At 34.7% G+C, this 115,343-nt stretch carries 105 protein-coding genes, 3 tRNA genes and 4 pseudogenes (2 of these 112 running past the window's edge); 51 read left to right on the top strand and 61 right to left on the bottom strand.

What is annotated here, in order from left to right:
• Together H033_RS0112570 and H033_RS0112565 are read left to right on the top strand one after the other, a co-directional pair.
• A protein-coding gene (locus H033_RS0112570) for a zinc-binding alcohol dehydrogenase family protein (protein ID WP_026838625.1) crosses the window boundary here: on the top strand, window positions 1–311 show its final stretch. It extends 703 nt beyond the left edge of the window; the window shows 311 of its 1,014 coding nt (coding positions 704–1,014); its start codon lies beyond the left edge, outside the window; its stop codon occupies window positions 309–311.
• 397 nt (window positions 312–708) lie between these two features.
• Window positions 709–1,002 carry a hypothetical protein gene (locus H033_RS0112565; RefSeq protein WP_231367613.1) on the top strand — a complete coding sequence of 98 codons (294 nt, stop codon included), beginning with the start codon at window positions 709–711 and terminating at the stop codon, window positions 1,000–1,002.
• Between the two features lie 179 nt (window positions 1,003–1,181).
• Here the strand turns inward: H033_RS0112565 and H033_RS0112560 are convergent, their stop codons facing one another.
• Window positions 1,182–2,003, bottom strand: a complete 822-nt coding sequence (locus tag H033_RS0112560) for an SDR family oxidoreductase (RefSeq protein WP_026838623.1) — start codon at window positions 2,001–2,003, stop codon at window positions 1,182–1,184.
• Between the two features lie 393 nt (window positions 2,004–2,396).
• Here H033_RS0112560 and H033_RS0112555 point away from each other — a divergent pair, with 393 nt between their 5' ends.
• The 5 genes from H033_RS0112555 to H033_RS0112525 all read left to right on the top strand — a co-directional run bounded on the left by H033_RS0112555 (window position 2,397) and on the right by H033_RS0112525 (window position 8,248).
• Entirely contained in the window at window positions 2,397–2,762 is a 366-nt protein-coding gene (locus tag H033_RS0112555; protein ID WP_026838622.1) for an arsenate reductase family protein, read from the top strand.
• 11 nt (window positions 2,763–2,773) lie between these two features.
• Window positions 2,774–4,900: a phosphate acetyltransferase gene (gene pta, locus H033_RS0112550; RefSeq protein ID WP_034886206.1), complete on the top strand. Its 2,127-nt coding sequence runs from the start codon at window positions 2,774–2,776 to the stop codon at window positions 4,898–4,900.
• Window positions 4,897–6,081 carry an acetate/propionate family kinase gene (locus tag H033_RS0112545; protein WP_026838620.1) on the top strand — a complete coding sequence of 395 codons (1,185 nt, stop codon included), beginning with the start codon at window positions 4,897–4,899 and terminating at the stop codon, window positions 6,079–6,081. The genes pta and H033_RS0112545 overlap by 4 nt, the downstream gene beginning before the upstream one ends.
• A 384-nt stretch (window positions 6,082–6,465) precedes the next feature.
• Entirely contained in the window at window positions 6,466–7,470 is a 1,005-nt protein-coding gene (locus H033_RS0112535; RefSeq protein WP_026838619.1) for an LLM class flavin-dependent oxidoreductase, read from the top strand.
• Between the two features lie 400 nt (window positions 7,471–7,870).
• Window positions 7,871–8,248, top strand: a complete 378-nt coding sequence (locus H033_RS0112525; RefSeq protein WP_026838618.1) for a DoxX family protein — start codon at window positions 7,871–7,873, stop codon at window positions 8,246–8,248.
• On the opposite strand, the gene H033_RS0112520 is transcribed toward H033_RS0112525, so the two are convergent.
• Entirely contained in the window at window positions 8,245–8,595 is a 351-nt protein-coding gene (locus tag H033_RS0112520) for a DoxX family protein (RefSeq protein ID WP_026838617.1), read from the bottom strand. The two genes, H033_RS0112525 and H033_RS0112520, sit on opposite strands and share 4 nt — an antisense overlap.
• A gap of 482 nt (window positions 8,596–9,077) precedes the next feature.
• Between H033_RS0112520 and H033_RS0112515 the strand changes: the two genes are divergently transcribed.
• Both H033_RS0112515 and H033_RS0112510 read left to right on the top strand, forming a co-directional pair.
• Window positions 9,078–10,271, top strand: coding sequence for an acyl-CoA dehydrogenase family protein (locus H033_RS0112515; protein WP_026838616.1), 1,194 nt, complete (start codon window positions 9,078–9,080; stop codon window positions 10,269–10,271).
• Between the two features lie 719 nt (window positions 10,272–10,990).
• Window positions 10,991–12,205 (top strand): multidrug effflux MFS transporter, encoded by a 1,215-nt coding sequence (locus H033_RS0112510; RefSeq protein ID WP_026838615.1) that lies wholly within the window; start codon window positions 10,991–10,993, stop codon window positions 12,203–12,205.
• A 57-nt stretch (window positions 12,206–12,262) separates the two neighbouring features.
• On the opposite strand, the gene H033_RS0112505 is transcribed toward H033_RS0112510, so the two are convergent.
• On the bottom strand, window positions 12,263–13,090 hold the full coding sequence (locus H033_RS0112505) for a head GIN domain-containing protein (RefSeq protein WP_026838614.1): 828 nt from the start codon (window positions 13,088–13,090) through the stop codon (window positions 12,263–12,265).
• A gap of 254 nt (window positions 13,091–13,344) precedes the next feature.
• On the opposite strand from H033_RS0112505, the gene H033_RS0112500 reads away from it, so the two are divergent.
• Window positions 13,345–14,268 (top strand): cation diffusion facilitator family transporter, encoded by a 924-nt coding sequence (locus tag H033_RS0112500; RefSeq protein ID WP_026838613.1) that lies wholly within the window; start codon window positions 13,345–13,347, stop codon window positions 14,266–14,268.
• A gap of 130 nt (window positions 14,269–14,398) precedes the next feature.
• Window positions 14,399–14,698, top strand: coding sequence for an HPF/RaiA family ribosome-associated protein (locus H033_RS0112495; protein ID WP_026838612.1), 300 nt, complete (start codon window positions 14,399–14,401; stop codon window positions 14,696–14,698).
• A gap of 71 nt (window positions 14,699–14,769) precedes the next feature.
• On the opposite strand, the gene H033_RS0112490 is transcribed toward H033_RS0112495, so the two are convergent.
• The 3 genes from H033_RS0112490 to H033_RS0112480 form a co-directional block, all read right to left on the bottom strand.
• Window positions 14,770–15,636, bottom strand: coding sequence for a formate/nitrite transporter family protein (locus H033_RS0112490; RefSeq protein ID WP_026838611.1), 867 nt, complete (start codon window positions 15,634–15,636; stop codon window positions 14,770–14,772).
• 73 nt (window positions 15,637–15,709) lie between these two features.
• The gene (locus H033_RS0112485) at window positions 15,710–16,336 is read right to left on the bottom strand and encodes an NADPH-dependent F420 reductase (RefSeq protein WP_026838610.1); all 627 of its coding nucleotides are present in this window, start codon (window positions 16,334–16,336) and stop codon (window positions 15,710–15,712) included.
• A 124-nt stretch (window positions 16,337–16,460) separates the two neighbouring features.
• Complete coding sequence (locus H033_RS0112480; protein WP_026838609.1) at window positions 16,461–18,446, bottom strand: aconitate hydratase; 1,986 nt, start codon at window positions 18,444–18,446, stop codon at window positions 16,461–16,463.
• Window positions 18,447–18,734: 288 nt separating this feature from the next.
• Here H033_RS0112480 and H033_RS20205 point away from each other — a divergent pair, with 288 nt between their 5' ends.
• Window positions 18,735–19,139, top strand: coding sequence for a hypothetical protein (locus H033_RS20205; protein ID WP_231367612.1), 405 nt, complete (start codon window positions 18,735–18,737; stop codon window positions 19,137–19,139).
• A 186-nt stretch (window positions 19,140–19,325) separates the two neighbouring features.
• Here the strand turns inward: H033_RS20205 and H033_RS0112470 are convergent, their stop codons facing one another.
• From H033_RS0112470 to H033_RS0112410, 13 genes are all read right to left on the bottom strand, one after another.
• On the bottom strand, window positions 19,326–20,048 hold the full coding sequence (locus H033_RS0112470) for a hypothetical protein (RefSeq protein WP_026838608.1): 723 nt from the start codon (window positions 20,046–20,048) through the stop codon (window positions 19,326–19,328).
• Window positions 20,049–20,132: 84 nt separating this feature from the next.
• The gene (locus H033_RS0112465; protein ID WP_026838607.1) at window positions 20,133–20,708 is read right to left on the bottom strand and encodes a 4'-phosphopantetheinyl transferase superfamily protein; all 576 of its coding nucleotides are present in this window, start codon (window positions 20,706–20,708) and stop codon (window positions 20,133–20,135) included.
• A complete protein-coding gene (locus tag H033_RS0112460; protein ID WP_026838606.1) occupies window positions 20,705–20,956 on the bottom strand; it encodes an acyl carrier protein in 252 nt (83 codons plus the stop codon). Before H033_RS0112460 ends, H033_RS0112465 begins: the two co-directional genes overlap by 4 nt.
• Window positions 20,957–21,087: 131 nt before the next feature.
• Window positions 21,088–22,356, bottom strand: coding sequence for a beta-ketoacyl-[acyl-carrier-protein] synthase family protein (locus tag H033_RS0112455; protein ID WP_026838605.1), 1,269 nt, complete (start codon window positions 22,354–22,356; stop codon window positions 21,088–21,090).
• A gap of 74 nt (window positions 22,357–22,430) precedes the next feature.
• Window positions 22,431–22,886 (bottom strand): 3-hydroxyacyl-ACP dehydratase FabZ family protein, encoded by a 456-nt coding sequence (locus H033_RS0112450; RefSeq protein ID WP_026838604.1) that lies wholly within the window; start codon window positions 22,884–22,886, stop codon window positions 22,431–22,433.
• Between the two features lie 49 nt (window positions 22,887–22,935).
• The gene (locus H033_RS0112445) at window positions 22,936–23,730 is read right to left on the bottom strand and encodes an enoyl-ACP reductase (protein ID WP_026838603.1); all 795 of its coding nucleotides are present in this window, start codon (window positions 23,728–23,730) and stop codon (window positions 22,936–22,938) included.
• Window positions 23,724–24,776, bottom strand: a complete 1,053-nt coding sequence (locus tag H033_RS0112440; RefSeq protein WP_026838602.1) for a type III polyketide synthase — start codon at window positions 24,774–24,776, stop codon at window positions 23,724–23,726. The genes H033_RS0112445 and H033_RS0112440 overlap by 7 nt, the downstream gene beginning before the upstream one ends.
• A 6-nt stretch (window positions 24,777–24,782) precedes the next feature.
• Window positions 24,783–25,496: a methyltransferase domain-containing protein gene (locus H033_RS0112435; RefSeq protein WP_026838601.1), complete on the bottom strand. Its 714-nt coding sequence runs from the start codon at window positions 25,494–25,496 to the stop codon at window positions 24,783–24,785.
• The gene (locus H033_RS0112430; RefSeq protein ID WP_026838600.1) at window positions 25,493–26,617 is read right to left on the bottom strand and encodes an NAD(P)/FAD-dependent oxidoreductase; all 1,125 of its coding nucleotides are present in this window, start codon (window positions 26,615–26,617) and stop codon (window positions 25,493–25,495) included. Before H033_RS0112430 ends, H033_RS0112435 begins: the two co-directional genes overlap by 4 nt.
• Before the next feature lie 74 nt (window positions 26,618–26,691).
• Complete coding sequence (locus tag H033_RS0112425; RefSeq protein WP_026838599.1) at window positions 26,692–27,387, bottom strand: OmpA family protein; 696 nt, start codon at window positions 27,385–27,387, stop codon at window positions 26,692–26,694.
• Between the two features lie 10 nt (window positions 27,388–27,397).
• Entirely contained in the window at window positions 27,398–27,877 is a 480-nt protein-coding gene (locus H033_RS0112420) for a lipocalin family protein (RefSeq protein ID WP_026838598.1), read from the bottom strand.
• 87 nt (window positions 27,878–27,964) lie between these two features.
• Window positions 27,965–28,126, bottom strand: a complete 162-nt coding sequence (locus tag H033_RS21360) for a DUF1328 domain-containing protein (protein WP_026838597.1) — start codon at window positions 28,124–28,126, stop codon at window positions 27,965–27,967.
• Window positions 28,127–28,254: 128 nt separating this feature from the next.
• The gene (locus H033_RS0112410; RefSeq protein ID WP_034886204.1) at window positions 28,255–30,261 is read right to left on the bottom strand and encodes a dehydrogenase E1 component subunit alpha/beta; all 2,007 of its coding nucleotides are present in this window, start codon (window positions 30,259–30,261) and stop codon (window positions 28,255–28,257) included.
• Window positions 30,262–30,389: 128 nt separating this feature from the next.
• Here H033_RS0112410 and H033_RS0112405 point away from each other — a divergent pair, with 128 nt between their 5' ends.
• The 7 genes from H033_RS0112405 to H033_RS0112375 all read left to right on the top strand — a co-directional run bounded on the left by H033_RS0112405 (window position 30,390) and on the right by H033_RS0112375 (window position 37,124).
• Window positions 30,390–31,340, top strand: a complete 951-nt coding sequence (locus tag H033_RS0112405; protein ID WP_026838595.1) for an isopenicillin N synthase family dioxygenase — start codon at window positions 30,390–30,392, stop codon at window positions 31,338–31,340.
• Between the two features lie 3 nt (window positions 31,341–31,343).
• Window positions 31,344–31,697, top strand: coding sequence for a translation initiation factor (locus H033_RS0112400; RefSeq protein WP_026838594.1), 354 nt, complete (start codon window positions 31,344–31,346; stop codon window positions 31,695–31,697).
• Window positions 31,698–31,727: 30 nt separating this feature from the next.
• The gene (locus H033_RS0112395; RefSeq protein ID WP_026838593.1) at window positions 31,728–32,657 is read left to right on the top strand and encodes a DUF1835 domain-containing protein; all 930 of its coding nucleotides are present in this window, start codon (window positions 31,728–31,730) and stop codon (window positions 32,655–32,657) included.
• Window position 32,658: 1 nt separating this feature from the next.
• A complete protein-coding gene (locus H033_RS0112390; protein WP_026838592.1) occupies window positions 32,659–33,531 on the top strand; it encodes a nucleoside phosphorylase in 873 nt (290 codons plus the stop codon).
• Window positions 33,532–33,598: 67 nt separating this feature from the next.
• Complete coding sequence (ppk1, locus tag H033_RS0112385; protein WP_026838591.1) at window positions 33,599–35,641, top strand: polyphosphate kinase 1; 2,043 nt, start codon at window positions 33,599–33,601, stop codon at window positions 35,639–35,641.
• Complete coding sequence (locus tag H033_RS0112380) at window positions 35,641–36,492, top strand: substrate-binding domain-containing protein (RefSeq protein ID WP_026838590.1); 852 nt, start codon at window positions 35,641–35,643, stop codon at window positions 36,490–36,492. Before ppk1 ends, H033_RS0112380 begins: the two co-directional genes overlap by 1 nt.
• Window positions 36,493–36,527: 35 nt before the next feature.
• Complete coding sequence (locus H033_RS0112375) at window positions 36,528–37,124, top strand: hypothetical protein (protein ID WP_026838589.1); 597 nt, start codon at window positions 36,528–36,530, stop codon at window positions 37,122–37,124.
• 1 nt (window position 37,125) lies between these two features.
• On the opposite strand, the gene H033_RS0112370 is transcribed toward H033_RS0112375, so the two are convergent.
• Window positions 37,126–37,794, bottom strand: coding sequence for a uracil-DNA glycosylase (locus tag H033_RS0112370; RefSeq protein WP_026838588.1), 669 nt, complete (start codon window positions 37,792–37,794; stop codon window positions 37,126–37,128).
• A 47-nt stretch (window positions 37,795–37,841) separates the two neighbouring features.
• Between H033_RS0112370 and H033_RS0112365 the strand changes: the two genes are divergently transcribed.
• Together H033_RS0112365 and H033_RS0112360 are read left to right on the top strand one after the other, a co-directional pair.
• Window positions 37,842–40,031, top strand: a complete 2,190-nt coding sequence (locus H033_RS0112365; RefSeq protein WP_026838587.1) for an endonuclease MutS2 — start codon at window positions 37,842–37,844, stop codon at window positions 40,029–40,031.
• 1 nt (window position 40,032) lies between these two features.
• Window positions 40,033–40,452 carry a thiol-disulfide oxidoreductase DCC family protein gene (locus tag H033_RS0112360; RefSeq protein ID WP_026838586.1) on the top strand — a complete coding sequence of 140 codons (420 nt, stop codon included), beginning with the start codon at window positions 40,033–40,035 and terminating at the stop codon, window positions 40,450–40,452.
• Window positions 40,453–40,842: 390 nt separating this feature from the next.
• Here H033_RS0112360 and H033_RS0112355 read toward each other — a convergent pair whose 3' ends face one another.
• From H033_RS0112355 to H033_RS0112345, 3 genes are all read right to left on the bottom strand, one after another.
• Window positions 40,843–42,168, bottom strand: coding sequence for a dicarboxylate/amino acid:cation symporter (locus H033_RS0112355; RefSeq protein WP_026838585.1), 1,326 nt, complete (start codon window positions 42,166–42,168; stop codon window positions 40,843–40,845).
• Window positions 42,169–42,302: 134 nt separating this feature from the next.
• The gene (gene aroC, locus H033_RS0112350; RefSeq protein WP_026838584.1) at window positions 42,303–43,367 is read right to left on the bottom strand and encodes a chorismate synthase; all 1,065 of its coding nucleotides are present in this window, start codon (window positions 43,365–43,367) and stop codon (window positions 42,303–42,305) included.
• A gap of 269 nt (window positions 43,368–43,636) precedes the next feature.
• A complete protein-coding gene (locus H033_RS0112345) occupies window positions 43,637–46,546 on the bottom strand; it encodes an FAD-binding and (Fe-S)-binding domain-containing protein (protein WP_026838583.1) in 2,910 nt (969 codons plus the stop codon).
• Window positions 46,547–46,684: 138 nt separating this feature from the next.
• Here H033_RS0112345 and H033_RS0112340 point away from each other — a divergent pair, with 138 nt between their 5' ends.
• Window positions 46,685–47,179 (top strand): hypothetical protein, encoded by a 495-nt coding sequence (locus tag H033_RS0112340; RefSeq protein ID WP_026838582.1) that lies wholly within the window; start codon window positions 46,685–46,687, stop codon window positions 47,177–47,179.
• 44 nt (window positions 47,180–47,223) lie between these two features.
• On the opposite strand, the gene bshA is transcribed toward H033_RS0112340, so the two are convergent.
• From bshA to H033_RS0112305, 7 genes are all read right to left on the bottom strand, one after another.
• Window positions 47,224–48,363 carry an N-acetyl-alpha-D-glucosaminyl L-malate synthase BshA gene (gene bshA, locus H033_RS0112335; protein WP_026838581.1) on the bottom strand — a complete coding sequence of 380 codons (1,140 nt, stop codon included), beginning with the start codon at window positions 48,361–48,363 and terminating at the stop codon, window positions 47,224–47,226.
• 6 nt (window positions 48,364–48,369) lie between these two features.
• Window positions 48,370–51,297, bottom strand: coding sequence for a glycoside hydrolase family 3 N-terminal domain-containing protein (locus tag H033_RS0112330; protein ID WP_026838580.1), 2,928 nt, complete (start codon window positions 51,295–51,297; stop codon window positions 48,370–48,372).
• Window positions 51,298–51,304: 7 nt separating this feature from the next.
• The gene (locus H033_RS0112325; protein WP_026838579.1) at window positions 51,305–51,790 is read right to left on the bottom strand and encodes a hypothetical protein; all 486 of its coding nucleotides are present in this window, start codon (window positions 51,788–51,790) and stop codon (window positions 51,305–51,307) included.
• A 131-nt stretch (window positions 51,791–51,921) separates the two neighbouring features.
• Window positions 51,922–52,713: a (Fe-S)-binding protein gene (locus H033_RS0112320; protein WP_026838578.1), complete on the bottom strand. Its 792-nt coding sequence runs from the start codon at window positions 52,711–52,713 to the stop codon at window positions 51,922–51,924.
• Window positions 52,714–52,806: 93 nt separating this feature from the next.
• Window positions 52,807–54,147 (bottom strand): (Fe-S)-binding protein, encoded by a 1,341-nt coding sequence (locus tag H033_RS0112315; protein ID WP_026838577.1) that lies wholly within the window; start codon window positions 54,145–54,147, stop codon window positions 52,807–52,809.
• An 8-nt stretch (window positions 54,148–54,155) separates the two neighbouring features.
• Complete coding sequence (locus H033_RS0112310) at window positions 54,156–55,106, bottom strand: MlaD family protein (protein WP_026838576.1); 951 nt, start codon at window positions 55,104–55,106, stop codon at window positions 54,156–54,158.
• A gap of 53 nt (window positions 55,107–55,159) precedes the next feature.
• Window positions 55,160–56,287 carry an N-acetylmuramoyl-L-alanine amidase gene (locus H033_RS0112305; RefSeq protein WP_026838575.1) on the bottom strand — a complete coding sequence of 376 codons (1,128 nt, stop codon included), beginning with the start codon at window positions 56,285–56,287 and terminating at the stop codon, window positions 55,160–55,162.
• Between the two features lie 179 nt (window positions 56,288–56,466).
• On the opposite strand from H033_RS0112305, the gene H033_RS0112300 reads away from it, so the two are divergent.
• Both H033_RS0112300 and H033_RS0112295 read left to right on the top strand, forming a co-directional pair.
• A complete protein-coding gene (locus H033_RS0112300) occupies window positions 56,467–59,130 on the top strand; it encodes a putative LPS assembly protein LptD (RefSeq protein ID WP_081661849.1) in 2,664 nt (887 codons plus the stop codon).
• Between the two features lie 16 nt (window positions 59,131–59,146).
• Window positions 59,147–59,527, top strand: a complete 381-nt coding sequence (locus tag H033_RS0112295; protein WP_026838573.1) for a RidA family protein — start codon at window positions 59,147–59,149, stop codon at window positions 59,525–59,527.
• On the opposite strand, the pseudogene H033_RS20200 reads toward H033_RS0112295, so the two are convergent.
• The 3 genes and pseudogenes from H033_RS20200 to H033_RS0112280 form a co-directional block, all read right to left on the bottom strand.
• Window positions 59,520–59,881, bottom strand: a pseudogene (locus H033_RS20200) (methylglyoxal synthase). The gene H033_RS0112295 and the pseudogene H033_RS20200 sit on opposite strands and share 8 nt — an antisense overlap.
• Window positions 59,882–60,013: 132 nt before the next feature.
• Window positions 60,014–61,000 (bottom strand): 6-phosphofructokinase, encoded by a 987-nt coding sequence (gene pfkA / locus H033_RS0112285; RefSeq protein WP_026838572.1) that lies wholly within the window; start codon window positions 60,998–61,000, stop codon window positions 60,014–60,016.
• A 98-nt stretch (window positions 61,001–61,098) separates the two neighbouring features.
• Entirely contained in the window at window positions 61,099–65,517 is a 4,419-nt protein-coding gene (locus H033_RS0112280) for a translocation/assembly module TamB domain-containing protein (protein ID WP_231367611.1), read from the bottom strand.
• A gap of 72 nt (window positions 65,518–65,589) precedes the next feature.
• On the opposite strand from H033_RS0112280, the gene tsaD reads away from it, so the two are divergent.
• The 7 genes and pseudogenes from tsaD (at window position 65,590) to tnpA (ending at window position 72,055) form a co-directional block, all read left to right on the top strand.
• Window positions 65,590–66,612 (top strand): tRNA (adenosine(37)-N6)-threonylcarbamoyltransferase complex transferase subunit TsaD, encoded by a 1,023-nt coding sequence (gene tsaD / locus H033_RS0112275; RefSeq protein WP_026838570.1) that lies wholly within the window; start codon window positions 65,590–65,592, stop codon window positions 66,610–66,612.
• Window positions 66,613–66,616: 4 nt separating this feature from the next.
• On the top strand, window positions 66,617–67,327 hold the full coding sequence (locus tag H033_RS0112270) for a 16S rRNA (uracil(1498)-N(3))-methyltransferase (protein WP_026838569.1): 711 nt from the start codon (window positions 66,617–66,619) through the stop codon (window positions 67,325–67,327).
• Between the two features lie 6 nt (window positions 67,328–67,333).
• Complete coding sequence (locus H033_RS0112265) at window positions 67,334–67,978, top strand: DUF4159 domain-containing protein (RefSeq protein WP_026838568.1); 645 nt, start codon at window positions 67,334–67,336, stop codon at window positions 67,976–67,978.
• A complete protein-coding gene (locus tag H033_RS0112260; RefSeq protein WP_026838567.1) occupies window positions 67,975–68,499 on the top strand; it encodes a TrmH family RNA methyltransferase in 525 nt (174 codons plus the stop codon). Before H033_RS0112265 ends, H033_RS0112260 begins: the two co-directional genes overlap by 4 nt.
• A 12-nt stretch (window positions 68,500–68,511) precedes the next feature.
• Entirely contained in the window at window positions 68,512–69,600 is a 1,089-nt protein-coding gene (locus H033_RS0112255) for an AI-2E family transporter (RefSeq protein ID WP_026838566.1), read from the top strand.
• Between the two features lie 15 nt (window positions 69,601–69,615).
• The gene (locus H033_RS0112250) at window positions 69,616–70,812 is read left to right on the top strand and encodes a class I SAM-dependent methyltransferase (RefSeq protein ID WP_026838565.1); all 1,197 of its coding nucleotides are present in this window, start codon (window positions 69,616–69,618) and stop codon (window positions 70,810–70,812) included.
• Between the two features lie 804 nt (window positions 70,813–71,616).
• A pseudogene (gene tnpA, locus H033_RS20195) lies at window positions 71,617–72,055 on the top strand (IS200/IS605 family transposase).
• Between the two features lie 1,592 nt (window positions 72,056–73,647).
• Here tnpA and H033_RS0112240 read toward each other — a convergent pair.
• From H033_RS0112240 to hutH, 17 genes are all read right to left on the bottom strand, one after another.
• On the bottom strand, window positions 73,648–74,931 hold the full coding sequence (locus H033_RS0112240; RefSeq protein WP_026838563.1) for a phenylacetate--CoA ligase family protein: 1,284 nt from the start codon (window positions 74,929–74,931) through the stop codon (window positions 73,648–73,650).
• Window positions 74,932–74,934: 3 nt separating this feature from the next.
• Window positions 74,935–76,605 (bottom strand): acyl-CoA--6-aminopenicillanic acid acyl-transferase, encoded by a 1,671-nt coding sequence (locus H033_RS0112235; protein ID WP_026838562.1) that lies wholly within the window; start codon window positions 76,603–76,605, stop codon window positions 74,935–74,937.
• A gap of 10 nt (window positions 76,606–76,615) precedes the next feature.
• Window positions 76,616–79,597, bottom strand: a complete 2,982-nt coding sequence (locus H033_RS0112230) for an MMPL family transporter (RefSeq protein ID WP_026838561.1) — start codon at window positions 79,595–79,597, stop codon at window positions 76,616–76,618.
• Window positions 79,598–80,806 (bottom strand): DUF2062 domain-containing protein, encoded by a 1,209-nt coding sequence (locus H033_RS0112225; protein WP_051227909.1) that lies wholly within the window; start codon window positions 80,804–80,806, stop codon window positions 79,598–79,600.
• 72 nt (window positions 80,807–80,878) lie between these two features.
• The gene (locus H033_RS0112220) at window positions 80,879–81,247 is read right to left on the bottom strand and encodes a hydroxymyristoyl-ACP dehydratase (RefSeq protein WP_026838559.1); all 369 of its coding nucleotides are present in this window, start codon (window positions 81,245–81,247) and stop codon (window positions 80,879–80,881) included.
• Between the two features lie 66 nt (window positions 81,248–81,313).
• Window positions 81,314–81,934 (bottom strand): LolA family protein, encoded by a 621-nt coding sequence (locus tag H033_RS0112215; RefSeq protein ID WP_026838558.1) that lies wholly within the window; start codon window positions 81,932–81,934, stop codon window positions 81,314–81,316.
• Window positions 81,921–82,691, bottom strand: a complete 771-nt coding sequence (locus H033_RS0112210; RefSeq protein WP_026838557.1) for a polysaccharide deacetylase family protein — start codon at window positions 82,689–82,691, stop codon at window positions 81,921–81,923. The genes H033_RS0112215 and H033_RS0112210 overlap by 14 nt, the downstream gene beginning before the upstream one ends.
• Window positions 82,688–83,752, bottom strand: coding sequence for a beta-ketoacyl synthase chain length factor (locus H033_RS0112205; RefSeq protein ID WP_026838556.1), 1,065 nt, complete (start codon window positions 83,750–83,752; stop codon window positions 82,688–82,690). The genes H033_RS0112210 and H033_RS0112205 overlap by 4 nt, the downstream gene beginning before the upstream one ends.
• A complete protein-coding gene (locus H033_RS0112200; protein WP_026838555.1) occupies window positions 83,745–84,935 on the bottom strand; it encodes a beta-ketoacyl-[acyl-carrier-protein] synthase family protein in 1,191 nt (396 codons plus the stop codon). The genes H033_RS0112205 and H033_RS0112200 overlap by 8 nt, the downstream gene beginning before the upstream one ends.
• Window positions 84,936–84,938: 3 nt before the next feature.
• Window positions 84,939–85,196 (bottom strand): phosphopantetheine-binding protein, encoded by a 258-nt coding sequence (locus H033_RS0112195; RefSeq protein ID WP_026838554.1) that lies wholly within the window; start codon window positions 85,194–85,196, stop codon window positions 84,939–84,941.
• Complete coding sequence (locus H033_RS0112190) at window positions 85,189–85,800, bottom strand: hypothetical protein (protein ID WP_026838553.1); 612 nt, start codon at window positions 85,798–85,800, stop codon at window positions 85,189–85,191. The genes H033_RS0112195 and H033_RS0112190 overlap by 8 nt, the downstream gene beginning before the upstream one ends.
• Window positions 85,793–86,935: a beta-ketoacyl synthase N-terminal-like domain-containing protein gene (locus H033_RS0112185; RefSeq protein ID WP_026838552.1), complete on the bottom strand. Its 1,143-nt coding sequence runs from the start codon at window positions 86,933–86,935 to the stop codon at window positions 85,793–85,795. The genes H033_RS0112190 and H033_RS0112185 overlap by 8 nt, the downstream gene beginning before the upstream one ends.
• Window positions 86,936–87,355: an acyl-CoA thioesterase gene (locus H033_RS0112180; RefSeq protein ID WP_026838551.1), complete on the bottom strand. Its 420-nt coding sequence runs from the start codon at window positions 87,353–87,355 to the stop codon at window positions 86,936–86,938.
• Complete coding sequence (locus tag H033_RS0112175; RefSeq protein ID WP_026838550.1) at window positions 87,356–87,805, bottom strand: hypothetical protein; 450 nt, start codon at window positions 87,803–87,805, stop codon at window positions 87,356–87,358.
• A 97-nt stretch (window positions 87,806–87,902) separates the two neighbouring features.
• On the bottom strand, window positions 87,903–88,787 hold the full coding sequence (locus tag H033_RS0112170; protein ID WP_034886202.1) for a lipid A biosynthesis acyltransferase: 885 nt from the start codon (window positions 88,785–88,787) through the stop codon (window positions 87,903–87,905).
• 6 nt (window positions 88,788–88,793) lie between these two features.
• Window positions 88,794–89,531 carry a 3-oxoacyl-ACP reductase FabG gene (fabG, locus tag H033_RS0112165; RefSeq protein WP_026838548.1) on the bottom strand — a complete coding sequence of 246 codons (738 nt, stop codon included), beginning with the start codon at window positions 89,529–89,531 and terminating at the stop codon, window positions 88,794–88,796.
• A 67-nt stretch (window positions 89,532–89,598) separates the two neighbouring features.
• Window positions 89,599–91,140, bottom strand: a complete 1,542-nt coding sequence (gene hutH, locus H033_RS0112160; protein WP_026838547.1) for a histidine ammonia-lyase — start codon at window positions 91,138–91,140, stop codon at window positions 89,599–89,601.
• Window positions 91,141–91,235: 95 nt separating this feature from the next.
• Between hutH and H033_RS0112155 the strand changes: the two genes are divergently transcribed.
• The 4 genes from H033_RS0112155 (at window position 91,236) to H033_RS20190 (ending at window position 93,647) form a co-directional block, all read left to right on the top strand.
• The gene (locus H033_RS0112155; RefSeq protein ID WP_026838546.1) at window positions 91,236–92,474 is read left to right on the top strand and encodes an NAD(P)/FAD-dependent oxidoreductase; all 1,239 of its coding nucleotides are present in this window, start codon (window positions 91,236–91,238) and stop codon (window positions 92,472–92,474) included.
• 160 nt (window positions 92,475–92,634) lie between these two features.
• A tRNA-Ser gene (locus tag H033_RS0112150) sits at window positions 92,635–92,719 on the top strand.
• 112 nt (window positions 92,720–92,831) lie between these two features.
• Window positions 92,832–92,909, top strand: a tRNA-Pro gene (locus H033_RS0112145).
• A gap of 213 nt (window positions 92,910–93,122) precedes the next feature.
• The gene (locus H033_RS20190) at window positions 93,123–93,647 is read left to right on the top strand and encodes a phage integrase SAM-like domain-containing protein (RefSeq protein ID WP_231367610.1); all 525 of its coding nucleotides are present in this window, start codon (window positions 93,123–93,125) and stop codon (window positions 93,645–93,647) included.
• Here the strand turns inward: H033_RS20190 and H033_RS0112135 are convergent.
• Together H033_RS0112135 and H033_RS0112130 are read right to left on the bottom strand one after the other, a co-directional pair.
• Window positions 93,631–94,551, bottom strand: a complete 921-nt coding sequence (locus H033_RS0112135) for a transposase (protein WP_026838545.1) — start codon at window positions 94,549–94,551, stop codon at window positions 93,631–93,633. The genes H033_RS20190 and H033_RS0112135 overlap by 17 nt on opposite strands.
• 58 nt (window positions 94,552–94,609) lie before the next feature.
• The gene (locus H033_RS0112130) at window positions 94,610–94,951 is read right to left on the bottom strand and encodes a hypothetical protein (protein ID WP_026838544.1); all 342 of its coding nucleotides are present in this window, start codon (window positions 94,949–94,951) and stop codon (window positions 94,610–94,612) included.
• A 59-nt stretch (window positions 94,952–95,010) separates the two neighbouring features.
• Here H033_RS0112130 and H033_RS20185 point away from each other — a divergent pair, with 59 nt between their 5' ends.
• On the top strand, window positions 95,011–95,802 hold the full coding sequence (locus H033_RS20185; protein ID WP_081661848.1) for a site-specific integrase: 792 nt from the start codon (window positions 95,011–95,013) through the stop codon (window positions 95,800–95,802).
• Between the two features lie 1,453 nt (window positions 95,803–97,255).
• On the opposite strand, the gene H033_RS0112115 is transcribed toward H033_RS20185, so the two are convergent.
• The 4 genes from H033_RS0112115 to H033_RS0112095 all read right to left on the bottom strand — a co-directional run bounded on the left by H033_RS0112115 (window position 97,256) and on the right by H033_RS0112095 (window position 101,842).
• A complete protein-coding gene (locus H033_RS0112115) occupies window positions 97,256–97,924 on the bottom strand; it encodes a hypothetical protein (RefSeq protein WP_026838542.1) in 669 nt (222 codons plus the stop codon).
• A gap of 661 nt (window positions 97,925–98,585) precedes the next feature.
• On the bottom strand, window positions 98,586–98,756 hold the full coding sequence (locus tag H033_RS21640; protein WP_155827810.1) for a hypothetical protein: 171 nt from the start codon (window positions 98,754–98,756) through the stop codon (window positions 98,586–98,588).
• Between the two features lie 293 nt (window positions 98,757–99,049).
• A complete protein-coding gene (locus H033_RS20180) occupies window positions 99,050–100,912 on the bottom strand; it encodes a monovalent cation:proton antiporter-2 (CPA2) family protein (protein ID WP_034886201.1) in 1,863 nt (620 codons plus the stop codon).
• A gap of 603 nt (window positions 100,913–101,515) precedes the next feature.
• On the bottom strand, window positions 101,516–101,842 hold the full coding sequence (locus H033_RS0112095; RefSeq protein WP_026838540.1) for a DMT family transporter: 327 nt from the start codon (window positions 101,840–101,842) through the stop codon (window positions 101,516–101,518).
• Between the two features lie 400 nt (window positions 101,843–102,242).
• Here H033_RS0112095 and H033_RS0112090 point away from each other — a divergent pair, with 400 nt between their 5' ends.
• The 3 genes from H033_RS0112090 (at window position 102,243) to H033_RS0112080 (ending at window position 103,939) form a co-directional block, all read left to right on the top strand.
• Window positions 102,243–102,803: a Pycsar system effector family protein gene (locus H033_RS0112090; RefSeq protein ID WP_026838539.1), complete on the top strand. Its 561-nt coding sequence runs from the start codon at window positions 102,243–102,245 to the stop codon at window positions 102,801–102,803.
• A gap of 61 nt (window positions 102,804–102,864) precedes the next feature.
• Window positions 102,865–103,200, top strand: coding sequence for a hypothetical protein (locus tag H033_RS0112085; protein WP_026838538.1), 336 nt, complete (start codon window positions 102,865–102,867; stop codon window positions 103,198–103,200).
• Between the two features lie 262 nt (window positions 103,201–103,462).
• Window positions 103,463–103,939 (top strand): hypothetical protein, encoded by a 477-nt coding sequence (locus tag H033_RS0112080; protein ID WP_026838537.1) that lies wholly within the window; start codon window positions 103,463–103,465, stop codon window positions 103,937–103,939.
• An 18-nt stretch (window positions 103,940–103,957) separates the two neighbouring features.
• Here H033_RS0112080 and H033_RS0112075 read toward each other — a convergent pair whose 3' ends face one another.
• Window positions 103,958–104,677: a sulfite exporter TauE/SafE family protein gene (locus H033_RS0112075; protein WP_026838536.1), complete on the bottom strand. Its 720-nt coding sequence runs from the start codon at window positions 104,675–104,677 to the stop codon at window positions 103,958–103,960.
• A 122-nt stretch (window positions 104,678–104,799) separates the two neighbouring features.
• On the opposite strand from H033_RS0112075, the gene H033_RS0112070 reads away from it, so the two are divergent.
• The 3 genes from H033_RS0112070 to H033_RS0112060 all read left to right on the top strand — a co-directional run bounded on the left by H033_RS0112070 (window position 104,800) and on the right by H033_RS0112060 (window position 105,844).
• The gene (locus H033_RS0112070; protein ID WP_026838535.1) at window positions 104,800–105,213 is read left to right on the top strand and encodes an Lrp/AsnC family transcriptional regulator; all 414 of its coding nucleotides are present in this window, start codon (window positions 104,800–104,802) and stop codon (window positions 105,211–105,213) included.
• A gap of 176 nt (window positions 105,214–105,389) precedes the next feature.
• Window positions 105,390–105,557, top strand: coding sequence for a hypothetical protein (locus tag H033_RS21635; protein WP_155827808.1), 168 nt, complete (start codon window positions 105,390–105,392; stop codon window positions 105,555–105,557).
• A gap of 213 nt (window positions 105,558–105,770) precedes the next feature.
• Window positions 105,771–105,844 (top strand) — tRNA-Arg (locus tag H033_RS0112060).
• 97 nt (window positions 105,845–105,941) lie between these two features.
• Here H033_RS0112060 and H033_RS0112055 read toward each other — a convergent pair.
• Together H033_RS0112055 and H033_RS0112050 are read right to left on the bottom strand one after the other, a co-directional pair.
• Entirely contained in the window at window positions 105,942–106,862 is a 921-nt protein-coding gene (locus H033_RS0112055) for a transposase (RefSeq protein WP_026838534.1), read from the bottom strand.
• 58 nt (window positions 106,863–106,920) lie between these two features.
• On the bottom strand, window positions 106,921–107,262 hold the full coding sequence (locus tag H033_RS0112050) for a hypothetical protein (RefSeq protein WP_026836780.1): 342 nt from the start codon (window positions 107,260–107,262) through the stop codon (window positions 106,921–106,923).
• A 629-nt stretch (window positions 107,263–107,891) separates the two neighbouring features.
• On the opposite strand from H033_RS0112050, the gene H033_RS0112040 reads away from it, so the two are divergent.
• The 9 genes and pseudogenes from H033_RS0112040 to H033_RS20165 form a co-directional block, all read left to right on the top strand.
• Window positions 107,892–108,248 carry a single-stranded DNA-binding protein gene (locus H033_RS0112040; protein WP_006987889.1) on the top strand — a complete coding sequence of 119 codons (357 nt, stop codon included), beginning with the start codon at window positions 107,892–107,894 and terminating at the stop codon, window positions 108,246–108,248.
• 76 nt (window positions 108,249–108,324) lie between these two features.
• Window positions 108,325–108,627 carry a JAB domain-containing protein gene (locus H033_RS0112035; RefSeq protein ID WP_026838364.1) on the top strand — a complete coding sequence of 101 codons (303 nt, stop codon included), beginning with the start codon at window positions 108,325–108,327 and terminating at the stop codon, window positions 108,625–108,627.
• A gap of 144 nt (window positions 108,628–108,771) precedes the next feature.
• The gene (locus tag H033_RS0112030) at window positions 108,772–110,043 is read left to right on the top strand and encodes a site-specific integrase (RefSeq protein ID WP_026838533.1); all 1,272 of its coding nucleotides are present in this window, start codon (window positions 108,772–108,774) and stop codon (window positions 110,041–110,043) included.
• Window positions 110,044–110,086: 43 nt separating this feature from the next.
• On the top strand, window positions 110,087–111,013 hold the full coding sequence (locus H033_RS0112025; protein WP_231367609.1) for a tyrosine-type recombinase/integrase: 927 nt from the start codon (window positions 110,087–110,089) through the stop codon (window positions 111,011–111,013).
• Window positions 110,976–111,146, top strand: coding sequence for a site-specific integrase (locus tag H033_RS22130; RefSeq protein WP_316928640.1), 171 nt, complete (start codon window positions 110,976–110,978; stop codon window positions 111,144–111,146). Before H033_RS0112025 ends, H033_RS22130 begins: the two co-directional genes overlap by 38 nt.
• A gap of 38 nt (window positions 111,147–111,184) precedes the next feature.
• Window positions 111,185–111,235 (top strand): annotated as a pseudogene (locus H033_RS22125) (hypothetical protein); the annotation flags it as partial.
• Between the two features lie 153 nt (window positions 111,236–111,388).
• Complete coding sequence (locus H033_RS22120) at window positions 111,389–112,012, top strand: tyrosine-type recombinase/integrase (RefSeq protein ID WP_231367636.1); 624 nt, start codon at window positions 111,389–111,391, stop codon at window positions 112,010–112,012.
• 165 nt (window positions 112,013–112,177) lie between these two features.
• On the top strand, window positions 112,178–112,342 hold the full coding sequence (locus H033_RS22515) for a JAB domain-containing protein (RefSeq protein ID WP_410503526.1): 165 nt from the start codon (window positions 112,178–112,180) through the stop codon (window positions 112,340–112,342).
• Window positions 112,275–113,583 (top strand): annotated as a pseudogene (locus H033_RS20165) (type IV secretory system conjugative DNA transfer family protein); the annotation flags it as partial. The gene H033_RS22515 and the pseudogene H033_RS20165, both read left to right, overlap by 68 nt.
• Window positions 113,584–113,907: 324 nt before the next feature.
• Here H033_RS20165 and fabF read toward each other — a convergent pair.
• Window positions 113,908–115,155, bottom strand: a complete 1,248-nt coding sequence (gene fabF, locus H033_RS0112005; protein ID WP_026838531.1) for a beta-ketoacyl-ACP synthase II — start codon at window positions 115,153–115,155, stop codon at window positions 113,908–113,910.
• Between the two features lie 24 nt (window positions 115,156–115,179).
• Window positions 115,180–115,343, bottom strand: the 3' end of a protein-coding gene (locus H033_RS0112000) for an aminotransferase class I/II-fold pyridoxal phosphate-dependent enzyme (protein ID WP_026838530.1). Its footprint extends 1,078 nt past the window's final position; the window shows 164 of its 1,242 coding nt (coding positions 1,079–1,242); the start codon falls outside the window, past its right edge — the gene reads right to left on this strand; its stop codon occupies window positions 115,180–115,182.

Below are 115,343 nucleotides of genomic sequence, written 5' to 3'. Positions count from 1 at the left end.
CAGAGATCATTAAACCACAAGGACATATTTTATCTATTACAGGTAGTAGTAAGCCTTTAAATCTAGATCTGCTAAAAAACAAAAGTGTCACCTTTTCTTGGGAATTAATGTATACCCGATCTATGTTTACCACCGAAGATATAGAGAGACAACACGAGATCTTAAATCATATCGCAGACCTTCTGGACAACGGCACTATAAGATCTACCTTGAATACTACTTTAAATGGTTTTACCGTAGAGAACTTAAAAGAAGCGCATAGACTACAGGAATCTGGTAAGTCTATTGGTAAAACGGTAATTTTATTTTAAGCTACTTTTTTTGAATAAAAAAAATACTGTATGTCCGCTTTTGTTCCAGTAAATAGTTTTTTATTAATTAATTACAGGTTGTTACCGTCATGCTGAACTTGTTTCAGCATCTCAAATATGTGGTATAAGACCCTGAAACAAGTTCAGGGTGACGCGACCATTTCAGATAGGATAATTTGGTCACTGGACTCTAAACGGATATACAAAAAAAAAACAGAAAGCGTTCGTATAAAGTTGAATGGACTTTGAAGGGAAATCTTTAAAGGCTATTGAATATTTACTCCACATTGCAGAAGACCATCTAATGTTCTCACATACCGAATAAATCTGTCCTGAAAATTATGAATCTGTTGCTTATGAATTTATTTATTCTGTCGAAAAAGAAATTTTGGAAACCTTGAGATGCAAAACAGCAGATACCCAAACTGAAGCCTCTAAGAATACGAAATCTTCTGTAGATGCTTTATTGAAACAAGCCAAATTCATCAAATTCGTGAATGAGGCCTTTAAGCGTTGTAAGGTAATTGCTGCCGATGGAGAAGGGGAGCGCTTGTTAAAAGCCACTTTTGTAAAAGACCATATGAAAGATAAAGCTGTTCATCTAAATGATAAACCAGAATCCTTTAAAAAAAGTATGGCAAAACACCGCAACTGGGACCGAAGACCCGTAACAGATTCTATTCCGATATAATTTTATTAAATCATTCTATATTTAAAAGCCATCCGAAAGGGTGGGTTTTTTTGTTGATCTATTTTGAAGAGAATAGGTTGAATATTCTTGACTTAAAATTTTTAATTTGAAATCAAAAAACAATTAAAAAACCCCAAGAAACCTAAATTTCCCGGGATCTATTATTGCAATAAAAAATCTTATTTCTTAGAAGGATCTACCGCATCAGATTTAACACTATACTGGTTTTCTTGATATTCTTTACACATAGCAGCAAAATCTGTTGGTAAGATGGTTCTAAAATCGTGTGAAACTTGAGGGATCACTTCCACCATTTTATCTATCATCTCTTGAGGATCAAACTGGTTTTCATCCATTTCATTGGCGGCAGCTTCAATATTTTTTCTAGGCGTAAAATGGAAGTCTTCATCAAACCATTGCGCATAGTTATCGTACATTCTGTCATTAAAACCTGTATCGTATGGCTCAGGATTTATAGTCGCAACAGAAAGCCCCATTGGGGTTAATTCGTCTCTTAAAGATTGCACTATAGATACAAGCGCATGTTTGGAGGCATTATAAGATCCTAAATATGGTGAAGAAGTTAATCCTGCTACTGAAGAAACGAAAACTAATTTTCCGCTTCCTTTTTTAACCATTTTTTTAATAAAGGTTTGTGAGAATTCCAGATTGGAAAACACATTGGTTTCCATTACTTCATGAATTAGATCTACAGGCATTTCTGAGACTGGCCCAGAATGACCTATCCCGGCGTTATTCACCAATATATCTATATCATATTCCCAAGCTTTCTGGCAATCCATGGGATCCAAAATATTTAATTTTATGACCTCAATATTATCTTCTAAGCCAGCTTTTTTTATGTCTTCTAATAACCTTGATTTCTGTTCCCAATTATTAACTCCAGCAATAATTTTATGTCCTTTTGCAGCAAGGCCTAATGCAACCCCTTTTACTAATCCTGATCCTGCACCTGTAATTAAAATTGTCTTCTTAGTCATTTGCTCTTTATATTACTAAATGATACAGAGAACTAACTAAGTCTCTTTAATTTTACCATGCGTTGGGATTGTAATTAACTAGACTTTAAATCTTATAAGAAATCTACATGCGGACTTTTCCGCTATTTTTTATATAGCTCTCACCTCTAAATTCGTATACAAAATAATCTTTGATCAAACCATCAGTAGAATAAATATTAACAAAAAAAACCCAACTTAATACTAATATTGAAACCAAATCCTGAGAGCTATCGTATCTTGGACGAAACTACTATGAGGTTACCTGCTAGCAAACATCCTTACATAAACAAAAGTGGATTGCAGGAATATCTAGAAAGTTTAAAACAATTACTTAAGCATCATTTGGATACACTTAACAATAAATTATAGATTATGGGTGAAATAGCCACTTCAAAAAGTCAGATTACTTTGTATTACAATTCTGAATCGGGAATAGCAAAGCAAACTTTAGCCTATGCTAAATCCGAAGGATTACCTATTCAGGAAATAGATATCTTAAAAACGAAAATTACCGGAACTCAAATTGTAGAGCTTGCAGCTAAGTTAAATATGGAAGTGGAAGACCTAGTAAATCAAGAACACTCTTCTTATAAATCACAATTTGAACATCATAATTTCTCGACAGACGATTGGATAAAAATGATCCAACACAATCCGGAAATTATGAACCAACCTATTGCCTTAAGAGGCGATATTACTATTTTAGTAAAAACTCCAACGGATATTATTAATATATAGTTTCTCAGTTCATGAATAGTAAATCAACTAACAAAGCTATCTACATTACCACGACAGAACCGAACAGCGGTAAGTCCATTGTCTCCTTAGGATTAATGCAAGCGCTATTAGGGAAGGCAGCAAAAGTCGGCTATTTTAGGCCTATAATTGACGACTTTGAAATTGGGAAAATCGATAATCATATCAATACAGTCTCCACTTATTTCAATTTGGATATTAATTTTAATGATGCTTATGCTTTTACACGAAGTGAAGTTATTAAAATGAAAAACTCCAATAAAGACGAGGAGATAATAAGAAAGATTATTGAAAAGTATAAAGCTATTGAAGAGCGGTTTGATTTTGTCTTGGTTGAAGGTACTAGTTTCGTTGGTGAAGGATCTATTATAGAGTTTGATATAAATGTGTTGATCGCCAAAAATTTAAATGTTCCAGCAATCATTTTAGCTGGTGGAGTTGGAAAAACTTTGGATGAATTTGTGGGGAACCTGCAAATGGCTTTTGATTCTTATAAGGATAAAGGTGTTGAAGTATTATGCGTTATTGCTAATAAGGTAGAACCAAAAAATCAGAGCTTAGTAATTTCTGAATTGGAGAAACACTTACCTTCAGAAGTTATTGTCAATGCCATCCCTCTAAATCCTATTTTGGCATATCCGTCGATCAAAGAAATTGTAGATGTTCTCGACGGGAAAGTACTGTTTGGAGAATCTTATATAAACAATCAAGCTGGTAATTTTAGTGTTGGAGCAATGCAATTGTCCAATTATCTCAAACATTTAAAAGAAAATGGTTTGGTGATTACACCTGGTGACAGAGCAGATATTATTCTGGGAGCTCTACAAGCACATATTTCAGATAACTATCCATCTATATCTGGAATATTACTAACAGGCGGATTGATTCCTGAAGATTCAATTATTAAACTTATTGAAGGATTATCAGACATTGTTCCAATTGTTTCAGTGCAAGGAGGGACATTTTCGGTGACCAATTCTATTGGGAACATAAAATCGCAGATTTATGCGGAGAATACTCAAAAGATAACTACCTCCATCCAAGACTTTGAAAAGTATGTAAATGTTGATGCTTTGGTAGAAAGACTTATTACATTCAAAACAAATGGAATTACACCAAGAATGTTTAAGTATAACTTATTAAATCAGGCAAAATCAAAGAAAAAGCATATAGTTTTACCTGAAGGAATGGACGAGCGAATTTTAAGAGCTACAAAACAGTTAATTGATCTGGATGTTGTAAAAATCACTTTGCTTGGAGATAAAAAACAAATAGAAGAAAAAATTGCGATGCTTGAAATAGCTCTGGATTTGAATAGCATTAATATTATAGATCCTATTGAATCTGAACATTTTGAGGAATATGCAAAAACCCTCTTTGAACTTAGGAAACATAAAAATGTGAATATATCCATGGCTAAAGATCTCATGGAAGATGTTTCTTATTTTGGTACCATGATGGTTTATAAGGGCGATGCAGATGGGATGGTCTCTGGAGCAGTTCACACTACACAACATACCATATTACCGGCACTTCAGTTTATAAAAACGATACCAGAGGCTTCCATTGTTTCTTCCGTGTTTTTTATGCTTTTGGAAGATCGCGTTTCAGTGTATGGAGATTGTGCCATTAATCCCAACCCTACATCAGAGCAATTAGCTGAAATTGCCATTTCATCTGCTGCTACAAGTTTGGCTTTTGGAATTGAACCTAAAATAGCAATGCTCTCTTATTCTTCTGGTACTTCGGGAGTGGGAGAAGATGTGGAGAGGGTTAGGAAAGCAACAGAAATTGTTAGAAACAAAAGACCAGATCTCAAAGTGGATGGTCCTATTCAATACGATGCAGCGGTAGATATTAAGGTGGGTAAATTAAAGCTTCCAGATTCTGAAGTTGCGGGACAAGCCAATGTCTTTATTTTCCCAGATCTTAACACTGGAAATAATACCTATAAAGCAGTGCAGCGGGAAACCAAAGCACTGGCCATTGGACCAATTATTCAAGGTTTGAACAAACCAGTTAACGATTTAAGCCGAGGTTGTACTATAGACGATATTTTTAATACCGTTATTGTTACGGCAATACAGGCACAAGATGTTCAAAATAAAAAAGAAGCATGAATATATTGGTAATTAACTCTGGAAGTTCCTCTATAAAATTTCAGTTAATACAAATGCCTTCCGAAGCATTATTATGCAGTGGGTTGATAGAGCGGATAGGTGAAAAAGATGCCATTCTAAATTATAAAACAAATACTGTAAAGCTTCAGCAAACAGATAATATTCCTACGCACAAGCAAGGGCTCAACAAGATTGTCGATTTACTGCTTGATTCTAAAAATGGGGTTATTGAGAACATCAAAGAAATCGAGGCGGTTGGACATCGTGTTGTACATGGAGGAAATTCATTTTCTAATACTGCCTTAGTTACTCCTGAAGTGAAGCAAAAAATTCAAGAATTTGCTGTTTTAGCACCTTTGCATAATCCTAGCAATCTTGAAGGTATCTTGGTAGCCGAAGAAGATTTTCCTTTCGCAAAACAAATTGCTGTTTTTGACACTGCTTTTCATCAAACAATTCCTGAAAAGGCCAAGAAATATGCGATTCCTAATTATTTATATGATGAACACAACATTCAGGTCTATGGTTTTCATGGAACAAGTCATAAATATGTTTCTGAAAAGGCCATTGATTATCTGCAATTAGAAAAATCAAAAATTATAAGCATTCATTTGGGCAATGGTTGTAGTATGACCGCAGTTGTAAATGGAATAAGTATAGACCATAGTATGGGTTTTGCTCCTTCTAATGGACTCATTATGGGTTCACGAAGTGGTGATATAGATCATTCTATAATATTCTATTTAACTAATAATTTGGGTTATAGCTTGGAGGAAGTAAATAATCTCCTAACTAAAGAAAGTGGAATGCAAGGTCTCACCGGTTCCAATGATCTAAGAGATATAGAAAAGGAAGCTGAAAAAGGGAATTCAGAATGCATTTTAGCCTTAGAGATGAATGCTTATCGAATTAGAAAATTCATTGGTACTTACGCTGCGGCCATGAACGGCTTGGATGCTATTATTTTTACCGCAGGAATTGGGGAGAATTCCAGTATGATAAGGAAGCTTGTTTGTACAGATATGGATTTCTTCGGAATTGATTTAGATGAGACAAAAAATGATCAGAAATCTCAAGAGTTACGTGAAATCAATACAATTTCTTCTGAAGTGAAAATATTAGTTATCCCAACCAATGAAGAATTAGAAATTGCGAAGCAGGCTTTTCAATTGCTTAATTAATTTCCTCTTCCTCTAGTATTCTTTTGGATAGACATATTAAAGTTCATTAATAATTGTGAGCTCTTTTATAATGAGGATTTTTTGATCCACAGCATATCTTTTGAATAAACTTACTTGTAAGGCTTTTTTTTTGAAGTTGCTCATATTTCAAAAAATTGGTGAATTCTCTTAGCGAGAAGGGAACTTGATTTCAGTCTGTCCTAAGGGATAGGAGGGAAGCAAGAATATGGATAGCATGATACAACTATTATTAGCTCACTTTTCATGTAAGTCTCTACTCGTTTTTCCGATTAATATTATCAAAATCCTTTTAAATAAATAGTCTATAGTGATACTAGTTCTATTCTATTATCAGACTCAAAAGTTACAATCGATTATACATTTATGAAAACTCAACATACAAAATATTCTATATTAGATCTTGCCTTAGTTTCTGAAGGCCATTCTCTAAAACAAACCTATAATGGCGCACTTGAACTGGCACAAAACGCAGAATCTTTTGGATACACACGCTATTGGTTGGCAGAACACCATAATGCTCCTAATATTGGAAGTAGCGCTACCTCGGTACTAATTGGTTATCTAGCCGAAGGTACAAACACACTCCGCATTGGCTCTGGAGGAGTTATGCTGCCCAACCACTCGCCGTTAATTATTGCCGAACAGTTTGGGACTTTAGCATCCTTATATCCTAACCGAATTGATCTCGGTTTGGGGAGAGCACCAGGAACAGACAGAGATACAGCACAAGCCATTCGCTCAGATTTTATGCAAGCCGCACAGTCTTTTCCTGCCGAATTGGATAAGATAGAAAAATACTTTTCTGCAGAGAATGCGAGTGCTAAAGTCCGTGCCACAGTAGCAGAAGGAGTGGAGGTTCCCATCTATATTTTAGGCTCCAGTACAGATAGTGCACATCTAGCTGCAAAAAAAGGATTGCCTTATGCATTTGCTAGCCACTTTGCGACGACCCATTTATGGGACGCGATTGAAATTTACCGTCAAGAATTTCGAGAATCAGAGGACTTAAAAGAACCTTACGTAATGGCCGGAGTAAATATTATTATCGCAGATACCGATGAAGAAGCGGAACGTTTATCTACTTCTTTGATACGCATGATCGTGGGTATATTTACAGGCAAACGAGATTATGTGCAACCACCGACAGCCATGACCGATGAGTTTGAGGAGATCCTGCGACACCCTCAAATACACCAAATGTTGAAATATTCTTTTATAGGTAGTAAAGCTACAGTAAAAGCTCAGGTAAAAGATTTTATGGAGCGAACCAAAGCTGACGAACTTATTGCAGTTACTAATATCTATGATGTGAAAGACAGGATTAGATCTTATGAATTATTTGCGGAGATCATGAAGGAGTTGAATTAAAATTAGTTTGTCCCTCTTGGCTTTGCAAATCATCATTTTTATTGCTAATCTTGGCTCAGCAGAACCAAAAGGTAGGAGGGATGCCTAGTGTGAGAAATGGAGTTAAAAGAAATTTGAATTTTATTTTAATAAAAAATTTAATCTATTCTAAAAAAACACCTATAGAAAATTAAATTATTTAGAATAAAGTTCCTCGATGCAAGCATACGAGGTATTTAGTAGAAGAAAGGTTTCTCGATGAAAACCTAAGGTTTTCAAACTTTCCTCTTCGTACGATGCAAGCATCGGGGAATTAAAACCTAAGAGATTAAACAATGTTTAAAATGCCCGTAATTATACGGTTTTAGTTAGATTATTTTTATAAATTAGTTAAAATTGAATATAACTAAAATAGAAATTAATGGATCCATTCGACTATATAATTATTGTACTAAAAGTAATTGTGGGATTAAGTATTTTAAATGTATGGTTAATTCAGCCAAAAAAACCTACAAAATGGAGAGGTGGAAACGCAAAAACTATTGTAGAAGAATTTGAAGTTTATGGTTTATCAAAGACACTTGTTTACATCGTAGGCTTTTTAAAAGTAAGTTTAGCCTTAATATTATTAGCTTCAATTCAATTTGAATCCTTAACTTTAATTGGAAGTTTGGGGTTAGCCGCTCTCTTATTAGGGTCTATAATTATGCATATTAAAGTTAAAGATGAGTTATACAAATCATTTCCAGCATTTTTATTTCTTTTGATGAATTTAGTTATTGCCTATACAGCTATTTAGAAATATTTATAATATGTTTCAACTGCAATAAATAAATTTATAGCTGCAAAAGTAAATGCGGGAGAAGATTTAATAAAATTATATTTAATTTTCAGCCTAACGATAAATCCAGCAAGCATTAAAAAAGATAATCCTATCGATGCTAATAGCAGTAATATTGGATAAAAGTAAAGACCAATTAATAAACTCAGTGCGCCTATTAATTGAAGAATTCCAGTTAGCTTTCTATACTTTGGCAACTTATATCGCTTAAACTCTGAAATAATAAATTTAGAATAAAAGCAGTTTATTCCAAAATAAATGAAGACCAAGCCAGAAAACCAGGTTATTACTGAAAGTAAATCCAAAAAACGTTGTTTGAAGTTGAATAAATATCTCTTATTACAAGATTACAATAAAACAATTACTATTGGTTAACAAGGCAATTTTATATAATGCCTTATTATATATTAATTACTGTATTATACTATTCTTATTCTGCTTGGAGTTTATACTTTGAGTAGCCGATTGGAAACTTTGTTTTGGTAAAAGCAATTACCAACCAATATTAAGCTTACTTCTCAAAAGTTTCTTTAAAAATGTAATGAAACCGAAGTATAAATTTAGGCGATAGCTACACTTAATTCGAGGTTCACAATTTCTTTAAATAATTAGCATATATGAGTAAGGTGTGTGAAATGGAATTAAAATATTATCTTTAATATTATGACTAATACAGATTTAAAGTTGCGTCTTCTCGTTAATTTCCTGTATAGTCATTACGAATATGTTGTTATAAAATTATAGGATCGGCATATTGAATAAGAATCACTTAATCAAAAGATGAAGTATGTTACAAAATGTTTTATTAGAACGCGAAGTATACTCATCAGAAGAACATAAAATGACCCAAAAAATGATTCAGGATTTCATCAAGAATGAAATTATGGATCACACAGAAGAATGGGAAAAAAATGGAATGGTTAGCCGAGAGATCTGGGAACGTGCCGGAGAATTGGGTTTGCTGTGCATTGATATGCCTGAGGAATATGGCGGAAGTGGTTTGGATTTTAGCTTTAGCGCCTTATTCATTGAAGAACTGGCAAAAGAAGGAGTCAGTGGACCAGGATTTTCATTACACTCAGATGTTATTGCTCCATATCTCTTAAAGTATGGTACCGAAGCTCAAAAGCAAAAATATCTTCCTAAAATGGCTTCCGGAAAAATGATCACATCCCTTGGAATGACAGAGCCAAACTGTGGTAGTGATCTTCAAGCTATCACAACAAACGCGGTAGATAAAGGAGACTATTATTTGGTAAACGGACAGAAAACCTTTATCACAAATGGTTATATGAGTGATATGTCTATAGTAGCAGTAAAAACCAATACAGGAACAGAGAAAGAAGGCGTGTCTTTATTAATTATGGAAAGCGATTCTGAAGGTTTTGAAAAAGGAATTCCTTTCAAAAAAATTGGAATGAAAGCCCAGGATACCTGTGAATTATTCTATGATGATGTGAAAGTTCCAAAAGAAAATTTATTAGGAGAAGAAGGATCAGGTTTCAAAATTATGATGAAAGAATTAGCTAGAGAGCGTTTAATAGTAGCGCTTAATGCTATAGGTGGGGCAGAAGGAGCCATTGAAAAAACTATTGAGTATACTTCTACAAGAACTGCTTTTAAGCAACCCATTGCTGGTTTCCAAAACACACAATTTAAACTTGCTGATTGTGCTACACAATTACAATTGCATCAAGCCTTTTTAGATCGTTGTACACTATTATTATCAGATCATAAACTAACTGCCGAAAGTGCTTCAATGGCGAAATATTCAGCAACAGAAATGCACTCTAAAGTAGTAGATGAATGCTTACAGTTATTTGGAGGTTATGGTTATATGTGGGATTACCCAATTGCCCGAATGTATGCAGATAATAGGGTAGCTAGAATTTATGCTGGAACCAATGAGATAATGAAAGTATTGATAGCTCGAGGTTTGTTTAAAGAACTGTTTCAACAAATGAAAGCAACGAAAAAATAACAATAGAAACTTAAGATAATTGCTAATACAGTTAATCACGGATTTTTCAGTTCCTCAAGTACGAGAATTTTGACAACTCAAAAGTTTATTTTTTTTGTTTTGGCTCTGTCTAAGTAATCTAAATTATAGTTACAAATGACTGCCTGGTAAAAATAGAATTCAAAATCGTCACAATTTAATATGTAGCTCTCTTTTGGCAAATACTGTATAATGCAGCTGCATTAGGTATTTATATAATTTTCAATTATAGCTATCAAATATTCAAGAAAATTCCAGTAAAACGGCTTTGACATAATATCTATCGATATAGTATAGTAAGGATTATATCAAAACCTCGTAAAAACTTCTTTTAAATATGAATCAGCCACCGGCTAATTAATATTTAAAAGTGTACTATAATTTATATTATGTAAAATAGAATATTTAGAAGTCCCATTTCTCCTTTTTTATAACCGGTTCAAAGAAAATGATCAACCAGTAACTTTCTGAAATTCTTCCACTTCACTGTAATATTAATAAAAATGCTTGCTTAACCCAATATGTAAAGTTTGGAATACATATAATCTCTTTAGCTTTTAATTTTACGGTTGACAAATGACCCTTAATTTCAAACTTTCTTATTCAAACTAACCTCAATCCATTTTTTTTTCTTCTAAATACTTCAAACTTTAGGCGTTTCAAGTTCTGTATTTTTATAATCAATGAGTTATTTTTGCCCGATGCAAAAAAATCCCAGAACTACGCAATTTGAATTTGTGGCGCTTATGGCGTCCCTTATGTCTGTGGTGGCATTAGCGATCGATGCCTTATTGCCTGCTCTGGATATTATTGGGATTTCAATTGGGACTGTAGAAATCGTAGATAACCAATTGCTTATTACGATGATCTTTCTTGGTCTTGGATTTGGTCCTTTGGTTTTTGGCCCTCTTTCAGACAGTTTAGGGAGAAAACCAGTGGTATACATGGGTTTTGCCCTATTTATCCTTGCCAGTTTTATCTGTATAAATTCAACAAGTTTAGAAATGATGGTTGCAGGACGGATCTTGCAGGGAATTGGCCTTTCTGCACCCAGAACCATGAGTATTGCTATTATTCGCGATATGTACAGCGGAGACCATATGGCGCGTATCATGTCTTTTGTAACCGTTGTTTTTATATTGGTTCCTGTGGTTGCTCCGGCTTTGGGTAAATTTGTTCTTGATTACTACAACTGGCATGGGATTTTCTATATTCAGATACTCATCAGTATTTTAGTTTCGTGGTGGTTTTGGAAACGACAACCTGAGACTTTATCAATTCAAAACAAAAAAAGATTTTCTAAAAAGGGTTTTATAGGTGAATTTAAAGAACTGATAAAATATAAAAGGACCATTGGTTTTACCGTTATTGCCGGGTTTATTACCGGATCTTTTATGGTTTACCTAAGCAGTTCACAGCAAATATTTCAGAATCAATATGATTTGAAGGAAGAGTTTCCATTCATTTTTGCCGGACTTGCAATATCTATAGGTTCGGCTGTTTTCCTCAATGGGATATTGGTTATAAAGTATGGGATGGAAAAATTGATCACCATAGCTTTGGTTTCATTTTTCGTGGTCTCGGCGACATATATTGCCTTATTTTATAATACCCCGAATCCCGATGTTCGTATTTTGTTCTTATTTTTTGCACTGCAATTTTTTAGTATTGGTTTTCTCTTCGGAAATTTACGCGCAATGGCTATGGAACCTGTGGGGCATATTGCCGGGATTGCTGCTGCCATTACCGGCTTTATTTCCACTATAATGGCAGTTCCTATCAGTATCTTTATTGGAAGGTTTATTTCGGAAACAGCTTTGCCACTGTTTATTGGTTTCTCAATATGCGCGGCCCTGTCAATTGGTTTGCTTATTTACTTAAAATCAGATGAGAAACCAACCACCGTAACTCCCTGAAAAACAATTGTATTCACAGATATTTAACAGAACAATAATTGCAAGCAGTTAGCAAACCTACTTTTTAATAATCCTGGATTTATCAGTTAAACCCTTAACTTCTATATTAGGCTTCCCATATACATACACCTTACTTTTCCCTTCTGCATCTATAACTAGATCCTTAGTTACATGTATATAAATATCGGTGTTATTGGAAGCATTTAGGGTCGCTGTCCTAGCTTTCATTTTCTTGGCTTTCAATTCGGCTGAATTTTTTAAGTCAAAATCAGCATTATTAACTTTACCATCCATGTCTAACTTTGCTGACTTTGATAATTGCGCGCGTAAGTTGTTAGCATCAAGATTTAGCTTTAGATCTGACCGATCGCTAATATTCAAAGTAGCTTCCTTTGATTTCATATTGATTTTACCACCCGAATTCTTACTTAAAATAATGCTTGCATTCTTGGACTCTATATCAAGATCGAACTTTGTAGATTCATTTCCGGTAAAGCTAAAGAGATCTGAAGATAAAGTTCCTTTAGTTTCCAGTTCTGCATCATCATTCAATATAATAGTTGAAATTCCTTTTACACTCAAAACGATCTCTAATTTTTTACTTCCAGTAATTTTGGCCGTGGTATGTAATTTAAGAATGCCATTCTTAACCTCAATGCTTACTACATCTGCAAGGTTTTGATCTGTAGTAAGTACATAACTGTTCTTTTTACTTTGTATAAGAGTAACTTTTAAATTATTGTTGATCTCTAAAATACTGAATTCCTTATCTATAAAATTGCTTACAGAAATCACTTCCTTATCCCCTTTAATTTTTTCCGTTTTTTGAGCTACACTTATATAAGCTAGACAAACAAAGAATATAAAGCAAAATTGTTTTTTCATGATTTCTTATATTTAAGAACAGTAGAAATAAACTCTCAAAAATCTAATATTTACGTCATCGGCTTCTATAAATATACGACACAAGAACCTGTTTTTTAATAGTTTGTAACTATTATTTATCAATTAAGAAATAAAAAAAGCAATCTTAAAGCAGATAAGATTCTCCTAAAAAAAATTTAAAAATTGAAGCCTCCTCCCCTCTTTTGTACTAAATATTGTAATTTCCCACTGACTAAATATCTAAAATTTTATATATGGCAGGAAATTCTAAGATCGCTATTTACGGTGCAATAGGCGCAAATATATTAATTGCAATTGGAAAATTTTTTGCTGCTTTCTTTACCGGAAGCTCTGCAATGCTTGCCGAAGGAATCCACTCTTTAGTAGATACCGGTAATGGATTGTTACTCCTATTAGGAATAAAACGCTCTAAACAAGAACCAGATGAAATGCACCCTTTTGGCTATGGATTAGAAGTCTATTTCTGGAGTTTTGTAGTGAGTATTCTCATTTTCGCCTTAGGGGGCGGATTTGCAATTTATGAAGGAATCCATGCGCTTCAAGATCCGCATATTATAAAAGATCCTACCTGGAACTATGCCGTGCTTATTGCTGCATTAGTATTTGAAGGTACCGCGCTTTATTTAGCCTTAAAGACCTTTAATAAATCTCGGGCATCATCTGGAAACTTAATAAAGAATATAGTACAAAGTAAAGATGCCGCCACATTTGCGGTAATTATTGAGGACACTGCAGCAATAATAGGTTTAAGTATAGCTTTAATAGGCATATTTCTATCTCAAAAACTGCAAAACCCATATCTAGATGGAGCTGCTTCAGTTGCAATTGGAGTTTTATTGTTAGTGGTTGCTACATTTTTGGCGAAAGAAAGTAAAGGCTTGCTACTAGGAGAAAGGGCCAGTCCGAATGTAATTGCTTCCGTAGAAAAGATCATGAAAGAGCATCCAAGTGTAAAAGATTGGGCACTACCACAAACGATGCATTTTGGGCCAGATAGTATTCTTTTGGTTATCGAAATAGATCTAATAGATTCTATGGAATTGTTGGAAGCAGAAAACACTATGGTTAAAATTAGGGCTGAGATACAACGCCAGGAACCTACCATTACAAAAATATTTATCCAATCTTCCCATAACCTGCACCCTGAGCTTTCTTAAGTGCATTTTAAACTGAGAATCTTGACGATAAAAACTATCATAAATCTTTGCTAATTCTGCGCTGCTGGCTTGTTTAAGTTTAGGAAAATGGGTTTCTTAGGGAGTAATTATTAACTGTAATAAATAACATATGGAAGCTATATTTCAATTTGTTCAACTTACTAAAAGTGAGCGTTTAGAAGAATTAACTCAGAAAAAACTAGATAAATTAGAAATTAAATATGATTGGATAATCCGTGCAGATGTATTCTTTAAGAAACAAGACGGAATGGATCCTAAAGGATTTATTTGCAACATAAAATTAAGTGTTCCCGGACCACAGGTTTTTGCCGAATCTAATGAAACATCATTCGAAGCTGCTATGGCTGAAACGGTAAGCGATCTAGATAGACAACTTTCTAAGCGCAAGGCACAAATGAATACTCATTAATTCCTTAGAGAATATTTAAAAGGTCTGAAGTTTAATTATTTCAGACCTTTTTTTAGCTTTAACTTTTTAATTTATTCTACACTATATACAAAGGCACGATATTTTAATAAAGCTACAAACACAACGCCACCAATGGCATTTCCTAATAATGCGACACTTTCAAATACCAAATAATCTGAAATTGTAATTTTTGGTGAACTTAATAGCCCAGCAAAAACTTCAACATTTCCAACAATACTGTGATGTAAACTCGTAAAGGCCATAATTCCAGTAATCATAATGATTAATAGTATTCTACTTACAGTTTCTTGCGCCGAAGATAGCATCCATGAAAGCAAGCCCATTAACCAACCCGCCAATACTGCACTAACCAATATTACTTGAGGTGAAAATGAAGTAATGTGACTGGCAATTTTTTCGACCGCTAGTAGGTCAAAAATACCTAAAGCAGGACCAATCCAAATTAATAGAGCAGACATTACCCAACCTCCTGCAAGATTTCCAAATATCACTAAGCCCCAAAGTTTCAATAAATTAGATATTGATTGTTTTTTATTTAAAACCGGTAAGCTCAACAAGGAGGTTTGCTCTGTAAAAAGTAAAGATCTTCCTAAAATAACCAATATGAATCCTGCAGGATATACAAAAGTCATTAATTTGAAAATACTATCTTCGGCAATTTTTCCATCAAAAAATGTGTAGACAGAACACATTAATAGAAAACTGAAACCAATCTCCAATCCGGCCGTAAAAGACGATAATGCTATAAAACTGGGACTGCTACCAAAAACAGCTTTCCCTTCTTCCAACTGATTATTTAGAATCTCTCCATGTTCACTTGGCTTATTCTCATCTCCAGAATCCTCGTGTTCTTTTAATTCAGAATCTATATTTTCTTGCTTCTGATCTTCTCCTTCGATTTCTTTTTCTTCTTTCATATATGGTTAAAAAATGTTTACTCCTACATTTCTTAAGCGATCCTCTTAAGTAATTGGTGTTTTAATAGTATCACTAAGGTATCAACTTTTCTAATTCCTGTCTGTTCAAAGATTTCCCGTAAATTTTTTGATCTGGATCCATGATCTTTGTTTTAGTTAGATCTCCTACATACACTGCATCGAAACCAATATCTTCAATTAATTTCCTGGTAATCTCTTTGCTTTCCTGATCTTGTGCGGCATAAGGTACTGCCAGTTTATCGGTTTCTTTAAAGGCTCTATTCTTTAAATGATCTGCATGGATAGTATTAAATGCTTTTGAAGTCTTAGCAGTATTAAATTTCATAGCAGTATATTCAGATGCATTTCTATTAGAGTCTTTTACTTCCTGGGCCATTTCTCCATCTCTTTCTGGATAAGGATTGGTGGCATCTATAATTACTTTTCCACCATATTCCCCAGCGTATAATTCAGATAATCTATCTATGGCCTTGTATGGAACTGCCAACAAATACACATCTGCATTTTCTTCAAATGCCTTTTCGATACTTACGGCTTTAGAATTTCCGCCAGCTTCTCTTACAATATCATTTAATTCCTCCGGATGTCTGGAGCTGAACAAAACTTCATGCCCTACTTTGGCCCAATGCTTACCAAGATTCCCACCAATTTTTCCACTTCCTATGACTCCAATTTTCATGATTTTACTTTTTTCGATTAGTTATTTCTTTAATCCCTCCTTGAGGCTCTGTCTCGAATTTATAAAAGTATTTTCCTCCGAGCCATTGGGACATATGCCGTGCAGTATGCCCGAGCTTATTAAGCTATTTATTTAATTCTTTTTCATCAAGTTTCTCCTTAAACTCATTGATAATTCCACCTTTTAATAGAATGCTTATTTGTCTATCACTTAAGCTATGTTTGCTAGGAATCTCTATAAACTCGCCATTTTTCTTTTTGATGATAACCGGAATTTGTTTTCTTTCTGAAACATTGCTTGGCAGATTTTTAAAGGAAACCATGTCTCCTTGTTCTATTTTATCATAGTCGGCTATGTCTATAAATTCTAAAGGTAGTATACCAAAGTTTACCAGATTTTGCCATGCGATCCTGGCATAGCTCTTAGCCAAAACTGCTACTTGTCCTAAATATTTAGGGGCTAAGGCTGCATGTTCCCGACTAGATCCTTGGGCATAATTTTCTTTTGCCACCACTATATGTCCCCCATGATCATTTTTGGCCTTCATCGCACGATCATAAAAAGTATCATCTATCACGATAAATGAATACTTACTGATCTCTGGTAAATTACTTCTAAAAGGCAATACCTCTGCTCCTGCTTTCAAGATTTCATCTGTAGAGACATTATCTCCCATTTTTAATAGTACGGGAACGTTATAATTTTCTTGCAACTTTTCTATATGAGGCAAGCTTTTAATATTTGGACCTTTTATAAGATCTATATGAGACCCATCCTCCAAGGGAGCTACCAACATCTCTTTATTAATAATTTCCATTTCTGGTTGAATATATTTTGGATAACTCATTTTATATAACTTTTCCAGATCTCGAGGATCTGTGATCTCACCAGTTAATGCGGAAGCTGCTGCGGTTTCTGGACTACATAAATGCACCATATCGTCTTCTGTTCCAGATCTACTAGGGAAATTTCTAGGCATCGTTCTCAAGCTAATGGTGCCTGATGCTGGGGCTTGTCCCATTCCAATGCAGCCCATGCATCCAGATTGATGAAATCTAGCTCCTGCTTTAATAAGATTTCCAAAGGCTTTGTTATCTATCATATTCTGTATGGTCTGTCTTGAAGTAGGATTTACATCAAAAGAAACATCATTGTTCACCGATTTATCTTTTACAATTGCACCAGCCATCCAAAAATCTCGTAAGCCAGGATTTGCAGAAGAACCTAGTACTACTTGACTAATTTTTTTCCCCGCCACTTCACTTACAGGAACTACATTTCCCGGACTCGTTGGCAGAGCAATTAGAGGTACAAGATCATCCAATATTATTTCCTCGTGAAGATCATATTCACAACCTTCATCCGCCAAAAGTTCGCTCCAATCTTCTTCCCTATCTTGAGACTTCAAAAATCGTTTGGTTTCATTATCACTAGGGAATACAGTGGTAGTTGCTCCTAACTCTGCTCCCATATTGGCAATTACATGCCTATCCATAGCGCTCAAATATTTTAAGCCTTCTCCGTAGTATTCTACTATTTTTCCAACGCCACCTTTCACATCGTGCCTACGTAACATTTCTAAGATCACATCTTTGGCACTTACCCAGTCTGGTAATTTTCCAGATAGTTTTACGCCCCAAACTTTAGGCATCTTTACAAAATAAGGTTTCCCAGCAATAGCTGCTGCAACATCTAAACCTCCCGTACCTATTGCCAACATTCCTAAAGATCCCGCAGCACAACTGTGACTGTCTGATCCTACCAAGGTTTTCCCTGGTTTTCCAAAACGTTCCATGTGCACAGGATGACTCACCCCATTTCCCGGCCTGCTATACCACAATCCAAATCTTTGCGCAGCAGAGAGTAGGAATAAATGATCATCGGCATTTTTGAAATCTGTTTGTAAAAGGTTGTGATCTACATATTGCACCGCAACTTCGGTCTTTGCCTTTTTGAGGCTCATAGCTTCCAACTCTAATTGTACTAAGGTTCCTGTTGCATCTTGCAGCAAGGCTTGATCTATTTTAATTCCAATTTCTTTTCCTGGTGTCATCTCACCTTTTAAAAGATGCGATTTAATTAGTTTTTGAGTAACATTTAGTTTTTGCATATTTTTTAAATTTACACTTGAAAATATTAATTTTAGATGGATTTTGCTCTCTGTTTAACAATATCTTATAGCTTTATATGCTCAATAATAGAAAATTAAGAAATAAAATAAAAACAACTAAATCCTAGAACGGTATGAATATTATTGTAAAACGAGCTATTGCTGGAGGTGTTGTTTCCGCAATTATTATGGGAATTGGAACTTATATTTTGGGGGGAAATTTCAGGATATCTAGCTAAAGAATTGAAATCCACTTCATTGTCGGGAATTAATATGCTTTAAAATACAGTGATCTTAGGATCTTCTACTATTCTGGCACTCATGTTACCATTGATTAGCTTAAGTACAGTTTCAAATTCTAGACATACTAAAGTGCATTATAGTCACGTATTAACTATTGCGAAATTTGTTACAATTCTTATTATCGCCTCTGTAATTAGCTTTTTAATGTTGAATTTACCCATTACAGAAAGTGAAGGAGTTCCTAGCTCTTGGTTTACTATAATATATTATATAAGTCTGGCAATGGCTGCAATCTTAGGTGGAGGTTTTGTAGCTATAGTAACTATGCTCTACGAAACAATTTCTAATATAATATTAATTGTTGGTTTTGCTGTAATAGACCATCCTATGGTAGAAAAAGCTGAAGAAGAGGCTGAAGAAGAAGCCAAGGAAAACACAGAGGAACTATAAAGTGAAAATTAGGGAAAAATAGTACAGAAGCATAAAGGACCAAGCATGAAAATAAAAAAGACTATTCGAGAAATAATTTTCAGAAACATTCACCGGAACTTTAATTTTTAAAAAATAGGAAAATTAAAATTGTGATTAATGCGAAATTATTTAGGGAATAGTCCTATTATGATTTTGTTTTTCAGCTTACGACTGAATTCTGCTAAGTTTATTTAAGATGTCTGTTTGTTGTCCATCTTCTAAATTAAAGCCTGGTTTTCCATGCAATGGAAAAAGATAACTAAAGGATTTTTCAAAGACTCCCCAACTTTCGGCTAGTCCAAATTCAGAATTTTTACTTTCCATAGTTGGTCTTGAAAAAGTGTTATCTTCAATAGTGTAAATAGATCCTATGGCATCTTCGCCTGTAAATAACATTCCGTCGTTAATATCAGAATAGATCAAAATAGATCCGCCTCCATCACCAGGCAAGTCATAGATTTTTAATCCGAAATGTTTGGTTATCTCCTGCTTGGCAGTAATGTCCTTTAAACTATAATCGTCCTTAATCGAATTTCTTGGGTGGGCAAAGATGGGTGCACCTCCAGCGTCTTTAGAAATTGTTTTAAGGTCTGAATATGCATTTTTATAAACCGAAGAATTACTAAGAATAATTCCTTTTATAGTATAGCCATCTGTTACAAGTTGCTTAACAGCTTTAAGGGTTTCTTTTTCTACAACATCTATTAAAAGGATGTCTTTTCTATTAATATGCCTAATAGCATATCCTTGATTAAATCCGTTTTCTTGTTCGCTTCCTTTAATTATAAAAGTATCGGGAATCAATTTTAAAAATTTTCCGTTCTCTCCTTTTGCAATAAATTCGGCTGTTTGGCTGTGTAATACTTCCATTTTATCTACTTTCTTCATAAGATATTTTGGTTTTAAATTATATTTAAAGTTACAAAAGGACTGCAACTAAAACCATCCCCTTTAGTATTGTTTAACGAGCATTTAGGAGTTCATTAACGTGATTGCAAAGGCACTAAATCTTCCGTGATGCGAGAGAGAAAATACCTGACTGGTATTAAGATTCCTACTGAACAACTGGGGGATGTTTTGTTTATTTTTTTGAATCCTTAAATTGGATTTCGGCTCTTTTAATAGTAAAGAATATTCCGTAAATAATTTCTCTTTTAGAACATTTTCATCTTGAAAAATTTTGAAAGAAATTGGCATATTTTTATCTAAAGTAGCTATACTGTGAATATTAGCTGCTGTGATTCTTGAAAGTGTGAAATAACTCTGACTATTGATTTTTACAATTCCTTGAAAATTATGTTTCTCTTCTGCAATGATTTCACACTGAAAATCAAGTGGATTGTACTTTCTGGGTAAATTAAACTGGCGCTGATGTGCTTTATATGTTGCTTCTTTCAAAGACCAGAATAATTGAAGCGAGATTTCAGGTTTTTCCGAGTTAAAAATTACCGATTGCTCTGCTGAGGAAAATAATTTATTCAAATACCGGGAACTCTTCCAATTTGGAGAGATTGGAATTTCAAGATCTATAATATCATTGCCAATCAATTCTCCAATTTAGTTAAGATGATTCTCTTTGCATCTCCGGCAGTAAGCATCCCTTCCATAGAAGTATTGTCTATTTCTATATTAAACTCGTCTTCTACATCAAGGATTACATCTACCAGATTGGCTGAATTTATTTTGAGATCTGATATAAAGTCGGTGCTATCACTAAAATCTTCCAGACCTTCTTTTCTTTGAACATAAGGAGTAACGATCGCTTTTATTTTTTCTAAAATTGTTTTATCTGTCATGAAGCTAATATAATAATGAATTGTATGTGACTAATTAAAAATACTCTTTTTAGTGATTTTTGAGATCAGAAAAACTAAAAATTACAAAAGAGTTACCTGAAAACTTAATTTTGAAACCAGAATTAGCAAACTTAATTATATTTCTTAAATATCACCACCGCATTCACATCGCCAAAACCAAAACTCGCTTTTGCTAGAATGTTGATTGGCTTTTCAATAGTTTTTCTTGGAATACGCCCTTCAGAAATTAGATCTAGTATCTCAGGATGTATTTCTTCACAATTAATATTTGGAAAGATAAAACCTTTGTCTAATTGCAACACACTTGCTACACACTCCATACTTCCCGAAGCACTTAAGCAATGCCCCGTCATCCCCTTTAAAGAATTTATATAAGGAAAATCATTCTCCAGATTCAATGCTTTTACCCAATTTTCAATTTCTACAGAATCCTTACTTGTGGCGGTTAAATGCCCATTTATAGAATCTATTTCTGCAGCTGATATGCTTGAATTTATTAAAGCGCCTGTGATGCAACGCTGCACAGCTTCGTTATTGGCTGCGGTCATACTTCCCTCTCCCCGCTGTCCGCCACTATTCACTTCTCCTCCCAATACTTCTGCATAAATTTTCACTCCTCGTTCCAATGCCGACTCTAGATCTTCTAGGATTAGTGCCCCTGCTCCACTTCCGGGAACAAAACCTGTGGCATTAGCACTCATAGGTCTGGATGCTTCTTCAGGATTATCATTATAATTTCCAGGAAGAATTCGCATCGCATCAAAACCGCCCCATACATATGGCCCATTGTCACCACAACTCCCAACTAACATTCTCTTGGCTTTTCCGGCTTTAATACGCTCATAGCCCATTAAAAGTGCTTCTGTTCCGGTTGTACATGCAGATGAATTAGTAGTTACCTGATTCCCACAGCCTAGAATACCTCCCAAATAAGCACTTATGCCGCTGGCCATGGTTTGGATCACGCTAGTGCTGCCTAAACGCCTCGTTTTTCCTGCATCTATTAAATGAATGGCTTCTCTAAATTTATCTACTCCTAAGATTCCGGTACCAAAAATGATTCCTGTGTCCCAATCTGGAGAAGCATCTTCTGCGATCTCAAGCCCGGCATCTTTAAATGCATCGGTTCCTGATACAACTCCATAAACAATTCCGCTGCTGTTCAATCCACGCAGTTGTAAAGGAGTAAAATATTCTGCTAGTTTTTCTTCAGAAATAGAAGGCTTCCCTCCTATCTGGCAACTAAAATTAAGCTCTTTAAGTTGTGGATGAAAAGTGACTCCGCTTTTACCTGTTCGAAGGGCCTTTTCGAATTCAGGGATGCTCGTCCCATTGGGAGCACAAATTCCTAATCCTGTAATTACAACTCTTTTTTTCATTTTTAAATATCCTGAATTTTGGCGAAATTATCCTATATCATTTGTCTTTATTCTTTAATCTTGTTTCTAGAATCTTAAATTGAAGCCTTCATCATTCCCGCGATCGTTCCTCGGCAAACTAATTCATTTTTATTATTGAACATTTCTACCGCACATTTAAGTTTATTGAATCTAAAATATTCCTTTTTAGAGATCACTTTCACTTGTTCTCCCGGATAAATTGGTAAAAAGAAATCTATCTGAGTAGAACTCAGCCCAATTTGAATGTCTTCTGTTGCTATTTTTTTTTCTTTATCTAAATCATTCAGAAGAAAGATTCCTAAACATACCACCCCAATCTGTGCCATACATTCAGTTAAGATCACTCCGGGTGTTACAGGATGATCTTTAAAATGTCCTTTGTAAAAATAGGAATCCTCAGGAAATCGATAAGTTCCGGTACAGCCTTGTCCATCTAACTGTAAAATGTCATCTACAAAGAGAAAGGGTTTTGTATACGGAAGTGCAGAAATTATAGAATCAAAATTCACCTGAAAGATCGGAATTTGGGTTAATTAGGTAGATAGCCACTTTTGGAAATTATTTAAGATGTTCGCCTCCATTTACAGGAATTATAGTTCCTGTAATCCAACTAGCTTCATCTTTACTTAAAAGATAGACAACATTGGCAACATCGTTTGGAACAGTTAAACGCTTAAAAGGATTTCGTTTTAATGCATGCATTCTTAAAGTTTCATTTCCCGGAATCATTTGAAAAGATCTGGTAACAGTAACTCCTGCCTGAATACAGTTTGCCCTAATTCCATATCTTGCAAATTCCAAAGCCATGCTTCTCGTTATAGATTCTAAAACTACTTTTGCTGCAGATACAGCCGCATAGTTTTCCCAAGCTTTCTTATTTCCTTCACTTGTAAAAGAAACAACTCGGCCATCTTTTGCAAATAATCCTGCTTGGTACACAGCTTCAGTCCAGTCGTATAAACTCAAGGCCATCGCATCTATGGTGATCTGGAAATCTATATTTTCTAAAAAAGGACCTTCGCCACTCATCGGCTTTAAATTCCCTTTGGCAATGCTATGTACCAAAGTTCTTATTTTGCCTTTCTCTCCTAAAGTACTTGTAATTTCCTTTATAAGATCTGCCCTTTTTTCCTTTTGTAACGCATCTACATTAAAACTTTCTAACTGAACACCAGAATTTCTGATAGCCTCAAAAGCTTCTTCAATATCAGGGATCTCCGACTTCCTATCCCTATGGATAATTATAATATTCATGCCATGTTTGGCCAGTTTTCGGGCAGTTGCAAGTCCAAGTCCGCTGCTGCCTCCTAGGACCAAAGCCCAGTAATTAAGATCTTTAAATTCTGCTACCATTCTATTAAAATTCGTTGTGCCGAAAACCCGGGGCCAAAACTTAAAAGTAAACCCTGCTCTCCTTTTGGAATATCCTTTTTGAGGAATCTTTCCAAAACATAAAGCACGGTAACACTACTCATATTACCGTAGAGGCGAAGTACTTCCCGGGTATCGTCTATATTCTTCCCTAAGGTACCAAAAAGATCAGACACTGTTTGTACTATCTTTCTCCCACCTGGATGAAAAATAAGATGCTCCACTTTTTCTATAGAACTACCATTCTTTTCTAAAAAAGGATAAATAATATCTGGAAAATGATTAGAAATTGTTTCGGGAACACTTTCATCCAAAATCATTTGCAATCCAGAATTGGCTAAATGGAATCCCATTAAATGAGTAGCATCAAAAAAGTGATACATCTCTTCTCCAATAATCTTAGGCCCCACGGCATCCTCTTCAGAAGAAAGCAATACACAGGCTGCACCATCTCCAAAAATAGCAGCACTTACCATATTTGCCATACTGAAGTCTCCCAACTGAAAAGTAGCTGTCGGGCTTTCTACAGCAACTATGGCTGCTCTTTTTCCTGGATTGGCCTGTAAAAATTTATGAGCGTAGATCATTCCTGAAATCCCGGCAGCACAACCCATTTCGGTTACAGGGAGTCGGGTGATATTTTGATTCAGTTGTAATTCATTTATAAGATAGGCATCTAAAGAAGGGATCATAATCCCAGTGCAACTAACGGTGATAATAAAATCTAAAGATTCGGGTTGCCAGTTGTTCTCTTCTAATGCAGATTTTAATACATCCTTCCCTAATTTCTTTACTTCCCGAACATAGATATTATTTTTTTCTTCAAAAGAAGTCGCTGTAAAGACTTCCTCGGGAGCCATTATGGAATATCGCTTATCTACCCCGGCACCTTCAAATATTTTAGTGATCTTTCTTTTAAACCGTTCCTCCTTTTCACCTAACCATTCTTCCACCAACGGAATAATATCTGAAGTTTCTCTAAAATATTTTGGGAGTTCTTTTTGAACACTAATAATTCTTACACTCATAGGGGGTTATTTTTTTAAGATCCAGCGGTATCGGAAAGCCCATTTCCATTTAATGGAATGTTCTTGTGCCGGAATTTTGGTGGCTAAATTTTTTAGATCATTCTTTTTGAAACCACGAAGAATAGAGGTTAGTCCATCTTTTCTTGCAATTTCATTATTAATGAAAACTTTACAAAAAGCTTGAAACAAAACGTAAGCGATTTTACTTCGCTGAAGATCATTAATAATTACACCTAATTGGGACTGTTCCTTAAAGATGTTTAGTAATTCCAAGATCTCTTCATTTTTAAAATGATGCAGCGTCAAGGTACATAGAACAATGTCATATTCTTGTTTTTTGTAGTCTTCACTAAAAATATTTAATGTTTCAAATTTTATTTCTGGATAATAATCAGATCGTTGTTGAGCAATTTCAATAGCGTATGGATTCGCGTCTATCCCAACAAGTTCCAGATCTATTTTTTGATTTCTCCCCCAATTCGCAATTTCTCGAAGCACAGCGCCACTGCCACACCCAACATCTGCAATTCTAATTGTTCTTTTCTCAGGAGTATCTTTTAATAGCTTCTGAATTCCATCCAAAGTAATCTTATTACCGCCCAACCATTTATTTATATTTTCAAGATCGCTCAGAGTTTGTTCTAATTCGGCTCCCTTTAATTCGAAATCGTCCATGATCTCGGCTTCTTCACTGCGTTTTGAAGTATTTATAGAAATCATACTATTGGTTTTCCGTGGGTTCTTGAAATAATTTTTGGTAGTAAAAAGGGAAAGCTACTTATAATTCTTTGAACGAAGTTTGAAAGATTTCGATTTAATAAAATTCTTTGCAAAATTTGGCCCATTTGTAATCTCGAGCTAAACTGTTCTTTCCATTTTTTCTGATATTCTTTTTCCATAGCTTCCCTAGAGTAACAATCGTCTTTATAATAATTGAGAATTGTTCCTGAAGCTATCTTAGCGCTATGAATTGCCATAGCCATACCATTACCGGATAAGGGATGGATAAGCCCAGCTGCATCTCCCAACATTAATATATGATCCTGTATACTCGATTTCTTTTCAAAAGAGATCTGTGCGATACTCAAATCCTTTTCAAATAAAGGGGTTGCATCCTGAAAGAAGTCCCTTAAGTGGGGATTCTCTATTAAAACCTTATTTTTAAAGCTGATTGGATCTTTATGTTTTTTGAAACTATTGTAAGAAGCTAAATAACATACATTGATTGCTCCGGTTTCAGTTTTAGATAATCCACAATAACCACCTTTAAAATTATGAAGCATTACAAGATTATCTGGAAAATCATCCTTTTTATAATGTCCTTTAATAGCCAACCAGCCAGACTTTTGTTCTATAAATTGACGATCTAATTTTTTATCCAATAAAGAGCGCTTTCCATAAGCGCCTAAAACTACCCGAAATTGAAAAGATCCCTTCTGATTTGTAGTTAATTCAAACTCATCGTCATTATAATTTACATCAGTAACTAATTCGTGGATAAAGTTCACTCCAGATGCAATTGCTTTTTGATAAAGAAACTCATCTAAGGCATACCGGGAAATTCCTAAACCTCCTAAAGGCAATTTGGTATTTACAATTTTTCCTGAGGCATCACTAAACTGTAACTCATCTATTGATGCAGGCTTAAGATCTGATAAATGGATATCAAGTTGTTTTAAATAAGGAACAATTTCTAGTGACACATATTCCCCACAAACCTTGTGGTTAGGATAAGTATCTTTCTCAAATACCGTAACAGGTAAATTATTTTTAGATAGATGGATCGCGGCAACAAGACCGGACAAACCTCCCCCAATAATTCCAATAGGTTTCTTTTTCACTTGTTGAAGATAGTAAAATGAAATAAAAAAATCCCGGGGTTTACCCGGGATTTAGTATGAATTTGTGAGTTGTCTTAGTTCTCGTCAGTAGCTTCTTCTGCTTCTTTCTTCATTTGCTCATTGGCAACGATAGCAATCTCTACTCTTCTGTTTTTGGCTCTACCTTCAGCCGTTGAATTGTCATACTTAGGTTGAGCTTCCCCATACCATTTAGTATCAAATCTCCCTTTAGAAATACCATCACTTACTAAAAAGTTAGTTACAGCCTGAGCTCTATTCTTAGACAAAGTTAAGTTGTAACTATCACTACCAGCACTATCTGTGTGTCCTTCAACCAAAATTTCGGTATCTGGGTATTCCTTGAAGATTCCAACCAGCTTGTGAAGTGCATCTCTTGATTTTTCATTAATGTTATACTTTTCAGTATCAAAATAGATTCCACTATTCTCATCAAAAGTTACGTTAATTCCTTCACCTACTCTTTCTACTTCAGCTCCTGGAATTTCTTGCTCTATTTGCTTAGCTTGTTTATCCATTCTGCTTCCAATGTATCCACCTGCAGCGCCACCAACAACTCCACCAATGATGGCTCCAAGAGCGGTGTTCCCTTTTCCTACATTGTTTCCAACAACACCACCAATTACGGCTCCACTACCTGCACCGATTACGGCACCTTTTTGTTTATTATTCGCATTTTTAGTAGCCTCACAACCAAATAATAATGCTGCAGAAAAAGCTAAAGCTAAAAATTTATTTATTCCAATTTTCATAATTTATATTTTAAAGTTTAGTAAAATTCATTCTTATAACAAATGGAGATCCTTCCAATGTTACAGTTTGTTCCCAAATCATGGTAGTTTCAGTTAAAGAAACCAAATTGATCCTGAAACCTTGATTCCCTGTAGTAGAATTCCATTTGCTATCTGTGGGCTTTAACAAAAAGTCAAAGTTGTTCATAGTTGAATTTTGATCATCTATAGACCAAACGAAATAACGTTCTCCAGCAGTACAGTCCGCGCCAGTTGTGGTGTAGGTTCCTGTGTTATTGTTAGAAACAAAACTCCAGTTACCTCCTTTGAAACATGCTGCAGAAGCATCATTAAATAAAGTTACATCGAAAGTTCCTTGGGAATTAGGATACGTAACAGCGTTCAGCATCCAGTCACCTTTAAAGGTTTTACGAGCCTCTGTGGCTACTTTACTTGGTCCACAGGAAGCTATTAAAAGCGCTGTAGTTAATATAAAAATTAATTTTTTCATAAGGGTGTTTTTTTGAATTTTAAGATTAGAAAAAATCCAAACGGATAAAATTATTTTACCTGATTGGATTTCTATGTTGTACTTAAATTATCTTCGGATTAGTCGGCTTATTAAAGAAATAACAAGCAATACAATAAAAATATAAAAGATAATTTTTGCAATGTCTGCAGATCCTTCTGCGATTCCTCCAAAACCAAAAATTGCGGCAACTAGAGCAATGATCAGGAAAATAACAATAAGTCGTACCATATTAGAAGTTTAGTGATTAGTTAGAGCTAAATTACTCTTCGGGTAAGCATCTAACAAAAGATTATTAATAATTTAACAAGTAAATTGTTAAGGAATCTTAAATATGGACTCCTAAAGCTAATATTTTGCTAATACGCTATTAATTCTTTTAATTTTTCATTAATACGATTTTTCGGAAGATATTGATTCTCTAGGTTTTGTGTAAAAGGAATAGGTGTTTCCATACTTCCTAATCGCATTATTGGGGCATCTAAATATTCAAAACATTCTTCTGCTATCTGTGCTGCGATATCTGAGGCAATACTTCCGAAGATAGAATCTTCATTTATAATAAGAACTCTTCCTGTTTTCTTAACAGAATTAAAAACGGTTTCTATATCCATAGGCTGCAAGGTTCTAAGATCTATGAGATCTACACTAAGATCTGGGAACTCCAATAATGCTTCCATCGCCCAATGAACTGCGGCGCCATAAGTTACTATGCTTACCTCATTTCCTTCCTGGAGGAAAGCGGCTTTTCCAAATGGAATAGTATAGTAATTGGTAGGTACTTCTTGACGAATGCTTCTATAAAGCGCTTTATGCTCGAAGAATAATACTGGGTTGGGATCGTTAAAAGCAGTATTTAATAATCCTTTTGCGTCTTTAGGAAATGCTGGATATACAACCTTTAAACCAGGAGTTTTAGTAAACCAGGCTTCGTTGGTTTGGCTATGAAAGGGCCCTGCTCCTACTCCTGCGCCGCATGGCATTCTAATAACAACATCTGCCTGCTGGTTCCATCTATAATGAACTTTTGCTAAATAATTTACTATAGGATTAAAGCCTGAACTCACAAAATCTGCAAATTGCATTTCCACCATAGACTTAATTCCTTTAATAGAAAGTCCCATGGCAGCTGCCACTATTCCTGACTCACAAATGGGAGTATTCCTAACTCTATCTTTACCAAAATCATTTAAGCTGTTTTCAGTAATTTTAAAAACACCTCCATAATTTGCAATATCTTGCCCCATCAAAACAAGATCTTTATGTTGCTGCATAGATTGTTTTAAACCCTCAGCAATCGCATCTATAAATCGGATGTTTTCAACTTCTTTGTTTTCTTCAAAATGCTGATATTCAAAATCTTGATATACATCACTTAACTCTTCACTTTCAGAGGAAACAATTATTTCTTCATCAAAAGCAAGTTTAAGGTTCTCATCAATTTCAGCTTTAATCTCCTTTATATATCCATTATTAATCTCCTGTGTAAGAATATTATTTTCAACAAGAAACTCTTTAAAATTAGAGATTGGATCTTTAGCAGCCCATTCATTCATTAACTCGTCTGGAACATATTTGGTTCCACTAGCTTCCTCATGACCTCTCATTCTAAAAGTTATAAACTCTAACAATACCGGTCTTGGGTTTTTACGAACACTTTCAGCAATTTCTGAAACCTTGGTAAATACCTCTAATATATTATTCCCATCTATTTGATGCGCTTCCATCCCATAACCAATCCCGCGATCTATTATGTCTTTACATCTGTATTGCTCGCTACTTGGAGTAGAAAGTCCATATCCATTATTTTCAACACAAAATAATACTGGTAGATCCCATACAGAAGCAATATTTAAAGCTTCATGAAAATCTCCTTCACTAGTACCTCCTTCTCCGGTAAAAACCGCCGTTAACTTATTCTCATTCTTAAGTTTATGTGCTAAGGCAATCCCATCTGCAACCCCTAATTGAGGACCTAAGTGAGAGATCATCCCCACAATCTTATATTCCTGAGTTCCAAAATGAAAGCTTCTATCTCTACCTTTTGTAAAACCATTCGCTTTTCCCTGCCATTGCGAGAACAATCTAAAAAGTGGAATTTCTCTTGCTGTAAAAACCCCCAAATTTCTATGCATTGGCAAGATATATTCATCTTCCTGCATTGCCATAGTAACCCCAATAGAAATAGCTTCTTGACCAATTCCGCTAAACCATTTAGATACTTTACCCTGCCTAATTAAAATAAGCATTTTTTCTTCTATAAGTCTGGGTTTAAGCATTCCCCTATATAATTTCAATAAAGTGGAATCTGGGAGATTGTTATTTTGAAAATTTATAGGTGTAAACTCTGTGGTTGCTGGTTTCATAAAATAAATCTAGTTATTCAAATGTAATTAAATTTATGAGTACCTTATAATTGGAAAGAAAAATATATACTCCGTTAATTTTATTTAACTTTGTTTGTAAAATATGATAAAGACAGCGTAAAATGGCAATGAATAATATACCAAGTGTAGATTTAGCAGATTTCCTCTCGGAGGATCCAAAGCGTAAGCAAAAATTTATAGATGAATTAGGTAAAGCCTATGAAGAGATTGGATTTGTCTCCTTGAAAAATCATTTTCTAAGTGATGACCTAGTAGATGAATTATATAAAGAAGTGAAATCTTTCTTTGATCTTCCAGAAGAGACTAAGAAAGGTTATGAAATTGAAGGTTTAGGCGGACAAAGAGGTTATATCTCTTTCGGGAAAGAACATGCCAAGGGCAAAAAAGAAGGGGATCTTAAAGAATTCTGGCACTTTGGGCAAGAGCCGTCACCCGATGCTAATTTAAAAGAAGATTATCCTCCAAATGTTATTGTAGAAGAATTAAAAGATTTTAATCATACCGGGATGGAAGCATATAGAATGCTGGAAAAAACCGGAATTTATGTATTGCGCGCATTAGCGATTTATATTGGTTTGGACGAGCATTATTTTGACCATTGGGCTAGTAATGGGAATAGTATCTTAAGACCTATCCACTATCCTCCAATTACAGAAGAACCAAAAGGTGCAGAACGTGCCGGAGCACATGGAGATATCAATTTGATCACTCTTTTAATGGGAGCTTCCACTGGAGGTCTTCAAGTGTTAAGAAAAGATGGGGAATGGATTGATGCTATTCCAGAAGAAGACGAGCTGGTGATTAATGTTGGTGATATGCTAGAAAGACTTACCAATAATAAATTGAGATCTACTATTCATAAAGTGGTTAATCCACCTAAAGAGCAATGGAGCAATCCTAGATATTCTATCCCATTTTTCTTGCATCCAAGAGGTGAAATGCCTTTAAATTGTTTGGAGGAATGTATAGATGAGAACAACCCTAAGCAACATGAAGATATTACCGCTGGAGAATTTCTACATCAGCGTCTTGTTGAAATAGGGCTTATTAAAAAATAAGAGATGTCCAAAAAGAAATTAGGCCTAGATGATCTGGGTGGATTTGTGTTTTCTACAGATAACGATTTTGATGTAGACGCAAATAATTCAGATCAGATTGAAACCCCAGAGCCGAAAGATCAACATTTAGAAGCACATTTTAGCAACAAAGGTCGGGGTGGTAAAATAGTGACTGTTATTAAAGGTTTTGAAGGGAAAGATGATGATCTTAATTCACTTGGAAAAACATTAAAGAAGAAGTGTGGTGTTGGTGGATCTGTGAAAGATGGAGAAATCATCATTCAAGGAGACGTTAGAAACAAGGTCATGGAGTTTTTAAAACAAGATGGTTATAGCGTGAAACGAGTTGGAGGATGATTAGTACTAATGTTTTTTTAACTTCAGAATATGCCTAGACAATTACATATTACTAATGGAAATACCCTTGCAGAAAATATTTTGGAACTGGATATTGAAGGAGATATTGTTATTTGGAGAGAAATGTTATGTGAAGGTCCTACTAACTATGAGCTAGGTACTCCAGAATTCACTAAACTTCGAACCACTTTTTTAAAACGTTATTATCAAATTAATCCTGAAGAATACGAAGAGAAATTTTTACAAGAACTTCATAAATTAGATACAATAAAAGATATCGATGAAATTATTCTTTGGTTCGAATTCGATCTTTTTTCTCATATTAATATGATAGCTGCAATTAGTAGATTATTAGAAAATAAGGTGGAAGTACCTGTTTATCTGGTATGTAGCAAAAGACAGAAGGGAGAGAAAGAGTTCCAGCCACTTTCTCAATTATCGCTGAAGCATTTAAAAAATCACTTTGACCAGAAAATACATTTAGATCAGGATGATCTAGAAATGGCAAATTTGATCTGGCAGTATTATAATGAAGAGAATCCTTTGAAATTAAAAGCTTTAATCAAGCAAAAATCTAATTTCGAATACCTCTCTAGCTGCATTAGGACACATATAGAGCGTTTCCCTAGCTCCACAACAGGCTTAAACACTATAGAAACAAATATCCTTAGATTGATAAAGGAAAATAAAATTAGTAGTTTAAATCAGTTATTAGGTTATTCTCTTCAATATCAAGGTTATTTCGGGTATGGAGAAAGGCAAATTCAAAGATTACTGGATAAGCTGAAACAGTTTTACACTCTTGAAAATGACAGGATTGTTTTAACTAAACAAGGTGAAGAGGCATTGATTGGTTCTCGTAATTTTTATCAAGACCTAAAAAACAATGAATCATTTGGCGGAGTTAAAATGTATGATTTTCTATACGATTCTGAATCACATAATATTTTAAAATTATAGAATGACTTTAAAACCTTCAGAGTTTATCTTAAATGAAGATGGCAGTATCTATCACTTAAATTTATTTCCAAATCAATTAGCCTCAACAGTTATTACGGTGGGGGATCCAGATAGAGTAAATCATGTTACTAAGCATTTTGACTCTATAGAACATAAAGTGCATAAAAGAGAGTTTCATACTCAAACTGGAATTTTCAAGGGAAAACGCATTAGTGTGATCTCTACAGGAATTGGAACCGATAATATAGATATCGTTTTTAACGAATTGGATGCATTGGTAAACATAGATTTTAAAACCCGAAAAGTTAAAGAGAATCTCACCTCTCTGGATATTATTAGAATAGGAACTTCTGGTTCTATTCAGGCAGATATTCCAATCGATTCATTTCTAGTTTCTGAAACAGCAATAGGTTTCGATTCTCTACTGCATTTTTACAAGAATGAAGATATTCAGGATGTTAAATTCTCTAAGGCGTTATTGGGACATCTTATTCTACCAAGAGAAAATGGAATTCCCTACGTTATTAATGCAGATAAGACCCTCCTCTCCTACTTTGAAAAAGATTATTGGAAAGGAATTACGGTTACCAATTGTGGTTTCTATGGTCCACAGGGAAGAGTTTTGAGGTTACCATTGAGCAATCCAAATCTAACTGAAAGAATGGCTAGTTTTAATCATTTAGATATAAGAATTACTAATCTAGAAATGGAAACTGCCGGAATCTATGGTTTGTCCAAGTTGCTTGGTCATAGAGCGGTGTCTTTAAATGCTATTGTTGCTAATAGAGCAACTGGAGAATTCAGTAAAGATCCAACAAGAACGGTAGAAAATCTAATTGTTGATGCATTGGATAAAATAGCGACTATCCAGTAAGTTATTTAACAGAACATTAAAATGGAGAGCATTGGAGTCTTTGTATTTTTGTTAAAAAAGATCCCCTATGCTAGCATCTACAGAATCTCGTTTAAGACATCGTGACCTAAACTGGTTGAGTTTCAACGAACGGGTATTACAGGAAGCTGAAGACGATATAAATCCGCTTTACGAAAGGCTTAAGTTTCTGGCAATTTTCTCTTCCAATTTAGATGAATACTTTAGAGTCCGGGTATCACAATTACGCCAAATAAATAGAGTGGAAAAGAGCATTCGTAAAAAACTTGCGTTGCGTCCTAATAAATTCACCAAGCAAATTTTAGAAGAGGTTAAACTTCAGCAAAATAAATTTGGGGAGATCTTTCATGAACAGATTATTCCACAACTTGCTGAAAACGGAATTTTTCTTATCAAATCTGAAGACTTCAATCAGACTCAACATACTTATGCCAAAAAATACTACGATGAAAAGGTTGCTGAATATTTAAAGCCTGAGCTCGTTGATCTTACTAAGGAACCTGAGTTATTTCTTACCAATAGTATACTTTATTTCGCTGTCACTTTTAAGGATGAAGATAAACTGGGTATTGTAAATATCCCTACAGAAGAATGTGGGCGTTTCGTACAATTTAATAACAATACGATCACTTTTCTGGACGATGTTATACGAAATATGATTCCGGATTTATTCCCTACTGAAGAAATATCTGGAGTCTATGAGATAAAAATGTCTAGAGATGCAGAGTTATATATTGAAGATGAATTTGATGGAGTGCTAGCAGAAAAAATCTATGAATCTTTGGCTCAACGTACAGATGGACAAGCTATTCGTTTGCTTTATGATGCAGATATAGATAAGGATATCCATAAGAAATTACGTAAACTCTTGAATCTTGGAAAGATAGATATGATGCCAGGAGGGAGATATCATAATTTCAGTGATTTCTTTTCATTCCCAGATCCATCCAATAACCCAGACTTACATTTTGAAGAGCTTCCTCCCCTTAAACACAAGGTTTTAGAAACTACAGAGAATTATTTTGAGGTTATAGCCAAGCAAGATCAGTCTTTGCATTTCCCATTTATGTCTTTTAATTATGTAGAGAAATTTTTGGAGCAAGCCGCATCAGATCCAGATGTAGAAGCTATAAAAATATCATTATATAGAGTAGCAGATGAATCTCAGTTGACTTCCAGCCTTATTAAGGCTATAGAAAATGGAATAAAAGTAACCATATTCGTAGAAGCCAAAGCTAGATTTGATGAAGCTAACAATATAGTTTGGGGTAGAAAATTTGAAGAAAAGGGAGCCAAAGTTATCTATAGCTATCCAAAGATAAAAGTACACTCCAAAATCATGTTGGTAAAGCGACGTGAAAATGGAAAGTCGAAAAGATATGCCTATATAGGAACTGGAAATTTTAATAGTAAAACTTCCAAGATCTACTGTGACCACGCAATCTTTACCGCAGATAAAAGAGTAACCAAAGAATTAGATCGCATATTTAAGGTGTTAGATGGAAAATTGATCGTTCCCAGAGAAAAACACTTATTCATTTCTCCATTCTCTACCCGTAGAAATTTTACTAAGCTGGTTTTGAATGAAATTCAATTTGCACTGGAAGGGAAAAAGGCTTCTATAGTTGCAAAAATGAATAGTTTGGAAGATGAAGAAATGATAGAACTTTTATATAAAGCAAGTAATTCGGGAGTGAAAATACGCTTGCTTATTCGTGGATTTACAAGTCTTATTCCTGGAGTTAAAGGGATGAGCGAAAATATATATATCACTAGTATTATAGATCGGTTTTTGGAACATGGAAGAATCTATCTTTTTGAAAATGATGGGGACGAGCAGATCTTTTTTGGAAGTGCAGACTGGATGAGTAGAAACCTAGACAGAAGGATAGAGGTGATAACACCTATTCTTGATGAAGATATTGCGCAGGAATTCAAAGATATTTTAAAAATACAGTTGAGTGACAATGTAAAGGCGCGGATTCAGGATGAAGAAGAATCTAATACGTATGTTGAAAAGAAAACTGGTGAAAAAGCTATTCGTTCTCAATATGAGATCTATCAATATTTAAAAGAAAAACACAGTATATAATGAGAACACTTAGAGTTGGTGGAGTTCCAGAACATTTCAACCTTCCTTGGCATCTCGCTATAGAAGATGGAGATTTTGAATATGATCATTTAAATATCGAGTGGCATAGTTTCTCCGGGGGGACTGGTGCTATGAATGCTGCTTTGAGAAATAATGAAATAGATGTAGCTATTATTTTAACTGAAGGGATCATAAAAGATATCATTGCCGGGAATCCTTCTAAAATAGTACAAACATATGTGCAATCTCCATTGATCTGGGGAATACACGTTGATGCTAACTCTCCTTATAAATCTGTCGAGGATCTTAAAAACACAAAAGCAGCCATTTCCAGAATGGGATCAGGCTCCCATCTTATGGCATATATAAATGCTGAAAAGCTTCACTGGGATACTAAATCTTTAGATTTTGAAATTGTCGGAGATATAAATGGGGCAGTAAAAGCACTTTCTGAAAACACATCCCAATATTTTATGTGGGAACGATTTACTACAAAACCTTTGGTAGATAAGGGTATCTTTAGAAGTGTTGGGGAATGCCCTACTCCATGGCCATGTTTTGTAATTGCAGTTAGAGAAGATGTTTTAGAAAATCAAAAGGATGCGGTTAGAGAAATGCTGAAGGTGATAAATACAAAAACGATCAGTTTTAAAGAGATTCATGAAATTGAATCCTTGCTTGCTAAAAGATACGATCAAAAGCTCGAAGATGTTAAAGAGTGGTTAGATATTACTTCTTGGAGTGAATCTCAGCTGACATCAGAAGAAATAGAAAAAGTTCAAACTCATTTATTAAGTTTAAATTTAATTCCCGAAAAACTCGCTGCTTCCAAATTAATTTATAATTTGTAGTCTTTTTAAAAATCATTTCTATTCTAAAAAACTACATGAAAAATCAATTAATTCTCCCGCTGTTTTTATTTGCTTCATTTTTAACTTTCTCGCAAGAAAAAGCTACTACAACAGAAACCAATTCTTCAGAAGAAGTATTTAAACGCGACATAGCAAAAAATGAATTAAGTATAGGTACGCTAAATCTGGTAGCTTTTGGAGCTTTGGATATTGCCTATGAACGTATTATTACCCAAAATTCTAGCTGGGCAATTGAAGGTTTTATACTTGCACTAGATAGAGATAATGAAGATATTGGTGATGCTTTTAATAAAGATGTTTCTTTAACTGGGAAGTATAAATATTTCTTTGGAGATAGGACTGCTTGGGGGTTTTACGTAAATGGGTTAGCAATGGTATCTTCTGGAAAATATTCTGAGTATAATGATACCTTCGTTGATGGTATCTACTACTCGAATCGTGAAGAAAAGGATTATACCGATCTTGCTTTAGGCTTCGGTTTAGGTGGAAAGTTTGTTTCTAAACAAGGATTCTTTTTGGATTTAAGTACTGGTATTGGCAGAAATTTATTTAGCGAAGACTCCCCTGTAGTTGTGGGCCAGTTTAATGTAAATCTCGGATTTAGATTCTAAACTACCATTGTATTGGGGGTTTTCCATTTTTAATTAGATACTTATTGGTTTGGGTAAAATGTTTGTTCCCAAACCAATATCCTCTGTTTGCACTTAAAGGTGAAGGATGCCCACTATTTAAAACCAAATGTTTTGAAGTGTCTATCTTTCTTCCTTTCTTTTTTGCATAACCACCCCAAAGCAAAAAAACAAGATTTTCTTTTCCTTCAGATAGAACTTTGATCACTGCGTCGGTAAATGTTTCCCAACCTTTATTTTGATGAGACCCTGCATCGCCACCTCTAACAGTTAATACCGCATTCAGTAATAAAACCCCTTGATTCGCCCATTTTTCAAGATCGCCACTATCTGTATTAAAGGATTCCCCAAGATCAGATTCCAACTCCTTAAAAATATTTTTTAATGACGGAGGATTGGCAATTCCATTATTTACTGAAAAACACAATCCATTTGCCTGCCCCGCCCCATGATATGGGTCCTGCCCTATTATAACGACCTTAATATTATCTAAAGTAGTTTTATTGAAGGCTTCAAAAATATGATCCTGTTTTGGGTAGCAGCTAGTATTTTTATATTCTTCAGAAACAAAATCTATTAAGTCTTGAAAATAAGGTTTATTAAATTCATCAATTAGTGTCTTTTTCCAACTGTTATGGATAGTGAGCTTCATTATAATTTAAGTAAATTTGTAAAACCCAAAATTAGGGAAAAATTACTATGATAAAAATTGCATCGAAAAGTCTTCATGATCTGGAATTCCCTACTGTTAGAAAACAAATAAGTGAGTTGTGTACCACTCAAATGGGAATAGAAAAGGCTTTAGAAATTGTTCCATATTCTTCTTACAACGACACTATTTTTGGCCTCCAGCAGACCAACGAATATGTGAGTTCTTACATGCAGGACAGCAAAATTCCTAATCATGGTTTTGATGCTGTTCATAAAGAGATCAAACTCTTAGGTATAGAAAATGCCGTTTTAGAAATTGGAGGTTTCAGGAAGATCTCCAGCCTCTCGCAAACAGTAAATGACCAATTACGATTTTTTAATAAATTCAAGGAACTTTACCCAAGCTTATATAAAACCACAGAAGAGGTAGAATATACTAAGGTTCTTATAGAGAATATAGATGAGGTAATAGATAGGTTCGGTGATGTAAAGGACAATGCTTCCCCCTTGCTGCTAAATACCCGAAGAGCAATGAATTTGGTAAAGGGCCAGATAAATTCGAGTTTTACCAATGCGCTTTCAAAATATAGCGGATATGGTTATTTAGATGAAATAAAAGAAAGCGTTGTAGATAATATTAGGGTATTGGCAGTTTCGGCTATGCACCGTAAGAAAGTGAAAGGCGGAATTTTGGGTAACTCCAAAACTGGCAGTATCGTTTACATTCAGCCGGAAGCCACTTTAAATCATACCAGAGAACTAAATAATCTTGAATATGAAGAAAAAGAAGAGATTGATAGAATCTTAAAAGAGCTTACTATATTCTTAGTCCCCTATATTGAGCTATTAAAGGAATATCAAGATCTTCTTAGCGAGATAGACGTAATTGCTGCAAAAGCGAAGTACGCACGTTTAATCAATGGCTTATTACCTAAGATCACAAAGGATCGGGAACTGTTTATAAAAGATGCCTATCACCCTCTGCTTTACAGGAATAATCTTAAATCTGGACAAAAGACATATCCTCAGAACATTGAACTTTCCAAAGAAGAACGAATTATTGTTATTTCTGGTCCTAATGCCGGAGGTAAAAGTATTACTCTAAAGACGGTTGGCTTGTTGCAAATAATGCTGCAAAGTGGAATTTTAATTCCGGTTCATGAATATAGTCGGGTTTGTCTTTTTGATAAAATATTAACCGATATTGGAGATAATCAATCTATAGAAAACCATTTAAGTACTTATAGTTATCGCTTAAAGAACATGAATTATTTTCTGAAGAAATGTGATGAAAAAACCTTGTTTCTTATAGATGAATTCGGAACCGGAAGTGATCCGGAATTAGGTGGTGCTTTAGCTGAAACCTTTTTAGAAGTGTTCTATGAACGCGAATCTTTTGGGATCTTAACAACTCACTATACCAATTTAAAGATGTTGGCAAATGAATTGCCATATATGAGCAATGCCAATATGATGTTTGATTCCAGAACTTTGGAACCACTATTTAAATTGCATCTTGGAGAAGCAGGAAGTTCTTTTACTTTTGAAGTGGCTCAGAAAAACGGGATTCCGTATAGCTTGATAAATCGTTCTAAAAAGAAAGTAGAACGTGGAAAGATTAGATTTGATAAGAGTATTGCAGATCTTCAGCGAGAACGCAGCAAGCTTCAAAAAACTACCGACTCCCTAAAAAGTAAGGAACTGAAAGCCTCCCAGCAAAAAGAGAAGCTAGAGGAAACAAATTCTAAAATTCAACAGAAGTTAGAAAGCTATCAGGAATTGTATGATAGCAATCAGCGGTTGATATATCTTGGGCAGAAGATCAATGATCTAAGCGAGAAATACTTCAGCAATAAAAAGAAGAAGGATCTTATTGGTGAATTCTTGAAAATTGTTGAGATCGAGAATTCGAAACGCATAAAAGCAACTCCTAAAGAAATAAAGGTTAAAAAAATTAAGGATAAAAAAGTGATACAAGAAGCCGAGAAAACGGTTGAAGTTATTAGGGAACGCAAAAAAGAAGAAAAGAAAACAGAAGCCATTCAGCAGAAAAATGAAGCGAATAAGCCGAAAGTATCCTTGAAAGTTGGAGACAGAGTTCGAATGGAAGATGGTCGCGCAGTTGGTTCTATAGATAAAATTGAAAAAGGAAAAGCCATTGTGAATTATGGTATGTTTACAACCAACGTAGATCTAGGACAATTAGAGCTAGTACAACCGGCAAAAAAGAAGAAATAAAATGGAAGCTGTATTACCAGAAAATAAGAAAATCATCCTTTTTGATGGCGTTTGTAATCTTTGTAACAACGCCATTAATTTTATTATTGAAAATGATAAGAAAGATATTTTTAGGTTTGCGTCTTTACAGAGTGACGTGGGCCGAAAACTGGTAATGGATAGAGGAATAGACCCTGAAATTCTGGATAGTATAATTCTAATTGAACCGGGAGTTGCTTATTATGAAAAATCTACTGCTGCACTTAAAATAGCCAAAGAACTTTCTGGAGGTTATTCCCTAATGAAATATTTTCTATACCTCCCAAACTCTATTAGAGATGGGGTTTATAATATAGTGGCAGCTAATCGCTATAAATGGTTTGGCAAAAAAGAATCTTGCATGATCCCAACACCAGAATTAAAAGCGAAGTTTTTAGATTAAAAAAAGGGATTGATTTTTAGGTTTATCTCTCTATTATAGAGAAATGATGATTTTGAGAAGATATTTGCTCCGTTCCCTTTTGGAATAACTCCATTTTTAAGCATACGTCAATGGTATAATTTACCGATTATAGCTCAGGAATAAATGGCCACGAATTCACGAATTATCTATTAAAACATTCCTGAAAACATTCGTGAATTCGTGGCTTCAATTTAAATATTTTTAGCCTCAGGCAAAAATTCAATAAAAAAACGTCAATTTCCCACGTTAGATAATTTTTTGTCACGGGTTTTAGGGTCGCGAGAATGCCAATTAGCCTTTAGCAAACTAAACATATATACAAAAAACAATCTCTTTCAGAAAAATCATTGAATGTTTGGCTCTCTATTATTACTGAGCCATTTCCTTTTCTTCTGTTTTCTTATAATTATCATCCCAATCCTTAACATTTGGAGGCCCTAATTTATCTACAGATTTTGCAACTAACATAGAAACAGCAGCATCTCCTGTAACATTCACTGTAGTTCTACACATATCCAAAGGTCTGTCTATAGCAAATATCAGTGCTAAACCTGCTTCTGGAATCCCAGCTTGGGCAAGTACGATTACCAACATTACCATTCCTGCACCAGGGACCGCAGCAGAGCCTATAGATGCTAAGGTAGCAGTAGCAATAATTCCTAATTGAGCTCCAAAAGTAAGGTCTATACCAAACGCCTGTGCAATAAATACTGCGGCCACTGCTTGATAAAGACTGGTACCATCCATATTTATAGTAGCACCAATTGGCAATACAAAACTCGTCACTTCTTTATGAACCCCGAGATGTTCTTCTACTCGTTCCATTGTTACAGGTAACGTAGCAGCACTGGAACTTGTAGAAAAAGCTAATAACTGAGCAGGTGCAATTCCGTTTAAGAAAAAACCTGGTTTATTCTTGGTGAATATCCATACAATTAGAATATAGAAGCCAATCATTAATGCTAGACCTATTAATACGGTCAAGGCATACATAGCTAGTGCCGCAAAAAGATCTGCGCTAGGAGATTCTACAACTAAAGCAGCCAGTAAAGCAAATACACCATAAGGAGCTGCAAGCATGATAAGATCTATCATTTTTAAGATGACTTCATTAAAACCATCAAAAAAGTCTTTTACAGGTTTTCCTACCGATTCTGGGATAAGGATTAATCCAATTCCGAAGAAAATAGCGAAGAAAATAACTTGTAGCATATTTCCATTATCACCAGCTGCACCAACAATATTGCTAGGTACTATGTCTTCCAATGCTTGTAAGGGTCCTGCGTCTTTTTGTTTTTGAGCATCTGCTATTCTTACAGAAGCATCAGTTTCATAACTGGTAATAAGATCTGTTCTGGTTTCTTCACTTATAGCACTTCCCGGTTTTATAAGATTTACTAGTCCAAGTCCTATAGAAACAGCTATTACCGTAGTAATTATATAGGTAACAATAGTTCTGGTTCCCATTTGGGATAATTTGGAAATATCCTTAAGATCTGAAATTCCCTTAATTAAAGAAGCTAGAATTAACGGAACTGCAATAAGTTTTAAGGCATTGATGAAGATGTTTCCGAAAGGTTTTATCCAATCGCTTACAAATTCTGATCCCCAACTAAAATTGGTTAGTACTAATGCGAATAGTACCCCAAAGAGCATTCCTAATAAAATCTGCCAGTGCAATGCTAATTTTTTCATTGTATTTCTTTCTTTAATCCCTCCTTGAGGGTATAATTCCCCGTCCCAATCTATCGGTATGCCTCGAATTTTTGAAAATATTTTCCTCCCAAACCATCGAAACCTACCTCATGATCTTGCGCCAAGTTTCTTGCTTATATTTTAGATACTTTATTTTGTAACCAAAAATCTGCCAATACCAAGGCTGCCATAGCCTCAACAATAGGGATTGCTCTTGGAACCACACAAGGATCATGTCTTCCTTTGCCTTGCATTTCAACCAACTCACCTTCAGAGTTTATAGTTTCTTGTTTTTGCATAATTGTAGCTACAGGCTTAAAAGCTACATTAAAGTAGATATCCATTCCGTTAGAGATTCCTCCTTGGATACCACCGCTTAAATTGGTTTTTGTTGAGCCATCTTGGTTAAAGAGGTCGTTATGCTGGCTTCCTTTTAATTTAGTCCCCTCAAAACCACTACCAAATTCAAAACCTTTTACAGCATTAATAGAAAGCATTGCCTGGCCTAGACTAGCATGTAATTTATCGAAAACTGGTTCTCCCAAACCTTTAGGTACATTTTTAATGATGCATTTTACGGTACCACCAACGGTATCTCCCTGAGATCTGATCTCCCGAATATAAGTTTCCATTTTAATGGCAGTCGCAGGATCTGGACAACGTACAGGGTTAGATTCTATTAAGCTGAAATCTAATTCAGCTATTTCCTTCTCTAGTTTAAGTTCACCTACTGAAGCGGTAAAAGCAACTATTTTAATATCTTTAATAACTTGTTTGGCAATAGCTCCACCAACAACTCTACAAGCTGTTTCCCTGGCTGAAGAACGTCCTCCTCCTCTATAATCTCGTACTCCATATTTTTCTGAATACGTATAATCTGCATGAGAAGGTCTAAAAGTGTCTTTTATATGGGAGTAATCATTGGATTTCTGATTGGCATTTTCAATAGTAAAACCAATAGGTGTACCAGTTGTTACACCTTCAAAGATTCCAGATAGAAAAACAACAGTGTCTGGTTCTTTACGTTGAGTTACTATTGCAGACTGGCCAGGTTTTCTTTTATTGAGATCTCCCTGTATTTTATCTAGATCCAAAGTAATCCCAGCGGGACAACCATCTATAATTCCACCAATAGAAGGACCGTGTGATTCTCCGAATGTAGTTAGTTTGAATAGTTTCCCAAAGGAGTTCCCTGCCATAGACCGATTTTTAACAAATGTAATTTTTTAACTACAGATTTAAAAATCTAAAGACAAATTAAATTTTAAAGGAAATATTAATTCTTTAAGTTTAAATTACCTTATTTAAATTTTGACTCACTGTTAAGTATCATAACCTTTTAAAGAAATCAATTCTGTGTCGATTCTTTCTTTAGGAATTTGCAGGTCATCTTAAAATTGTAAATGAATATTCTATAATGAATTCAGGGAGGACGATATTACTAGTATAATAATAAACAGATTTCTATTTAAATTAAGGCTTCTTTTAAAATAGTAACAGGATGTTGAGCAATTCTATTGGTGCCATCAAAGATCTGATGTCTACAACTGGTTCCATTTGCAGCGATCAAAGTAGTATCGGGAGATTTTCTTACTGCTGGAAATAGGCTTTGTTCGCCAATAGTCATACTTATCTCATAGTGCTCTTTTTCATATCCAAAAGACCCTGCCATTCCGCAACAACCAGAAGCTATTATTCGCACTTTATAGTTGGTTGGTAAATTGAGAATATCAAAAGTGTATGCAGAATTGGATAAGGCCTTTTGATGACAATGTGTATGTATCTTGATTTCCTTAATTTCTGAAGTAAATGAACTGGATTTTATATTTCCTAAGGCGATCTCTTTCTTTAAAAACTCTTCGATTAGAAAGCAATTTTTAGACAAATTTTCAGCTTGTTCTAAGTTGTTTGCCAATCGTAAATATTCATCTCTAAAACCTAGAATCGCTGAAGGTTCTATTCCTATTAATGGTGTTTCATTTGAAATTAAAGTTGAAAAGAGTTCTATGTTTTTATTGGCTACATCCTTCGCCTCTTCCAAGAACCCCTTAGAAATATAACTTCTTCCACTTTCAGGATTGTTGAGCATCTTTACTTGATAGTTCAATTTTTCGAGCAATACCAATGCTTCAATTCCAACTTCAGCATCTAGATAGTTGGTGAATTCATCCTTAAAGAGATAAACCGTCTTAATAGGAGCCTCTAATGTTTTCTGATTCTTTTTATAGTATTCCCATAAAGTGACCTTTGAAAGTTTTGGTAAACTTCTTTCTGAAGCTACACCCATGATGCTCTTTGCAAGCCCAGCAGTTAGAGCATTCGAAAATAGGAAATTTGAGATCCCAGTAGCTTTGGAGGCCAATTCATTCATCTTAGAATTATTTGCAAAAGCTATACTTCTTAAAGACTTGCCGTTTGATTTTTGATATTGGTATTGAAACTCTGCTTTTAAAGCTGCTACATCTACATTAGAGGGACACTCACTTTTGCATCCTTTACAACTAATACAGAGATCAAAGACCTCTTTTAGTTCTTCATGCGCGAACTTATTTGGTTTTTCTGAATTGGTTAAAAATTCCCGCAAGGCATTTGCTCGCGCTCTGGTAGTATCTTTCTCATTTTTAGTTGCACGATAACTTGGGCACATTGTTCCACCTGCCTCTACAGATTTTCTGCAATCTCCACTCCCATTACATTTTTCGGCCAATCTTAAGATTCCTTGGGAATCAGAAAAATCCATTAGAGTTTTAATTTCGGGTTCCTTTCTATCTATCTCGTAGCGCAAGGAAGTGTCCATTGGCGCGGTATTCGTGATCTTACCCGGATTAAAGATATTATGAGGATCAAAAATGGCTTTTACTTCCTCAAGAAGTTTGTAATTTTTAGAACCTATCATAAGTTCAATAAACTCCCCGCGCAGCCTCCCATCTCCATGCTCCCCACTCATAGAACCTCGATATTTTTTCACCAAAACAGCAACCTCCTCTGTGATCTTTCTAAAAAGATCAACATCTTCTTCTTTCTTTAGATTCAGGATTGGTCTTAAATGTAATTCTCCTGCCCCGGCATGTGCATAATACACTGCTTCCTGTTTATATTTTTTCATGATCTCAGAGAATTCTGCAATATAATTTGCCAGATCTGGTAATGCAACGGCTGTATCTTCTATACAGGCTACCGCTTTTTTATCTCCAATTATATTCCCTAGCAAGCCAAGTCCGGCTTTACGTAATTCCAGAGCTTTGTCTATTTGCTCGTCCATAAGAATGGGTAAAGCGTAAGCAAGATTTGTGTTTTCTATTCTATTTAACAGAACATGAATTTGGTTATTCAAGTCCTCCTGATTTTCAGACCTCAATTCCAACATAAGAATGGCCTTGGGATCTCCTTCAATAAAAAATCTGTTTTCTTTGTATTTTAAATTCTGAATTGTACAATCCAGAATCACCTTGTCCATCATTTCACAGGTGTACAAATCACTTTCCATAGCAGGTTCTACAGCGAGCATACAATTTTCTATACTCGAAAAATGAGCAGCAACCATAGCAGTATATTTTGGGGCTAAAACATCTAGTTGCAAAGTGATCTCTGTTGTAAAAGCCAGGGTACCTTCACTTCCCGAAAGCAACTCACATAGATTTAATGCTTTTTTGTTTTCAGAAAAAACTTCGGTATCAATTAGACTATCTAGTGCATATCCAGTATTTCTTCTATGAATAGTTTCTAATGGAAATTCTTTTGTTATTTCTTTCTGAACTTCAGCAGGAGAAAGCAATTTATAAAGCTTCTTATATATTTTAGATTCTAAAGATTTTCCGTTTTTATATCCTACAAAGTCATTTCTCGAAATAGCAGTAAATTCAGCTTCACTACCATCACTCAAAATTGTTTTTAATCCAAGGGTTTTATCACGGGTTGTTCCATATTTTATAGAAGTAGTCCCGCTAGAATTATTCCCAACCATTCCCCCAATCATACATCTATTGGAGGTAGATGTGTTTGGCCCAAAGAATAGTCCAAATTCCTCAATAGCTCTATTTAGATCATCTCTAATAACACCGGGCTCTACCACCACAGTTCTATTACTAGGATCTATTTTTAAGATCTTATTGAAATGTTTAGAAACATCTACCACTATACCGCTACCCACACATTGTCCCGCTAATGAAGTTCCAGCAGTTCTAGGTATTAATCCGATATGATTTTGAGTTGCAAAATCTATAAGCAACTTGATATCTTCTTTATTTTTAGGGTAACAAACTGCCAATGGTATTTCTCTGTATACGGAAGCATCAGTGGCATAAATACTTTTATGCAGGTCGTCAAACAAAAGTTCTCCATTAAGAGTTCTTTGTAATTCTAGTAATTTCTCTTTCATAGCTGCATTAAAATTACAAATTTATAGTACATCTGCTTAACAACCTATTAATGATTATTAACAATAGATTGGCTATTTAAGCAATTTCAGTGTGAATTTAACGTTTAAATTTGCGGAACAAACTAAAATAAATCAAACATGAAAAAATTAATTTTAATGGCAATATTCGCACTCGGAGCAACGGTTGCTACCAATGCACAAACGATCTCTGAAAATGCGCTAGGATTGCGTATTGGTGGTGGAAATGGTTATGGGGCTGAAGTTTCTTACCAAAGAGCTTTAGGTGATAACAATAGATTAGAGTTAGATCTTGGTTGGAGAAATGATAAAAACAACTATGATTCTTTTAAACTAGCTGCATTATACCAATGGGTTTGGAATATTGAAGGTGGTTTCAACTGGTATGTTGGTGCCGGTGGAGGTGTTGGAAGTGTAAGTGATAATAGAAGAAACGAAAATAGAAGAGATGATGGAACTTTTCTATTTATTGCTGGAGATATAGGAATAGAATATAATTTTGATATTCCATTATTGATTTCACTAGATTTTAGACCAGAAATTGGTTTTAGTGATTATGATGTTATCGATAATTTCTCACCAGATATCGCATTAGGACTTAGATACCAATTCTAGACTTAAACAATTTTTATATATTAAAGGCTGAAGGAATTAAAACTCTATTCAGCCTTTTCTATATCCATTATTGCCTTTTCATATAATTTCTCATAGATCGGCACTATTTTATGAATATCGAAAGCCTTTGCTTGTTCGCGAGCATTCAGTTTAAATTTTTCTAAGGTGTTTTCGTTTTTTAATATTTTAATAGCATTTGCAGCCATCTCTTCTATATTTCCAACTTCGCTTAAATACCCTGATACTCCTTGTTTATTAACCTCTGGAAGTCCACCACTATTAGAAGAAATAACCGGTACGCCATTTACCATAGCTTCCAAGGCTGCCAAACCAAAACTTTCTTTTTCTGAAGGCAATAAGAAAAGATCTGAAAAACATAGGATCTTATCTATCTCATTACTCTGCCCTAGAAATACTACTTTATCCTGTAAGCCTAATTCTTGTACTAAAAATTCTGCTTTTTCTTTTTCAGGTCCTTCCCCAACCATTATAAGTTTAGATTTAATAGTCTTTTGAACAATATAAAAGATTCTAATAATATCTAAGATCCGTTTAACGGGCCTAAAATTACTTACATGAGAGATAATCTTTTCGTCTTCATCTGCCATTAATGTACGTTGGCAGTCAGTAAACCCAATCCTAAATTTAGCAACATCAATAAAATTCGGAACCACTTCGATCTCCTTTTTGATCTTAAAAAACTTTAATGTGTCTTCTTTTAAAGATTGAGATACAGAAGTAACAACGTCACTATTATTAATACTGAAAGTAACAGCAGGTTTATAAAAAGGATGATTTCCTACTAGTGTAATATCTGTACCATGCAATGTGGTTACCATAGGAATAAAGATCCCCTCTTCTTCCAACATTTTTTTTGCCATATATCCAGCATAAGCGTGCGGTATTGCATAGTGTACATGTAAAACCTCTATTTTATGAAGCTTTACCATGGTTACTAACTTACTGCTTAAAGCTAATTCGTAGGGCTGGAAATGAAAAAGGGGATACTCGGGAACATTAACCTCATGAAATTTGATATTTCCGGTAAGTTGTTCGAGACGCACGGGCTGTTTATAGGTGATAAAATGAATTTCGTGGCCTCTTTTGGATAGTTCCATGCCTAATTCTGTTGCCACTACTCCACTCCCGCCAAAGGTGGGATAACAAACTATACCTATTCTCATAATTTATTACTCTAAAGATTCATATATAATACGTTGTATCTTTTCCCGAATGTTCTCTCTAATCAGTTTCCGGTTATTTACATCCGGATAGGTTCTATTAGATAAAAACACGTATACTATTTCCTCATCAGGATCTGACCAAGCTAAAGTACCGGTAAATCCTGTATGACCAAAACTAGATAAAGAAACACAACCACAGGTAGGACCCGAAGTGCCCAATTGAGGTTTGTCGAAACCAACACCTCTCCTTACGTTTTGATCACAATAATAACAGGTATTGAATTTATCTAGAGTTTCTTGTTTAAAATATTCTTTTCCACCATAGTTACCCCCGTTTAAATACAACTGCATCATTTTTGCCACATCTGTAGCATTACTAAACAGCCCTGCATGACCTCCAATTCCGCCTTGCATTGCGGCACCTTGATCATGAACATGTCCTAAAACTTCTTGTTTTCTCCAAAGTCTATCATATTCGGTTGGCACAATTCTAATTGTATCTATCTCGTTTAAAGGTAAATAAGTAATAGTATTTGCTCCTAGGGACTTATAAAAATGCTCTTTTACTAAATAGCTTAAAGAAGAATTATAATAATCTTCAATATAATATTTCATAATATAAAAAGGTAGATCACTGTATTTGTAAGCTAGTTTAGATTCCAGCTTACTATCTCGTATAGTCCCCATTATAGAATCCCGTAGATCGTCCCTGATAAACATATTTTTTGCAATCTGTGTGTTAAAAACATCCATAGGTTCCTCCCTATAATATTTAACAGACCTCCCTTTTGTCTTCTTGTCTAAAGTGGATACATAAAAAGGGATCCAAGGTTTTAATCTGGCATAATGCATAAGCATATCCTGCAACTTGATATTAGCTTTATTGGAACCCTTAAAAAATGGCATTAGATCTCCTAATTTCGAATTGAATTTAAGCTCCCCTTTACCTTCAAGTTCAATAATAAATGGTAAAGTCGCAAGTATTTTAGTTAATGAAGCCAAATCATATACTGAAGAATCAGTTACTTTAATAGTCTTCTCATAAGTATGAAAACCGGCATTTCTTTCATAGATCACCTTACCTTTTCTGGCTATAATCACCTGCAATCCAGGAGTCATTTCTTCGGAAATAGCAATATCAATCAATGAGTCTATTTCTTGAAGTTTATAAGAATTCATTCCAACAGCTTCAGGATACCCGTATGATAATCGGTTTAAACTTTTAGTGTAATATCCTGTACCTGCAGGAAATTCTTGACTAATACTTACCGGCAATCTTCCTTTCGCCCCCAAGGCTCCAAAAATAATTTCTGCAGATTTCTTTTGAGCAGCTTCAGAGTTTTGATAACTCATTACTATTACTTCTATATTACTAGAGGAATTGAGATCCATAAGAGCGTAAGGCTTTGTAAAGACATCTAAAATAGTGAGATTATTTCTTGATATTTCATGAATCCAACTCAACTCTTCCTCAGTAAAAGCATATTTTGCCCAAGGAGAAGCATTGGATTTATGATATCCAATAATCACTTGATTATAATTCTTTAATTTTTCCAACAACTCATCCAACTTGGTAGCTTTAACCCAATCTACCTGTGCATATTTAGATAACTGATGATAAAACGCAGTACCATCATCGTCTCCTAATTTTACATAGGCTATCTTTCTATCGCTAAGCTCTTTAATAGGAACAATGCCAACATCGTTCTTAATAAGCGTGATCGCATTCTCTATAAGTTCATCATAAAGAGCAAGATCTTCTATTGTGTTGAGTTCTGAAATAAGATTTGTAGTATCTACGGCTTTATAATTATGTAGACCCGCTTTATATTTCGCAAATAATATCTTTCTAACAGAATGTGCCATTCTCACTTCTGAAATGGTTCCGTCATTATAAGCCGCCATGATCTTATCGGCAGCTTTAGGTACATCTTCAGAGATCAACAAAACATCGTTACCAGCCATAAATGCTGCCAGATCAATTTCACCAGGATTTTTAAAATTCGATGCCCCTTTCATATTAAGAGCATCTGTAAAAATAAGACCATGAAAATTTAATTCCTTCTTAAGTAAATCGTTTACAATTGTTTTAGATAAAGAAGACGGAATGGTTTCTTGTGTTTCCAAGCCTGGTACATTAAGATGGGCAACCATAATACTGGAAACCCCTTCTTCAATTAGCTTTTTAAAAGGATATAATTCTATGCTATCTAATCTGCTTTTGGAAAAGGAAATTGTTGGTAAGGTTTTATGCGAATCTCTTCTAGTATCTCCATGACCGGGAAAATGTTTTGCACTGGAGAGAATTCCTTCCTTATGCATCCCTCTCATGAAAGAAACCGACTTTAAAGTGACATTTATTTTTTCCTCCCCAAAAGAACGATTTCCAATAATTGGGTTTAACGGATTTGTATTGATATCTACTACCGGAGCAAAATTAATATGTACTCCTAACCTTTTGGAATTACGGGAGATAGCAGCCCCAGCTTCTTCTATTAATTTAAGATCTTGAATGGCTCCTAAGGTCATGTTCCATGGGAGAGCAAACGTGGAATCTAGTCTCATTGCAAGACCCCATTCTGCATCCATCCCAATAAGTAAGGGTGTTTTAGAAAGCTCTTGAAATTCGTTATTTAATTTTGCCTGACGCTTTGGTCCACCTTTAGAAAATATGATTCCTCCAATATTATAATCTGCAATTAGCTTACGAACTTTATCAACATCTTTCCCATTTTTATTAGAAAACACATCTACCATAAATAACTGTCCTACTTTTTCCTGCAGGCTCATATTCTCATAGATACTATCCACCCATACCTTCTGATGGTTAAAATCTTTAGCAATTAGCGGGTTATTATTCTGAGAAAAGCAAGTAAGAGTAAAAAATAGAATTAATAGAATTAATAGAATTGAATAAAATTGGGGTATTTTCATTCAGTATTTAGTTTAAGAAACGATTATGCCAGCTATCTGATGCAGGTACTTCCCAATCTGATAAATATTCTCCTTTGTTATTTACCAAGTTATTAAATACAATAGTATTCTTGCTAACCGCCTTTTCCTTAGCCATTTTTCTAAAATCTATCAGGGTTTTATAAGCAACAAACTCCCCTTGTTTATAACTTACATTCATTTTATCTAAAAGATCTACATTGTACTTCTGTTCCAGATCCTGGATAAACTTTACAGAACTATCTATAGAACAGCCTGTAGCAGCATTTAATTGCTGATCTAGCGCCAAGGTTATAAAACGTTTGTATTTTATTTCGAAAGAAGCTTTAAGATTTGCTCCATGGGCAGTCCATTGTGTAATAAAGCTCTCTAATTTTGAAGTGATTTCTTGAAGTTCTAGATCTGTAAATGATCTATTTGACTGGTATATCCAAACTCTAGAAGAATCTGGTAATTCGGTAAAAGGTACTAGCATATTTTGTGGAGTTATATTTTTACAAAGCTACTTTTTTAAAGGGTTAGCTTCAAATATAGTACCACTAAAATGATGAAGTTAACACCAATTTATTAGTTAATTAATTGCGAATAATATTCTGAGTTGGAATATTAGAGATCGTGAGCATTTGCAATCATTTCTGCAACATCCATTACCTCGATCTTGTCTTCTTGGTTTTTACCCTTAACACCATCTGTCATCATCGTATTGCAAAATGGACAACCAGCTGCTATAATGTCTGGCTTAACTTCCATTGCCTGCTCGGTACGCTCTATATTCACGTCCTTATTTCCAGATTCTGGTTCTTTAAACATTTGTCCGCCTCCGGCACCACAACAAAGACCGTTAGATTTACACTTACGCATTTCTACTAATTCCACTTCCAGTTTCCTTAACAGGTCTCTTGGAGCTTCATATACGTTGTTAGCACGACCCAAATAGCAAGGATCATGAAAAGTAATCCGTTTTCCTTTGAATTTACCACCTTCAACTTTTAATCTTCCCTCTTCTAAAAGTGATTTTAAAAAGGTAGTATGATGCATTACCTCATAATTCCCTCCTAGTGCAGGGTATTCATTCTTAATCGTATTAAAACAGTGAGGGCAAGCAGTTACAACTTTTTTTATCTCGTAACCATTAAGCACTTCTATGTTAGTTACAGCTTGCATCTGAAAAAGAAACTCGTTACCAGCTCTTTTTGCAGGATCTCCAGTACAACTTTCTTCAGTTCCAAGAACAGCAAAATCTACTTTAGCTTCATGCAACAACTTTACAAATGCCTTAGTGATTTTTTTTGCTCTATCATCAAAACTTCCAGAACAACCCACCCAAAATAGGACCTCAGGTTTTTTCCCTTGAGCCATATATTCTGCCATTGTTGGTACTTTGATTGCTTCTGCCATTTTAAATACTTTTATAATTCAGCGATTCTTATTAAAATCTAAGAACCTAATTTGTAATAATTTAAACTACTTTAATTGAAGTTCCAATTTAATCTAAATTTCCTTAGCCCAATTCAATCTATCCATTTGATTGTAAGGCCATGGAGCTCCATTATTCTCTATATTGGTCATTGCATTTGCAAGATCTGATGGTGCTGCACTTTGCTCCATTACCAAATAACGTCTCATATCTAAAATAATAGATAATGGATCTATTCCTATTGGACAAGCTTCTACACAAGCGTTACAAGTGGTACAGGCCCAAAGTTCTTCTCTTAAGATATAGTTATCTAGCAATTGCTTGCCATCATCCTCGAAACTTCCTTTTTCATTAATAATGCTCCCAACTTCTTCCAGTCTGTCCCTGGTATCCATCATGATCTTTCGTGGAGATAACTTTTTACCTGTTTGGTTGGCTGGACATTCCGCAGTACAACGCCCACATTCTGTACAGGTATAAGCATTCAATAACTGAACCTGGTTCAGGTCCATTACATCTGATGCCCCAAATTTCTCAGGAACTTCATCTTCTGCTCCTTCCGCAGGCATCGCATAAGGATCGGCATCTGGATCCATCATTAACTTTACTTCGTTAGTAACTGCTTCCAAATTATCAAACTTCCCTTGTACAGTTAATTTTGAAAGATAAACATTAGGGAATGCCAATAAGATATGAAGGTGTTTTGAATAGTATAAATAATTCAAGAATATTAAAATTCCAACTATATGCAACCACCATGCAGTTCTTTCTATAATTATAAGAGTAGCATTGCTGAAGCCTTCAAACCAAGGCAATAAAAACTGACTTACCGGAAAAGAACCTGCGATACCAGCATTCTGAGCATAATGATCTGCACCATTAAGCTGTAATTGGTAATCTGCTCCATTCATGGTTAAGAAAAGGATCATAATAACCATTTCAAAATATAGAATATAATTTGCATCATTTTTAGGCCAACCTTTGAGCTCATTACCTAAAAAGCGATATATATTGGTCACATTTCTTCTCAACCAGAAGATGATTACTCCCAAAAACACAAGAAGAGCTAAAATTTCAAAAGTAGCTATTAAGAAATTATAGCCAGATCCTAGAAAAGAAAGTATTCTATGGGTTCCAAAAACTCCGTCTATAATAATTTCTAAAACTTCTATATTAATAATTATAAATCCTAGATATACTATAATATGAAGAAATCCGGCAAAGGGTCTTTTAACCATTTTAGATTGACCTATTGCTACTTTTGCCATTTTTGCAAAGCGCTCTCCAGGATTATCTGATCTATCTACTTTTCTACCTAATTTTATGTTGCGGATTACACGGCGAATATTGAATGTAAAAAAACCAATACCAGCCACTAGGACAATAAAAAAGGCGATTTGAGCAATAAGTTGCATACGTTATTCTATTTTAAGGAATCTTTAGGAGCTTGATATGATCCTGGTTTTTTACCAAATAACGAGAAATGAACATATCTTTTAGGATTCAATTTAAGATCTTGTAATAATTCTTCCAACTGCTTAGTAGCACTTTCTAAATTATCATATACTTTATCATCATTAAGAAGCTTACCAGCAGTTCCTTTCCCATCATTCAAATTACTTGATAATTGTTCAAAATCTGCAATTACCGCTTCAAGCTTATTAGTCATCCCATTTAGATCTACCTGTGCAAGGGTATCTGAAAACTTATTGAAGTTCCCAGTCATCTCATCTAAGTTAGTAAAAGTTCTATCTAATTTTTCTGAATTACCAGCTACAATTCCATTTAGGGAAGTTGCCGTACTCTTAAATGAACGCACTGTTTCAGAGAGATCGTCGAAAGTAGCAGAAATATTGTTTCTAGTCTCAGGATTCAGAACCTGATTAAAAGCATTAAGCAAAGAATCTGCACTTACAATTACTCTTTCTACTTTTACTTGGAGTGGCGTAAGACGCTCATTCACCAATTCCATGATACCTTCTTCAATATCACTAGGTAAAGTATCCCCGGTTTTAGCCATTCGCTTAGATTCATAATCTGGAACAATAGCAAGAGACTTCCCTCCTATTAAACCACCTCCATATATTTGAGCCAAACTATTCTGAGAAAATTTAAAATCGCTATCTACACTAAAGGTTACCAAAAGAATTCCTGAGCCATCTAAAAAGTCTATTTTATTTACTTGACCCACCTTTAAACCATTAATAGTAACTGCCGATGATGTGGAGAGACCCTCTACATCTGCATATACTGCATGGAAATTACGGCTGGAGTCTAAGAGATTTTTGCCTTTAAGGAAACTATAACCAAATATTAATATTGCGATGGCTACAATTGCCAGGATACCAGTCTTAACCTCTTTAGTATATTTCAAAAGTATTATTTTTAGATACGTACAAATTTAGAAATAAATATAGGAAAGTATAGCTATTTGGCCTGTGATTTTAACGCGTCATTAACTGTAATTTTATCTCCATCCTTAAAAGCGACTAAATAACTGGTCTTATAGCCCTTATTTTTAGCTTGTTCATGTAGGTTTTGAATTTGAGAGTAACTAGAAGTGGCTCCAAAATAATATTTATAAAGCTTCCCTTCTTTCTCCCTAAAAACAGGGGTAAGTCCTTTAAAGTTGGAAGATTTAGGCTCCAGCTTTTTAGAACTTGCAACCAGTTGCACTTTAAAGGTAATTCCTTCGTAATCATCCTTAAACGCCTCAATATTACTTTCTTTAACAGTAACCTCCACAGGTGCATTTTTCTCTAAATTATCCAACACTCCTAGATTAATATTGTGACTGTAGTCTTTAATAGCATCAACAATAGCATCAGCCATTTTATTTTGACCGAAAGAACTATTTAAATAGGGACCTTCTTCTTTATTTGTTAAAAATCCGGTTTCAATTAATACACTCGGCATGTAGGTTTGATGAAGCACAATAAATCCTGCTTGCTTCACACCTCTATTTGTGCGTTTTAAATCGTTAGTAAATTTTTTCTGAACAAAATCTGCTAGTAAAATACTCTGGTCCAGATATTCTTCCTGCATAATGGTCATACCTATAGAAGATTCTGGAGAGTTAGGATCGAAACCATCATAAGTAACTTCATAATCTTCCTCAAGAAATATCACAGAATTCTCTCGTTTGGCTACTTCAAAATTTGTTGAATTTCGATGTATTCCTAACACAAAAGTCTCTGTTCCAGACGCCTGAGAATTATGAGCATTACAATGCACAGATATAAAAAGATCTGCCTTGGCATCATTAGCAATCTTTCCCCTTTGTTCCAATGGTATAAAAACATCGGAATCTCTGGTGTAGACCACCTTAATATCTTTATCTTTTTCCAGTTCGGCACCTATTTTAAGAATAATACTAAGTGCTATATCCTTTTCCAGAAATCCTCCACCCCTATTTCCAGGATCCTTCCCGCCATGTCCGGCATCCAAAACCACTACGAACCTAGATTTTTCGGTGTAGTTTTTGTTAGGTGTAGAAGCAGATATTAGTATACCTGTTATTAATAAGACTAAAACTTTAAGACTGTTGGTTTTCATATATAGGTTAACGATTCTGTTAGAGCAATTATTTTATAATTGATTTTTTTAATTTCCCAAAAGGAAGCTAAAAAAATAAATGTAATTTTGACTATTCAAAAAGCAAGCCATTCTTTACAAAAATAGCACTTATAGTATTGCAGACAAACTCACTTTATATTCTTTTTACAATTGTTTTAATGCTGCTATTTCCAGTATTATCTCAAGCGCAAGAAGTAAAAACAAAAGAAGAAGTTCGTATTAGCGCACAGAGGGATAGCACAGTTACTGTTTCTGATTCTCTCTCTACGGCTACCAAAAAATTAGTCCCTACTCCTACACAAACAGATACAATAAAGAAAAAACCTTCTTTATTAACTGATGTTGTGGCTTATAAGGCAGAAGATTATATGCGTTTAAGTACTAAAGAGAACAGAATGTATTTGTACGATCAAGCCCAAATCACCTACGGAGATATGGTAATTACTGCGGGACTTATTATTCTAGACAATGAAAAAAACGAGGTTTATGCATTTGGAATCCCAGATTCGTTGGGTAATTATTCCCAAACCCCAATCTTTACACAAGCTCAAAATACGGTAAAACCAGACTCTATACGCTTCAATTTTAAATCTAAGAAAGCACTTGTCTATAATTCTAAAACTGAAGAAGGGGCATTTAAAGTAAATGGAGAAATAACCAAAAGAGAAAATGATTCGGTTTATTTTATGCAAAATGTAAAATTTACCACTTCTGAAAACGAGGAGGACCCAGATTATTATTTTTTCGCAAGAAGAATAAAGTTTGTACCTAAAAAGAAAATTGTTACTGGCTTAGTGAATATGTACATAGCAGATGTGCCAACACCGTTAGGACTTCCATTTGGATATTTCCCTTTGACTGAAGAGGAAACTTCAGGATTCAAAATTCCATCTTTCGGACAGAGCAATAATAGAGGATATAGTTTGCAAAATGGAGGGTATTATTTTGCGATAAGCGATTATGTAGATCTTTTGGCCTTGGGAGATTATTACACCAATGGTAGTTATGGAATAAGATTAGAATCCAGTTATGCTTTGCGTTATAAATTCCGCGGGAATTTAAGTTTTAGATATGAGAATCTATTAAATAGTGAACGTGGCTTTCCAGATTTTTCAGAAACTTCTGTTTATAATTTAAGATGGAGCCATTCTCAAGATTCTAAGTCCAGCCCTAGTTCTAGGTTTTCTGCATCTGTAAACTTAGGAAGTAGTAATTACTATCAAGAATCGGTGAATCAAACCAACACTGCGAATTTTTTGAATAACACGTTGAGTTCTTCAGTGTCTTATTCTAAGACATTTCAAGGAGAACCTCAGGTAAATGTAAGTGTTGCCGCTACTCATACCCAAAACAGTAATACAGGGGCGATAAATATGACATTGCCAACAGTACAAGGAAGTGTTTCAAGGATTTTTCCTTTAGCACCAAAGTTAGGTGCAAAAAAAGGAATTATAGAAAACATCAATTTTCAGTATAACTTTAGAGGAGAGAACAGGATTCAAACTTTTGATTCTTTGTTCCTTAAACCTGAGATGTTTAGGGATGCGAATTTTGGTGCCCAGCATAGCATACCGATTTCTACTAACTTTAAGGTACTTAACTACCTAAGTGTGAGTGCCAATGCCAACTATGAAGAAAATTGGGTTTTTAAAACTTTTGACAGATCTTATAATCAGGAAAATCGAGAGGTAGTAATAGATACTATAAATGGTTTTGATTCCTTTAGAACCTATAATTTTAGTACCAGTATGGGAACTACTGTTTATGGGATGATGAATTTTGGAGACGATAAAAAGATCCAAGCTATTCGCCATGTAATGAGACCTTCAATTAGCTATAATATTAATCCTGGATTTGATCAATATTATGATCAATATGAAATTATAGATGAACTAGACCCAACAAGAAACCAAATTGTGGATTATACCAGGTTTCAAGGCTCTTTATATGGCACTCCTGGTCAGCTTTACTCCAGTTCTATAGGATTGTCTATTAGCAATACACTAGAGGCAAAGGTTCGCGATAAAGATAGCACAGCTACTGAAGCTAAAAAGATAAAATTGTTGAATAACTTTAGTATCAGCACTGCTTATAATCTGGCAGCCGACTCTTTAAGTCTTTCCCCAGTTAGCATGCGTGGAAGTATTCCTATAATACAGGATAAGTTAGACATTAATGTAGGTGCAAATTTAGATATTTATGCCCTAAACAATAATAACAGAAGGGTAAACAAGTTAAATATAAATAATGGTGGGAGTTTATTTAGAATGACCTCTGCCAATGTTAGCTTTGGGTATTCTCTTTCCAGTAAAGATTTTGAATTGGGTGGGGAGAACAAAGATAAATCTGAAAATGAAACTTATAGAAACGGCGGGCGTCGAGATGATCTTTTTGGAAAATCACCAGGATTAGATGGAGATTTTTATGATGATGAAGATGAACCTGATGATGATGATGAAGAGAAACCGCTTAATGCATGGTACAATTATAAAATCCCGTGGGATCTAAGGTTGGCCTATACCATGACCTATAGTAATAACGCTAGACAAAATGAAATCTCTTCTCACTCCATTATGTTTTCCGGGGATGTAGAATTAGCACCAAAATGGGGTGTTGGAGCTTCTTCTGGATTCGATATTAAAGATGGAGGATTTACCTATACTCAATTAAGATTTCAAAGAGATTTAGATAGCTGGAGAATGAGCTTTAATTGGGTTCCATTTAGTACGCGTAGTTCTTGGTTCTTTTTTATTGGAATTAAATCTTCTATCTTAAGCGATATTAAATATGATAAACGCCTTGAGCCAGACAAAAGTTTATAAGTAAAATAATTTTATTATGAAAAAAATAATCAATACTTCCAATGCTCCTGCCCCAATTGGGCCTTATAACCAAGCTGTTTTAAATGGAGATATGCTTTACACCTCCGGACAAATTGCCATCGATCCAAAAACAGGAAAATTGGTTACAGACTCTATCCAAGCTGAAACTGAATTAGTAATGGAGAATTTAAAAGCAATTCTTACTGAAGCAGGAATGACTTTCGAAAATGTTTTGAAATCCTCGATCTTTATTAGCGACATGAATAATTTCGCACAGATAAATGAAGTCTATGCTAGTTATTTTAACGCTGAAACTGCTCCAGCACGAGAAACAGTAGAAGTAGCAAATCTCCCGAAATTTGTAAATGTTGAAATTAGTGTGATCGCTTCTAAATAGCTTTTATCATTAAACTTGCGGTAGCGGGATTAGTGGCTAGCGGAATATTATGAACGTCGCACAATCTCATAAGCATAAAGATGTCTGGTTCATGTGGATGCTTATCTAAAGGATCCCCAAAAAGATCACCATATAAATTTGTCCTTCTGCCACTCTAGAGGCAATTTGCGCATCACCACCCATTGGTGCAGATAATAATTTTTAGACCTTGAAACCCGCAGCTTCTGTTCTGGCATCTGTGGTTCCAGTGGTTATATGGTTGATTTGTTTTGAATGAAGCACCTCTTTGTATTCATTTAAGAACTGAACCATTTCTCGCTTTATACCGTTATGGGCTATAATTGCAATGGTAATATAATCAAGAACTTTGGGCAAGCCCACGAGGTATTTCCCGATGGTTCGGCAGGAAAATACTTTTAAAAATTCGAGGCAAACCCGCCTGAATGTTTCGGGCAGGCCTCGGGGAATTAAACCCTCAATGAGGGATTAAGTAGATAAAATGTCTGAAATTCTTAAGAGATCTAGATTTATATCATGTTTTTCCTTTAGAGCACTTTCTAATGTACAGGATTCAATTTGGTTATTCACAAAACCAACCATCAAATCTTTTTTTCCGTCTAGCAAGAGCTCTACTGCTTTTACACATAATCTGCTAGCCAATACCCTATCAAAACAACTTGGGCTTCCTCCACGTTGAATATGTCCTAAAACGGTAACCTTAGAATCGTAATCTGGAAGGTTTTTTGTTACATATTCTGCTAATTCAAAGACATTCTTTCCAATTTTATCACCTTCAGAAACCACTACTATACTTGACATTTTACCTGAATTTCGGCTGCGTTCTAAAGAAGCTAATAATCGCTCTAATCCAAGGTTTTCTTCTGGGATCAAAATTTCTTCTGCTCCAGCTCCTACTCCGCTATTCAATGCGATAAATCCAGCATCTCTCCCCATCACTTCCACAAAAAATAATCTATTATGAGAACTAGCAGTATCTCTAATCTTATCTATTGCATCTACTACAGTATTTAAAGCAGTATCATAACCAATGGTGTAATTAGTCCCAAAAATGTCATTATCGATGGTTCCAGGCACACCAATGACTGGAATATTATGCTCTTCACTAAAAATTTTTCCCCCTCTAAAAGTTCCGTCTCCTCCAATAAGAATCATTGCATCAACATCAGCGTTTTTTAAATTGTCTGCGGCTTTTTGTCTCCCTTCAGGAGTAAGAAACTCTTTAGATCTAGCCGACTTTAGTATAGTACCTCCTCTGGAAATGATATTTCTCACACTTCGGGCGTCCATTTCCACATAATCCCCTTCAATCATTCCTTGAAATCCTCGATAAAATCCTACACATTGTATTTTATAATAGGCACAGGATCTGGCTACTGCTCTTATTGCAGCATTCATTCCTGGGGAATCTCCTCCAGAAGTCATTACGCCTATTCGCTTTATAGTGTTGCTCATAAATACTTCTTTGAATTCTAAAATTACAAAGTATAATTGAAAATGTTAAAAAGTGGATATTTATTTAACCTAAAAATAATAAAATAGAAGGTGAAATCTTATTGTTTTGGAAAGACTATATAATCTGGAGCTAGAGATTTAGCAGATTCTTCCTGATCTTTTTCTTCAACAGATTTTACGATTTCTTTATTTAAGATCTTTGTGATCAATTCTTTGAAGGTGTCAAAATCTACAGAATAGGAAAGCCCTACTCCTTGAGTAAAACCAATCTCTTCGCCAATAAACTGTATATTATTTTCCCTATTAAAAACTTTAGCCCTTAGGCTACCGTCCTCATTCAGTAAAAATTCAATTTCAACATCCCCAACAATTATAGATTCTGTAACTCCACCAACAGGAACCCCAACTTGTCCATTTATAAGTACTCTATTGGTTATTTGAGTAGATAAGGTTAATCCAAACCTATCTACCGTTTGCTGATCTGGTGTACGGTCTCCTTGTACATAATTTACACCTACTTGAAATTTCCCCTCTTCATCGGCAAAAATATCATTCACCAAAGAAGAAGCTCTTTCTACCAAGTTTCCAGTTATAGCATTCTGCCCAATTGCAAATTCACTATAAAATGATCCTTGAGTAACTAAAAACAATGCTTGCAGCTCTCTACTTGCTCTATCACTAATTCTATATTCTAATTCTGAACGTACTACAGAACTGGCATTTGGAAATTCCACATTAAAAGTGATATCGGGTTGTGCTATTTGACCTTGTAATAAAATAACTACTTCTACAGGGATCTTTCTGTTAATTGATGGGTTCTCCAGCAATACTGCCGGGTTAGCATTTACTTCGTAAACTGCACTCACATCCAGCTGGGCTTGGATTGGACTCCCATCCCAGTTAATACTACTTCCTGAGCGCACTTGGAATACCTTTTGAACAAGGCCTGCATATTTAAAATTATAGACCCCTTCATAAACCACGAAATCTCCCCACATATTAAACTTCCCATTGGTATTAATCTCCAACAATAAGTTTCCTGCTCCACGACCTCGTAAAGTACTTCCGCTGGTTTGATCTACTACCACTTCCACTTCGGCATCATTGGTAATATCCAAATCAAAATTTAATTCTAAACCTTTTACTTCCTGAATTTGAATAGGAATCCCTGCAAGACGTGATGCTTTTTCTTCAGGACTCAAAAAGTGGATATACGAGTTATCTCCAATAGATTCTGTATCGTTTAATGGGATCTTAAAAACAGTTCCTTTTGCAGTAGAAGCATTCACATCTATTACCAACTCATCTGTGGGACCTTTTATACTCGCAAAACCATCTATAAATGCAGTTCCATAATATAGTGCATCTTCAGTAGCTTCAGTATCTAAAACCAGCAATCTGTCACTGGTAACACTAAGGTCTAAAAACCATTCCTTAAAGTTTTTATGAGAAATGATTCCATCTAAAATTCCCGAAGTTTTGTATTTGGTATCTACAACTTCTATCTCATCAAAATTAAATTGTTGATTGGTGAGATTTACAGTAGCATTTTCTTTAAAATCTAGATCTACATTTAAGTAAGGAACTCGAAGTCCGGCCTTTTCCAAAGTTAATTTTCCGGAAATATCTGGATTTTTATAATTACCACTCACCTTTGCATCTCCAGATGCTAGACCTCTAATATTATCTATTGCATCCTTACCTAAAGCACTAAATGCGGCCATATTGAACTTCCTGAGATTCACATCTAAATCTATCGTTGGATTATTCCCTACATTAATACCTCCTTGAGCATTCAAAGATTCAAAACCTTTATTTATCAAAGTGGCATCTATATTATAAAAAGTAAGGTCGCCTTTACCATCTACGTCCAACTTTAAATTACCCAATAGGTTATCATTTACGGCAAGATCCTTTATAGTTAAAGAGGTATTTGGATAATAGGTGCCCTTTTCCTGTAGTAAATTCAACTTTCCATTAAGTGTTCCTGCAAGATCCAAGCTATCTATATCTGGGGTGATCTTGCCAACGTCTACATTTTCGAAGGCTATTTTAAAATCTTTGTATGTGCTATCTCTTAAATTACCATTTAATCTAATTAATTCTTGTTCATGACTTAATACCAAAGAATCTATAACAACATCATTAAATTTATTGTCGAAAACAATCTTGTTGCTTCGGTTATTATTCTCATTTAGAAACCACAGATTCTCTTTAAATTTCACATCAGAACGTTGAATCCCAACCACAGATTTATTCTGTTCGTTTATAGTATGATAAAAGTTGAGATTGAAAACATCCTTATTATTCTTTCCTCCCTGAAATTCTGAACGTATAAATAAAGTATCACGTAAGGTTACGTTAATAAGACTGAATTCAGAAAAATTATAGTATTTGGTTGCAACACTATCTGCTTCCACATAAGTGTTATAGATAGGATTATTATTATCTACCTGAACATTGATATCCTTCATCATATTCCCAAAAGCTTCGATCTTGGGAGATTTAAAGGTGAGTTTAAATTCAGATTCATCAGATTCTATTCTTCCTCTTATAAAGGTGTTTGGAGCAAGTGCCACTTCTGGGAAGAATACTTCTACGATCTTATTATAGATATCGAAATCGAATTCTAAATATTGATCGGTAGTAATTACATCAGGTCTATAATTGGTGTAAATACTTCCTATAGAGTTAGTTATTAAGGCTCCAACTTCAGAAACTTTAAATTTCCCAGTAACCTGTCCATTGAGAACATCTGGAGAATTTACGGCAATGGTTCTAACTCCTTCAGCATCAAAGGTGGAATTAACTTCCAGATCATCAAAATAATATAGATCATTCTGGTTTTGATAAGAGGTATTTAATAATAAGACTTTTCCCGCAATATTATCTAAGGTGTTACCCTGCATATTTATAAGGATGTCTCCTTTTAATACAGAAATACTATCTCGGGTAATTAGATTTAGCTCATTGAGATCTGCGTAAGCTATAGATGCCTGAAAATCGTATACATTTACTTTCTCTGAAATATCTACCAGCCCATTGAATTCTAATTTAAAATTAGGATCGTTGGAATTGAAGTTTCCGTTAAATACTGAATTTCTCACATTCCCAAGGATGCTGATATCCGAATAAGTATAATTCTTAAAATTCAATCTTGATATTTTCCCGCGTATTTGAGTGTTCAAGGATTCTTGGGTAAAACCACTTCCGTTTATATTGAGATTTAGACTGGTCTTTCCAAGATCTTTATTATCTAATAATCTCCCAATATTGAATTGATTAAAAACCAGATTCCCTTTATAATTAACATTTGCACTATTACTTATATTATTCATTACAAAATCTGCCTTTGCACTACCTAATTGACTATTTATTAGAACATCGGCATCTAAAGAATTTTTTGTTACAAGCATTTTACCCGCAAGACTTAAATTACCAAACTCACGAAGCGTTAATGGCAATTTATCTTTTAAAATTGTAGGTAAAAGATTGAGCAGATCGTAATAATTAGAAGCTAACTCATTAAAATCTCCGGTAAGCACAAAATCATTCATCTCTTCAGAAAATGCTCCCTTCAGATTTATAAAACCATCAATTCGGCTCCGGTCCATCCCTTTCAGATCTAAATTTTTTAGATCGAAATCATTCAATGTCCCTTCTAGATCTGTAGATAACTTTATATTCTGATTGCTTCCAAAAGGAGCATAAAAATTAACCAGATCGTTCGTGGAAATATTCGAATCTTTAAAAGAAGCTTTAAGTTCAACTTTATTTAGAAAATCTGAGAAATCCTCAAGTTTATAGTTCATCTCTATAGAACCATCTAATCTAGAATATGGAGTAATCAGCAGAAAGGAATTTAAATTCATCTTTGTTGGAGAATACGAAAAATCCGTTTGTAAGTCCCGGATATCTAATCCCCGACCTTCTTCAGCTTGTAAAGAATTTATGCTCACTTTAAAATCTCGATCTACTACATCAAGATATTCCGCTTGAAGTTCTAGTTTATCTAAAACAATCACTTCCGGATTGGTGATGTTTTCATCTACATAACTGTAATAACCTTCAGAAATAAAAATATCCCTAACCTTTAGGGTGAATTGTTTTGGCTCTCCAGTAGGCTCGGTTTTTAATTTATCCAGTAGGATACTAAGGTTATCTGAGTCTTCTCCTTTATAGCGTTTCATCTTAAAAATGAAGCCTTCTGCAGTAGAACTTCCTAAACTAGGATTATTGGCTATAAGATTAGAAACACCAAGGATAGAAGTTCTAAACTCCTGTATATCAATCAAGGTATTCGCGTGGTGGTCTTTTACCAGAACCTCGTTTAGTTTTACTTTTCCAAAGTACGAGAGGCTTACTCTTCCAACGGACACATCAATATCTGTACGTTCTTGTATAGAAGTTGTTATCCTTTTAGCCACCGAAGTTTGTACGGCAGGGATAGAAAATAAAATCAATAAAAAAACGAAAAACAACAGCAAAGCTACTACTGCTCTAATTAGTATTTTCAAGAGTTTTTTGATATGCTTTTATGTTTTAACTTTGTAAACAATATTAACAATTAATATGCCTAACTTTTCTTAATGGCTTCCCAAAATATATACATTCTGGCTATAGAATCTTCTTGTGATGATACAGCCGCCGCTATACTAAAAAACGATACTTTATTGTCCAATATTGTTGCTACCCAAGAGGTGCATCAAAAATTTGGTGGTGTTGTCCCAGAACTCGCGTCTAGAGCACATCAACAAAATATTGTTCCTGTAATTCATCAGGCAATTTCTGAGGCAAATATCGACAAAAAAGACATATCTGCAATTGCCTTTACCAAAGGACCTGGTTTAATGGGTTCGCTCCTAGTTGGAACTTCTTTTGCGAAATCTTTGGCCTTAGGTCTTAACATTCCTTTAATAGAAGTCAACCATATGCAAGCGCATATTTTAGCACATTTTATAAAGGAGCAGAATTTTAAAACTCCAGAATTTCCTTTTCTGGCACTTACTATAAGTGGTGGCCATACTCAAATTGTAAAAGTGACTAGTCATTTTGAAATGGAAGTAATTGGTCAAACCATAGATGATGCTGTGGGAGAAGCTTACGATAAAAGTGCAAAGATCATGGGGCTGCCCTATCCCGGTGGGCCTCTTATAGATAAATATGCGCAGCTTGGAGACCCTAAAGCTTATAAATTCACCAAGCCAAAAGTAGGTGGCTTAGATTTTAGTTTCAGTGGATTAAAGACTGCTATTCTTTATTTTATTCAGAAACAGGTAAAGGAGAATCCGAATTTTATTGAAGAAAATAGAAATGATATCTGCGCATCTATTCAATATACCATTGTAAATATTTTAATGGATAAGCTAAAAAAAGCAGTGAAAGAAACAGGGATCAATGAAATTGCGATTGGTGGCGGGGTGTCTGCGAACAGCGGGATTCGAAAAGCCTTAAATGAAGCGGAAGGCAAGTACGGCTGGAAAACCTATGTGCCAAAATTTGAATACACAACAGATAATGCAGCAATGATTGGAATTGTTGGTTATTATAAGTATTTAGCAAAAGATTTTACAGATCTTTCGGTAACCGCACAACCGCGATATAAAATTTAAGAAGATGCAGTTATTTTATCACCCAGATATAGAAGAACAGGCTCAACAAATTATTTTTCCACGAGAGGAAAGCAAACATATAGTAAAGGTTTTGCGCAAAAAGGAAGGTGATCTTTTGCACGTGACCAACGGAAAAGGTTTTTTGTTTATTTCTGAATTAACTTTGATCACGGCACAACAGTGCATTGCAAAAGTAATAGAGGTCCAAAAGGAAGAAAAACCTAAGTATTATTTACATATGGCTGTTGCACCCACAAAAATGAACGACCGTTACGAGTGGTTCTTGGAAAAAGCAACTGAGATTGGGGTTATGGAGATCACACCAATTATATGTGACCATAGCGAACGTAAAGTGGTTAAATTGGATCGTTTTGAAAGAGTCTTACAAAGTGCAATGAAGCAATCTTTGCATTTCACTTTACCTAAACTCAATCAACCGGTAAGATTCTCTGAGTTTGTGACCGATACTCCTGAGGGAAGCAAATTCATAGCGCACTGCGAAGATGAAACAGATAAAAAATCATTGCAAAATTGTTTAGAACTGGGTGAAAAATCTATTGTTTTAATAGGTCCTGAGGGAGATTTTTCTTCAGAAGAAATAGTTTTAGCAAAAGAAAATGAGTGGAATCCCGTAAGTTTAGGGAACACAAGATTAAGAACAGAAACAGCTGCGATCGTTGCTTGCCATACCGTCGCGTTGTTCAACGAAGAATAAATTTAAATGAAACAAGTTACTGCCATAATCCTATTTTCTATATTTAGTCTCTCTATGACTGCTCAGGAAATTGCCTTATTAAAATATCAAGGAGGTGGAGATTGGTATGCAAACCCAACGGCATTACCCAATCTTATAAAATTTTGCAATCAAAATATTAATACTGCATTTAAAAATAAGGTAGAAACTGTTACGCCCGGAAGTATTGCAATCTTTCAATATCCATTTATCCATATGACGGGTCATGGAAATGTGTTTTTTAGCAATGAAGAGGCTAAAAATCTTAGAACTTATTTATTAGGAGGAGGATTTCTTCATATAGACGATAATTATGGGATGAATAAATTTATAAGAGCTGAATTAAAAAAGATATTTCCTAATAAGGAGCTACAGGAATTACCAGCTACTCATCCTATTTTTAGCAGTGCTTATAACTTTCCAAACGGTTTGCCTAAGATTCATGAGCATGATGGTTTGGGACCCCAAGCTTTGGGCTTATTTGACAATGAAAGGCTCATCTTACTTTTTACTTTTGAAAGTGATCTTGGTGATGGCTGGGAAGATCCTGCTGTGCACAACGATCCGCCAGAAGTGCGTTTGAAAGCCTTACAAATGGGAGCAAATATTATTAAATATGTTTTTGAAAATTGAGCTTACAACTAGATCATTCCAAGCATTCTGAATCTGAAAATAAATTTCCTATTATTATTCTCACAGATAATATAATGGGTGAAGCCAATATAGGAAGTTTATTTAGACTTGCTGATGCTTTTAATATTGAACAAATAATTTTTTCGGGAACTCCAATCAATTTAAAAAGTAACAGACTCCGAAGAACCGCACGAGGTACTTTTGAAAGAGTAGATTTTGATCATACCGAGAATATAATAGAAACAATTGAAAGTTATAAATCCAAGGGTTATGAACCTGTCGCTCTGGAAATTACATCAGATAGTGTGGCCTTAGATGCGCTTGTCCTAAAAAATGATTCAAAGATCTTACTCATTGTGGGAAATGAAAGACATGGAATTAGTCAACTGGTTCTAGATACTGTTCAAACTAAAGTTCATATTCCTATGTTTGGAAACAACAGTAGTATGAACGTTTCTCAGGCAACTGGAATTGCTTTGTACGAATTTTCAAAAACCTTTCTTACCTTTCGTCAGAAATAATATCTTTACCCTGTGAACGCAAAAACATTTTCTTACGGGATATTAAGAGCTTTAGGGATTCTATTAGGGATCTTTCTTCTTTTATTCTTTCTATTTAAAATTCAATCTGTACTAGTTTACATAGCTATTGCAGGAGTAATTTCTTTGATAGGAAGACCAATCGTTATCTTTTTAAGATCACGGCTTAAAGTGCCAAATTTGGCAGCTGTTATAATTGTGCTGCTTTTTGTTTTAGCTATATTCGTTGGAATAATCCTAGTATTTGTTCCTATTGTAATTGAACAAAGTCATCAAGTAGGACAAATAGACGTAGAGGCTTTTAAGAAAGATATCAATTTAATGAACGAACAGATCAATGAATATCTGGGAGTTGAAGACATTAATTTGATGGAAAGCTTAAAGAAAAGTGAGCTTGCTCAGAGTTTTGATGTGAATCTTATTCCAAAGTTCTTAAATAGTGTTTTCGGAATTTTAGGTGCCACATTAATAGCCGTTTTTTCCATTATGTTCATTTCATTTTTTCTATTAAAGGATAGTAAATTGATGCTGAATAGTATTTTGGTTTTTGCTAATAAAGGAGAGGAAGATAAATTTCAGAGAGTATTTAATAAGATCAAGATATTACTTTCTAGGTATTTTGTAGGACTTACTATGCAAGTGTTTGTTTTGTTTGTTCTGTACTTTTTATTACTAAGTATATATGAAATAAATAATCCCTTGGCAATTGCATTTATATGTGCCATTTTGAATTTAGTTCCCTATTTAGGTCCTATTTTCGCTGGTATCCTTATGGCCTTGTTCGTGATTTCCAGTAATCTTGGTGCAGATTTTCAGGTGGTAATCTTACCTAAACTAATTTTTGTAATGATGGGTTATTCCATTTCTCAATTAATAGATAATTTAATAAGTCAGCCGTTAATCTTTGGTGCCAGTGTAAGATCGCATCCCTTAGAGATATTTCTTATTATCCTTATTTCAGGGCTTTTATTTGGAATTATTGGAATGGTAGTAGCAATTCCTTTTTATACTGCTTTAAAAGTGATCGCTAAGGAATCTTTGAGCGAATATAAGATCGTTAAGAGACTTACTAGAGATCTTTAAACCCCTTTTAGCTTGTTGAACAAAGCACTTTTACATCCAGAAGTCCAAAAGTTTATTAAGGAACATCTGCACGAGGATATTACTAAACTTATTTTAAAAGGCTCCCCTTTTCCAGATGTTAGCATTCAAGAAATCGCAACACAGATCTCCGGATTAAAAAAGGCCAAAAACAAATTGCCTACATGGTTTAAAAATCAGGACATTCTCTATCCTCCTAATTTAAATTTAGAGCAAACGTCTTCAGAAATCACAGCAAAATATAAGAGCGAACTAATTAACGGTAGTACTCTAATAGATCTTACGGGCGGTTTTGGGATTGATGATTATTATTTTTCGAAGAAATTTAAGAAAGTGATTTATTGCGAGCTTAATAAAGAACTCTCTCATTTAGCAACACATAATTTTAAAAGCTTAGGTGCGGCAAATATAAAAACCCATGTTGGAGATGGATTAAAGATTTTAGCAGAATTAGACGAAAAAGTAGATTGGATCTATTTGGATCCAGCCAGAAGAGACGACTATGGAGGAAAAGTATTTCTTTTAGAACAATGCACGCCCAATGTCCCCGAGAATTTAAAACTACTATTTCAAAAATCAGATAATATCTTAATAAAGTCTTCTCCTCTACTAGATCTTTCTGCCGGAATTTCTGAATTGAGAAAAGTAGTGGAAATTCATATCGTATCAGTAAATAATGAAGTTAAGGAGTTGTTGTGGGTATTGAATAGAAATATTTCGAAGAAGATAAAAATCAAAACCATCAATATATCCAATAAGGAGACTCAGTATTTTGAAGCACTTTTAGATGATGAAGCAGAACCTTCAAAATATAGCTTCCCATTAAAATTTCTTTATGAGCCCAATCCGGCGATCATGAAAAGTAAGCTTTTTAGTGCCTTATCTTCTGAAACCAATACCTATAAACTACAAGCTAATTCTCATTTGTTTACTTCTGAAGAATTGCAGCATTTTCCAGGCAGAAGTTTCGAGATCATAGAAATTATACCATATAATAAGAAAGCTTTAAAAAGATTTCTAAAACTAAAAAAGGCAAATATTACCACAAGAAATTTTCCAAAATCTGTAAATGAAATTAGAAAAGAATTGAAGATTGAAGATGGTGGAAATGATTATCTCTTTTTTACAACCGATCTTAACAACGATAAAATTGTTGTGGTTTGTAGAAAAGTTAATAATCTCAAGGGATCTTAGACATCCCTCCTCGCGTCGGGATGACAAGCTATCGTCAAGCTGAACTTGTTTCAGCTTCTATTTTTTTTAATAGTCATTCACATTAAGATCCTGAAATAAATTCAGGATGACGTGATAGTGCGATTTGTCATTCAGAGCGCAACGCAGTGAAGCGAAGAATCTCAATGAAGCACAATCCAACTTAAAAAGAGATCCCTCCTCGCGTCGGGATGACATTACTTTGTCATTCAGAGCGCAACGCAGTGAAGCGAAGAATCTCAACGGAGCAAAATCCAACTTAAAAAGAGATCCCTCCTCTGGTCGGGATGACAAGCTATCGTCAAGCTGAACTTGTTTCAGCTTCTATTTTATTTAATAGTTATTCACATTAAGATCCTGAAATAAATTCAGGATGACGTAATAGTGCGATTTGTCATTCAGAGCGCAACGCAGTGAAGTGAAGAATCTCAACGAAGTAAAATTTAACTTTAAATGAGATCCCTCCTCACGTCGGGATGACAAGCTATCGTCAAGCTGAACTTGTTTCAGCTTCTATTTTATTTAATAGTCATTCACATTAAGATCCTGAAATAAATTCAGGATGACGTGATAGTGCGAATTGTCATTCAGAGCGCAACGCAGTGAAGCGAAGAATCTCAACGAAGCAAAATTCAACTTAAAAAGAGATCCCTCCTCGCGTCGGGATGACAAACTATCGTCAAGCTGAACTTGTTTCAGCTTCAGTTTTATTGGTCTCAAAAATAGTTAAAACTATGCACTTTAGTGCATTTCGCTTTAGCTTCTAAAAAGACCTACCTTCGTTTTATGCCAGACCAAAGAAGTAATGGACATACAGTTTCAAGGTTATCTGCTCATATAGTTTGGAGTACAAAGTATCGTTATCCTGTTCTGATTGGTGATAAACAAATTCGTTGCCGAACCCTTCTGATACAGATATGTGAAACTGAAGATCTCATAATTTTTGAAAGGAGTTATATCCAAAGACCACGTCCACATGCACATTGAATATCGTCCATCGATGAGTATAAGCTATCTGGTAAAGAAACTTAAGGGCAGGAGTTCACGAAAACTTCAACAGGAGTTCCCTTCACTAAAATCAAAGTATTGGGGTCGTCATTTTTGGGCAATAGGTTTTGGTTGCTGGAGTACAGGAAATATAACCGATGAAATAGTGAATGAATATTTGGAACATCATAGAAAGCCAGGTGATGGTGAAAACACAGACTTTATATTGGAGAAATGACCATTGGGTGACTTCAAGTCACCAGCCCGAAACTATGGACTTCAAGTCCATAGTGGTTCATTTAATAGTTATTCACATTAAGATCCTGAAATAAATTCAGGATGACGTAATAGTGTGATTTGTCATTCAGAGCGCAACGCAGTGAAGCGAAGAATCTCAATGAAGCACAATCCAACTTAAAAAGAGATCCCTCCTCGCGTCGGGATGACATTACTTTGTCATTCAGAGCGCAACGCAGTGAAGTGAAGAATCTCAACGAAGCAAAATTCAACTTAAAAAGAGATCCCTCCTCTGGTCGGGATGACAAGCTATCGTCAAGCTGAACTTGTTTCAGCTTCTATTTTATTTAATAGTCATTCACCATGAGATCCTGAAATAAATTCAGGATGACGTAATAGTGCGAATTGTCATTCAGAGCGCAACGCAGTGAAGTGAAGAATCTCAACGAAGTAAAATTTAACTTTAAATGAGATCCCTCCTCACGTCGGGATGACAAGCTATCGTCAAGCTGAACTTGTTTCAGCTTCTATTTTATTTAATAGTCATTCACATTAAGATCCTGAAATAAATTCAGGATGACGTGATAGTGCGAATTGTCATTCAGAGCGCAACGCAGTGAAGCGAAGAATCTCAACGAAGCAAAATTCAACTTTAAATGAGATCCTTACTCAAGTCGGGGTGACATTACTTTGTCATTCAGAGCGCAACGCAGTGGTGCGAAGAATCTCAAAGAAGCAAAATCCAACTTAAAAAGAGATCCCTCCTCGCGTCGGGATGACAATATTTGTCATTCAGAGCGCAACGCAGTGGAGCGAAGAATCTCAACGAAGCAAAATTCAACTCTAAAAGAGATCCCTCCTAAGGTCGGGATGACAAGCTATCGTCAAGCTGAACTTGTTTCAGCTTCTATTTTTTTTAATAGTCATTCACATTAAGATCCTGAAATAAATTCAGGATGACGTGATATTGCGATTTGTCATTCAGAGCGCAACGCAGTGAAGCGAAGAATCTCAACGAAGCTAAATCCAACTCAACAAGAGATCCCTCCTAGCGTCGGGATGACATACTTTGTCATTCAGAGCGCAACGCAGTGAAGCGAAGAATCTCAACGAAGTAAAATTCAACTTAAAAACAGATCCCTCCTCGCGTCGGGATGACATTACTTTGTCATTCAGAGCGCAACGCAGTGGAGCGAAGAATCTCAACGAAGCACAATCCAACTCAACAAGAGATCCCTCCTCACGTCGGGATGACAAGCTATCGCCAAGCTGAACTCGTTTCAGCTTCTATTTTATTTAATAATCATTTACATTAAGATCCTGAAATAAATTCAGGATGACGTGATAGTGCGATTTGTCATTCAGAGCGCAACGCAGTGAAGCGATGAATCTCAACGAAGCAAAATCCAACTCAATAAGAGATCCCTCCTCGCGTCGGGATGACATTACTTTGTCATTCAGAGTGCAACGCAGTGAAGCGAAGAATCTTAATGAAGCACAATTCAACTTAAAAAGAGATCCCTCCTAGCGTCGGGATGACATACTTTGTCATTCAGAGCGCAACGTAGTAAAACGAATAATCTCAGGGAACTATTAACCTCTCAAATCAAGAAATAACACAGGTTTTCTACTTCCCGTTGGATTCTTTAAACTATTTATTTCAGTGTCACTCACCATTTCAATTTTAGGAATAACATGCAATCGGGTTTGAAAATGTTGATTTAACAGCTCTTGTTCCAATTTAGATAATGAATTAGAAATTTTCACGAGTAATAGATCCATCTCAGTTTCATCTTTTTGTACAATGACCACAAAATTGGAAATAGTATTAAATTCTACAATTACATCTATAATATGCTGTGGATATAAGCTAGTGCCTTTATATTTTATATGCTGTTTCTTTCTGCCCAAAACAGGGCTTAATCGCATTGTATTTCTACCACATTTACATATTTCGTTAATATAACTCACCATATCTCCTGTCGCAAAACGCAAGAGCGGCATAGTTTGTACTTGTAATGTGGTAACTACCAACTCCCCTATTTCTGCGATTTTTACAGGATTTCCAGCTTCATCTAAAACCTCTGTATAAACTAATTCAGGTTGAATATGATTTCCTGTATGATGTTCACATTCCGTAAAGGCTGTAGCCATTTCTGTAGATGCGTAGGTAGAGAATAATTCTATATCCCAAAGCTCAGTGATCTTTCTGCCCAAAGCATTCAATTCAAAATTCTGATCTCTTAGAGGTTCTCCTATACAAATAGCCGCTTTTATAGATGATTTCTTATAATCTATTCCATTCGACACTGCGTATTCTATCATTTTCAATAAAAATGAAGGTACTGCTACCAAATAATTCGGTTTAAAGCGCTCTATAGAATCCCATTGTAAATGTGGTAATCCACTTCCAGTTCTAATAATTCCTGCACCAAGCTTCCTTAAACCCAAGAAATAAGCCATACCTGCAATGAACCTTCTGTCTAAGGTAGTAGTAATTTGAACTTTATCTCCTTTTAAAATACCTGCAATTTTAAAAGATTGCATTTCATTTATTGCTAGCCTTTCCAGATCAGCTTCATTTAATAAGAAATTTACAGGCTTCCCTAAAGTGCCAGAGGTAGTAACATGATCTATAACATCTTCACTGGGAACACACAGGAAATCCTCATTAAATTGCTGAAGATCTTCCTTAGTTGTAACCGGGATACGCTTTAGATCGGCTCCCGTCTTAATTTCACTCATATCTATAGCATGCGCTTTAAAAAGCTGCTTGTAGAATTTAGAATTCTTTTTAAGATATAGCAACTGCTTTTGTAATTCTAACCATTGTATTCTTGCAATTTTCTCTATAGAGGAAGTTTGAATGGGAGTCATATTTTATAATTTACGAGTGCTTTTAGCAATCATTTTTTCAAGATAATTAAGGTCGGTTAAGCTAGTAACTTCCCTCATTTTAGCTTGTTTAAAATATATAATTGCTTTTTTATATTTCTTTTGCTGAAAATAATAATCCCCAGCCAAGGCAAATCCTTTCCAATAATTTGGATTTAGCTGAATCAATTTTTCGAGATCTTCAGTTTTTACAAATTTTTGATGTGAAACCAGCTCATGAAGTTTTCTATATAAAACCCTATATTCTTCATAATCCTTAAACTCTTCAGAATAAATAAATTCATCTGCAGGAATGGTTTCCGAAGCATTCATCACACTTTTCAGATTAGAACCCTTTTCAAAGATTTCGAAAGCTTCAATAAGATCATAAGCTACAAAAGCTCCCAACTGATAGGGATTTGCACTTACCCAAACTTTTCTTTCTTCAGGTTTAAAAATAATTCCATGATGCGCAAGAAGCTGGTTGATTGCTTTTTCATTTCCAAAGCCCAAATCTACGCCTTCAAGACCTTCTTTATTTCTCAATATCGCTGCAGCTTTTTCAGGATTTAAAGAGTTATTAGTAGCCAGTAATTCCTTCATTCTGTCATATCTATATTGGGTATGACTTTCTAAAATTGATTCAGAATTTCTTCTATCGTCTTTAAAAACTTCACTCTGAAAATGATTACTACATATAAGCTGATCTGAATTTGGAACTTCAAATACTCCAAAATTATCCGGGGATACTTCAATTAAAATTGCTTTATTTTCTGAAGCGCTACCAATCATAATAGATTCAGATACAAAAACTTCTCTTTTTTGAGCTATTGCGATGGCCTCCTCAGTATTTTCTGCATATTGCAAGATCTCTCTCGCCACAAGTGAAATTGGTGTTTTTGCAATAAGTGGGATTTTAGATTTCCCAGCATTTATAGTAACAGTGAGCCCTTTTTCGTTCATTCCGCTTACCACACCTATCATTCCTCCCCAGGTATACATCATAAATTTATGACCTGCATCTGGGTTTACAAAGGCTACTATTTTTTCTTCAGCAAATTCATCACCCGCATAAAAATCGAAATTTCTACCTAATAATAATTCCCCATCTTCGGTATTAGAATCCCAAGCAGCAAAAGAGGTGCAACCAACTAGCATTAAATCTTGTAATGCATGTCCAATATCGTGAGCTCCATGTAAATAAAGCATTCGCACATAAGCGGGAGCAAAAGAATTGTATTTGGGTAATGCGAATCTTGAGATCCCGTAAATCTCTTGTTTGTACACCTCTGGGACATGTAGATAGATCTTCCGGTTAAACCAGCCAATTGTTTTGGATAAAAACTTTTGATAACCAGTAGAGGGAACCAGTGATTCTATCCTAGTCATAAAAGCAGTCTCTTGCTTATGTATCAACTCGCGGGTAAGAGAACCATTTATAATCCCTCTTTCCAGAGCATCTCCTTCTATATATAATTCCCAGATCCCATATTTGTTCTTTAAAAGGATATTATTTCCAATAGTATAAAGACTGTCATTATGCTTTGTTCGTAGGGTGTCTATATTTTCTATCCCGGAAATATCAGGCCTATTCTGCATATTTCTATTAATCCCACAAGAGAATTGTAGAAGAATAATGAAAAGAAAAGCCCCTAAGCGAATTATAATCAGTTTCATTTTTTGGCTTTTAAACCATTCTTTGAAGCAAGATCACTCCGTTTTGGCGATAATGAATCTCAAAATTTGAGTCTACGATCCATTGATATGCGTAATCTTTATCTAAAATTATCACTTTTTCAACTTGTTTAGCAACTAATTTATGGATCTCTTTTTCAAATAATTTATTGGAAGATTTGCAGATCACAATCGACTTGAATTCAGAGAAATTCTCAGGGAGTTCGTTTTCAAAGTTTAATTTTTCAGATTGAGCTGCGTAACAATTGTTTGCAATTTGAAGTTTTTCAAGATCTAATTCTAAGCCGGTCACTAAATTTTCAGGATTCTTAAAATGCAGATAAATTGACAATAATCCAAAATCTGAATAAAAATGAAGAATATTTTCATTGTCAAAAAATTCAGCAACTTTAAGATAGCGATCTTTATTCTTTTCAAAATCTTTTTTTACCAATCTATATATCTTCTTATATCTATAATTAGCAATTATCTCTTTTTTAAAATACAATTTATCCTTATTAGAATTCTTATTGAAATTAATAGCCAATCCTAATGCAGTATAGGGAGCTAGACCTTTTTCTCTAGGTCTAATAAACAGAAAGTCGAAGATCGCACCTTGTAAAATAAATGCAACCGAAACTGCCGAAAATACTCCAATTATAGATACGATTGAAATTGATCTCAAGGCAGGATGCTTAGCAAAGAATAATGCTCCAATCCCTAGCAAAGTTGTAATTACTGAAAGCAATATGGAAGTGCGGTAGGTTTTAAGCACTTTGATGCCGAATTCATATTCCTTCAAAAATGCATTAGTGATAAAAATGCTATAATCCAGACCTAATCCAAAGATGAATGTAGATATTATAATATTTAAAATATTGAATTCTATATTAAAGAAGGCCATCATTCCTAAAGCGATCACCCACGTAATACCTATGGGTAGAAGGGTTAAAAAACTTAGAACAAACGATCTATAGCAGATTAAAAGAATTAGAAAAACAGCAATTATTGAGTAGCTGATAAGTTGATTAAAATCATTCTTTAAATTTCCTAAGAAACTCTGATTTAACTGCTTTCTATCTATTACCACTACGTTCTTAGACTCCTTTAAAGTTGATAGAATTTCTTCTGAAGTTTTTGGATCTAAATTTATAGAAGTAGTTACTGTTGCAAGATCTTGTTTAGAAGATAAAAAATCGTCCAGATATAAGGTCTTTGTTTCCCTATAATCCTCTAGATAAATAGGGTCAAAATCTTTAGAGATTTGATCATACAGGCTTTCAAAACTTTCTGGTCTAAATCCAAATTCTGAAGATTCAGTAATCAATGTAGATTTAAGTTTTTCTTGCCGCTCTTGAGTCCAGAAATCTTTCCATTTATTAATTTTCTCTAGTTGCGTGTTTGTGGAAAGCACCACTCCCCCAATACTACTAAAACCTTCAATTTTTCCAGAATCCTTAAGTACGTTTAGTTTCTCATAAAGTTCATTATTGGCTTCAAGAGCTTCATCTGTAGTATTTCCATAGGTTACCAGATAGATGGATTTTGCTGCGTTTCCGGCAATAGACTGAACTTGCTTTTCAGCTTGTTTAATCTCTGTTGGTTCAAAATTAATTGCTGAAAGATCATTATTGAATTGAACTTTTGTAAAATAAAAAAGACTAAAAACAAACAAGCCTAAGATCGCTATTACCAGAAATGATTTTTTATGGTAGGCTATTCCAGCAATTTTATCTATAAAAGTCTCCTTTGTATTTACATTTTCCTTTGGGACCCTATACAAAATGGGGATAAGTATAAGTGCAACTACAGAAGCTACCAAAACACTTACGGCAGCAAATATTCCCAGATCATTCAAAGCTTCACTTTTCACGAATAACAGACATAAAAATGCAACTGCGGTTGTACCGCTACTCATTAAAATAGGCCCGGTAACATCTCTATATAATTGAGGGAGGTCATTATTATTCTTATAGTGCGTGAGAATATGCAAGGCATAATCTAAACTGATTCCCAACAAAATAGCTCCAATTCCTACTGAAATAGCCGAAATACTTCCTTTAAATATATATAAAACCGCAATAGCTGTTATTGCACCTATGATGCTAGGAATAAATAATATCAGTGGAATATAGATCCTTCTGTAATAGAAAATTAAAAGCAGTAATAGAACACCACTAGCAAAACCAAGAGTTAATTTAATATCTTTTTTAATCTGGTTTGCATTGGCCACAGAATATAATACTCCGCCAAAGAACTCTGCATTCACGAATGAATATTCAGCATTCAATGAGTTTTGGATCTCTTTTAATTTTTCAATAAAAACAGTATTCTTATCTGTTTCTGAAGATGGAAAAGTTGGAGATAAGAATAACAATAAATGTTTTTCATCTTTTGTTAGCAGAAAACTATTGTATAATTTGAAATCATCCCCTACCTGTAATTCTTCTAGCTTTTTTAAACCTAGATTCGTGAAAGAAAGCGGGTCTTTAAAAATAAAATCCTTGGTTACGAGACCGGTTGGAGAAATAATGCTTTTATAATCATCTTTTAATCGTTGCTGAATAGTATCTAACTCGAGTCGATTGTTTATTGCTTCATAATCTGAATTATTCAAGAGTAAAGGCAAATTATCATAAACAAAATCATAGATCTCCAAGATCCCTTCTTCTGGTACTTTTCCCTGAATATTTTTCACATATTCCGGAAGATCAGAATTTATAGTATCTATAAAGCGTTGAGCATATTTAGTAAGTTCCTCTGGAGAACTTTCTTCAGAAGTAGAGGAAATAGTAACGATAATTTTATCTGAAAATTCAGTTTGATCCAAGACTTTTTTAAGCACATCCTGCTGCGCACCTTCAGGAATAAGGCTGGTAATATCTTCTTCTAAATTTATTTTAGAAGCCAAAAAAGATAACAAGGATAAGATCAGGATTCCTGAAAATATCGCGAGATATTTATGTTGCTTTAAGTACTGGTTAAAGTTGAACATTTATGGCTTGATAACCTGTTTTGGATTAGTCATCGAAAATAAGAAATAAAAGACAATCCACAGTATTAAAGAGGTGAATGCTGCCAAAGCCATACTTCCTATAATATATTGCCATAAACCATTAAATATTTCTGTGGAAGAATCAAAATCAGATAAGCTCAATCCCAAATTATACCCATTTCCTGTGAGCACAGAACCTGCCTGATAACTCGCGTAAATGATTATTGGTATAAGCGGTGGAATACTGATATTGGAAAACAGAAAAGCAATTACCTTATTTAATTTAAAGCTAGCTGCTAGTACAAAAACTAACAAAGTATGTAGTCCCCAAAATGGTGAAATCCCAACAAATACGCCAAGTGCAATAGCTGCTGCTTTTTTATGTGCAGGTTCTTGGCTTTTTATAACATCTTCATTCCAGAATTTTTTAAAACCTTTGTCCTTAAAATCTTGATATTTGTTTCTAGGATGAATATATAGAAAACTCACCAATACAAACCACATATATAAAAATACGATTCTAACAATATCTTCAAAAGGCCTAAAATGAGAAACCCTATCTGCTCCTTCTTGATATAGAACTTTTATAGGAATGTTCTTCACCTCTACTTTTCGCCAGACTGCTTTTACGATTACCTCAATCTCAAACTCGAATTTTCTGGTATAAAGAGGGATATTATTAACTATTTCTAAAGGATAAAGCCTATAGCCACTTTGAGTATCATGTAATTGATTCCCGGTAACTACCATATACCAAAAGTTAGAGAATTTATTCCCAGTAGAACTTTTCATAGGAATTCCATCTTGCCCCATGTTGCGATCTCCTACTAACAATAATTCTCTATCATTTTTCCCTTTTTTCTCTAACTCAGTTAGAAAAACATCAAGATCATCGGCATAATGCTGCCCATCTGAATCTATGGTAATGGTATATTTATAACCAGCCTTTACAGCTAATTCAAAACCTTTTTTTAGCGCAGTACCTTTTCCTTGGTTTATAGGGCTATTAAAAATAGTAAGTTGAGAAAATTGGCTTAAAATATTGACGGTGTCATCTATAGAACCATCATTAACTATAATTATATTATTGGTGTACACCAAGACATCCTGTATAACTGAAGCTAATGACTTTTCGTTGTTATAGGTTGGTATCACTACACAACACTGTAAAGCATCAAATCTGGATTGGAATATAGGTGAAGCACTCAAACAGTCGAAATTTAAAAAAACAAAAGTATTGTTTATAAATGGAACCGTTTAGCAGTGATGGATTTAATTATGTTAAGAAATAGGCTTGTAAGTAGCGCTGATCTTTAAGGAGATAGTATCATTCTGTTTAGCAATTCCTTTAAGCTTTAAAATTCCATTTTCAGAGACTATAGAAGATTGCAATATTAGCTTTTCACAAATATTAGGATCTACAACTGCCATAAACTTGACATTAGCAGCGGTTGCCAATTGCAACTTTTTATTAGACCTTCGCTCTGCTTCCTCCTTGAATAGTTGCATTAAAATAACTCCCGGAGTTACAGGTCTATCTGGAAAGTGTCCTCTATATAGATCGTGATCCTTATTTATCTTTACTTCAGTTATAAATTCCCCTGCTAGTTCTGTTGAACTTACTACTGAATAAAAATCCTTTAAAAGCATATACTATCTATTTAGAAAAGCTAAAATAGATAGAAATTTGATTCTGATACTAAGACTTGATGATTTTTAATTCTGAAAAACTGTGGGATGTATAGGTTGATTAAACCTGATGTTTTTAAAATCTATCTCAGTATAATCTCCAGATGCTTCTATAAGTCTCACGGTGATCACTACAAAGTTCCTATCAAATAGCAGAACTATTTGGTTGAACATTTCTCTTATGGTCGCGTCTTTTGGAACAATAACCGCAGAGATAAGATTCGTAGTTTTAAAATAAGAAACGTCATAATTCTTTTTATCTTCTAGTAACTTACCATTAATACTGCCTGAGATCAATGTGACTAACTTTTCGAAAAGCTTATTAGATTTGAGATCGGTTACAGATTTATAACCATCGTCATCAATAAAAAGTTTACTGTCTTTAAATAATATCTTATAATTATAGGGTTGTTTATACTCCCATTTAAGTATATCTGGAGCCAGGTAATATAATCTACCACTACTAATTGCGGCACCTTTCATCATTTTAATATACTTGGTCTGGAGGAAATCACTAGACAAACTTTCCAAGGCGTCTGAACGCTTAGAAACAATTTCTTTGAATTTAATGGTTTCCGCTTCCGTCAAAGGAGTTTGCGCAAATGTTGCAACCGAAATAAAAAAAACAGCTAGTTTAAGAATACGCATTTAATTGAAATAAATTATCTACCCTAACGGATCTATAATTGTTGGTTTGCAAAAATAACAACAATTGTTCCAAGATTTCTACCGTTTGGAGATTGTTATCGTGTAATAAAATGACATCTCCGGGTTTTATATTTTTAATGATCCTTTTTAAAATAAAATTCTTAGAATTTAGAATGGCATCATAAGACCGTAAATTCCATCCAATAACCTGATGTCCTGTACTGTTCAATGCTCTTTGCACCTTTGGATTAATAATTCCAAATGGCGGTCTAAAGGTTTTTAAGTTGATTCCTCCGATCTCGAAAGCAATCCTATTACAGCTATTAATTTCTTCAATAATTTGATGAGTCCTCAAAAAACCCATTTTTCGAGTATGAGAAAATGTATGATTTCCTACTAAATGCCCATCTTGAAGTATCTTCTGAAAGATCTCTGGGTTCTCTTTAATTTGCTTGCCAATACAAAAAAAGCTTGCTTTCATATCAAATTTCTTCAGCAAAGCTAATATCTCTAAAGTATTCTCCACAGGACCATCATCAAAAGTAAGTGCTATTTCCCTATTGGTTACTGCGAGATTGTTGTTATAAGCCTTCACAAAAAAGTTCCATTGAACATTTGTTGAGATCAGTAATAAAAAGAATAGATATGCTAGAACAGCGATCAACAAGATCCAAATGGAGATGAATTCAAAAAACACCAAGAGTACTCCAATAAAGAATAAGAGAATAACTACGATATTAAATGGTTTGTAGCTCAAGGTTTTTGTAACAGTATTAGGCTATGATTGTTATGTGAGGACAAGTTGTATAAAAGTATATTTTTTGGATTTGCACCAGATACTTCATTCAATTTTAAAATAGCTGGAATTTGCTGCTTTCTAAAAATCAGACAACTCAACCAAATTGCAAAACCAGTTACTGTTTTAAAATCTCCTGATAGATGTTTATACGCAAGCTGGCAAGTTTTAGAAAACATGGTGTTTTGCAACTCATTAGAAACCTTGTCTTGATCTAAATCTCCGTTTTTTCCAAGAAAAACAATATCCAAATCCTGTGATCTTAAACTATTTTTTAATAGAAATTCCGTGATTTTTTCTGAAATCTCAATAGATGATTCGGCTTTAAAATTAGTCACGCCTTTTAGTTGAGCATACGAATCCTTTATATTTTCAGTAGTTAAATTAAAGAAAAAAGCTCCTTCAGAAGTTATGGTTCCTTCAGATTTCTTTGAGAACAGACTTAAATTTTCTATTTCCTCTCGTTTTAAAAAACCATTCAAATAGCCAAAAGAAGTGATCTTATTAGAAACTTCATCTACACCTCCCACCAAAACTGAATTTAAAGAAGGTTTTTCATTAAGTAATAATACGGAATCTATTAAAGCAGATTCCAGAGATGTACTTTCTTGAGAATAAGTAACATTATATCCGGAACACTTCAAATTCAAAGCGATCTGCCCTCCTAAAGTATTGTGGGTAGACTGTATAAAAGAAGTAGGAGTTAATAACTCCTCTTCTTGAGAGAGCATACTTTCCAAAAATTTCTCTGTATCCTGTTTACAGCCCTCGCCCGTTCCTGTAATAATAGCATCTGGAAGCTCTACATTTGCATCTTGCAAGGCCATTTTGCCCGCAGTAAGCCCCATTTTAATTGCCGTGGACATTCTTCTTAAAGCCATAGCCGGAATATACTCTTTGAAATTTGGCGAAATCGCCTGAAATATATTAGAATTATATATGATTGGTTTTTCTGAAAAAATACTTTCTTCAGTTTGAGCAGATATCGCTCCAATTCCAGTTATATAAACAGTTCTACTCATTTTTACTGAAGATTAAGGACGTACAATTTCCTCCAAAACCGAAAGAATTAGACAATACATAATTAACAGTTTTATGCTTTAATTCGGTAATTGGGAGTAATCCTGATTCCTTCATTGGTTTCGAAAAATTCAAATTAGGAAAAATTAAATTATTTTGAAGAGATAAAATACTAAACACTGCTTCCAAAGCTCCTGCAGCAGCTAAGGTATGGCCTGTAAAGGCTTTGGTAGAACTAAGATCTGGAATTACAGAGGTAAAGAGCTCCTTAATAGCATTAGTCTCTGAAAGATCATTGTTTCTGGTGGCAGTCCCATGTGCATTGATATAATCTATCTTTTCAGCACCAATTCCAGCAACTTCAAGTGCATCTTTCATTGCTTTATAGGCACCCTCGCCCGTTTCAGAAGCAGCGGTTTGATGATAAGCATCATTAGCATTTCCGTAACCAAGCACACGACCTACAATTTTTTTATTCTTTGCTAAATGTTCAGCTTCTAGGACTAAATAAGCAGCCCCTTCTCCTAAATTCAATCCGTTTCTGGAATCATCAAAGGCTTTGCATTTTTCTTCAGAAAGGATCTTTAAGGAATTGAATCCGTTTAAGGTGAATTTTGTAAGACAATCTGTTCCTCCCACAATTACACGTTTTAATTCCCCTGCCTTAATGAGTCTTGCGCCAAGCATAATTGCATTCGCACCAGAAGAGCAGGCTGTGCTAATAGTAGTGGTAAAGCCTTTTATATTAAGGTGTTCTGAAATCTTATTTGTAGTAAATCCGGGATGTTGCGCAGGGATATATTGATGATGTGAAGTAGACTTTTCATATTCTAAATAGTATTTCTCTGTAGCATCCATTCCACCCACACTGGAACCAGAAATAAAACCTGTATTACTCAACTCTTTTGCATTCAAACCAGAATACTTTATAGCCTCCTTAGCTGCAATTATTCCTAGAAGTGAAGCACGTGTATAGGAGTGATGATCTGGTAATTGAAGTTTCTTTTCAAAATCGAGATTGAGAGTTTTTACTTCACCTAAAGGAAAACTGGTGTGTTTAGTTTTTAGTATCTCAGGAAATGTAATCCCATCCTGAGATTTGATTAAGGCTTTAAAATTCGCCTCAACTCCGCTGCCAAGAGCGGAAATAATTCCCATTCCTGTAATGGCAACTCCTCTATTCATAGACTATTTAGTTCGGTGAGACTCTATATATTCTGCCATTTTATTAATGGAAATAAAGATTTCTTTTCCTTGATTGGGATCGGTTAATTTAATTCCGTAATCTTTCTCTAGTAACACAATTAATTCCAACGCATCTATAGAATCCAATCCCAATCCGTCTCCAAAAAGTGAATCATCGTTATCTATATCTTCTATAGATAATTCTTCAAGGTTAAGTTGTTCTATAATACTTTGTTTAAGCTCTGTGCGTAAATCACTCATTTTCAAATCTGTATAATTCCTCTAAGTTCTCTTTGGTAAACGGGATCTCTCCATTATTTGAAACCAAGCACAAAAGTACATCATATTGGTCATTTTTCAGTTCTATCCACCCACAAACCACACTGGAGGCTTTTCCTGAATTCAGTAATGTTTCAGAATAATCCACTAACAAATCGGCATTGAATTTATCTTCAATAAAAAACACATTCTCGCTTTGAAGTTTATGTTTAATACTTATTTCCCCAAGAACTATATTTGGCAAGGTATACACGAAAACTGCAGGAGAAACAATGCTTTCCATAGATTTTACATGTTTCATATCTACATCATGGCTTGAAGAAGCATTAGAAAAAACCAAAGCGGTATCTGCATTAAAATGTTGACTCCTTAGTAGTACCGAAGAACCTAGAATCCCTAATTTACATAGAGAATCCATCTTATGATATTTTGGATATCTCAGCGCCAATTTCTTATAGGAGTCTTTTAAAAATTGAGAGAGATCAATTTTAGAATCAAAAGATAGAATAGCTTCCCTTTTCAAAAAGATCTCATCATTTTTAATCCTAATAGAATTTGTAATAAATTGATTTATAGCTTTATCCATTAAAACTCTTTTTTAATATCATTGCTAAATTACAACCACCAAAACCAGAAGCTGTTTTTAATGCAGTTTTAAGTTCTTTGTTTTCTATTTTCTGAATAATATTAAGAGGTTTTGAAACTCCTAATTCTTCAAAATTAAGCGAAGGATATAATTCATTATTAAGCAATGAATGTTTTGTAAGAATGGTTTCAATTAAAGCCGAAGCACCTAAAGTATGTCCATAAAAACCTTTAAAACTATTTACAGGAACATGGGCTAAGGCTGCTCTATTAAAAGCCATAGCTTCCATTTCGTCATTAAATATAGTAGCAGTACCGTGAGCAGATAAATAATCCATTTCTGAAGCTGATAGTTTTGATTCTTTTAAAGCCTGCTGTATACTTTTATATAAACCTTCACCGGTTCTGGAAGGCCCGGAAATATGATTGGCATCATTTGTTGAAGCATCTCCAACCAAACTAACAGAATCACCTTCCCTTTTATTATTACTCACCAAAATTGCCGCTGCTGCTTCTCCCAAACTAATGCCATCTCTGTTCTTTGAAAAGGGTTTACAAGGAGTAGCACTTAATGCCTGAAAAGATTGAAATCCAGAGGTTACAAAGTCCGAAACTAAGTCTCCGGCAACAACTATGGCATTATTAAACTTCCCTGCTTGTATAAATCTTTTGGCAATTGAGACTGCAAGCCCCCCGGAAATACACGCATTAGAAACAATAATTGGCTTAAGTTTAAGGCCAAAAAATTCTTGAATAATCTTGGCCAAGGAATTTAAACTTGCCCGATCCTTAGAAAAATTTTGTGGATTACCCAACAGATCTATATTCCCTTTAGTACTTGAAATGATAAGTGCTGTTTCCGATAGATCTAACTCATTATTATTTAAAACACTTTGAGTTGCAAGCAACATCATTTGCTCCAGTTTAGTGAATTTTGTAGCATCGCCTATAATAGAAAAATTATCTGCTAATAAGGCCGCGTCGATTATTCCAGCATAAAACCCTCCATTATGAAACCTTGAATTTTCATGGAATTGAAGCCCAGAATTACCAGCTTTAATTGCTTTTATATTTTCTGAAGTAGAAAAACCAAGTGGAGAGATAATTGAATCTTCCTGTAATAAAATATCCATCATTTAGATCAAGCCCATTTTCTTTTTCCAATCTAAGAAAAATGATGGATTAATCAGCACAAGTTCTCTGCTTTCATTTAGAAAAACCTGAGTTGTTTCACCAACACAAACCAATTTGTCTTTTTTAAAGATCTTGTAAGTAAATACAAGTTTTGCAGCATCTACTGGCTGGAAGCTTGTTTCTACCTCAAAAGTGTCGCCATATTCTAAAGGCAATTTATGCTCGCAACTAGATTTTACTATAGGAGTTGCATAACCACGATTTTTCATGTCTAAATAAGAAATCCTATGTTGAATGCAGAAATCCTCACGTCCCTCTTCAAAATACTTTAAATAATTCCCATGCCAAACAATCTGTAAAGGATCACATTCATTGAACCTTACCTTGAGTTGAATTCGGGATTTAAGGATGTTTGAGGACATTTATTCTACCGTTACTGTTTTCATTTCTGAAGTTGCTACAACTTTTCCATTTTCATCTACTGTTTCAGCAACTACAAGGGTCACACCCATTATTTCTTTTAAAATTTCAACATTTGTAACAAGCTTGGTGGCCGCTTTAGGCAAAGATCTTATTTCAATAGTCTTTATAGCGCCAATAAAACCTGTTTTCGGCTTATCTAAACCAGATAAAAAACCTTGGTATCCACGATGTAAAGACATGCTCTGCGCCATATGTTCGATAAGACCAGCTTCAGACAAAAATCCTTCTTCCACCAATATATTATCTACCGGGATTGCAAAGCCTGTTTTTCCTGTAAGTGCCGTATATTCAAATAATGAATCTACCATCACAAAAGGTGGTTTCTGCGGAATAAGTTGAATAATTCGTTGAGGATCTAGAATAGGTTCTATTAGTAAGTTTTGCTCCATAAATTTTAAAATCAATAACCTCGATACAAAGTCTACGAGGAAAAATGAGTAATATTTAATGTCTTAAAATAACCATCAGGTTAAATAAATAAACCCTCTATGAGGGGTTGAAATCATTCCAAAAATCATAATAATTATACCACTGATGCGGGTATTTTCTCACCATCCCTTCCAAGTCTCCAAGATAGGCTTTTAATAATTCTTTTGGAGAGTCAGACGTACCTTCAAAAGGTCTTGCATAAAAATGATAATGAAAACCTTTTTCCCTCATTATACGTACAAACAATACAGGTATTTGGTTACGTGCGGCAAGTTTAAAGGGACCCTGCGGGAATTTTGTAGGTTTACCAAGTAATTCTTCAGTATATGTTTTAGCATCTTTATAATACCTATCTGCTGCAAAAACTAAAAGCTCATTTTTCTTTAAAGCTTCATTCATCAGAAAAATATGAGAAAGATCGTCATTTAAAACAATCGTTTTAATGCTGGTTTTTCCTGTAACAGATTCTAAATAATTCTTTATCTCTTCATGTTCCAGGTCGGTTATTATAAGATTTACAACTGCAGAGTCGTGCTTATCACTAAAGAAATGCTGCGCTAAATTAAAGTTTCCTATATGTGCAGTTAGTAGAATTCCTCCTTTTTTCTTTGCCAGAAGCTCATTAATGTGGTGGATGCCATCAAATTCGAAACTATATTTTTTCTTTAATCCTGAACCTATAGCGATCCTATCCAATTGTATTCTTCCAAAGGTGAAATAACTTCTATACACCTGAAATATTGCACTTAAAGCTGAATAATTCAATCTTCTTCGGAAGAGATAGTAGGTGCTTTTAGTAGAGTCAAAAGAAAAAATCATAAAATAAGCAGCTACAAAAAGGAGCACAAAATAGGCTGCATAAAGCCCGAATGTCTTTATTATAAATACATAGATCTTAAACCCTAAAACGGTTCCTCTAGATTGCCCTTTCCATTCTGCCATAATAGTTTAAGAATACAAACCGCCATTTATATTGATCACCTCTCCAGTTATGTAGGATGATTTTTCTGAAGCAAGAAAAGAAACAAGATTTGCAACTTCCTCTGTTTCCCCAAACCTGTTCAATGGGATCATTTTTTTAAGGCTAGTTTCATCAAAATCTGCTGTCATATCAGACTTTATAAAACCCGGAGCAACAGCATTTACGGTCACTTTTCTTTTACCTATTTCTTGAGCTAAAGCTTTTGTTGCTGCAATTACAGCTCCCTTTGCAGCAGAATAGTTTACTTGACCAGGATTTCCCTTAAGCCCCGAAAGTGAAACTATATTAATAATACGGCCATAGCGCTGAGTTAGCATGTTTTTTAAAACTGCCTGAGAGCAATTATAAAATCCGTTAAGTGATGTATTTATAACCGATTGCCAGTCTGAGAGTTTCGTCCATATAAATAGACCGTCCTTTGCAATACCCGCGTTATTTATAAGCACTTCAATAGTGCTTTCAGGGTTTTTAATCACCCATTCTTCCAGTAATTGAGAAACTTCTTTGGTATTAGACACATCAAATTTTAAAAGTTCACAACGAACTTGCTTCGCAACAATAAGTTTTTGAGTTTCTAACGCAGCAGTTTCATCAGAATGAAAATTCAGTAAGATATTATAGCCTAGATCTTCAGCCAGTTTTATGGCAATTGCCTTCCCAATTCCTCGTGATCCTCCAGTTACTAAAGCATATTTTAATTTCATTGCAAAGTTTTATTCCTTCATTGAGGGTTTGATTCCCTGAGGCTCTTAATTATTTCAATAATTGACTTCAGCAAATTTTATAAGCATCCTGATTTTTAATGAACTCCTTAATTATTTCCTGAGTTTTATAAAGTGGCAAATCCTCTTTTATCTCTGGAACTAATTTATTTAATATTTCAAATTTTTCGCGAGTTACTGTTGATAAGCGTTCTTTTATCTCAAGATGTCTCAATGCTTGCACTATAGTTATCAACTCGACGCTTAAAACTTCAAAAGCATTATCTATAACTGTTTTAGTAACATTAGCAGCGTTGGTCCCCATACTTACAATATCCTGATTATCGTTATTGTTTGGGATACTGTGCACATACATAGAGTTGGAAAGCATCTGGTTCTCTGCTGTAGTAGAAACCGCGGAAAATTGAGCGCCCTGCATTCCAAAATTAAGCCCTAGAACTCCTAAATTCACAAAAGGTGGTAAAATATTATTAAGTCGGTCATTCAAAAGGTAATTCAACTGCCGCTCTGCTAGCATAGTCATTTTTGTCACTACCAACTTAAGCTTGTCCATTTCTAGCGAAACATAATCTCCATGAAAATTACCTCCATGATATACCTGTTTTCTTTCCACATCTATAATGGGATTGTCGTTGGCAGAATTCACTTCTTCAATCAAGATCTTCTGGGTATTTTCAATTGTATCGTAAACAGGCCCTAAAATTTGAGGCACACAGCGTAAACTATAATATTCCTGAACCTTTTCTTCAAAATATTCACTTTCAGGATTTTTCCCACTGTATAAATGTTCATTTCTATCGCGGGTAAGAGACGAATCTTTTAAATGATCTCTCATTTTTGAAGCCACTTTCTGCTGCCCAATATGAAGCTTTGTACCGTTCAATTCTGAAGATAAATGATCGTCATACGCCTCGACAATTTCATTGATTGCGGAAGAACAGAAGATAGACCAATTAAGTAACCTTTTGGCATAAATAACATTTACAATTCCAATCCCCGTCATTGCCGAAGTTCCATTCATCAAGGCTAAGCCTTCCCTTTGCTCTATTTTAATTGGTTTTATATTTTCTTCTGAAAAAACTTCTGCTGTCTTTCTTTTTTCTCCTTTATAATAAACTTCACCTTCCCCAATAAGTACCAAAGCCAAATGTGCCAACTGCACCAGATCTCCTGATGCTCCTACCCCACCGTGTTCAAAGATCAAAGGGGTGATATCTTTATTTATAAGTAGCTGCATAGTTTCTACTACAGAGGAATGTACTCCAGACATCCCTAATGCCAAGGTGTTCAATCTAGCCAACATCAAAGATTTTACATATAAAGGCTCCATAGGTTTCCCCATTCCTGATGCATGACTTCTTATAAGATTGTATTGCAATTTTTTCCTGTCCTTGTCTTTGATCTTGTACTGAGCCATCGGTCCAAATCCAGTATTAACTCCATAAATTATTTTGTTTTTAGAAAACTCCTCTAAAAACTTAAAGCTTATGGACATTCTCTCAATAACTGAAGGATCGAAAGTTATCTTTGAATCTTCAAAAAGGACCTCATAGAAATTTCTAAAATCAAGAGCAGTTGTAATTTGGAGCATACGATAGAAATCCGGGATTATTAGTAGTGTATCCTTTGCAGGAACTGTTAATTCTCTTAACAAATGTACTATATTTACCGCGCAAATGAAATGGAATGAAAAAGGAAATTTCAGAAATTCTTATTATTGGTGCGGGTCCTTCAGGAATGGTCTCTGCCTCTTATCTTCATAATCATGGAATAAAGGTTTTAGTGGTAGAAAAATCTATTTTTCCCAGGTTTCAGATTGGGGAGAGTTTAATTCCTCAATGCATGGATAATCTGGAAGAAGCCGGTTTATTAGAAGCTGTTAAAGAAGCTGGTTTTCAAAAGAAATTTGGAGCTCGTTTTATTAAAGATGAGAAAATAGGAGAATTTGATTTTTCTGAAAAATATGGCGAAGGCTGGAACTGGACCTGGCAATTACCCAGAGCAGATTTCGACAACTGTTTAGCATTAGAGGCCCAAAGGAAAGGCGTTAAGATCTTGTTTGATACCGAAGTAATAAATGTTGAATTTGAAGGCAGTAGTTCTAAAACTATTGTAAAAAATTCAAAAGGAGAACTCACAGAGATCCAAGCAGATTTTATTATAGATTCCAGTGGTTTTGGACGGGTTTTAGCCAAACAATTACAACTAGAAGCGCCCCCACAAATTGCTGCTCATTCCTCAATTTTTGTTCATATAGAAGAGCCTGACCGCCCTAAAGGAAAAGAAGGGGAACTTATAACTTTTGAAGTTTTAGAAACTCAAGTCTGGTTTTGGTATTTCCCGTTTTCTAATGGAAATTCCAGTTTAGGCTTTGTAGCTCCTACCAAATGGTTCGAAAATTTTTCGAAGGATCCGGAAATAGCAATGAAGGAAATGATAGGGAAATTGAAGTTCTATAAAGACCGATTTGAAGCTCACGACTTTTTATTTAAGCCTATTAAAGTAGATAATATAAGTAGAAATGTCACTCAACTTTATGGAGAGGGCTACGTACTTACGGGAAACAGTGCCGAATTTTTAGATCCGGTTTTTTCCTCTGGAGTTTCTTTTGCGACTGCCTCTGGCTTATTAGCTGCCAAACTAATTATAAAAGAAAGAAATGGCGCTGAGGTTGATTGGGAAAAAGAATATGTTAAATATATCAAAGAAGGGGTGAATGTATTTTCCACTTATGTAAAAGAGTGGTATTCTGGAAATCTTCAAAAGATAATTTTTCATCCTAATCCTAATCTGGTAATTAAAAAACAGATTTGTGCTGTTTTAGCAGGTTATGTTTGGGATGAGTCCAACCCTTTTGTAAGAAAACATGATCATATAATTCAAAATTTATCCAGATTAATAGAATTAGAAGAAGCTTCCAGCTAAAGTTTAAATTTATTTTTAAGGTTAATTTTCTGAGTCCGACCCTTTTAATGAAATCTTAGATTTTTTAAGTTAAAAAAAGGGAAAAAAGGTTTGGATTGTTAGTAGGTAAAAGTTAGATTTGCAACCGCAAAATAGTTGCGATAAGTTCTTATAATTTAACGGAGAGTTGCCAGAGTGGTTAATGGAGCAGTTTGCTAAACTGTCGACGAGCAATTGTCGCATGAGTTCGAATCTCATACTCTCCGCAAAACGATTAATTCTAAACGAATTATTCGGGGTGTAGCCCTTCTCCCGCTCTAGCGGGATCAGGATAAACTCCGCACGATTATCGCGTCCAGTCGCGATTAATAAATCACTCGGGGTGTAGCGTAGCCCGGTTATCGCGCCTGCTTTGGGAGCAGGAGGCCGCAGGTTCGAATCCTGCCACCCCGACCAAATGGGTATTAAAACCCACCAAAACACTGTTAATCTCTTGATTATCAGTGTTTTTTGTTTTTAATGATATCAAACAATATCATTTAAATACATAAGTCTGGTGAATCATTCGGTGAATCATTTTATTACAGATATTTACGTAACTTCATAATGCAATTAACTGATTTGACTTTCGTCTTTGCAAACTGATTGTTTCATTTAAAGACGCTTAAGATGCCTAATTACACTACCTTTTCTGTATTATTCTTTGTTCGTAAACACCATAACGAGACAAAAAAATTATTTATTTATGCACGAGTTACCGTTGATGGAAAACGCTCAGAAATCAGCCTAAAAAGATCAATATCGGTGAATCATTGGGACGTCTCAAAAGGACGTGCTCGGGGAACTGCTCCAAAAGCAAGAAGTTTAAACCAGTATTTAGACCAGGTTTATACTAAGTTTCTGGATTGCCACAAGCTACTATCTTCCGAGAACAAAGTAATATCTGCTCAAAGTATCAAAGCCAGGTTCTACGGAAATGATGAGCACCAAAAAACCTTGTTGGAATTAATGAGCTATCACAATTCTCATATGAAAAACGTGTTGAAACCCGGCACGATGAAGAATTACCGTACTACCGAAACCTATTTAAAGGAGTTTTTAAAGAACAAGATGAACTGTAACGACATCAACATCAAACAAATCAAGGATCAAACCATATTATTGGGGAGCTCAAAAATTATGCATATAATTTAGTTAGTCTATAGAGGAAGAATTTCACATCTCTGACACCTCTAAACGACGCTCTGAATTCTTTGATTTTTGCATTAAAAGATTCCGCGGAAGCGTTGGTGCTTCTATTATTAAAATAGTTTAGTATGGTTTCGTAGTGCATTTGTACAGATCTTGCAATTGTATTGAAAGACTTAAATTCGGAATTTTCGACTTCGTTGTACCAGTGCGCCAGTTTTAGCCTAGCTACATCTTTGTTCGTATTGTTTTTAAAAACATGGCTTAGCCCTTGAGAGAAGTTGTATGCTTTTTCAATAGTTGGGTATAAATCAAATAATATTTCAGCCCTTTCTATTTGTCTTGCTGTCCATTTGGCTTTTGATTTGAACAATAGATATCGGCCTCTAGCGAGCAGCTGCCTGTGCGTGTCCCCATTACTGAGAAGCTCTGGTTTGTATGTTTTTTCATTTTTCCTGGCTTCTTCAATAGCTTTGTTTTCTACTTCTATAATTTCCCACCTTAATCGGATACGTTCTTCTTGCACTGCTTCTGAGGCTAGTTTTTGAACATGGAACCTATCTGTGACTATTTCGGTTTTAGGGAAACATTTTTTAGCGATCAAATTCATGCTACCGGCCATATCCACAGTGACTTCTTTTACCATATTGCGCCTTTCTACTGGGATTTCCTTTAGTACCTCAATGACATCAACTGCTTTGGTTCCTTTAACAATTGCTACGATGCTGCCTTTCTTTCCGTTAGCTGCTTTGTTTGTTAGAATAGTGTAAAGTTCACCGTTGGATAAAGAGGTTTCATCTAAACTTAAATAGTTGCCCAAGTTCTTTCCATAGAGCAGCCAATCCTGTGAATGCTCTTTTTGCGTCCAATCCTTGAAGTCGCTAAGATGATTTTTGTAGTGGTACTGCAGTGTTTTACCATTGGTCTTATAATAGTCACCAAACCGTTTGGCACTTACCGCATGAGTATCAAGCGATACCTTTTAAAAAAGAGGCAAACTCGTTAGTTATCCGAGTGCCTTTAGCTATTAAGTTCCAATCTCTTTTTACTATCTCTCCTGTATTGACCAGGGTCCAACGCCTACGTTTTATATGGAGCAATACGGATTTACCTCTTAACGGAAAATCTTCAACCGTTATTTCTGGTAAGAAGCCTTTGGATTGTGCTATTTCTAATTGATATTCTTTGGGTAGAATGTTCTTCTCTTCTAAATAGAAATGAACCTTGTCTGTTGATGATTTATGACTGATGATCTCAAAATATTCTAATATGCCTTCTGGCAATAAATAGCGGGCTAATTCTTTATCCAAGTTCTAAGTGTTTTGCTTGCAAAGATACATTTCTCCCCAAGTTTTCACCTTGATCCCAAATCAACTATCGATTTGTAACCGACTTTGAACAGTTCCTACGCAAGTATTCTGCAAAGGTTTCTCGAAAGACTTGTGGGAATAACGGCACTATGAAACATTTGGAACGATTCAAAAAAATGTTGAACCTCTCAATTAGGCTGGAATGGCTGGTTAAAAACCCTTTTGACAATTTCCAATTCAGATTCGAGAAAAACGAGCGACAATATTTAAGCAAGCGAGAACTTCAATTAGTAGAGACTACAGAATTTACTAATAGCAGCTTACAAAAAGTCAAAGATGTTTTTATATTCTCCTGCTATACTGGGCTTTCTTATATAGATTTAAAAGAATTGACCATTCATCAGATTATTAAAGGAATCGATGGCAGCAACTGGATTTATACCAAACGTGAAAAAACGGATGAAACGGTAAAAGTGCCACTTTTGTCTCAGGCCCAAAATATTATGGATCGATATGGCGATAGTATAAAAGACGAATTTTTATTCCCGGTATTTTCCAATCAAAAGGTCAATAAATATTTAAAAGAAATCATGTTGCAATTGAAAATAAGAAAAAATATCACTTTCCATTCCGCCAGGCACACTTTTGCAACAACGGTTACCTTATCGAACGGCGTACCTATAGAAACGGTCTCTAAACTTTTAGGACATACCAAATTATCTACCACTCAGATTTATGCACGGGTTTTGGAAGGTAAATTAAGTGAGGATATGTTGCTGTTGAAAGAAAAACTTAGTTTATGTGAGTCTGAGGACACAAACTTAGTTGCTCTCGATGGAAGCAATGAATAAGGATTGGTTTGAGAATAGTAAAGGATTATTAGATAAGGATACTATAATTTTTCCTTTGCAACCTCCGGGCGCAAAGCAAGATTGTCATGACAATGACACATCTTGCTTTGCTATCTCAAATGAAATCTCCCTTGTGGCTTTTACCGTTTACTTTGTAAATCTCATTATCGACTTATAAACCATGTTTCTTTTACTAGAAGAATCTTTTTTTCTACTTGACTTAAGTCATAGAGCTCAATATTAAAGCGGATAGGAACCGTTTAATTAAGTGCTTTTTATATTTTTTCTTTTTCATCAGCATATTTTACTAGACACCACTTACTCTTACTCATCATTATATTTTTGATGAGAAAACGATGAGCGCCTAAATCCTTGATATCAATAGCCTCAACTCTTATCTCTCATCATTCATCAAAAATAAGGTATACTTTACGTTCTTTTTCCTCCAACTGCGGCATAAATTGTAAGCAATGATGAGAAACTTACGGAAAAGACTGTAAATACGAGTTCTCGCCAGCTTATCAAATACTCATCAATCAGTATTTTTAAGGTTTTCATTAAAATTCTGTAATAAGAATCATGTTTGATATTTCAGGGAGATTTTTAACGGTTTTCTATTTGAATCGAATGGTACTAAAAGAGTCCGTTTTTCAGCTTTTTTTGACGCCTTTGCCGCAAATCCATGCCTATTTACAGGTCTTTTCAGAGCATTTGACGCAAATTTAGTAAAAAAGCATAAACTAAAATATGATAACTTATTTACAATCAATGAATTAGGAATATATAACATCGCGCTGCGTGTTACCCTCTTGCTATTCCTAATTTTAGGTTTTTTTTACAAAAATAAAAACAAAATATGAATAGAAAATAACATCACTATTGATCATACGGCTTACCTATTTACTTTTTTTATCCTGAGCACTTTCCTTTTTTGATTGACCTCAAATTTTTCTGAAAATTCATTCTCCATAACTATTAAACCAATTTACTTCTTTCAGAGCCTTCGCTACTACCTTTTTTTGATGCTATTCTATTCAAGGATTTAGAATTAGGAAAGGACTTATAAAAGGGCAAAGTATGAAGCCCGTCTTATGCAGTCCGGCTAACTTCTAAATCTTGTCCATTTGCATCTACTATAAAAAGTAGTAGGATGTGGAAATATAGTTTTTAAAAGAGTCGTTTGAAAGAAAATCATATCTTTACTTCACAAAGACGACTAAATAATATGAAGCTCTTTGTTTTATGAAGTTTGGTGAATCATTCGGTGAAACATCAAAGTGATTTTCAGTGAAAGTACTGTGGATAGGGCGTTTGTTCTTAAATAAATTATCCTGCCACCCCGACCAACAGAAGCCTTGAACGAAAGTTCAGGGCTTTTTTTCTGTTCAAGAATAACTAAAAAAAATATCAGGTTCTCCCGATGTTTCGGGACTGTTATCTAAAGCAACTACTTTTACTTGCTTATAATATCAGTCATAATAAACTCCTTTTCATTAATTTCACTTTCATTGTTTTCATCTTCCGGCAACATGTTCATGATCATTGAATTTACTATTCTACTCTTATTTAAGTCGGGTTTTACAATTCTTGCTCTGTGGAACACACCTAAGGTTTCTCGGTCTAATTTCGGGTTGCTGTTGTTAATTAAAACAATCTTATAAGTGTCTTTCTCAAAAGGTTTTACTTTGGTGATATAAGGCGCAAGTAAAGATTCATCTTTTATAAATACTGGAGAGAAATTTTTAAGATAATCTGTTGGGCGAGCCTCGCCTTCATTTGAATATTTAAAATAGTCTGCTAAATACAGCTCACTATCTATTTCGCTTGGCTCATATCCTAACATCAAAAATGATTGATCTCCTGCATTATCTATATGGTACGGCGTATTAACTTGTTGATCAAAGCGCACAAGCCAATGATAGGTCAATTTTTTATTGAATTGTTTTGAAGTGTATTTGGATAGTTCCTTCTTTAGGTCAACCATAATGCCCCTAAATTGATAGGAGTCTATATCTTTCCCAAAATCCAGATGAACGAAGCCTGACTTATCAGTAGTTGTCCTAAATACATTTTCGATACAATACTGAGCGATATTTTCTATGTTGACTTCTTTTATTTCCATGCTGACTCAGTTAATATCCTATTTTTAAAAATCTTTTTGTGTAAACCTGTTATAGAAATTTAATATTGAACCATGTTACCCCTTGTGGATCGCTCCTAGTTACATCAGTATTCCAAGCAGATTTTTATATCGCCGTCTAATTGGTAACAAAATATGAGCCATATTTTCATATTTAAACTTCATTAATTATGGAATGACAATTACATCAAAATCTGCTAAAGTAAAAAGAAATTGGTTCACCAATAATGTCTTTTTATTTATGTAAAGCTGGTAGGTAACTGTTGTTTCTTTTCAGCTAAATAAAAACTTACTTTTACGATATCATATTGGTTGCTATCTATTGTTTTTTCTTATATATCCTAATATTTTAAAATTTTTAATAAAACTTTCAAGCCTAATTTCACCTATCATTCATTAAATCAGTTACATATTGATTTAAGGTGCCTTTTTTGAATTTTGAATATAGCCCGGGTGTGTCACTATCCGAAAAATAGTTTAAAAACTCTGGGTTTGAATCCAGTAGATATTCTTTAAATTCTTTTGTATTTTTAGACTTCCTAGCACAGTTTCTAAACAGTTTAGTAAGCTCCTTTTTACTTAAATTTTGTAGCCCTATCTGGAACTTTTCATTGGACTTCCTTGATTCTCTCAAAAAAGCACGCTACTTAAAATTTTCTTTAGAGATCACCTTCGTGGAATAACTGGTGATTATATTTTCGGGTAAAGCCTCTATCCCTTTTTCATAAGAGAAATTATAAGCCCGAAAGTTCATCTGAGCAGTAATCGATACAGAATATAATACTATGGCTATTGTTAAGAATAAATTTTTCATAATAGTAAAATTTAGAAACTAACCAATTGTTTAGTTTAAGTTAAAAAATATGTTAGACGTTATTAAATACGTTCTCTATATAATTTCCCAATTGAGTTTTACTAAAAATTCTTGTTGCCAATGTAAATCCAAACATAGAAATGTTTAGAAAAACTGCTTGTTACTCTAATTTTTTTATCATAATACAAAGTTAAACTATTGACAATCAATACAAAAGACTTTTCGACAGCTTTTTATATGCTAATGAGATACTAAACAGTTTTTTAAAAAATGTAAGGCATAATAGAGATTTGTTAAGGCTTAGAGACCTTATAATTTTTGAGTTCACTAGTTCCAATTTTAAGGTCTTCTATCATAAGTTTTTCTTGCTGCGCTATTTCTTCCCTTGCCCTAAAAATATATTCTTTTTCATTCTTAGGTGCAGCCGCTAATCGTTTTAAACCTTCTACATCTAGTTGGATGAATTTCTTTGCTTGCTCTTTGGTGGCATCTACATCAAAGCCCATGTAAAATAATAAATCACTGGCCATTTTAACCGAGGTGTCAAGGGATTCTCTATAAATATCTTCAATTCCTATATTGTGTAATTTATAAGCATCCTCGCGATTTTTTGCTCGAACCATTAATTTCACCTGTGGATATTTCTCCTTCAGTTTTTTCATCAGCTTTGGAGTAAGGTCTGGATTATCTATGGCTGAAATTAAAAAGTCAGCTTCAGCAATTCCTGCAGATTCCAGTAAATCAATTCTCGACACATCCCCATAATATACTTCAAATCCCATTTTTCTTAAAAAATCTACCCGATTCGAATTCTTCTCAATTACAGTAGTTTTTATACCGTGAATTCGAAGAAATCTCCCAATGGTGCTTCCGAAGTGTCCAAAGCCTAACAAGATCACCTTATGAGTTTCTTCAATGGCATCCATGGATCTTTTATCAGCTTCAATAGTGCCGACTCGGGGTAAGAGTAATTTCTCATTTAATAACCAAAGAATCGGGGTTAATGTCATAGTAAGTGCCGTTACAACCAATAAAATATCCAGTTGTTCCTGAGTAAAGATGTTGAGTTGAAATGCAAATGAGATCAAAACAAAGGCAAACTCCCCAATTTGGGCCAAGCCAACGGTTAATAGCAATCTTTGGTCTAATTTTAATTTGAAAATCAATCCTACAATAAAAAGAATAAGCGCTTTTAAAATAATTACACCAATTACAAGACCTGCTATCATTAGTGGATTTTCCCCAATCACAGTAAAATTAATAGATGCGCCTACCGCCATAAAGAATAGCCCTAAAAGCAAGCCTTTAAATGGGTCTAAGGTGCTATCTAGTTCATGTTTAAACTCACTGGTAGCCAAAACAACTCCCCCAAGGAAAGCACCAAGTGCCGGGCTTAGACCAACCAAAACCATGAGGTAAGAAATGCTTATTACAATTAATAGCGCAGCCGCCACTAAAAGTTCTCTTACTCCCGTTTTGGCTACTAATCTTAACATAGGAACAATTAAATAACGGCCTGCAAAAATGATTGCAATAACTGTAAAGATAATTGACAGTGCCTGTAGACCCAAAGGCAAATTTTCAAGGAGATTTTCATGCCTCTCTTCTAACCCATTTTCGCCGACGCTTGCGCTAGAAACCGAAGACAATAATGGAAGGATACCCAGCATGATAATAACAATGATATCTTGAAAAAGAAGGATGGAGAAGGAAGAAGTTCCATAAGTAGTATTCATCAGGCCTTTCTCCTTATTTGTTTGCAGCGTAATTGCAGTAGAAGAAAGAGCTATTGCCATAGCTATAGTTAGAGAGACCTGCCATTCTAATCCAAATGCATAGAAAACCAAATAGGAAAGAAGCATAGTCCCAAAAACCTGGGTAAACCCCATACCAAGAATTACTCTCCGCATTTTCCAAAAGCTCTTGGGTTCTATCTCAAGTCCAATTAAAAAAAGCATCATCACCACGCCAAATTCTGCGAATTCTAGAATATCTTCTCCTTCATGCCCAATAAAACCTAATATATAAGGACCAATTAGAATTCCGGCCAGCAAATAACCAATCACCGAACTCAAGCCTAACTTTTTAACAAGAGGGACACAAATAATTGCCGCAGCTAGAAAAACTATGGCCTCGAAAAGAATACTTCCACTCATATCACTATATCTTCATAAATTAATTTTGTTTTACTGAGTTTTCTATTGGTTTTTCAAAGTAATAATTTTTTATCTCAAAGTCTTAGAGTCGGCAAAATAGGTATTCGAATTCCATTTTATAGAGTTCTGTAACCAATCAATTGATTTAAGTTCCAATTCCTCCAAAGATACAGTGTCCATTCCTTAACTCTTTTAAGTTTTCTATAATAAACTTTCAATCGCTTTAAGCTATTGCTGATCGGGCTAAATTAGATATGAGTTATTATTGATTTTTTAGCCCGATTTTTTTCCTTTAGTTTAGTTAGAATTTTCTGCTGAAGAAGATGTCATGATTAAAAGAAAATATTATACTTCAAAACTAATAGTAAAATTTTGAAATTCTTCAACTCCTATTTCGAAAAAACAATAATCTCGTTAATTCAACCTCTAGTGAATTATATAAAATGCTGTAGTTGAAAATCATTCAATTCATGAAGTTTTTAGTCTGCTTCTTATAACTAGTGTTAAGCATCAAACACTTTTAGGTTTAGGTTTTTATGACTCTTAACCCTTATTAAATCCCAGTAATTAAATTTCAAAGTGTCTGAACTAGTTTATAAAGTCTTAGTCTGTTACTACCTTCAGCCCAATGATTGATACAATTAAAGTGGTAAGAAAAAACAATCTCATAAAGCTTGCAGGTTCTTTAAAAACCAGAATTCCTACTAAAACAGTTCCAATGGCTCCAATTCCCGTCCATACTACGTATACGGTTCCGATTGGCATAGTTTGAGTTACTTTAATTAGAAGCCCCATACTAATCATAAGACTAACCAAAAAGCCCGCATACCATAAATACATTTCAGTTCCTGTAGCTTCTTTTGTTTTTCCCAAACAGAAAGCAAAAGCTACTTCAAATAAGCCTGCAATAATTAAAAAAATCCAATTCATAGCCTTTTTTTTCCTGCAAAAGACGGAAATATTATTGAAGATAAATTTTACATGTGCTAAAAAATTAAATTCTAACTCAACTTTGCCCAAAGTTTATTATCAATTCTCTATGATGCGGTCAAGATCTAATGGGGTTTTTATTAATCCCGCTTAAACCGAACGATCAATCTTTCGGTTGAAAATTCTTTGAATTGTCGTTGATTCAAGAAGACATCTCAACAATTACAAGCCCCTAATCCCCTCTTATTCAATACTTTAATAAAATAATATTTGAAATAAAACTTAAGAATAGCTACATTTTAATTAACTTTATTCTCTTATCCTTACAAATTTCACCTCCCCAAAGATTAAGAATTGATAAGGACAAAATAACCGTTTTGAATTATAACTTAATATTTTTATGGAGCAAACAGCAGCTTTAATAGAAGAACCAATAATAAAAAATAAGCACACCGATGATCTAATAGATCATTACTGGGGTAGCATTAACTATGTTACGAGTCTTATTAAAGCTTCTGAATTAAAGGCGGGGCTTATACTTACCTTCTATGGGATCTTATTAAATTTTATTTACCAAAGTTGGGGGATGCTTATAAGTGAGGTTTCCAGCGATTTGCTGTTTGATGTGCTGGTTGGTTTTTGGTTTTGTTGTACTGCAGCATCCATCTTTTTTAGTGTGAGATGTTTTATGCCAAAAATAGAAGGTAGTTATGATAAGAACATTTTCTTTTTTGGAGATGTGATTTCTAAGTTTGGAAATATTAAGCAATTCAGTAAAACCTTTTATAATGTAAGCCTTGATGAGGATCAGCTTTTTGAACAATTAGGTGAGCAAATATATATTATTTCAAAAATTGCAGCCTGGAAATTCAGAAATGTTAAAAGGTCAATCCAACTGCTAGCATTGAGCCTTTTTTTATTGCTTGTAGTTGTAGTTTATTATATCCTCGCAACTTTATAATTGTCAAAAGGTGAAAATATTGATGTCTATTGAAAAAGATGGCTAATTAAATTTTATTACGATGAAAAATGAATTAAAATACTGGTCAAAACAAGAATTAAAGATCTATATATTATTACTGTGTGCAAAAGCAGACTCTATTGAATCTGATGAAGAAATCGATATGATAAAATCTAAAATAGATTCAGAAACGTTCGATAGGTTATACAATGAGTTTTGCTGTGATGATGAAGATCATTGTCTAGATAAAATTCAGTCTGCAATAGCAAAACACGAATATTCCAACAAAGAAATTAAGGGGCTTAGGAAAGAAATATATGAAGTATTCTTAACCGATAAAAAATTCAATATGAAGGAACGCAATTTAGATAGACTACTTGATAGCATGCTTTATTGATATATAGATAATAAATGTATAGCTACTTAACAATACAATAAAGAGATAAAGACTATCTAGCTTTTCTTTGATATATACTCAACAGCTAGATTATTTAACCTTTAATATTGAGTGTTTGAAACATTCAATTTAATTTTTAAAATGCATTTATAAAATTCACTAGGATTTATACAATCTTATCTGAAAAAGAAATAATCATTTTAAAAGGAAATATAGTTAACTTGAATACCTGTTTTAAAGCCATTATTTAATTTAAGAACTCATGCCAAAATTCATTTTTAAAATTCTACTTATAGTTGCTGTTAGTGCATTTATCATGAGTTGTAATAAAACTGCGTCTGTAGAAAGCTTGCCTGAGCCGGTTTTGGTAAATGCTATTAAAAAAAGTGAGTTAGAGAAAGAAATAGACCTAAAGAGATCCTATTGTTTTAGAAATGAGATTCCATTCAAAGAGAACTCTGAAGATATTGATATTCTTGAATTAAAACTGGATGTTATTGGCAATTCTGTATCTGGGATCTATAATTGGCTTCCCAAATTTAAGGACAAAAGAGAAGGAACAATAACTGGGCTTATAGAAAAAAACATTATCAGGGGAAAATACCAATTCATTCAAGAAGGAAAAGAAGAAACTATACCTATCGTTATTAAATTGAACGAAGATTCTGTTATTATTACTGATGACAAAAATGGTGTTGGAATTGGTGCTGTAATCAATAGAACAAATTGTTCTCTTTAATTTCTTTCTACTGTAGATTTAATTTATAATAAGTACCGTTCCTGAGAAAAAAAGCAAAACCAATAGTACTTTTTTAAAATAGAATTCATCTATTTTTGAATATACCACTTTCCCTATGTACTGGGCCAAAAGAAATACTGGAAAGATAATCAAAGCTACTTTCCAATGATCAAAGGTTAAAATCCCACTTACACTTAGCATGGGAATTCGTACTAAGGTAATTAACCCCATAATTCCTATCATAGTGGCTCGAAAGGTTTTAACATCTATCGCCATATTCTTTACAGAAATTACATATAACGGACCACCTGTAGAAAACACCCCTGAAAAGAACCCTCCTAAAATTCCTAACATCGCAACTAATTTTCTCCCTACTTGAAAATCAGCTTTTATTAAAGAAACATAAATAACATATAGAATTATGAAGATACCTAGGGCTTTCTTAAGAAGAACAGGATTTGTGAAAGCAAGAACTAAAATCCCTAATACAACTCCAATTAAAGTAGGAAAAGCCAATTTATATAAAATAGAAAAGTCTATGTTATTCCATTCCTTATTTATAAGGAAAACACTTGAAAAAATATAGAATATAGAAATATAGGCAATTGCATCTGGAAGGCCAACACTAAGCAGCAATATGGGCAAGGCAATTAAAGACCCCGCAAAACCGACTACAGTTTGTACGAAAAAACCAAAAAAAATAGCTACTGAAACAATCAAATAGAGATCTATTTCCATAATAATCATATAATTTCAAACAAAATTACATGGTCAAGCTTTGATTATGAAACTGAAAAAATGGTATAATCACTATAATATCAATTAATAAATGTAAATTTAAGTAATAAATCAATTATTCAATGTTAGATAGTATAGACCGAAAAATTATAGAGGTATTGCAACAAAATTCCAGAGCATCTTTTGTGGAAATTGGCAAACAAATTCCACTTTCAGCATCTTCTGTAAGGGAACGTATTCAAAAATTGGAAGACTTAGAAATAATAAAGGCTTATAGTTTAAAAGTAGATCATGCTAAAATGGGATATGGCTTAGAGGTCTTTATCATGATAAAATTATTTAGTGGAAAACTAAAAAGTTTTATGGGAGCTATAGATTCTTTTCCTGAAGTAAAAAGAGCTTCAAGAATAACTGGTTCCCATAATATACACATGAAGGTAGTATTAAAAGATCAATTACATCTTCAGCAATTTATTGACAAGCTTATAAATTACGGGGAACCCACCACGCATTTAATACTTTCAGAATTAAAATAGCTCTTGTTTTTACTCTTTATCGATTATTTAATAATTTTCATAGTAGATGATAATTATTCCTGTGTAATTTTAGCTTTTAACTATACTTTTATCATCCCAATTACTACTTACAATAAACTTAACTGCTTCTAAATGCAGGTATTGGCATAATTAAATTTTAGAATAAAATTGAAGTTATGAATACTATTTTAGAACCAGAAGTATCAACTCAGGAATCACTTTCCTATATCACTGCTGTAAAAATGCACGTTGATGAATTGTATGATAAACAAGAAATTTTCCGACTCTCATTAGAAACTTTAGAGCTTACCAGAAGGTTTTATAATTTATATAAATCAATATAAAAGGTAGATGAAGCAACTCCTTTTGCTTTAAATCAATTATTATCCATAACTCAGCACCTAGAACGCAATCTTATCAAGGAATCTAAATAAATTTTATTTTCAGTTTTAAGCTGAATTTTAAGCAGTTAGCAATAGCTGCTTTTTTATTTTTTCTTTTTGATTAAAAAAACCTTGTTTTAAATATAAAGTAAGTTATATTTGCACCGCGAAAACGGTCGCGTAGCTCAGTTGGATAGAGCACCTGCCTTCTAAGCAGGCGGTCCCAGGTTCGAATCCTGGCGCGATCACGCATAAAAACCCCGTACCTACGGGGTTTTTATATTTTAGGAGAATTTTTATTTGGAAATTTTATGGATCAAATCATATTATTGGGGAGCTCAAAAATTATGCATATAATTTAGTTAGTCTATAGAGGAAGAATTTCACATCTCTGACACCTCTAAACGAAGCTCTGAATTCTTTTATTTTGGCATTAAAAGATTCTGCGGAAGCGTTGGTGCTTCTATTGTTAAAATAGTTTAGGATGGTCTCGTAGTGCAGTTGTACGGATCTTGCAATGGTATTGAAAGACTTAAATTCGGAATTGTCGACTTTGTTGTACCAGTGTGCCAATTTTAGCCTTGCTACATCTTTATTTGTGTTGTTTCTAAAAACATGGCTTAGCCCTTGAGAGAGGCTGTATGCTTTTTCAATAGTTGGGTATAGATCAAATAATATTTCAGCTCTTTCTATTTGTCTTGCTGTCCATTTGGTTTTGGATTTGAACAATAGATATCGGCCCCTGGCGAGGAGCTGCCTGTGCGTGTCCCCATTACCGAGAAGCTCTGGTTTGTATGTTTTTTCATTTTTCCTGGCTTCTTCAATAGCTTTGTTTTCTACTTCTATAATTTCCCACCTTAATCGGATACGTTCTTCTTGCACTACTTCTGAGGCCAGTTTTTGAACATGGAACCTATCTGTGACTATTTCGGTTTTGGGGAAACATTTTTTAGCGATCAAATTCATGCTCCCAGCCATATCCACAGTGACTTCTTTTACCATATTGCGCCTTTCTACTGGGATTTCATTTAGTACCTCAATGACATCAACTGCTTTGGTTCCTTTAACAATGGCCACTATGCTGCCTTTCTTTCCGTTAGCTGCTTTGTTTGTTAGAATAGTGTAAAGTTCACCGTTGGATAAAGAGGTTTCATCTAAACTCAAATAGTTGCCCAAGTTCTTTCCATAGAGCAGCCAATCTTGTGAATGCTCTTTTTGCGCCCAATCCTTAAAGTCGCTGAGATGGTTTTTGTAGTGGTACTGCAGCGCTTTGCCATTGGTCTTATAATAGTCACCAAACCGTTTGGCACTTACCGCATGAGTATCAAGCGATACCTTTTAAAAAAGAGCCAAACTCGTTAGTTATCCGAGTGCCTTTAGCTATTAAGTTCCAATCTCTTTTTACTATCTCTCCTGTATTGACCAGGGTCCAACGCCTACGTTTTATATGGAGCAATACGGATTTACCCCTTAGCGGAAAATCTTCAACCGTTATTTCTGGTAAGAAGCCTTTGGATTGTGCTATTTCTGATTGATATTCTTTGGGTAGAATGTTCTTCTCTTCTAAATAGAAATGAACCTTGTCTGTTGATGATTTATGACTGATGATCTCAAAATATTCTAATATGCCTTCTGGCAATAAATAGCGGGCTAATTCTTTATCCAAGTTCTAAGTGTTTTGCTTGCAAAGATACATTTCTCCCCAAGTTTTTAACTTGATCCCACATTCCTTTAAATTCCGCAAAAACTCCATTTCAGGAAAAGAGCTTCACTACAAAAAGTCTTGGACACAATCCAAAAATTACACATTTCCATTTCGCTAGCCCGATAAAAAATCGAGTAACTTCCTTACAACTAGTAATTTTTGGATTAAGTCCGTCAGTCTGGAATTCCATTTATTATTCTTTTTTCCTCTTCAAATTCCTTTAATACTTCCCAGGTTTATTTAAACCTACTCCCCGACCTCCACTGTCTTTACCTTTTTTGTAATGCAAAATACCATGATTTAGAAATTATTCCAGAGTGCATAAAGCCGGTTCCTGCGCTCCCTTTTTATAAGTCATCCCTAATTCTAAATCCTGAAACAGTATCAGCATCAAAAAGGTAACAGTGAAGGCTCTACGGAAAGTAAATTTTAAAACAGAATCATGAAATCTTATCAAATCCATAAATATGAAGCGGAAAAAGAGTTAAAAAATCAAAAAAGGAAAACGCTCAGGATACAATAAGTGAATTTTTTAAACCTACCTGTGGGTGATAGCAGGAAACTTAACAATTCATTTAAATTTTTCAATTATGAGTACACTTAGAAACAAAGTTCAGTTAATCGGAAATGTAGGGAATGCCCCTGAAATCAAGAACCTAGAAAGCGGTAAAAAAGTAGCCAGCTTTTCAATCGCCACCAACGAATTTTATAAAGATTCAAAAGGCGAAAAAGTACAGGACACCCAATGGCACAATATTGTAGCCTGGGGAAAAATCGCAGATATCGTTGAAAGTTATGTAGGCAAAGGAAAAGAAATTGCCCTCGAAGGTAAATTGAGCTCCCGCTCCTATGAAACCAGCGAAGGCGAAAAAAGGTATGTTACTGAAGTGATAGCGAGTGAAATCTTATTACTAGGTAGTAAAAATGGAAACGACACTAACGAATAGTGTTAAAAAATAAAGAGGGCGTTCCCTTCAAAGTAGCCCCCTCTTTTTAATATTAACCCTTATAATACAGATCAATTTGAAAACTAAAGTTAATGAAATTTCGATAAAATATCAGGGAAATTTTAAAATGAAACAGGCTCCTAAGATTACTTCTTCAAACAGTGCAGTAGAACTATTATTTGAATCTTGGGATAAAGATCGCATTGGTTTACAAGAATGCTTTAAAGTCATGCTTTTAAATAATTCTAATAAAGTGAAAGGAATTTTTAAAGTTTCAACCGGAGGAATCGCAGGTACACTTGTGGATGTACGTATCTTATTTGCAGTAATTTTAAAATCACTTACGACATCTATAATTTTAGCCCATTATGTAAAGTAAGTAGTTATGTAAAGTAGTTTACCTAATGGGTTTGATACTAGTAGATTAAACTCAATTTACTTTACATAATATTTTTTTTCTTCGTTGAACTTCAAGAGACATGCTTTTATTTAGAGGAATTATTCACATCTAAATTATTGTCTTATGAATGAACACATCAAAGCTTTTAACAAGTTAATGACCGATGCCGGAAATTACCTTGAATCCGAACGTGCTTACTCGGGGTATACGGTTGGGGCTTATCGAAGGGGCTGGAAACAATTAAGGGAGTTTATGGTCGCCAACGGGATCACCCATTATGACAAAGGAGTAGAAGCTCAGTTTTTAAGCAATGAGTTTGGTGGACGCAAAGGCTGTAAACTCTCCAAACAGGAAGAATTTCTAGCTAATGGAACTAAGAAACTGACCGAGTTCCAAAGTATCGGCAAGATCAATGTTGCAGCCCGTCCGCCCGGTAAGACCCCCTTGCTTTTTAATGGGATCTTAGGTGCGGAAATAGACAAATTTCTAGATTATAAAAGAGTAGAGGAAAGATTATCGACGACTCGTTTGCATTGCTATAAACGTTGCCTTTTCCGCTTTTTGGAATACTGTAATGATTATAAGTTGCATGCCATAAGGGATATTGATTTGGCTGTTTTGTTACAGTATATCAATAAGCTCGATTGTGGAAAAACCGTAGTAGTCCCTGTTCTTTCAACGCTCCGCGGTTTTATGAAGTACTTATTTGAACAGAAGCTTTTAGCAGCTGATTATTCCAAGGGAATCCCAAAGTACAGGATCATTGGTCAACCTAAATTACCTTCCACATATTCCAGAAAAGAAATTGAAAAATTGATCAACTCGGTGGAACGATCCAGTCCAATAGGAAAACGGAACTATGCCATTATTATTCTGGCTGCAAGGCTGGGACTTCGGGCTTCGGATATTGCCAGGTTGAAGTTTGCGAACCTGCATTGGGAAACCAGTACTATAGAAATAGAACAAGTCAAGACCGGCAAGGAATTAATACTTCCCTTATTGCCAGATGTAGGAAATGCTATCATCGATTATTTAAAATACGGGCGGGCTAAGTCAGAGGAGGCATGTATATTTTTATCAGAAAGGCCACCGTATAGTTATTTTACTTCAAGCAATGTGGTCACCCATGTGGTCCAGAGAGCTTATAAAAAAGCAGGGATTAACATCCAGGGCAGGCGGTTCGGGCCTCATTCCCTGCGTCACAGCCTGGGGCTTAGAATGCTGGAAGAAAGTATAGTGCTCCCTGTCATTTCTGAAGTCCTGGGGCATAAAAGCACAGAATCCACAAGGTATTATTTAAGGATCGATCTCAAATCCATGCGACAGTGTATGCTGGAAGTACCTCTTGTACCGTCCCAATTTTACCAGCAGAAAGGAGGTGTTTTTTATGATTAATTATGACAGCATATATGGTCCGGCAATAACGAAATTCATTGATATGAAAACAAAGCTGGGTTTTAAGTATAACACAGGTAAGTTTATATTATCTCAAATCGACCAGCTGGCCCATAAAGGTGAAGAAGAAACGAGGGGATTTACAAAGAAGTTCGCTCAGAAATGGAGTGAAGAAAGATGCAATGAGTCGGAACGATATCGATACGATAGAATAAGATACCTCGCACAATTTTCTTCTTACCTCTGTGACTTGGGTATCCCCTCTTATATTCCCAAACTTCCACGTTATCCGAAAAATACTTTTATCCCATACATCTATTCCCAGAAGGAGATCCTGGCCTTATTTAAAGCTTCTGATGAACTCAGATCTGTAAAAAGAAATATGAACTCCTGTTTGATCTGTATGCCGGCACTGATCAGGTTATTATACGGCACCGGAGTTCGCATTGGAGAAGCCCTTGCCTTGAAAGATGAGGATGTAAACCTGGAGGAAAATTATTTACGTGTGAAAGATTCCAAGAATGGGAAGGAGCGTATCATTCCTATTTCGACTTCCCTGGTTAGTGTTTGTAAAGAATATAGAAACTACAGGGATCACCTCCCCATTAAAGATAGCCCTGGATATTTCTTTATTAGTGCCAATGGGAATAAATGTGGGCAAGGGGTGGGAAGTTGGTTCAAAAAGTGTTTAAGTGAAGCAGGTATCCACTATACCGGACGAAACCATGGCCCTCGTGTCCACGATCTCCGGCATACCTTTGCGGTTACCTCCCTGGCCAGCATGGCTGAAGCTGGCGTGGACTTGTATGCTTCCTTACCGATACTGTCCAACTATCTAGGACATGGATCGATAGGAGCCACCAACCATTATGTAAGACTCACTGCGAATATGTACCCAGATTTGATCAAGGAGGTTAACATGACCTGCCTGAATGTATTCCCTAAATATAGAAATTATGAAACCAACTGATTTTTCAAAGTATATCTCTGATTTTATATCAAGGTACCTGCCCCATGAAAAAGGGCTAAGTAATAATACCATTATAGCATACCGGGACACCTTTGTCTTACTACTTGAGTACCTCCAGAAGGAAAACACTTAAAATTAGAGAAACTCACTTTAGATAAGATTACCAAAGAAGTGGTCCTGGATTTTCTTGACTGGCTACAAAATACGAGGAATTGTGGCAATGCTACCCGGAATGCACGTTTGGCGGCTATCCATTCGTTTTACAGGTTTTTACAGCGTGAAAGCCTGGGTCATCTGCATCAATGCCAGAAGATCCTATCCATTGGATTTAAAAAATCCAGGAATAAATCCATCACTTATCTGACCATTGATGGGATGAAACTGCTATTACAACAGCCAGATTACACCACCCTTAAAGGGAGGAGGGACTTAGCACTACTGTCTTTACTGTATGATACAGGTGCCAGGGTACAAGAAATCATTGACCTGACCCCTTCTATGTTGCGACTGGATACTCCGCCAGTGATCAAAATCATTGGTAAGGGTAATAGAGCACGTATAGTGCCGATGCTGGATGCACAAACCGGGCACCTTAAGAATTATATAATGGAACACCGGTTAGATACCGCTTCTGCTAATATGTACCCACTGTTCTTTAATAGTAGGAAGGAAAAACTCACCCGTGCTGGGATCCATTACATTGTACAGAAATATTTTAAAAAAGCATTGGAAGAAAATAAAATGCTACTCCCTGAAAAAATAAGCTGTCATTCCCTGAGGCATTCCAAAGCAATGCATTTGCTCCAAGCTGGAGTGAACCTCGTCTATATCCGGGATATTCTAGGGCACGTATCAGTTCAAACCACGGAAATCTATGCAAGGGCGGATTCTAAGCATAAACGCAAAGCTTTAGAAAAGGCATACGTTAATGTTAATCCTAACGAAACCGCCAAATGGAAAAAAAATGAAAGCTTGATGATGTGGCTGAAGAAATTCTAAGAATGTTATGTAAAGTAATACAAGCTGTTCGCTATTAAAACAAGGAGGTACAGCTGTTTACTTTACATAACTATTTACTTTGCATAATGGGCTTTATGTAAAGCTTTACATAAAGCCCATAACCATCCATCGGGAAATTTAAAACCCAGTTAAGCAGATAAGCAACTGACTAATAAAATTAAAAATGCAGGTGAATTTTTAGATATAAAATTATTGGATCATCTCATTATTATCCCGGATGGGGATTACTTCTCTTTTGCTGAATATCAAACGCGGAGTTTCCATTATTGGCGCTTCAGGGAGTGGAAAAACAGAAAGTGTAGTTTATAATCTTCTGGAGCATTTTAGCAAAAAATCTTTCTGCGGACTAATACACGATTATAAAGATTATGAGATTACCGAAATGGCCTATCCCCTATTTCGAAATCCGAATTTGCCAATCTATATTCTTTCTTTTGATAAAATAATCCATCGGGTAAATCCTATTGCCCCGAGATATATGGAGAATGAAGAAGATATAAATGAGGTGTCAAGGGTTCTTATAGAAAACCTGCTGGAACAAAAAGAAGCTGGTGCCATTGGAGTAGGCAAATTTTTTAATGATGCCGCGCAGGGATTAATCACTGGACTTATATGGAAACTGAAAGTTTCTTTTCCGGAATATTGTACGCTTCCTCACCTGATTGCCATTTACCAATACCTGGACACGGATGAACTCATAGATTTTTTGAAATCCAACCAGACTTCACGGGCTTTTGCAGATGCTTTTATTAGCGGAAAGAATTCCATAAGACAAACCGCTAGTAAAAAGCACACTTTCTACTGCACTAATGAAGATAATCAGTAAACGTGTTTTTATGGCACTGGCAGCAGATGATATTCCCCTTAATATTAATAACCCGGAGAACCAAGCTGTGATCTCATTGGTAAATAACCCGAAATACGATTCCGCATATTCTCCTGTCATTGCCACGGTAATGCATGCCATTGTAAAGCAAATGAGCGTGGGGCATTCCAGATCGTCTTTTCTACTGAATGAAGAAGCTCCAACCATTAGATTATTAAATATGCACCGCATCCCAGCCACGTTTAGGAGCTATGATATAGCCACGGTATATGTGATGCAGGATAAAATACAGAATGATATGATATATGGGTACAAAGCCAGTAAGGCAATTTTAAGCAATCTGTCCTATCAATTCTTTGGAAAAGTGAATGATCCTGATACTGCGCGTTATTATGAACGATTTTTTGAGATCATAAAAGATGAAACCAAAACAGTGATGCGAGGTACAGGATTGGATTTTGATACGAAAATATCAACTGGGGAAATAGAGATTTCTAAGGTTAGGGCAAATGTGTTTTTTAGTTTAAAACAAGGTGAATTTGTTACTTATGCCGATGGAAAGGATAAAAAAGTTCAATTTAAGCAGCAGAAAATTGAACGAGCACTGCCTGAAATGACACATTTTTTTTCAGAGGAAGAAGTCAATGAAAACTATAAAAACATATACAGGGAGGTTCGTTCTATCTTTAATAAAAAGAAGCAAAAAAAGGAGGAGGCTGGATAGCTTTTAATTTAATAAACTCAAAGTTATTATTATTAGAATGCCCTATGATACATTAATCGATAGTACGGGACATCAGAGTATCAAAGAAATAATAAAAACCTAAAAGGCGCGAAAAATAAATGCAATAATTTTAGGTATTAGCAAACGCTTGAGGAAAGATTTTAAAAGAAATGAAATATTTTCATTTATAGAAAGTGATTTTGTTGTTAAAGATGTTTATAAAGACATTAAAAGAGGCAAAGAAAATTTGTAATCTTACACCCAAAAGCTGAAGGATAGGGGGGAAGAATATACGAAATCAATTTTATAACCTTCCTGTCTTATTTATCCATTATATTTTTTGAATAAAACTGCTGCGCAATGACCACCAAATCCAAAATTGTTACTCAATGCATAATCAACTGTTTTAGTTGATGTTTTTCCAAGTGTGACATTCAAATCTGAAGAAATTGCTTCATCAATTATTTTCGTATTAATTGTTGGTGGAATTAAATCTGAATTTATTGATAAACACGTAGCTATTGCTTCAATTGCTCCAGTACCTCCTAAAAGATGTCCAGTCATAGACTTTGTGCCACTAATAGTAATATCCCCTAAATTTCCATTAAATAGTGTCTCAATGGCCTTGGTTTCCGATAAATCTCCAGGACCTGTAGAAGTGGCATGTGCATTGATGTAATTTACCTCGTCTGGCATAATTCCGCCTTCTCTTAAAGCCTCTTTCATGGCAAGATAAGCACCTTTTCCTTCCGGATGTGTATTGGTAATATGGTAGGCATCGGCCGTTTCTCCACCACCAATAATTTCTGCATATATTTTAGCATTTCGTTTTACCGCACTTTCCAAACTCTCGACCACTAATGCACCAGCACCTTCACCAAGCACAAAACCATCTCGGGAATTATCAAATGGTCTGGACGCCGTTTTGTAATTTTCATTGTTAGTAGATAAAGCTTTCATTGCGTTGAATCCGCCAACAGCAGACTTGTTGATTGGCGCTTCAGAACCACCGGTTATAATAATATCTGCTTTTCCCCATTTTATATAGTTAAAGGCTTGAATTAAGCCATTGGTAGAAGAGGAACAAGCGGTAACTGTACAGGTATTTACACCTCTTAAACCGTATTTAATAGATAAATAACCAGCTACACTATTTGCAATTATCTTAGTAATAAAAAAAGGGCTAAACCTCGGATTAAATTGATTTTGACTGAATTCTATGATGTCTTTCTCTATCGTTTCAAAACCACCTATCCCGCTTGAAAATATGACACCGATTCTATCTGTATCTAATTTATCAAAACTCAAATGGGCGTCTTTAATAGCTTCATCGGCAGCTATAAGTCCATATTGATTGAATCTGTCTAATTTTCGACTTTCCTTTCTGTCGAAATAATTTAATGCATCATAGTCCTTTATCTCGCAGGCAAAATCTGTTTTAAACTTTGTAGTATCAAAACGAGAAATTTTATCAGCTCCCGATACCCCATTGAGCAAATTTTTCCAATAGTGTTTTGCATCATTTCCTATAGGAGTTATAGCACCTAAACCTGTAATTACTACTCGTCTCATCTTAATTCAATTTTAATGTTTTATTTAAACTGTTATCTCAACCTCTTGCTTATAATGACCGTCTATAAGTTTTAATTTGATCTCACTAAAAACTCTAATGGTTCTATCTACATCTTCCAAGGTGTGATCTGCCGTTGGAATTAATCTTAAAATAATCATTCCTTTTGGTACCACAGGATAAACAACCA

This window comes from Gillisia sp. JM1 (assembly GCF_000424645.1).
GTDB lineage: Bacteria > Bacteroidota > Bacteroidia > Flavobacteriales > Flavobacteriaceae > Gillisia.
The sequence above is the reverse complement of the archived record's forward strand: the minus strand, read 5'-3'. Positions and strand labels throughout refer to the sequence as shown.

Coding starts and splice junctions, on each gene's coding strand:
- tsaD (WP_026838570.1), top strand. CDS start 65,590: ATGGCTTCCCAAAATATATACATTCTGGCTATAGAATCTTCTTGTGAT.
- ppk1 (WP_026838591.1), top strand. CDS start 33,599: ATGCTAGCATCTACAGAATCTCGTTTAAGACATCGTGACCTAAACTGG.
- H033_RS0112500 (WP_026838613.1), top strand. CDS start 13,345: ATGGCAGGAAATTCTAAGATCGCTATTTACGGTGCAATAGGCGCAAAT.
- H033_RS0112030 (WP_026838533.1), top strand. CDS start 108,772: ATGAATGAACACATCAAAGCTTTTAACAAGTTAATGACCGATGCCGGA.
- H033_RS0112075 (WP_026838536.1), bottom strand. CDS start 104,677: ATGGAAATAGATCTCTATTTGATTGTTTCAGTAGCTATTTTTTTTGGT.
- H033_RS0112485 (WP_026838610.1), bottom strand. CDS start 16,336: ATGAAAATTGGAGTCATAGGAAGTGGAAAAATTGGTGGGAATCTTGGT.
- H033_RS22130 (WP_316928640.1), top strand. CDS start 110,976: ATGTATTCCCTAAATATAGAAATTATGAAACCAACTGATTTTTCAAAG.
- H033_RS0112435 (WP_026838601.1), bottom strand. CDS start 25,496: ATGATTTCTATAAATACTTCAAAACGCAGTGAAGAAGCCGAGATCATG.
- H033_RS0112295 (WP_026838573.1), top strand. CDS start 59,147: ATGAAAAAAATAATCAATACTTCCAATGCTCCTGCCCCAATTGGGCCT.
- H033_RS0112025 (WP_231367609.1), top strand. CDS start 110,087: ATGAAAACAAAGCTGGGTTTTAAGTATAACACAGGTAAGTTTATATTA.
- H033_RS0112325 (WP_026838579.1), bottom strand. CDS start 51,790: ATGCTAGTACCTTTTACCGAATTACCAGATTCTTCTAGAGTTTGGATA.
- H033_RS0112090 (WP_026838539.1), top strand. CDS start 102,243: ATGGAGCAAACAGCAGCTTTAATAGAAGAACCAATAATAAAAAATAAG.
- H033_RS0112510 (WP_026838615.1), top strand. CDS start 10,991: ATGCAAAAAAATCCCAGAACTACGCAATTTGAATTTGTGGCGCTTATG.
- H033_RS0112195 (WP_026838554.1), bottom strand. CDS start 85,196: ATGAGTGATTTACGCACAGAGCTTAAACAAAGTATTATAGAACAACTT.
- H033_RS0112425 (WP_026838599.1), bottom strand. CDS start 27,387: ATGAAAATTGGAATAAATAAATTTTTAGCTTTAGCTTTTTCTGCAGCA.
- H033_RS0112180 (WP_026838551.1), bottom strand. CDS start 87,355: ATGTCCTCAAACATCCTTAAATCCCGAATTCAACTCAAGGTAAGGTTC.
- H033_RS0112560 (WP_026838623.1), bottom strand. CDS start 2,003: ATGACTAAGAAGACAATTTTAATTACAGGTGCAGGATCAGGATTAGTA.
- H033_RS0112085 (WP_026838538.1), top strand. CDS start 102,865: ATGAAAAATGAATTAAAATACTGGTCAAAACAAGAATTAAAGATCTAT.
- H033_RS0112215 (WP_026838558.1), bottom strand. CDS start 81,934: ATGCGTATTCTTAAACTAGCTGTTTTTTTTATTTCGGTTGCAACATTT.
- H033_RS0112410 (WP_034886204.1), bottom strand. CDS start 30,261: ATGAAACCAGCAACCACAGAGTTTACACCTATAAATTTTCAAAATAAC.
- H033_RS0112400 (WP_026838594.1), top strand. CDS start 31,344: ATGTCCAAAAAGAAATTAGGCCTAGATGATCTGGGTGGATTTGTGTTT.
- H033_RS0112300 (WP_081661849.1), top strand. CDS start 56,467: ATGCTGCTATTTCCAGTATTATCTCAAGCGCAAGAAGTAAAAACAAAA.
- H033_RS0112460 (WP_026838606.1), bottom strand. CDS start 20,956: ATGACAGATAAAACAATTTTAGAAAAAATAAAAGCGATCGTTACTCCT.
- H033_RS0112405 (WP_026838595.1), top strand. CDS start 30,390: ATGAATAATATACCAAGTGTAGATTTAGCAGATTTCCTCTCGGAGGAT.
- H033_RS0112490 (WP_026838611.1), bottom strand. CDS start 15,636: ATGAAAGAAGAAAAAGAAATCGAAGGAGAAGATCAGAAGCAAGAAAAT.
- H033_RS0112320 (WP_026838578.1), bottom strand. CDS start 52,713: ATGGCAGAAGCAATCAAAGTACCAACAATGGCAGAATATATGGCTCAA.
- H033_RS0112535 (WP_026838619.1), top strand. CDS start 6,466: ATGAAAACTCAACATACAAAATATTCTATATTAGATCTTGCCTTAGTT.
- H033_RS0112265 (WP_026838568.1), top strand. CDS start 67,334: ATGAAACAAGTTACTGCCATAATCCTATTTTCTATATTTAGTCTCTCT.
- bshA (WP_026838581.1), bottom strand. CDS start 48,363: ATGAGAATAGGTATAGTTTGTTATCCCACCTTTGGCGGGAGTGGAGTA.
- H033_RS0112155 (WP_026838546.1), top strand. CDS start 91,236: ATGAAAAAGGAAATTTCAGAAATTCTTATTATTGGTGCGGGTCCTTCA.
- H033_RS0112175 (WP_026838550.1), bottom strand. CDS start 87,805: ATGGAGCAAAACTTACTAATAGAACCTATTCTAGATCCTCAACGAATT.
- H033_RS0112505 (WP_026838614.1), bottom strand. CDS start 13,090: ATGAAAAAACAATTTTGCTTTATATTCTTTGTTTGTCTAGCTTATATA.
- fabG (WP_026838548.1), bottom strand. CDS start 89,531: ATGAAATTAAAATATGCTTTAGTAACTGGAGGATCACGAGGAATTGGG.
- H033_RS0112365 (WP_026838587.1), top strand. CDS start 37,842: ATGATAAAAATTGCATCGAAAAGTCTTCATGATCTGGAATTCCCTACT.
- H033_RS0112545 (WP_026838620.1), top strand. CDS start 4,897: ATGAATATATTGGTAATTAACTCTGGAAGTTCCTCTATAAAATTTCAG.
- hutH (WP_026838547.1), bottom strand. CDS start 91,140: ATGCTCCAAATTACAACTGCTCTTGATTTTAGAAATTTCTATGAGGTC.
- H033_RS0112420 (WP_026838598.1), bottom strand. CDS start 27,877: ATGAAAAAATTAATTTTTATATTAACTACAGCGCTTTTAATAGCTTCC.
- H033_RS0112340 (WP_026838582.1), top strand. CDS start 46,685: ATGAAAAAATTAATTTTAATGGCAATATTCGCACTCGGAGCAACGGTT.
- H033_RS0112440 (WP_026838602.1), bottom strand. CDS start 24,776: ATGAGTGTAAGAATTATTAGTGTTCAAAAAGAACTCCCAAAATATTTT.
- H033_RS0112525 (WP_026838618.1), top strand. CDS start 7,871: ATGGATCCATTCGACTATATAATTATTGTACTAAAAGTAATTGTGGGA.
- pta (WP_034886206.1), top strand. CDS start 2,774: ATGAATAGTAAATCAACTAACAAAGCTATCTACATTACCACGACAGAA.
- H033_RS0112220 (WP_026838559.1), bottom strand. CDS start 81,247: ATGCTTTTAAAGGATTTTTATTCAGTAGTAAGTTCAACAGAACTAGCA.
- H033_RS0112200 (WP_026838555.1), bottom strand. CDS start 84,935: ATGAATAGAGGAGTTGCCATTACAGGAATGGGAATTATTTCCGCTCTT.
- H033_RS0112095 (WP_026838540.1), bottom strand. CDS start 101,842: ATGAATTGGATTTTTTTAATTATTGCAGGCTTATTTGAAGTAGCTTTT.
- H033_RS0112185 (WP_026838552.1), bottom strand. CDS start 86,935: ATGATGGATATTTTATTACAGGAAGATTCAATTATCTCTCCACTTGGT.
- H033_RS20180 (WP_034886201.1), bottom strand. CDS start 100,912: ATGAGTGGAAGTATTCTTTTCGAGGCCATAGTTTTTCTAGCTGCGGCA.
- H033_RS0112205 (WP_026838556.1), bottom strand. CDS start 83,752: ATGAGTAGAACTGTTTATATAACTGGAATTGGAGCGATATCTGCTCAA.
- H033_RS0112445 (WP_026838603.1), bottom strand. CDS start 23,730: ATGGTAGCAGAATTTAAAGATCTTAATTACTGGGCTTTGGTCCTAGGA.
- H033_RS0112240 (WP_026838563.1), bottom strand. CDS start 74,931: ATGACTCCCATTCAAACTTCCTCTATAGAGAAAATTGCAAGAATACAA.
- H033_RS0112235 (WP_026838562.1), bottom strand. CDS start 76,605: ATGAAACTGATTATAATTCGCTTAGGGGCTTTTCTTTTCATTATTCTT.
- H033_RS21640 (WP_155827810.1), bottom strand. CDS start 98,756: ATGAAAAATTTATTCTTAACAATAGCCATAGTATTATATTCTGTATCG.
- H033_RS0112395 (WP_026838593.1), top strand. CDS start 31,728: ATGCCTAGACAATTACATATTACTAATGGAAATACCCTTGCAGAAAAT.
- H033_RS0112515 (WP_026838616.1), top strand. CDS start 9,078: ATGTTACAAAATGTTTTATTAGAACGCGAAGTATACTCATCAGAAGAA.
- H033_RS0112345 (WP_026838583.1), bottom strand. CDS start 46,546: ATGAAAGAGAAATTACTAGAATTACAAAGAACTCTTAATGGAGAACTT.
- H033_RS0112455 (WP_026838605.1), bottom strand. CDS start 22,356: ATGAAAAAAAGAGTTGTAATTACAGGATTAGGAATTTGTGCTCCCAAT.
- aroC (WP_026838584.1), bottom strand. CDS start 43,367: ATGGCAGGGAACTCCTTTGGGAAACTATTCAAACTAACTACATTCGGA.
- H033_RS0112230 (WP_026838561.1), bottom strand. CDS start 79,597: ATGTTCAACTTTAACCAGTACTTAAAGCAACATAAATATCTCGCGATA.
- H033_RS21360 (WP_026838597.1), bottom strand. CDS start 28,126: ATGGTACGACTTATTGTTATTTTCCTGATCATTGCTCTAGTTGCCGCA.
- H033_RS0112380 (WP_026838590.1), top strand. CDS start 35,641: ATGAGAACACTTAGAGTTGGTGGAGTTCCAGAACATTTCAACCTTCCT.
- fabF (WP_026838531.1), bottom strand. CDS start 115,155: ATGAGACGAGTAGTAATTACAGGTTTAGGTGCTATAACTCCTATAGGA.
- H033_RS0112370 (WP_026838588.1), bottom strand. CDS start 37,794: ATGAAGCTCACTATCCATAACAGTTGGAAAAAGACACTAATTGATGAA.
- H033_RS0112040 (WP_006987889.1), top strand. CDS start 107,892: ATGAGTACACTTAGAAACAAAGTTCAGTTAATCGGAAATGTAGGGAAT.
- pfkA (WP_026838572.1), bottom strand. CDS start 61,000: ATGAGCAACACTATAAAGCGAATAGGCGTAATGACTTCTGGAGGAGAT.
- H033_RS0112495 (WP_026838612.1), top strand. CDS start 14,399: ATGGAAGCTATATTTCAATTTGTTCAACTTACTAAAAGTGAGCGTTTA.
- H033_RS22120 (WP_231367636.1), top strand. CDS start 111,389: ATGAAACTGCTATTACAACAGCCAGATTACACCACCCTTAAAGGGAGG.
- H033_RS0112470 (WP_026838608.1), bottom strand. CDS start 20,048: ATGAAGAAAGTAGATAAAATGGAAGTATTACACAGCCAAACAGCCGAA.
- H033_RS20190 (WP_231367610.1), top strand. CDS start 93,123: ATGCCTAATTACACTACCTTTTCTGTATTATTCTTTGTTCGTAAACAC.
- H033_RS0112555 (WP_026838622.1), top strand. CDS start 2,397: ATGGGTGAAATAGCCACTTCAAAAAGTCAGATTACTTTGTATTACAAT.
- H033_RS0112190 (WP_026838553.1), bottom strand. CDS start 85,800: ATGGATAAAGCTATAAATCAATTTATTACAAATTCTATTAGGATTAAA.
- H033_RS0112115 (WP_026838542.1), bottom strand. CDS start 97,924: ATGGAAATAAAAGAAGTCAACATAGAAAATATCGCTCAGTATTGTATC.
- H033_RS21635 (WP_155827808.1), top strand. CDS start 105,390: ATGAATACTATTTTAGAACCAGAAGTATCAACTCAGGAATCACTTTCC.
- H033_RS0112305 (WP_026838575.1), bottom strand. CDS start 56,287: ATGAAAACCAACAGTCTTAAAGTTTTAGTCTTATTAATAACAGGTATA.
- H033_RS0112375 (WP_026838589.1), top strand. CDS start 36,528: ATGAAAAATCAATTAATTCTCCCGCTGTTTTTATTTGCTTCATTTTTA.
- H033_RS0112330 (WP_026838580.1), bottom strand. CDS start 51,297: ATGAAAATACCCCAATTTTATTCAATTCTATTAATTCTATTAATTCTA.
- H033_RS0112315 (WP_026838577.1), bottom strand. CDS start 54,147: ATGCAACTTATTGCTCAAATCGCCTTTTTTATTGTCCTAGTGGCTGGT.
- H033_RS0112070 (WP_026838535.1), top strand. CDS start 104,800: ATGTTAGATAGTATAGACCGAAAAATTATAGAGGTATTGCAACAAAAT.
- H033_RS0112355 (WP_026838585.1), bottom strand. CDS start 42,168: ATGAAAAAATTAGCATTGCACTGGCAGATTTTATTAGGAATGCTCTTT.
- H033_RS0112360 (WP_026838586.1), top strand. CDS start 40,033: ATGGAAGCTGTATTACCAGAAAATAAGAAAATCATCCTTTTTGATGGC.
- H033_RS0112480 (WP_026838609.1), bottom strand. CDS start 18,446: ATGCAAAAACTAAATGTTACTCAAAAACTAATTAAATCGCATCTTTTA.
- H033_RS0112270 (WP_026838569.1), top strand. CDS start 66,617: ATGCAGTTATTTTATCACCCAGATATAGAAGAACAGGCTCAACAAATT.
- H033_RS0112080 (WP_026838537.1), top strand. CDS start 103,463: ATGCCAAAATTCATTTTTAAAATTCTACTTATAGTTGCTGTTAGTGCA.
- H033_RS0112170 (WP_034886202.1), bottom strand. CDS start 88,787: ATGGCAGAATGGAAAGGGCAATCTAGAGGAACCGTTTTAGGGTTTAAG.
- H033_RS0112390 (WP_026838592.1), top strand. CDS start 32,659: ATGACTTTAAAACCTTCAGAGTTTATCTTAAATGAAGATGGCAGTATC.